This is a genomic window from Pseudomonas sp. TE3911, from assembly GCF_054062775.1.
In genome coordinates, this window is the sequence record NZ_JBSSFP010000001.1 from 2,064,523 (window position 1) to 2,179,865 (window position 115,343).

96 protein-coding genes and 6 pseudogenes (2 of these 102 only partly in view) are annotated in these 115,343 nt (G+C 59.5%); 45 read left to right on the forward strand and 57 right to left on the reverse strand.

Features of this window, described 5'->3' with window-relative positions:
- From ACVWXD_RS09435 to ACVWXD_RS09455, 5 genes are all read left to right on the forward strand, one after another.
- Window positions 1–1,450: the end of a response regulator gene (locus tag ACVWXD_RS09435; RefSeq protein WP_286817680.1), read on the forward strand. 2,048 nt of this gene lie to the left of the window's left edge; only the last 1,450 of its 3,498 coding nucleotides appear in the window; the start codon falls outside the window, past its left edge; its stop codon occupies window positions 1,448–1,450.
- Complete coding sequence (locus ACVWXD_RS09440) at window positions 1,451–2,281, forward strand: CheR family methyltransferase (protein WP_177326419.1); 831 nt, start codon at window positions 1,451–1,453, stop codon at window positions 2,279–2,281.
- Window positions 2,278–2,877, forward strand: a complete 600-nt coding sequence (locus ACVWXD_RS09445; protein ID WP_032885676.1) for a chemotaxis protein CheB — start codon at window positions 2,278–2,280, stop codon at window positions 2,875–2,877. Before ACVWXD_RS09440 ends, ACVWXD_RS09445 begins: the two co-directional genes overlap by 4 nt.
- On the forward strand, window positions 2,871–4,064 hold the full coding sequence (locus tag ACVWXD_RS09450; RefSeq protein WP_095184745.1) for a hybrid sensor histidine kinase/response regulator: 1,194 nt from the start codon (window positions 2,871–2,873) through the stop codon (window positions 4,062–4,064). The genes ACVWXD_RS09445 and ACVWXD_RS09450 overlap by 7 nt, the downstream gene beginning before the upstream one ends.
- A 78-nt stretch (window positions 4,065–4,142) precedes the next feature.
- Window positions 4,143–4,520 (forward strand): response regulator, encoded by a 378-nt coding sequence (locus ACVWXD_RS09455; protein WP_032885674.1) that lies wholly within the window; start codon window positions 4,143–4,145, stop codon window positions 4,518–4,520.
- Window positions 4,521–4,554: 34 nt separating this feature from the next.
- On the opposite strand, the gene ACVWXD_RS09460 is transcribed toward ACVWXD_RS09455, so the two are convergent.
- The 5 genes and pseudogenes from ACVWXD_RS09460 to ACVWXD_RS09480 all read right to left on the reverse strand — a co-directional run bounded on the left by ACVWXD_RS09460 (window position 4,555) and on the right by ACVWXD_RS09480 (window position 14,770).
- Window positions 4,555–9,273, reverse strand: a complete 4,719-nt coding sequence (locus tag ACVWXD_RS09460) for a hypothetical protein (RefSeq protein ID WP_457370891.1) — start codon at window positions 9,271–9,273, stop codon at window positions 4,555–4,557.
- A gap of 151 nt (window positions 9,274–9,424) precedes the next feature.
- The gene (locus tag ACVWXD_RS09465) at window positions 9,425–11,095 is read right to left on the reverse strand and encodes a response regulator (RefSeq protein WP_095184747.1); all 1,671 of its coding nucleotides are present in this window, start codon (window positions 11,093–11,095) and stop codon (window positions 9,425–9,427) included.
- Complete coding sequence (locus tag ACVWXD_RS09470; protein WP_457370892.1) at window positions 11,095–12,594, reverse strand: ATPase domain-containing protein; 1,500 nt, start codon at window positions 12,592–12,594, stop codon at window positions 11,095–11,097. Before ACVWXD_RS09470 ends, ACVWXD_RS09465 begins: the two co-directional genes overlap by 1 nt.
- A gap of 145 nt (window positions 12,595–12,739) precedes the next feature.
- Window positions 12,740–13,798, reverse strand: coding sequence for a tetratricopeptide repeat protein (locus ACVWXD_RS09475; protein ID WP_095184748.1), 1,059 nt, complete (start codon window positions 13,796–13,798; stop codon window positions 12,740–12,742).
- 77 nt (window positions 13,799–13,875) lie between these two features.
- Window positions 13,876–14,770: pseudogene (locus tag ACVWXD_RS09480) on the reverse strand (bestrophin family protein).
- 290 nt (window positions 14,771–15,060) lie between these two features.
- Between ACVWXD_RS09480 and ACVWXD_RS09485 the strand changes: the two are divergent.
- Genes ACVWXD_RS09485 through ACVWXD_RS09500 form a run of 4 tightly spaced genes read left to right on the forward strand, consistent with a single transcriptional unit; the run spans window position 15,061 to window position 18,947 of the window.
- Complete coding sequence (locus ACVWXD_RS09485) at window positions 15,061–15,828, forward strand: SDR family NAD(P)-dependent oxidoreductase (RefSeq protein ID WP_457370893.1); 768 nt, start codon at window positions 15,061–15,063, stop codon at window positions 15,826–15,828.
- A 12-nt stretch (window positions 15,829–15,840) separates the two neighbouring features.
- Window positions 15,841–17,025 (forward strand): acetyl-CoA C-acyltransferase, encoded by a 1,185-nt coding sequence (locus tag ACVWXD_RS09490; RefSeq protein WP_099602497.1) that lies wholly within the window; start codon window positions 15,841–15,843, stop codon window positions 17,023–17,025.
- A 9-nt stretch (window positions 17,026–17,034) separates the two neighbouring features.
- Window positions 17,035–18,162: an acyl-CoA dehydrogenase gene (locus ACVWXD_RS09495; protein WP_032885668.1), complete on the forward strand. Its 1,128-nt coding sequence runs from the start codon at window positions 17,035–17,037 to the stop codon at window positions 18,160–18,162.
- Window positions 18,163–18,173: 11 nt separating this feature from the next.
- Window positions 18,174–18,947: an enoyl-CoA hydratase gene (locus tag ACVWXD_RS09500; RefSeq protein WP_032885667.1), complete on the forward strand. Its 774-nt coding sequence runs from the start codon at window positions 18,174–18,176 to the stop codon at window positions 18,945–18,947.
- A 73-nt stretch (window positions 18,948–19,020) separates the two neighbouring features.
- Here ACVWXD_RS09500 and ACVWXD_RS09505 read toward each other — a convergent pair whose 3' ends face one another.
- The 12 genes from ACVWXD_RS09505 to arnC all read right to left on the reverse strand — a co-directional run bounded on the left by ACVWXD_RS09505 (window position 19,021) and on the right by arnC (window position 32,051).
- Window positions 19,021–20,172 (reverse strand): acyl-CoA dehydrogenase family protein, encoded by a 1,152-nt coding sequence (locus tag ACVWXD_RS09505; protein ID WP_457370894.1) that lies wholly within the window; start codon window positions 20,170–20,172, stop codon window positions 19,021–19,023.
- A 3-nt stretch (window positions 20,173–20,175) separates the two neighbouring features.
- Window positions 20,176–21,279, reverse strand: a complete 1,104-nt coding sequence (locus ACVWXD_RS09510) for an enoyl-CoA hydratase/isomerase family protein (RefSeq protein ID WP_095184751.1) — start codon at window positions 21,277–21,279, stop codon at window positions 20,176–20,178.
- Window positions 21,280–21,421: 142 nt separating this feature from the next.
- Complete coding sequence (locus ACVWXD_RS09515) at window positions 21,422–22,132, reverse strand: HPP family protein (protein ID WP_457370895.1); 711 nt, start codon at window positions 22,130–22,132, stop codon at window positions 21,422–21,424.
- Between the two features lie 178 nt (window positions 22,133–22,310).
- The gene (locus ACVWXD_RS09520; RefSeq protein ID WP_122680988.1) at window positions 22,311–22,550 is read right to left on the reverse strand and encodes a type VI secretion system contractile sheath small subunit; all 240 of its coding nucleotides are present in this window, start codon (window positions 22,548–22,550) and stop codon (window positions 22,311–22,313) included.
- A 189-nt stretch (window positions 22,551–22,739) separates the two neighbouring features.
- A complete protein-coding gene (locus ACVWXD_RS09525; protein ID WP_457370896.1) occupies window positions 22,740–24,362 on the reverse strand; it encodes an ArnT family glycosyltransferase in 1,623 nt (540 codons plus the stop codon).
- 3 nt (window positions 24,363–24,365) lie between these two features.
- Window positions 24,366–25,745, reverse strand: coding sequence for a UDP-glucose dehydrogenase family protein (locus ACVWXD_RS09530; RefSeq protein WP_032885662.1), 1,380 nt, complete (start codon window positions 25,743–25,745; stop codon window positions 24,366–24,368).
- Entirely contained in the window at window positions 25,742–26,155 is a 414-nt protein-coding gene (arnF, locus tag ACVWXD_RS09535) for a 4-amino-4-deoxy-L-arabinose-phosphoundecaprenol flippase subunit ArnF (RefSeq protein ID WP_032885661.1), read from the reverse strand. The genes ACVWXD_RS09530 and arnF overlap by 4 nt, the downstream gene beginning before the upstream one ends.
- Window positions 26,152–26,499: a 4-amino-4-deoxy-L-arabinose-phosphoundecaprenol flippase subunit ArnE gene (gene arnE, locus ACVWXD_RS09540; RefSeq protein ID WP_032885660.1), complete on the reverse strand. Its 348-nt coding sequence runs from the start codon at window positions 26,497–26,499 to the stop codon at window positions 26,152–26,154. Before arnE ends, arnF begins: the two co-directional genes overlap by 4 nt.
- Window positions 26,496–28,151 carry a lipid IV(A) 4-amino-4-deoxy-L-arabinosyltransferase gene (gene arnT / locus ACVWXD_RS09545; protein ID WP_401379456.1) on the reverse strand — a complete coding sequence of 552 codons (1,656 nt, stop codon included), beginning with the start codon at window positions 28,149–28,151 and terminating at the stop codon, window positions 26,496–26,498. The genes arnE and arnT overlap by 4 nt, the downstream gene beginning before the upstream one ends.
- Window positions 28,148–29,032, reverse strand: a complete 885-nt coding sequence (gene arnD / locus ACVWXD_RS09550; protein ID WP_032885658.1) for a 4-deoxy-4-formamido-L-arabinose-phosphoundecaprenol deformylase — start codon at window positions 29,030–29,032, stop codon at window positions 28,148–28,150. Before arnD ends, arnT begins: the two co-directional genes overlap by 4 nt.
- The gene (arnA, locus tag ACVWXD_RS09555; RefSeq protein WP_032885657.1) at window positions 29,032–31,023 is read right to left on the reverse strand and encodes a bifunctional UDP-4-amino-4-deoxy-L-arabinose formyltransferase/UDP-glucuronic acid oxidase ArnA; all 1,992 of its coding nucleotides are present in this window, start codon (window positions 31,021–31,023) and stop codon (window positions 29,032–29,034) included. The genes arnD and arnA overlap by 1 nt, the downstream gene beginning before the upstream one ends.
- Entirely contained in the window at window positions 31,020–32,051 is a 1,032-nt protein-coding gene (gene arnC / locus ACVWXD_RS09560; protein WP_032885656.1) for an undecaprenyl-phosphate 4-deoxy-4-formamido-L-arabinose transferase, read from the reverse strand. The genes arnA and arnC overlap by 4 nt, the downstream gene beginning before the upstream one ends.
- 411 nt (window positions 32,052–32,462) lie before the next feature.
- Here arnC and ACVWXD_RS09565 point away from each other — a divergent pair, with 411 nt between their 5' ends.
- Window positions 32,463–33,275, forward strand: a complete 813-nt coding sequence (locus ACVWXD_RS09565; RefSeq protein WP_181643449.1) for a M949_RS01915 family surface polysaccharide biosynthesis protein — start codon at window positions 32,463–32,465, stop codon at window positions 33,273–33,275.
- A 108-nt stretch (window positions 33,276–33,383) separates the two neighbouring features.
- Window positions 33,384–34,298 (forward strand): site-specific integrase, encoded by a 915-nt coding sequence (locus ACVWXD_RS09570; protein WP_032885654.1) that lies wholly within the window; start codon window positions 33,384–33,386, stop codon window positions 34,296–34,298.
- Window positions 34,299–34,524: 226 nt separating this feature from the next.
- Here ACVWXD_RS09570 and ACVWXD_RS09575 read toward each other — a convergent pair whose 3' ends face one another.
- A complete protein-coding gene (locus tag ACVWXD_RS09575) occupies window positions 34,525–35,382 on the reverse strand; it encodes an SDR family oxidoreductase (protein WP_032885742.1) in 858 nt (285 codons plus the stop codon).
- Between the two features lie 119 nt (window positions 35,383–35,501).
- Window positions 35,502–36,710 carry a multidrug effflux MFS transporter gene (locus ACVWXD_RS09580; RefSeq protein WP_099602487.1) on the reverse strand — a complete coding sequence of 403 codons (1,209 nt, stop codon included), beginning with the start codon at window positions 36,708–36,710 and terminating at the stop codon, window positions 35,502–35,504.
- Window positions 36,711–36,856: 146 nt separating this feature from the next.
- Here ACVWXD_RS09580 and ACVWXD_RS09585 point away from each other — a divergent pair.
- Together ACVWXD_RS09585 and ACVWXD_RS09590 are read left to right on the forward strand one after the other, a co-directional pair.
- Window positions 36,857–37,612 (forward strand): annotated as a pseudogene (locus tag ACVWXD_RS09585) (MCP four helix bundle domain-containing protein); the annotation flags it as partial.
- A 132-nt stretch (window positions 37,613–37,744) separates the two neighbouring features.
- A complete protein-coding gene (locus tag ACVWXD_RS09590) occupies window positions 37,745–38,470 on the forward strand; it encodes a methyl-accepting chemotaxis protein (protein ID WP_371260729.1) in 726 nt (241 codons plus the stop codon).
- Window positions 38,471–38,562: 92 nt separating this feature from the next.
- Here ACVWXD_RS09590 and ACVWXD_RS09595 read toward each other — a convergent pair whose 3' ends face one another.
- Window positions 38,563–39,048, reverse strand: coding sequence for a DUF4019 domain-containing protein (locus tag ACVWXD_RS09595; RefSeq protein WP_457370897.1), 486 nt, complete (start codon window positions 39,046–39,048; stop codon window positions 38,563–38,565).
- Window positions 39,049–41,033: 1,985 nt separating this feature from the next.
- Window positions 41,034–41,315, reverse strand: coding sequence for a helix-turn-helix domain-containing protein (locus ACVWXD_RS09600; RefSeq protein WP_236437519.1), 282 nt, complete (start codon window positions 41,313–41,315; stop codon window positions 41,034–41,036).
- Between the two features lie 1,672 nt (window positions 41,316–42,987).
- Here ACVWXD_RS09600 and ACVWXD_RS09605 point away from each other — a divergent pair.
- Complete coding sequence (locus ACVWXD_RS09605) at window positions 42,988–43,263, forward strand: BPSL0761 family protein (RefSeq protein ID WP_065890972.1); 276 nt, start codon at window positions 42,988–42,990, stop codon at window positions 43,261–43,263.
- A pseudogene (locus tag ACVWXD_RS09610) lies at window positions 43,260–43,382 on the forward strand (NAD-dependent deacylase); the annotation flags it as partial. The gene ACVWXD_RS09605 and the pseudogene ACVWXD_RS09610, both read left to right, overlap by 4 nt.
- Here the strand turns inward: ACVWXD_RS09610 and ACVWXD_RS09615 are convergent.
- From ACVWXD_RS09615 to ACVWXD_RS09660, 10 genes and pseudogenes are all read right to left on the reverse strand, one after another.
- Window positions 43,372–43,548 carry a hypothetical protein gene (locus ACVWXD_RS09615; RefSeq protein ID WP_236437520.1) on the reverse strand — a complete coding sequence of 59 codons (177 nt, stop codon included), beginning with the start codon at window positions 43,546–43,548 and terminating at the stop codon, window positions 43,372–43,374. The pseudogene ACVWXD_RS09610 and the gene ACVWXD_RS09615 overlap by 11 nt on opposite strands.
- Before the next feature lie 317 nt (window positions 43,549–43,865).
- Window positions 43,866–45,258 (reverse strand): annotated as a pseudogene (cycA, locus tag ACVWXD_RS09620) (D-serine/D-alanine/glycine transporter).
- Between the two features lie 45 nt (window positions 45,259–45,303).
- The gene (cydB, locus tag ACVWXD_RS09625; protein ID WP_457370898.1) at window positions 45,304–46,311 is read right to left on the reverse strand and encodes a cytochrome d ubiquinol oxidase subunit II; all 1,008 of its coding nucleotides are present in this window, start codon (window positions 46,309–46,311) and stop codon (window positions 45,304–45,306) included.
- A gap of 3 nt (window positions 46,312–46,314) precedes the next feature.
- Complete coding sequence (locus tag ACVWXD_RS09630; protein ID WP_457370899.1) at window positions 46,315–47,715, reverse strand: cytochrome ubiquinol oxidase subunit I; 1,401 nt, start codon at window positions 47,713–47,715, stop codon at window positions 46,315–46,317.
- A gap of 24 nt (window positions 47,716–47,739) precedes the next feature.
- Window positions 47,740–48,243 (reverse strand): DUF934 domain-containing protein, encoded by a 504-nt coding sequence (locus tag ACVWXD_RS09635; protein ID WP_457370900.1) that lies wholly within the window; start codon window positions 48,241–48,243, stop codon window positions 47,740–47,742.
- Window positions 48,240–49,913 carry a nitrite/sulfite reductase gene (locus ACVWXD_RS09640; RefSeq protein ID WP_457371581.1) on the reverse strand — a complete coding sequence of 558 codons (1,674 nt, stop codon included), beginning with the start codon at window positions 49,911–49,913 and terminating at the stop codon, window positions 48,240–48,242. The genes ACVWXD_RS09635 and ACVWXD_RS09640 overlap by 4 nt, the downstream gene beginning before the upstream one ends.
- Window positions 49,914–50,139: 226 nt before the next feature.
- Window positions 50,140–50,988, reverse strand: coding sequence for an alpha/beta fold hydrolase (locus tag ACVWXD_RS09645; RefSeq protein ID WP_236437526.1), 849 nt, complete (start codon window positions 50,986–50,988; stop codon window positions 50,140–50,142).
- A gap of 12 nt (window positions 50,989–51,000) precedes the next feature.
- Complete coding sequence (locus ACVWXD_RS09650; RefSeq protein ID WP_457370901.1) at window positions 51,001–52,293, reverse strand: NAD(P)/FAD-dependent oxidoreductase; 1,293 nt, start codon at window positions 52,291–52,293, stop codon at window positions 51,001–51,003.
- Between the two features lie 57 nt (window positions 52,294–52,350).
- Window positions 52,351–52,773, reverse strand: a complete 423-nt coding sequence (locus ACVWXD_RS09655; protein ID WP_012724249.1) for a RidA family protein — start codon at window positions 52,771–52,773, stop codon at window positions 52,351–52,353.
- Between the two features lie 35 nt (window positions 52,774–52,808).
- Entirely contained in the window at window positions 52,809–53,948 is a 1,140-nt protein-coding gene (locus ACVWXD_RS09660; protein ID WP_457370902.1) for a tyramine oxidase subunit B, read from the reverse strand.
- Window positions 53,949–54,134: 186 nt separating this feature from the next.
- Here ACVWXD_RS09660 and ACVWXD_RS09665 point away from each other — a divergent pair, with 186 nt between their 5' ends.
- From ACVWXD_RS09665 to ACVWXD_RS09690, 6 genes are all read left to right on the forward strand, one after another.
- Window positions 54,135–54,962, forward strand: coding sequence for a helix-turn-helix domain-containing protein (locus ACVWXD_RS09665; RefSeq protein WP_236437530.1), 828 nt, complete (start codon window positions 54,135–54,137; stop codon window positions 54,960–54,962).
- Between the two features lie 146 nt (window positions 54,963–55,108).
- Entirely contained in the window at window positions 55,109–55,855 is a 747-nt protein-coding gene (locus ACVWXD_RS09670) for a response regulator (RefSeq protein ID WP_457370903.1), read from the forward strand.
- The gene (locus ACVWXD_RS09675; RefSeq protein ID WP_053129928.1) at window positions 55,852–56,928 is read left to right on the forward strand and encodes an ATP-binding protein; all 1,077 of its coding nucleotides are present in this window, start codon (window positions 55,852–55,854) and stop codon (window positions 56,926–56,928) included. Before ACVWXD_RS09670 ends, ACVWXD_RS09675 begins: the two co-directional genes overlap by 4 nt.
- A 23-nt stretch (window positions 56,929–56,951) precedes the next feature.
- On the forward strand, window positions 56,952–57,152 hold the full coding sequence (locus ACVWXD_RS09680) for a hypothetical protein (RefSeq protein WP_236437533.1): 201 nt from the start codon (window positions 56,952–56,954) through the stop codon (window positions 57,150–57,152).
- A gap of 20 nt (window positions 57,153–57,172) precedes the next feature.
- Window positions 57,173–57,571, forward strand: a complete 399-nt coding sequence (locus ACVWXD_RS09685) for a hypothetical protein (protein ID WP_457370904.1) — start codon at window positions 57,173–57,175, stop codon at window positions 57,569–57,571.
- Window positions 57,544–58,461, forward strand: a complete 918-nt coding sequence (locus tag ACVWXD_RS09690) for an ABC transporter six-transmembrane domain-containing protein (protein WP_457370905.1) — start codon at window positions 57,544–57,546, stop codon at window positions 58,459–58,461. Before ACVWXD_RS09685 ends, ACVWXD_RS09690 begins: the two co-directional genes overlap by 28 nt.
- Window positions 58,462–58,473: 12 nt before the next feature.
- Here ACVWXD_RS09690 and ACVWXD_RS09695 read toward each other — a convergent pair whose 3' ends face one another.
- The 9 genes from ACVWXD_RS09695 to ACVWXD_RS09735 form a co-directional block, all read right to left on the reverse strand.
- Window positions 58,474–59,415: a helix-turn-helix domain-containing protein gene (locus ACVWXD_RS09695; protein ID WP_457370906.1), complete on the reverse strand. Its 942-nt coding sequence runs from the start codon at window positions 59,413–59,415 to the stop codon at window positions 58,474–58,476.
- Between the two features lie 76 nt (window positions 59,416–59,491).
- A complete protein-coding gene (locus tag ACVWXD_RS09700) occupies window positions 59,492–60,271 on the reverse strand; it encodes a 2-keto-4-pentenoate hydratase (RefSeq protein ID WP_457370907.1) in 780 nt (259 codons plus the stop codon).
- Window positions 60,268–61,875, reverse strand: coding sequence for a bifunctional 3-(3-hydroxy-phenyl)propionate/3-hydroxycinnamic acid hydroxylase (locus ACVWXD_RS09705; RefSeq protein WP_457370908.1), 1,608 nt, complete (start codon window positions 61,873–61,875; stop codon window positions 60,268–60,270). The genes ACVWXD_RS09700 and ACVWXD_RS09705 overlap by 4 nt, the downstream gene beginning before the upstream one ends.
- 62 nt (window positions 61,876–61,937) lie before the next feature.
- Window positions 61,938–62,540, reverse strand: a complete 603-nt coding sequence (locus tag ACVWXD_RS09710) for an amino acid synthesis family protein (protein ID WP_457370909.1) — start codon at window positions 62,538–62,540, stop codon at window positions 61,938–61,940.
- 10 nt (window positions 62,541–62,550) lie between these two features.
- On the reverse strand, window positions 62,551–63,009 hold the full coding sequence (locus ACVWXD_RS09715) for a VOC family protein (protein ID WP_457370910.1): 459 nt from the start codon (window positions 63,007–63,009) through the stop codon (window positions 62,551–62,553).
- Window positions 63,010–63,020: 11 nt separating this feature from the next.
- Window positions 63,021–64,061 carry a VPS10 domain-containing protein gene (locus tag ACVWXD_RS09720; protein WP_457370911.1) on the reverse strand — a complete coding sequence of 347 codons (1,041 nt, stop codon included), beginning with the start codon at window positions 64,059–64,061 and terminating at the stop codon, window positions 63,021–63,023.
- 12 nt (window positions 64,062–64,073) lie between these two features.
- Window positions 64,074–64,868, reverse strand: a complete 795-nt coding sequence (locus ACVWXD_RS09725) for an SDR family NAD(P)-dependent oxidoreductase (RefSeq protein ID WP_099489246.1) — start codon at window positions 64,866–64,868, stop codon at window positions 64,074–64,076.
- Between the two features lie 27 nt (window positions 64,869–64,895).
- Complete coding sequence (locus ACVWXD_RS09730; protein ID WP_457370912.1) at window positions 64,896–66,386, reverse strand: aldehyde dehydrogenase family protein; 1,491 nt, start codon at window positions 66,384–66,386, stop codon at window positions 64,896–64,898.
- Between the two features lie 11 nt (window positions 66,387–66,397).
- Window positions 66,398–67,939: an acetolactate synthase large subunit gene (locus ACVWXD_RS09735; protein WP_457370913.1), complete on the reverse strand. Its 1,542-nt coding sequence runs from the start codon at window positions 67,937–67,939 to the stop codon at window positions 66,398–66,400.
- 237 nt (window positions 67,940–68,176) lie between these two features.
- Between ACVWXD_RS09735 and ACVWXD_RS09740 the strand changes: the two genes are divergently transcribed.
- Window positions 68,177–68,935, forward strand: a complete 759-nt coding sequence (locus ACVWXD_RS09740) for an IclR family transcriptional regulator (protein ID WP_046036351.1) — start codon at window positions 68,177–68,179, stop codon at window positions 68,933–68,935.
- Window positions 68,936–68,945: 10 nt separating this feature from the next.
- Here ACVWXD_RS09740 and ACVWXD_RS09745 read toward each other — a convergent pair whose 3' ends face one another.
- The 3 genes from ACVWXD_RS09745 to ACVWXD_RS09755 all read right to left on the reverse strand — a co-directional run bounded on the left by ACVWXD_RS09745 (window position 68,946) and on the right by ACVWXD_RS09755 (window position 73,245).
- Window positions 68,946–70,271, reverse strand: a complete 1,326-nt coding sequence (locus ACVWXD_RS09745) for a hypothetical protein (RefSeq protein WP_457370914.1) — start codon at window positions 70,269–70,271, stop codon at window positions 68,946–68,948.
- Between the two features lie 3 nt (window positions 70,272–70,274).
- Window positions 70,275–71,705, reverse strand: a complete 1,431-nt coding sequence (locus ACVWXD_RS09750) for an aldehyde dehydrogenase family protein (RefSeq protein WP_457370915.1) — start codon at window positions 71,703–71,705, stop codon at window positions 70,275–70,277.
- Between the two features lie 91 nt (window positions 71,706–71,796).
- On the reverse strand, window positions 71,797–73,245 hold the full coding sequence (locus ACVWXD_RS09755; RefSeq protein ID WP_457370916.1) for an APC family permease: 1,449 nt from the start codon (window positions 73,243–73,245) through the stop codon (window positions 71,797–71,799).
- Between the two features lie 347 nt (window positions 73,246–73,592).
- Between ACVWXD_RS09755 and ACVWXD_RS09760 the strand changes: the two are divergent.
- The 3 genes and pseudogenes from ACVWXD_RS09760 to ACVWXD_RS09770 all read left to right on the forward strand — a co-directional run.
- Window positions 73,593–74,786, forward strand: a pseudogene (locus tag ACVWXD_RS09760) (PDC sensor domain-containing protein); the annotation flags it as partial.
- Between the two features lie 315 nt (window positions 74,787–75,101).
- A pseudogene (locus ACVWXD_RS09765) lies at window positions 75,102–75,644 on the forward strand (methyl-accepting chemotaxis protein); the annotation flags it as partial.
- 65 nt (window positions 75,645–75,709) lie between these two features.
- Window positions 75,710–77,203 carry an MFS transporter gene (locus ACVWXD_RS09770; RefSeq protein WP_457370917.1) on the forward strand — a complete coding sequence of 498 codons (1,494 nt, stop codon included), beginning with the start codon at window positions 75,710–75,712 and terminating at the stop codon, window positions 77,201–77,203.
- On the opposite strand, the gene ACVWXD_RS09775 is transcribed toward ACVWXD_RS09770, so the two are convergent.
- On the reverse strand, window positions 77,200–78,648 hold the full coding sequence (locus tag ACVWXD_RS09775) for an APC family permease (protein WP_457370918.1): 1,449 nt from the start codon (window positions 78,646–78,648) through the stop codon (window positions 77,200–77,202). The two genes, ACVWXD_RS09770 and ACVWXD_RS09775, sit on opposite strands and share 4 nt — an antisense overlap.
- 214 nt (window positions 78,649–78,862) lie before the next feature.
- Window positions 78,863–79,831 carry a helix-turn-helix domain-containing protein gene (locus tag ACVWXD_RS09780; protein ID WP_406960933.1) on the reverse strand — a complete coding sequence of 323 codons (969 nt, stop codon included), beginning with the start codon at window positions 79,829–79,831 and terminating at the stop codon, window positions 78,863–78,865.
- A gap of 191 nt (window positions 79,832–80,022) precedes the next feature.
- Between ACVWXD_RS09780 and ACVWXD_RS09785 the strand changes: the two genes are divergently transcribed.
- The 3 genes from ACVWXD_RS09785 (at window position 80,023) to ACVWXD_RS09795 (ending at window position 83,527) form a co-directional block, all read left to right on the forward strand.
- Entirely contained in the window at window positions 80,023–81,399 is a 1,377-nt protein-coding gene (locus tag ACVWXD_RS09785) for an aspartate aminotransferase family protein (protein ID WP_236438288.1), read from the forward strand.
- A gap of 27 nt (window positions 81,400–81,426) precedes the next feature.
- Entirely contained in the window at window positions 81,427–82,881 is a 1,455-nt protein-coding gene (locus ACVWXD_RS09790; protein WP_457370919.1) for an aldehyde dehydrogenase family protein, read from the forward strand.
- Window positions 82,882–82,963: 82 nt separating this feature from the next.
- The gene (locus ACVWXD_RS09795) at window positions 82,964–83,527 is read left to right on the forward strand and encodes a cytochrome b (protein ID WP_075944480.1); all 564 of its coding nucleotides are present in this window, start codon (window positions 82,964–82,966) and stop codon (window positions 83,525–83,527) included.
- 64 nt (window positions 83,528–83,591) lie between these two features.
- On the opposite strand, the gene ACVWXD_RS09800 is transcribed toward ACVWXD_RS09795, so the two are convergent.
- Together ACVWXD_RS09800 and ACVWXD_RS09805 are read right to left on the reverse strand one after the other, a co-directional pair.
- Window positions 83,592–83,870, reverse strand: a complete 279-nt coding sequence (locus ACVWXD_RS09800; RefSeq protein WP_457370920.1) for a hypothetical protein — start codon at window positions 83,868–83,870, stop codon at window positions 83,592–83,594.
- Window positions 83,871–84,010: 140 nt separating this feature from the next.
- On the reverse strand, window positions 84,011–84,994 hold the full coding sequence (locus tag ACVWXD_RS09805; protein ID WP_075944479.1) for a LysR family transcriptional regulator: 984 nt from the start codon (window positions 84,992–84,994) through the stop codon (window positions 84,011–84,013).
- Between the two features lie 165 nt (window positions 84,995–85,159).
- Between ACVWXD_RS09805 and ACVWXD_RS09810 the strand changes: the two genes are divergently transcribed.
- The 7 genes from ACVWXD_RS09810 to ACVWXD_RS09840 are packed head-to-tail and all read left to right on the forward strand — an operon-like array spanning window position 85,160 to window position 91,593.
- On the forward strand, window positions 85,160–86,500 hold the full coding sequence (locus tag ACVWXD_RS09810) for a cation:dicarboxylate symporter family transporter (RefSeq protein ID WP_075944478.1): 1,341 nt from the start codon (window positions 85,160–85,162) through the stop codon (window positions 86,498–86,500).
- A 12-nt stretch (window positions 86,501–86,512) separates the two neighbouring features.
- Window positions 86,513–87,073: a carboxymuconolactone decarboxylase family protein gene (locus ACVWXD_RS09815; RefSeq protein WP_457370921.1), complete on the forward strand. Its 561-nt coding sequence runs from the start codon at window positions 86,513–86,515 to the stop codon at window positions 87,071–87,073.
- Window positions 87,074–87,083: 10 nt separating this feature from the next.
- A complete protein-coding gene (locus ACVWXD_RS09820; RefSeq protein ID WP_075944937.1) occupies window positions 87,084–87,902 on the forward strand; it encodes an SDR family NAD(P)-dependent oxidoreductase in 819 nt (272 codons plus the stop codon).
- A gap of 58 nt (window positions 87,903–87,960) precedes the next feature.
- Window positions 87,961–88,905 carry an amidohydrolase family protein gene (locus ACVWXD_RS09825; RefSeq protein WP_457370922.1) on the forward strand — a complete coding sequence of 315 codons (945 nt, stop codon included), beginning with the start codon at window positions 87,961–87,963 and terminating at the stop codon, window positions 88,903–88,905.
- Between the two features lie 25 nt (window positions 88,906–88,930).
- A complete protein-coding gene (locus tag ACVWXD_RS09830) occupies window positions 88,931–89,866 on the forward strand; it encodes an SMP-30/gluconolactonase/LRE family protein (protein ID WP_457370923.1) in 936 nt (311 codons plus the stop codon).
- Between the two features lie 54 nt (window positions 89,867–89,920).
- Entirely contained in the window at window positions 89,921–90,706 is a 786-nt protein-coding gene (locus ACVWXD_RS09835; protein ID WP_457370924.1) for a molybdate ABC transporter substrate-binding protein, read from the forward strand.
- Entirely contained in the window at window positions 90,706–91,593 is an 888-nt protein-coding gene (locus ACVWXD_RS09840; protein WP_075944474.1) for an alpha/beta fold hydrolase, read from the forward strand. The genes ACVWXD_RS09835 and ACVWXD_RS09840 overlap by 1 nt, the downstream gene beginning before the upstream one ends.
- Window positions 91,594–91,671: 78 nt before the next feature.
- Here the strand turns inward: ACVWXD_RS09840 and ACVWXD_RS09845 are convergent, their stop codons facing one another.
- The gene (locus tag ACVWXD_RS09845; RefSeq protein WP_457370925.1) at window positions 91,672–93,564 is read right to left on the reverse strand and encodes a sigma 54-interacting transcriptional regulator; all 1,893 of its coding nucleotides are present in this window, start codon (window positions 93,562–93,564) and stop codon (window positions 91,672–91,674) included.
- A 363-nt stretch (window positions 93,565–93,927) separates the two neighbouring features.
- Here ACVWXD_RS09845 and ACVWXD_RS09850 point away from each other — a divergent pair, with 363 nt between their 5' ends.
- From ACVWXD_RS09850 to ACVWXD_RS09880, 7 genes are all read left to right on the forward strand, one after another.
- A complete protein-coding gene (locus tag ACVWXD_RS09850) occupies window positions 93,928–94,410 on the forward strand; it encodes an MSMEG_0572/Sll0783 family nitrogen starvation response protein (protein WP_075944472.1) in 483 nt (160 codons plus the stop codon).
- A 106-nt stretch (window positions 94,411–94,516) separates the two neighbouring features.
- Window positions 94,517–95,473: a Nit6803 family nitrilase gene (locus tag ACVWXD_RS09855; protein ID WP_406960954.1), complete on the forward strand. Its 957-nt coding sequence runs from the start codon at window positions 94,517–94,519 to the stop codon at window positions 95,471–95,473.
- Window positions 95,466–96,566: an MSMEG_0568 family radical SAM protein gene (locus ACVWXD_RS09860; protein ID WP_457370926.1), complete on the forward strand. Its 1,101-nt coding sequence runs from the start codon at window positions 95,466–95,468 to the stop codon at window positions 96,564–96,566. Before ACVWXD_RS09855 ends, ACVWXD_RS09860 begins: the two co-directional genes overlap by 8 nt.
- Window positions 96,567–96,580: 14 nt before the next feature.
- Window positions 96,581–97,141: an MSMEG_0567/Sll0786 family nitrogen starvation N-acetyltransferase gene (locus tag ACVWXD_RS09865; RefSeq protein WP_457370927.1), complete on the forward strand. Its 561-nt coding sequence runs from the start codon at window positions 96,581–96,583 to the stop codon at window positions 97,139–97,141.
- Window positions 97,134–98,153, forward strand: a complete 1,020-nt coding sequence (locus ACVWXD_RS09870) for a sll0787 family AIR synthase-like protein (protein ID WP_457370928.1) — start codon at window positions 97,134–97,136, stop codon at window positions 98,151–98,153. Before ACVWXD_RS09865 ends, ACVWXD_RS09870 begins: the two co-directional genes overlap by 8 nt.
- A 1-nt stretch (window position 98,154) precedes the next feature.
- Window positions 98,155–98,460: an MSMEG_0570 family nitrogen starvation response protein gene (locus ACVWXD_RS09875; RefSeq protein ID WP_457370929.1), complete on the forward strand. Its 306-nt coding sequence runs from the start codon at window positions 98,155–98,157 to the stop codon at window positions 98,458–98,460.
- Window positions 98,461–98,513: 53 nt separating this feature from the next.
- A complete protein-coding gene (locus ACVWXD_RS09880; protein ID WP_457370930.1) occupies window positions 98,514–99,764 on the forward strand; it encodes an MSMEG_0569 family flavin-dependent oxidoreductase in 1,251 nt (416 codons plus the stop codon).
- A 73-nt stretch (window positions 99,765–99,837) separates the two neighbouring features.
- On the opposite strand, the gene ACVWXD_RS09885 is transcribed toward ACVWXD_RS09880, so the two are convergent.
- Window positions 99,838–100,716: an alpha/beta fold hydrolase gene (locus ACVWXD_RS09885; RefSeq protein WP_457370931.1), complete on the reverse strand. Its 879-nt coding sequence runs from the start codon at window positions 100,714–100,716 to the stop codon at window positions 99,838–99,840.
- A 237-nt stretch (window positions 100,717–100,953) separates the two neighbouring features.
- Between ACVWXD_RS09885 and ACVWXD_RS09890 the strand changes: the two genes are divergently transcribed.
- On the forward strand, window positions 100,954–102,249 hold the full coding sequence (locus ACVWXD_RS09890) for an MFS transporter (RefSeq protein ID WP_457370932.1): 1,296 nt from the start codon (window positions 100,954–100,956) through the stop codon (window positions 102,247–102,249).
- Window positions 102,250–102,294: 45 nt separating this feature from the next.
- Here ACVWXD_RS09890 and ACVWXD_RS09895 read toward each other — a convergent pair whose 3' ends face one another.
- The 7 genes from ACVWXD_RS09895 to ACVWXD_RS09925 all read right to left on the reverse strand — a co-directional run bounded on the left by ACVWXD_RS09895 (window position 102,295) and on the right by ACVWXD_RS09925 (window position 111,427).
- The gene (locus ACVWXD_RS09895) at window positions 102,295–104,361 is read right to left on the reverse strand and encodes a 3-hydroxyacyl-CoA dehydrogenase NAD-binding domain-containing protein (RefSeq protein ID WP_457370933.1); all 2,067 of its coding nucleotides are present in this window, start codon (window positions 104,359–104,361) and stop codon (window positions 102,295–102,297) included.
- A gap of 12 nt (window positions 104,362–104,373) precedes the next feature.
- Entirely contained in the window at window positions 104,374–105,621 is a 1,248-nt protein-coding gene (locus tag ACVWXD_RS09900) for an OprD family porin (RefSeq protein ID WP_457370934.1), read from the reverse strand.
- Window positions 105,622–105,703: 82 nt separating this feature from the next.
- Entirely contained in the window at window positions 105,704–106,699 is a 996-nt protein-coding gene (locus ACVWXD_RS09905; protein WP_122753341.1) for an ABC transporter substrate-binding protein, read from the reverse strand.
- A gap of 36 nt (window positions 106,700–106,735) precedes the next feature.
- The gene (locus ACVWXD_RS09910; protein ID WP_457370935.1) at window positions 106,736–107,503 is read right to left on the reverse strand and encodes an ABC transporter permease; all 768 of its coding nucleotides are present in this window, start codon (window positions 107,501–107,503) and stop codon (window positions 106,736–106,738) included.
- On the reverse strand, window positions 107,500–108,348 hold the full coding sequence (locus ACVWXD_RS09915) for an ABC transporter ATP-binding protein (protein ID WP_457370936.1): 849 nt from the start codon (window positions 108,346–108,348) through the stop codon (window positions 107,500–107,502). Before ACVWXD_RS09915 ends, ACVWXD_RS09910 begins: the two co-directional genes overlap by 4 nt.
- 179 nt (window positions 108,349–108,527) lie before the next feature.
- Window positions 108,528–110,615 (reverse strand): acetate--CoA ligase family protein, encoded by a 2,088-nt coding sequence (locus tag ACVWXD_RS09920; RefSeq protein ID WP_457370937.1) that lies wholly within the window; start codon window positions 110,613–110,615, stop codon window positions 108,528–108,530.
- Between the two features lie 2 nt (window positions 110,616–110,617).
- Window positions 110,618–111,427 carry an enoyl-CoA hydratase/isomerase family protein gene (locus ACVWXD_RS09925; RefSeq protein WP_457370938.1) on the reverse strand — a complete coding sequence of 270 codons (810 nt, stop codon included), beginning with the start codon at window positions 111,425–111,427 and terminating at the stop codon, window positions 110,618–110,620.
- Window positions 111,428–111,547: 120 nt separating this feature from the next.
- Between ACVWXD_RS09925 and ACVWXD_RS09930 the strand changes: the two genes are divergently transcribed.
- Window positions 111,548–112,345 (forward strand): IclR family transcriptional regulator, encoded by a 798-nt coding sequence (locus ACVWXD_RS09930; protein WP_457370939.1) that lies wholly within the window; start codon window positions 111,548–111,550, stop codon window positions 112,343–112,345.
- A 926-nt stretch (window positions 112,346–113,271) separates the two neighbouring features.
- Here ACVWXD_RS09930 and ACVWXD_RS09935 read toward each other — a convergent pair.
- Window positions 113,272–113,520, reverse strand: coding sequence for a CsbD family protein (locus ACVWXD_RS09935; protein ID WP_457370940.1), 249 nt, complete (start codon window positions 113,518–113,520; stop codon window positions 113,272–113,274).
- Window positions 113,521–114,176: 656 nt separating this feature from the next.
- Between ACVWXD_RS09935 and ACVWXD_RS09940 the strand changes: the two genes are divergently transcribed.
- Window positions 114,177–115,343, forward strand: the 5' portion of a protein-coding gene (locus tag ACVWXD_RS09940; protein ID WP_457370941.1) for an ABC transporter substrate-binding protein. 489 nt of this gene lie beyond the right edge of the window; 1,167 of the gene's 1,656 nt are visible here — the first part of the coding sequence; the start codon lies at window positions 114,177–114,179; its stop codon lies beyond the right edge, outside the window.

Below are 115,343 nucleotides of genomic sequence, written 5' to 3' on the forward strand. Positions count from 1 at the left end.
CCTGGGCCTGTCGATCTCCCGGGACCTGGCGGCCTTGCTGGGTGGCTACATCAGCGTAACCAGTGAACCGGGCAAGGGCAGCGTTTTCACGCTGGTATTGCCGGAGCAGTACGTGGAGCGCGCCGAAGACGCGCCGCCGATCGAGCAGCCGCGCCAGGCCGTCGTAGTGCCGGCACCAACGCCGATCAAAGTGTCTCCGTTACCGGTGACCGACACTAAACTCATCCCGCGCTTTGCCGACGACCGCGACAAGGCACCGTTCACCACGCGCTGCATCCTGGTGGTAGAAGACGAGCCTAACTTCGCGCGCATCCTGTTCGACCTGGCCCACGAGCTGGGCTACCAATGCCTGGTCGCCCACGGTGCGGATGAGGGTTATAGCCTGGCTGAGGAATACATCCCCGATGCAATCCTGCTGGACATGCGCCTGCCGGACCATTCCGGGTTGACCGTGTTGCAACGCCTCAAGGAGCACGCCAGTACCCGTCATATCCCGGTGCATGTGATATCCGTCGAAGACCGCGTCGAAGCCGCCATGCACATGGGCGCCATCGGGTATGCGGTGAAACCCACCACCCGCGAGGAGCTCAAGGACGTATTTGCGCGCCTGGAAGCCAAGCTGACCCAAAAGGTCAAGCGCGTATTGCTGGTGGAAGACGACGACCTGCAACGCGATAGCATTGCCCGCCTGATCGGCGACGATGACATCGAAATTACCGATGTCGGTTACGCCCAGGCCGCGTTGGAGCTGCTGCGCACCAACGTCTACGACTGCATGATCATCGACCTCAAGCTGCCTGACATGCTCGGCAACGAGCTGCTTAAGCGCATGGCCACCGAGGACATTTGCTCGTTCCCGCCAGTGATTGTCTACACCGGGCGTAATCTCACCCGAGATGAAGAAGCCGAGCTGCGCAAGTACTCGCGCTCAATCATCATCAAGGGCGCCCGTTCGCCGGAGCGCCTGCTGGACGAAGTCACACTCTTTCTGCACAAAGTCGAATCCCAGCTGTCCCATGACCGCCAGAAGATGCTCAAGACTGCCCGCAGCCGCGACAAGGTCTTCGAGGGGCGCAAGATCCTGTTGGTGGACGACGATGTGCGCAACATCTTCGCCCTCACCAGCGCCCTGGAGCATAAAGGTGCCGTGGTGGTGATCGGGCGTAACGGCCGTGAAGCCATCGAGAAACTCAATGAAGTCGACGATATCGACCTGGTGCTGATGGACGTGATGATGCCAGAGATGGACGGTTACGAAGCCACCGCCCTGATCCGCCAGGACCCGCGTTGGAAGAAGCTGCCGATTATTGCGGTGACGGCCAAGGCTATGAAGGACGATCAGGAGCGCTGCCTCGCGGCGGGTTCCAACGATTACTTGGCAAAGCCGATCGATCTGGACCGTCTGTTCTCACTGATTCGCGTATGGCTACCCAAGATGGAACGCATTTAAGTGGAGCACGTTTTTTTGGACAAGAGCAGCGACATTGAGCTGCGCCTGCTGATTGAGGCGATATACCTCAAGTACAGCTATGACTTTCGCGACTACTCGGGTGCGTCGGTCAAACGCCGTGTGGCTCACGCCCTGCGCCAGTTCGACTGCGCGACCATTTCGGCGTTGCAGGAACGGGTGCTGCATGATCCAGCGGCATTCATGCAATTGCTGCAATTTCTCACGATCCCGGTGAGCGAGATGTTTCGCGACCCGTCGCACTTCCTGGCGATCCGCCAGGAAGTCGTACCGCTGCTCAAAACCTATCCGTCGATCAAGATCTGGATCGCCGGCTGCAGCACAGGGGAGGAGGTGTACTCCATGGCGATCCTCCTGCGCGAAGAAGGGCTGCTGGAGCGCACGATCATCTATGCCACGGACATCAATCCTGCCTCGCTCGATAAAGCCAAGCAGGGCATCTTTTCCCTGGAGAACGTGCGCGCCTATACCGCCAACTATCAGCAGGCGGGTGGGCAGCGTTCATTTGCCGACTACTACACGGCGGCTTACGATTACGCGATCTTCGACAAGACGCTGCGCGAGAACGTGACCTTTGCTGATCACAGCCTGGCGACCGATAGCGTATTCTCAGAAACTCAATTAATTTCATGCCGTAACGTACTGATTTATTTCAATAAAAAGTTGCAAGACAGGGCGTTTGGATTGTTTCATGAGTCGCTGTGCCATCGCGGCTTCCTGGTGCTGGGCAGTAAGGAAACCCTGGATTTTTCTGCCTACAGCAAGCAGTTCGAAGCCTTGGTCAAGCAAGAGCGGATCTACCGGAAATCATGAACGACGCGCAAGCCAGCCCGATTCGCGGGATTGAAGCCATCGTCGTCGGCGCGTCTGCCGGCGGTGTGGAGGCGTTGCTGCATATTTTTGGCGAGCTGCCTGCGGGCTTTGGATTGCCGATCATTGCCGTGCTGCACCTGCCAGATGAGCGCCGCAGCCAGCTGGCCGAGGTATTTGCGCGGCGCTTGCGTATCCCGGTCCTTGAAGCTCGTGACAAAGAAATTATTGCTGCGGGCTCCCTGTATTTCGCCGGTCCCGGCTATCACCTGTCGGTGGAGCATGACCGCAGCCTGTCCCTGAGCCAGGAGGATCGCGTGCATCATTCCCGGCCCGCCATCGATTACCTGTTCGCGTCCGCCGCTGATGCCTATGGCAAAAACTTGCTGGCTATTCTGCTGACCGGCGCCAACCAGGACGGCGCGAAAGGGTTGGCCCATGTCAAGCGCTCGGGGGGGATCACCGTCGTGCAAGACCCCGCCGAGGCGCGTATTTCGGTGATGCCGCTAGCGGCCCTGGCCTTGCATACACCTGACCATATTCTCACGCTGAGCCAAATTGGCTCGTTGCTGGCTTTGCTGGAATCCTCCCCATGTTAAGTACCTTCCAGGCCAAACTGCTGATCGTCGACGATCTGCCGGAGAACCTGCTGGCTCTCGAAGCGCTGATCAAACGCGAGGATCGCCAGGTCTTCAAAGCGTTGAGCGCCGACGAGGCCTTGTCCCTGTTACTGGAACACGAATTCGCCATGGCGATTCTCGACGTGCAGATGCCCGGCATGAACGGTTTTGAATTGGCCGAACTGATGCGAGGCACCGAAAAAACCAAGAACATCCCGATCGTGTTCGTCAGTGCCGCCGGCCGCGAACTCAACTACGCCTTCAAGGGCTACGAGAGCGGCGCGGTGGACTTCCTGCATAAACCGCTGGATATCCACGCGGTGAAGAGCAAGGTCAATGTCTTCGTCGACTTGTACCGCCAAAGCAAGGCCATGAAGCAACAGGTTGAAGCGTTGGAGCGCAGCCGCCGCGAGCAGGAGCAGTTGCTGAACCGCCTGCAGGCCACCCAGGCCGAGTTGGAACAGGCTGTGCGCATGCGTGATGACTTTATGTCGATTGTCGCCCATGAGGTGCGTACGCCCCTTAACGGGCTGATCCTGGAGACACAGCTACGCAAGATGCACCTGGCCCGGGATAACGCCGCCGCGTTCACCCTGGACAAGATGCACGCGATGGTTGACCGCGATGAGCGGCAGATCAAAAGCTTGATTCGCCTGATTGAAGACATGCTTGATGTGTCGCGCATTCGCACCGGCAAACTGTCGATCCGCCCCGCAAGGTTTGACCTCGCGCAACTGGTCAGCAACCTGGTGGAGAACTTCGCGCCACAAGTGGCAGCCGCCGACTCGTCGATGCAACTGGTTGTGCAAGGGCCCGTCGAAGGGAACTGGGATGAGTTCCGCATTGAGCAGGTAGTCACCAACCTGCTGACCAATGCCTTGCGCTACGGGGCCAAAAGCCCGGTGGAGGTGCAGGTGTACAGCGAGCATGGCGAAGCTCGGGTCGAAGTGCGCGACCACGGTATCGGCATCAGTGCAGAGAACCAGAAGCGTATTTTCCAGCAGTTCGAGCGCGTGTCTGCCAGTCAAGTGGCGGCGGGCCTGGGCCTTGGGCTGTTTATTTCCGAGCAGATCGTTGCGGCCCATGGCGGCACCATCGAGGTCGAAAGCCAAATAGGCGAGGGCGCGCTGTTTCGGGTGTGTCTGCCCCTTGAAACGTCAGCGTGAAATCAATCGTCACTTCGACGCAACCTCTGCGTGACCCCATGGTCGTACTTGCAGCAATTGACCGAACGAAGGCTTCCCATGAGTGAAGATGCACAAGATGTCGTACTGATCGTCGAGGACGACGAATCCATTATGTTTGTGCTGGGTGAATACCTGGCAGGCCTGGGTTATCGGGTCCTGAAGGCGATCGACGGCAAGCAAGCGTTCGAGATTCTGGCGACCAAGCCGCACTTGGACTTGATGGTCACCGACTACCGTCTGCCGGGCGGGATTTCCGGGGTGCAGATCGCAGAACCGGCGATCCAGTTGCGACCGGAATTGAAGGTCATTTTTATCAGCGGTTACCCGCAGGAAATTCTCGAATGCAACAGCCCGATCACGCGCAATGCGCCGATCCTGGCCAAGCCGTTTGACCTGGATACCCTGCACGAGCATATCCAACGCTTGCTGGCGTGAAAAAGTGGCGCGTGGGCGCCACTCAATTCAATCGTTAACGTTTTAACCTTTGAACATTGGCGTTGAGTGTACTGGCTGGCGTGTACGCGAACTGCCAACCGCGTTTTCCGTCAATACCATTGAGGAAGGCCTGCAGACCTTTGTCGTTGCTCAGTGGATAGACCGTCATACCGCCGCTAATCACCGGGAGGTTGCCATTCTTGATCATGGCCATATCCAGATCCGGACTATTAGTGTTGAAAAGGTACAACTGATTGTCTTTGGTTTTTTGGATGTAGACGGTGTGCGCGAACGCTTCGCCCTCATTGGTATGCTTGAAATTCAATAGCCCGGACTCTGTAATGTCAGCGCTGTTGAACACCGTTTGGAGGTTATCTGTTTTGATTCCCATCAGGTCCAGGTAATGCGGCGAATAGTTTGTGCCGCCGCTGCGGTCTGTAGCCTTTATGACAGCATCGTACACTTCAGATGAAAGGCTTTTTTCAGCCTGCCCCACCCGCATAGACGCCTCGTAACAAACCAGGCCCTGATTACCCGGCGCTTTGTGCAGTATTTCCAAGTTCTGTCTCAACTGAGTGTTAGACAGTTTTTGGGGGCCGGACGGAGTGAGGGGGGCGCTGTACAAGCTGTTGACGTCCAGATTGAAAACGCTGTTTTTTTGCTGCCAGTCGTCCGTGTGATCAAAGACCTTGAATTCCAACTTTGTTGGGTCGGTGCTATGGGTTTTATAGGGGGGCTGAAGTTTCTTGTCACGCGTCAGTTTTTCTAAGCCTTTTTGCATCGCCTCTGCGCTTGAGAAGTTGGCGAGACCATGGTTGGGATCATAAAAGTAATACGTTTTATACCCGCCATCGACTTTTACTCCTGCGGCCATCGCATGGCCTGGAGAGTCGATCATTAATGATTTCGAAACCGTCGAATTGGACAGCTCTCTGACCATGTCTTGAATGGAAACCTGGCGGGTGGGCTGCCCTGCATGGAAGGCACTTTGGCCACCCGTTTTGCTTTGAATTCTACTGAGCTTGGCGACAAAATCCCTGGAGGCCGGATCTAAAGCAAAGGCCGCGGCGGTGTACATATTCTTGATTAACACTTGCTCCTTGCCTTGCGCCATCGCCGTTGCCATGGCACGTGCGAGAGCCGCGCACTGACCATCAGACAATTGTCCGGTTTGGGTGAGGTAAATGATTTGGGGCATAGGCGTAACGTCGCCGAAGCGCGGCTCAATGTTGCCTATAAATCGCGCCGATGTGTTTTTACCGAACTGATAGGCCATGTCGTCATACTTTTTGACCAACATGCCGACCTGTTCTGATGTCAGGGTTTTACTGGCGCCAAGCTTCATTAAGTCAGCCAATGACATCTTATTGGAGTAGCCACTGATCTTCCGCGGGTCTCCGTAAATATAGCCGCGGTCAAACGCCTCTTTATCTGGCCCTTCTCGATGGGTTCTAACGGATTTCTTCCAGTCGCCGACCACCGCGCCACTTATTCTTTTTGCAGGGTCCGTTGCTGTCGCAAAACTTCCCAAATCATTGCTGTGTACCGAAGGCAGGAAGTCTTTTATGGCAGGGCCGTAGGGTTGCCCGGTTGCCGGGTTGAAGGCGTGCCACTTTCCATCGAGAAGGGTTGCCGGTGCTTCAATGAACTCGTTGTTGACCTTGAATGTTCCCACCGAGGCCGCGTCGAAACGTTTACTGGCGGACACAAGGTCATAACTGCCAGCAGAATGAGTCAGTGTTCTAAAACCCTTTAGTACTGATGTGGAACCAGTTTTCGCGAGGTAAAAGGCCCCCTTGGCGAGGTCCGTTGCGCCGTCGAAGGGATTAAGACTTCCTATGGCTGTGCGCCCGACAATCTTAGCGCCGTGGAGCAGCTTGCTGAGTGCGGAAGCGCCGGACATCATTGCTTTGGCGCCCTTTGCCGCCGCACCGGCCCCGACGATAAAACCAAACACATCCAATGTCAGATCCAAAACGCCTTCAGCGTAATCACCGTTTTGAAAGTTGAAAATCGCCGACCTTAATGGGATCAGATTCAACATGAACTCACGCACCTTTTTGTGAAAAGGCTCCTCAGTGTCAAAGGTCGTTTGTTGTTGGGCCTCCATTGTGAGTGCTTTGATATTGATGTGTTTGATAAAAGCATCGGCAATATAAGAGGTACGTTCACTGTTAAAGCTATCGGGCGTGGCGGTTGCGCTACTTTTTTCATCCGTGAGGCCTGACGCGGACGGTGTATCGGGAATCACCTGGACAAGTTTTCTATCAGGATGGGTGTGACCGGTTGGGAATCTTCCAGGTCGAAAATCGCCCAGGTCGGTACGTTCGGTAATTTTTGCGTGTTTCAGATCTATCTCGTAGGTATGAATCTGACCCATGCGTTCAGTTTTGACCAACAGGTTGTGATCGTCACGCTCGCGTATTTTCGGCATGAGAGAGATGGGTTGATAGTCAATGTATTGCTCTTTAACAATAGTTAATTTTCCGAGTTCAAGATTATTTCGCGTGGAAATGGGTTGTTGCGATATCAAGTGTTTGACTTGCGTGCCCAGGCTTTTTTCCATGCCTGAGCAGTACGCCGAAAACGCACTTTTGAAGGCCGAGGAAAGATGAGGGAGTTGTTTTATCGTTTTCAGGACCTCGCTGATATTGACGCCAGAGGCTGACGAAACAAACCTGCTGGGCGAGTAGGGGGATCCGTCGGTGAAGAGCGCTCTATAAAAAGCATCGGGTTGGGCGGTGGGTGCGCCATGTGCACTTCTTCCATCCATGTACAAATCCAGGACCGAATAAGGTCCGGGGAAATCCGCAACAGAAGGCTCCAGCGTGATGCACTTTTCATCAAAAAGTGCCGCAGCCATGTGCGGCAGCGCCTTCTGTAACTGTTCCCGCGCCATGTCCCTGGCTATCGGCATCGGTGCACGTTGCGCGTCGCTGGCAGTTTTCAATTCAGCGATCCGAGCATGAAACGCGTTGCGCACTGCGTTCATCTGCGTTTCGTTTTCAGGGTAAGGCAAGCCATTGGCACGCCCCCAGTCCTTGAGCGGTTCCTGCTGGACAAGGAACTCAGTACGGCGCTCCTCTTCAGAGATCGGTGCGATCGCCGCTTGCAGCATCACCTCGCCATAGGTCATCGCCGCCGTTGATCCCGCTGCCTTCGCCTCAAGGCGCCCGACGGCGGTGACAAAACTGACCCAACTGTGAGAGCCGAAGGTCAGGCTTTCGGGGATGTCCTTGACCAGCAACTCCGGCGTACGGCTTGCCAACAACAGGTGGGCTTGCAGCGCTGCTTTCTCGGTCGATGATGCTTGGCCTGAGGACACCAGGTAGTCGCTCAGGTCCTTGACGATGCCCGCTACAGGCTTCCCGTAAACATTAGGGCCCAAGGTAGAAATGCCCGCTACGTAGCCTCTGGGAGCGCCTGGTTGAACCTTACGGTCAATACTCAGCGCAGCCAGCAGCCAGTCGTTGGGACTGCCTTTCACAGACTTTGCATCGAAACTGCTCTGCAGTGCTTCGCCAAGTGCCTGCCCCCTGGGCGACTGGATCAACCTGTCGAGGACCCGTTGAGGATGACGTAACTCGGAAGGCTCGAATGTCGCGTCTTGCGCCAGGTACTCCAGCACGCTCTTGAAAGGCTTCAGGTCAATGTCGCCGATCTTGCCGTGACGTAGGTTTGCCCTCAGTTGCCACTGGCTGCGGGTGTCGAGTGGTATCGGCCATGCCAGTGCACCGCCATAGTTGCCATGGGGCGGGTGTTGGGGTTCTGGTCTGAGCAGGGCCGCGGCGAGATTCTCCGCTTCCTGGTGATTGGTGGGAATATCCCAACCGTTTGCCTGCAGGTAGTGCTCAAGTGTGGCTTCGCCCCATGTGTTCATGGCAGCTTCTGGATAGCTGCTGTCGGGGGCGATCTGGACGTTGTTTTTTTGCAGGTGATCAAGAATCAGCTCGGGGGGAAGATCGCCGCGCTTTAAAAGCATGGCGAGATGCGTGAACGCAAACGCGGCATCACGGCGGGTATTCTTATCTCCCAGGGCCTTCTTTTGCCCTGTGAGTGCCTCCTCACTGCGCGCCTCTTGAAGGCCGGCGGGTAGCTGCGCAAAGGATTTATCCTGCGCCAATTGCGCCGCTCTGTCCTGGCGCTCTGCGACTGACGATTTTTCGGGCTCCCGATAGAAGCGCTTCACCAGCCATAACGGCGCGCTGTTGCTGTGTTCGGACAACGGCGGGGAGAAAGTGGAAAGTCCGTTGCCCGCCGCTATGACCTTCGCCGCCTCAACGACAGGGCCGCTTACCCCGGACCACTGCTTGTCTTCCTGGCCATGCGTCTGTGTCACTGGTGATGCGGCGATATAGCGCTGAACTTTGAAAGATACTTGACCCGATTCGGGCGTGATTTTCACTGTGCGGCTATCCACCCCGATGTGTCTCATCCACTCCTTGACATCATCGGACTGCATCGCTCGCCCTAATTGCGCCCACCACTGACCGAATGTGGAGTTGGGAGGAATGTTTCCTATCATCACCTCCCGATCCTGACTTTCAACATCAGTCAAGCGAAGGAGTGCCTTGCCATAAATCTCGGCCAGAAGGCTGTCGCCCTCGGAACGGGCGGTGTCATGGGAGGGGACGGGACCTTCAGTCCTGAGCCCAGGCTTATTGAACTGGGATTGATCTACGGACGTCAGTGGCGCGTTGACGTTCATCGGGAGGTGATGACTGAGCACTACATCATTACGGGATGGGATCATTGGCTAGCTCGTCAGGTCGGCAGGGAGGAACACCCTAGGTGTCACTCTCAGTACCCAAAACCGTTCTGGCGATTCCGCTTATCCCGACGCCAATGATTTCCGAACTTTTCCCTCTTGACCTGGCTGTGCCGCAAGCAATACATGCATCACATCACGCCCGGATCATCTCCCGCACCTTCGCCGTCAACAAATCAAAGGTAAATGGCTTGGTAATCAACTGCATGCCAGGGTCGAGAAAACCACCGCGCACGGCGGCATGTTCGGCATAGCCGGTAATAAACAATACCTTCAGATCCGGCCGCATCTGCCGGCCGATCTCTGCCATTTGTCTGCCGTTCATGCCGGGCAAGCCGACATCGCTGATCAACAGGTCGATCCGCTGTTCAGATTCAATGATCGGTAATGCCGTATTGGCGTCCTCTGCCTCAACAAACCCATAACCCAGCTCTTTAAGTACTGCGCTGACCAGCACGCGTACGGCGGGATCGTCTTCGACGATCAGCACGGTCTCCCCGGAATTGGCAAATGGCAGCAACGCAGGGTCGACGGGTGCGGGCACGACGGTCTCACCCAGAAAACGTGGCAGGAACAGGCTGACGGTCGTCCCCAGGCCCACCTCGCTGTGCAGGGTGACGTGTCCGCGGGACTGACGGGCGAAGCCGTAGATCATCGATAAACCAAGGCCGGTGCCTTGGCCGATCGGCTTGGTGGTAAAGAAGGGATCGAACACACGGCCAATCACGCTTTGCGGGATGCCGCAGCCGTTATCACTGATGCTCAGCTCAACGTAATCGCCTGGGGGCAGGGTGCCAAACGCAGCGGTGAAAACGCTGTCCAGGTGCCGATTCGACGTTTCCACCGTCAGCTTGCCGCCGTTGGGCATTGCATCGCGGGCATTGAGCACCAGGTTGAGCAGGGCGCTTTCCAGCTGATTGGGGTCGGCTTCAGCTGTCCAAGGCTGGTCGGTGAGTTGCATCTCAAGGGTAATGCTTTCATTGATGCTGCGTTCCAGCAGTTCACCCATGGAGCTGACCAGTTCATTGATATTGACCGGTTTGGAGTCCAAGGATTGCCGGCGGGAAAACGCTAGCAACCGATGGGTCAATCCGGCTGCGCGGTTAGCTGACGTGACGCCAAGATCGATGAGGCTATCGAGGTCGTCCAACTTGCCACGGGACACGCGCCTGCGCAGTAACTCGAGGCTGCCGATAATCCCGGTGAGCATATTGTTGAAGTCGTGGGCGATACCGCCCGTCAATTGGCCGACGGCTTCCATTTTCTGTGATTGGCGCAGCGCCTCTTCGTTGTGGCGCAGTTGCGCGGTGCGCTCTTCGACTTGTTGTTCAAGGGTTTCAAGTGTGCGTTGCAGGCGCAGTTCGCTTTCGCTCAAGTCGATCAGGCGGTCACGCGCCTCGTACTGGCGACGACGGCCGCGCAGAGCAGCGCTGACCAGGCTGATCAGGGTCACCGGGTGGAAGGGCCGCTCCAGGAAGGTCACATTGCCGAGCAGGCCACTGAGGTGGGACGAACCGTTCTGTTCGCTGCCGCCGTGATGGGTCATCAGCACGATGGGCATATCCGACCAAGCGGGCTGCTGGTGCAGTTTTTCCAGCAGCGGCTCCAGATCGATACCGCGCAAGGCTTCGGCGGCAATGATCAACAGACCTGCACCTTCTTCCATCGCGTCGCACAGCATCGGCAGGTGGGTCGCGACGATGCCGGAGTAACCGGCTTCGTTGAGCATCATCAACGCCAGTGAACTGTCGCGCCCCACTGGCGCCAGGATGATCGCGCGTTCGGAAACGCCAAGTAGATTCGGCACTATTGCTCATCCTTGAGCAAAGGGGAGCCTGCGCCCATGTAGGTCGGGATGCCGCGCAGTACGCCCTGGAAGTTGTCCAAGGGCTCGCCGACGGTCAAGCCACGGTTGCTGATGCGGTATTCACGAATGGTCGACTCGTGGGCGCCGGTACGTTTCTTGATGATCGAAATCGCCCGGCGGACTTTGCCCAGCGCTTCGAAGTAACGCAGCAGAATCACGGTGTCGGCCAAGTAGGTGATGTCGACCGGTGCTTGCATGTCACCCACCAACCCGTGTTGAGCGACGGTCATGAAGGTCGCCGCACCGCGCCGGTTGAGGTACAGCAGCAACTCGTGCATGTGCAGGATCAGCGCATTTTCTTCAGGCATCGCCGCCTGGTAACCGTTGATGCTGTCGATCACCACGGTTTTGATACCCCCTTCGTCGACAGCGCGGCGCACCCGGTGGGAGAACTCGCCAGGGGACAGTTCGGCAGCGTCCACTTGTTCGATCATCAAGTTGCCGGTGGCCTGCAGCGCTTCAAGGTCGATACCCATGTTTTTCATGCGTTCAAACAACAACCCCAGCTCTTCGTCGAAGATAAACAGCGCTGCCTTTTCGCCGCGTAACACGGCGGCGGCAGCGAAGATCATCGAGATCAACGATTTGCCGGTACCGGCCGGGCCGAGAATCAGGCTGCTGGAGCCCGTCTCGATACCGCCGCCCAACAATGAGTCCATCTCGCTGATGCCGCTGGTGAGCGTCTGGCGGTTGTAACCACCGCGGTGTTCGGCGGCCACCAGGCGAGGGAATACATGCACCCCGTCCTGCATGATGGTGAAGTCGTGGAAACCGCCGCGATACTTCTGTCCACGGTACTTCACCACACGAACGCGGCGGCGTTCGGCACCGTAGTTCGGCGTCAATTCTTCCAGACGGATCACGCCGTGGGCCACGCTGTGCACGGTTTTATCCAGGGATTCAGTGGTCAGGTCGTCCAACAGCAGAACGGTGGCGTCATAACGCACGAAGTAGTGCTTGATGGCGAGGATCTGCCGGCGATAACGCAACGAACTCTGCGCCAGCAGGCGGATCTCAGAGAGGCTGTCGACGACCACGCGGGTCGGCTTGACCCGTTCCACCACCTCAAAGATCTGCCGCGTGGCTTCACCCAGCTCAAGGTCAGAGGAATACAGCAGGCTCTGTTGGTGCTCGGCATTGAGCAAGCTTTCCGGTGGGGTCAGCTCAAAAATATGGATGTTGTCATCCAGGTCCCAACCGTGGGACTTGGCGCCCTGGCGCAACTCGCGCTCAGTCTCCGACAAGGTGATGTACAAGGATCGCTCGCCGTTTTTTGCCCCGGCCTGAAGGAAATGCAGGGCCACGGTGGTTTTACCGGTACCAGGTTCACCTTCCAGCAAAAACAGGTGGCTGCGCGATAGCCCCCCGGCAAGAATGTCATCAAGACCTTCGATGCCGGTGGCCGCCTTTTCACTGAACAGCTCTTTGGATGTAGACAAGAAGTGCCCTCGGGTCACGTACAAGTGGAAGGGCATGTTCGTCACAACACGCCATGTTTACTTGACCGTGGCACTATGCAACCGTTCAACAAACGGCTCAATTTATCGGTACAGGCGAGCCGTCCGCGAGGTGTCGTGGCGTGTCTTAGAGCCCTTGCTGCAAGGCCGGATCGTCCGGATTCTGTTGCTCAAGCTGAGCCAGCAGCACTTGGACATTCTGCAACTGCCCACTCTCTTTCCAGTAGTTGACCAGCAGCACCCGAGCCTTGCGATTGGCCGGGTGGCGCTGGACGATTTCTTCCAATTGGCGCTGCGCTGCCTCCAGCTCCTGCTGGTCGTGCAGGGTGGTGGCCAGGTCGTAGCGGTAATCCTGATTATCCGGCTCAAGCTCTACCGCTTTGGACAGGCCGAGGAGGGCATAAGGCCGCTCGCCATGGTGCAGCAGCCACATGCCGAGGGCGTGTTGCAAGTAGGCGGACTCGGGGTGAGACGCCAACTGCCGCGCCAGCAATTGGCGGGACTCGTCGGTCTTGCCTTGCTTATCCAACAGCTCGATCTGCGCGACCACTGCTTGCAGGTTGTCCGGTTGCAAACGCATCGCCTGTTCCAGGGCCTGTTGCGCCTCCGGCAACAGCGCGCTGTGGATGTAGAGGCGTGCCAGCTGAATCCACCCCTCGGCGGTTTCGGGCTGGGCCTTGAGGTATTTCACGAATTCGTCCAACACCTGCTGCAGCGGCCCGAAATACAGGCCAAGGGTGTCCGGCGAAAGGCCGAGCAAGGCATTGGCGGCGGCAAAGCGCACGCTTTGCTCGGGGTCATCCAGCGCCGGGCCCAGCAGCAGGGTGCGCTGGCCCGTGGGCACCAGGCCGACAATGCTGTGGATCGCCGCTTCGCGCACCACCGGCGATTCATTGATCAGGTCTTTATCCGCCAGCTTCAGGGCCTGGGGGCTTGGATAGTTGTGCAGTTCGGCATGCAGGGCGGCGCGGCGCTCATCGGTCAGGTCCGGGCGGCCCAATTGCTGATACAGCACTCGGGCGGCGCCAGGCTCGCCGTTACGCGCCTGTTTCAGCGCTTTGGCGTAGCCATGGGCAATCGCGGGAGCCACAGCCACCGGGGCGGAGCGGGAGAAATACCAGGTGAGCAGCACAATGAAGAACAGGGCGCACAGGCCGACGATGGCGTAACGGCGTGACTTTGACATGCAGGCGTCCGAAAGCTTGAGTAGCTATTACAAAGGCCGTCAGCTTCGGTCAGACCAGGGCAGGTGTCAAACCGGCGTCAGGTGAGCACGTACTCCACTGGCGCCAAGGGCGCTGGCAGTTCGGTTTCGCCCAGCGCCGCGAGAATCTCGCGCTCCAAGGTGCGTAGGAGCGCATTGCAGGGCAGGTCATTTTCATCAAAGCCGAACGGGTCTTCCAGGTCATCGCCGATTTCATCCAGGCCAAAAAAGGTGTAGCTGACAATGGCAGTGAACACCGGTGTCAGCCAGCCCAGAGGTTCGGCCATGGCGAAGGGCAGCAGAATACAGAACAGGTAGATGGTGCGGTGCAAAAGCAGCGTGTAAGGGAAGGGCAGTGGCGTGGTCTTTATCCGCTCGCACGAGGCCTGAACCTGACTCAGGCTGACCAAGCGGGTTTTCCAGCTGGGTGTAGCGCCATTCGCTGATGACGCCCTGCTGAGCCAGTACCGAAAACCGCCCGCCGAGCTGTTGCAGCACACGGTCCGGCAGGTTGGGATGGTCCGCTTCCACGCTGGCCCAGGGCTGTATCGCCTGGGCTTCATTTTCATGACGCAGTCGTGCGATCAACCCATGGGCAAAGCCCCCCAGCCCGCGCAACACGCGCGCACGTTCAGCGGCATCGGCGAGTACTTGTGTTTCGCGGATCAGCGAGCGCACCTCGATGATCATCTGCCCCAACTGCTTGCGGCCCTCCCACCAACGGTCATAGCAGGCATTGTTGCGAAAGCTCATGAAGATCGACAACGAGAGCCCGAGCAAGGTGAAGGGCGTGGCGTTGACCTTGGAGAAGTACGCGGGGTGCAGGGTTTCCACGAGCACGATCACTGACGCCAGCAACGTGACCAGTAGGCTGCGCAGGGCGATGCGTTTGGCAATCGAACCTTTGAGGGAAAACAGGATACCCAGGAGATTGGGTTTAGGACGCACGATCATGGGGGGCTTCTTTGGTGGCGCAGTCCATCAGGTTAGAAGCTGATAGGGAGGGCGTCCAATCGCTTGGGCCTACCGGCTGATCGGTGGGGTCTATGATCGGAGGTGCGCCAGCTTCTGTGTCAAGCAGGCCTCTGTGGTGGGCGGGGCAAGTCCACTCACCACCAGTGCCTTGCCCCCTTGGCCAAACCAGTCAGCCATGTTGAAAGCTTTGACCATTGTCGCTGTGCAGCACCCAAGCGACTATCTGGGCCATACGCTCGTTACCCGGTCCATCGTTCAAGGAAACAATGATGCAGATTGAAAACAAGGTTTTTCTGGTCAGCGGCGGCGCTTCGGGCCTCGGCGCGGCCACCGCTGAGATGCTGATCGCCGCTGGTGCCAAGGTGATGCTGGTGGATTTAAACGCCGAAGCGGTCGCCGCCAAGGCCAAGCAATTGGGTGAAAACGCCCGCAGTGCGGTGGCCGACATCAGCCAGGAAGCTGCCGCTGAAGCCGCCGTGCAAGCCACGGTCTCGGCATTTGGCGGCTTGCACGGGTTGGTCAATTGCGCAGGCGTGGTGCGCGGCGAGAAAATTCTCGGCAAGAACGGCCCTCACGTGCTGGCGAACTTCGCCCAGGTGATCAACGTCAACCTGATCGGCAGCTTCAACCTGTTACGCCTGGCAGCTGCAGCCATTGCTGAGACCGAAGCGAATGCCGACGGTGAGCGCGGCGTGATCATCAATACCGCTTCCGTGGCCGCCTTCGATGGGCAAATCGGTCAGGCTGCGTATGCGGCCTCCAAAGGTGCCATCGCGAGCCTCACACTGCCCGCGGCTCGTGAATTGGCGCGTTTCGGTATTCGCGTAATGACCATCGCTCCCGGTATCTTCGAAACGCCCATGATGGCCGGCATGACGCCGCAAGTGCGCGACTCCCTGGCCGCCGGCGTGCCATTCCCGCCACGCCTGGGCAAGCCTGACGAATACGCCGCACTGGTGCGGCACATCATTGAAAACAGCATGCTCAACGGCGAGGTGATCCGTCTTGACGGCGCCTTGCGCATGGCAGCCAAGTAAGGAGAGTGACCCATGACTGATCCCATCGTGATTGTCAGCGCCGTGCGCACGCCCATGGGCGGGTTCCAGGGTGACCTCAAGGGACTGACCGCACCTCAACTCGGTGCCGCCGCTATTCGTGCAGCGGTTGAGCGCGCCGGTATCGCCACCGACGCCGTGGATGAAGTGCTGTTTGGCTGCGTACTCCCTGCTGGCCTGGGCCAGGCGCCAGCGCGGCAAGCGGCATTGGGCGCCGGGTTGGACAAGTCCACCCGTTGCACCACCCTCAACAAGATGTGCGGCTCAGGTATGGAAGCCGCCATCCTGGCCCATGATTCACTGCTGGCGGGCAGTGTCGATGTGGTGATTGCTGGCGGTATGGAGAGCATGTCCAACGCGCCGTATTTGCTGGACCGCGCCCGCAGTGGCTACCGCATGGGTCATGGCCGCGTCCTCGACCACATGTTCCTCGACGGCCTGGAAGACGCTTACGACAAGGGCCGCCTGATGGGCACCTTCGCCGAAGACTGCGCCCTGCATAACGGCTTTACCCGTGAAGCCCAGGATGCCTTCGCCATTGCCTCCCTGGCCCGAGCTCAGGAGGCGATTAGCCACGGCAACTTCGCTGCCGAAATCGTCCCGGTACAGGTCACTGTCGGCAAAGAGCAAAAAACCATTCTGCACGATGAGCAGCCCCCCAAAGCCAAGCTGGACAAGATTGCCAGCCTCAAACCGGCGTTCCGCGAAGGCGGCACGGTGACAGCGGCCAACTCCAGCTCGATTTCCGACGGTGCTGCGGCGCTGCTGCTGATGCGCGAGTCCGAGGCGCACAAACGTGGGCTCAAGCCGTTGGCGGTGATCCATGGGCATGCTGCATTTGCCGATGAGCCGGGGCTGTTTCCCGTGGCGCCGGTGGGTGCGATTCGCAAATTGATGAGCAAGACCGGCTGGAACCTTGATGAAGTGGATCTGTTCGAGATCAACGAAGCCTTCGCGGTGGTCAGCCTAGTGACCATGAGCAAGCTGCAAATCCCCCATTCCAAGGTCAACGTGCACGGCGGTGCCTGCGCCCTCGGCCACCCGATTGGTGCCTCGGGTGCCCGCATCCTGGTGACCTTGCTCTCGGCCCTGCGCCAGAAGGGCCTCAAGCGTGGCGTTGCCGCGATCTGCATCGGCGGTGGTGAAGCCACAGCCATGGCCGTCGAATGCCTGTATTAAGGAGCCACGATGCTGCCCAATGACGAACAACTGCAAATCAGCGACGCGGCCCGGCAATTTGCCCAGGAACGTCTCAAACCTTTCGCCGCCGAATGGGATCGCGAGCACCGCTTTCCCAAGGAGGCCATCGGCGAGATGGCCGAACTGGGGTTTTTCGGCATGCTGGTGCCGGAGCAATGGGGCGGTTGCGATACCGGCTACCTGGCTTACGCCATGGCCCTGGAAGAAATTGCCGCCGGTGATGGAGCCTGCTCCACCATCATGAGCGTGCACAACTCGGTGGGGTGCGTGCCCATCCTCAAGTTCGGCAACGACCAGCAAAAAACGCAGTTCCTCACGCCTCTGGCCAGCGGCGCCATGCTGGGGGCCTTTGCCCTGACCGAACCGCAGGCCGGTTCCGACGCCAGCAGCCTGAAAACCCGCGCGCGTCTGGACGGTGACCACTACGTGCTCAACGGTTGTAAACAGTTCATCACCTCCGGGCAAAACGCTGGGGTGGTGATTGTGTTTGCCGTTACCGACCCAGCGGCAGGCAAACGCGGGATCAGCGCGTTTATCGTGCCCACCGATTCGCCGGGCTACAGCGTCGCGCGGGTCGAGGACAAGTTGGGGCAGCATGCGTCCGACACGTGCCAGATTCTGTTTGAAGACGTGAAGGTCCCGGTGGCCAACCGTTTGGGTGAGGAGGGTGAGGGCTACAAGATCGCCCTGGCCAACCTCGAAGGCGGCCGCGTGGGCATCGCCTCGCAAGCAGTGGGCATGGCCCGTGCCGCGTTTGAAGCGGCGCGCGACTACGCCCGCGAGCGCGAGAGTTTCGGCAAACCGCTGATCGAACACCAGGCGGTAGCCTTCCGACTCGCCGACATGGCCACGCAAATCGCCGTGGCACGGCAGATGGTGCATTACGCCGCCGCCTTGCGCGACAGCGGCAAGCCGGCGCTGGTGGAAGCGTCGATGGCCAAGCTGTTTGCCTCGGAAATGGCCGAAAAAGTCTGTTCGGCCGCCTTGCAAACCTTGGGCGGTTACGGTTACCTGAGCGACTTTCCTCTGGAGCGGATCTACCGCGATGTGCGGGTCTGCCAGATCTACGAAGGCACCAGCGATATTCAACGCATGGTCATCTCACGCAATCTCTAAGGAGCCGATACATGAGTTACGAAACCATTTTGCTCGACGTCCAGGGCCGCGTCGGGCTGATTACCCTGAATCGTCCGCAAGCCCTGAATGCGCTGAATGCGCAGCTGGTCAGTGAGTTGAACCATGCACTGGATGATCTGGAAGCCAATCCGCACATCGGCTGCATCGTGCTGACCGGTTCGAAGAAAGCCTTTGCGGCCGGCGCCGATATCAAGGAAATGGCCGAGCTGACCTACCCGCAGATTTACCTCGATGACCTGTTCAGCGACAGCGACCGCGTGGCCAACCGCCGCAAGCCGATCATTGCCGCCGTCAACGGTTTTGCTTTGGGCGGCGGCTGCGAACTGGCGCTGATGTGCGACTTCATCCTGGCGGGTGATGGCGCCAAATTCGGCCAGCCAGAGATCAACCTCGGCGTCCTGCCCGGCATGGGCGGCACCCAGCGCCTGACCCGCGCGGTGGGCAAGGCCAAGGCCATGGAAATGTGCCTGACCGGGCGCTTTATCGATGCGGTGGAAGCGGAGCGTTGCGGGATTGTCGCGCGCATCGTGCCGGCCGATGAACTACTGGATGAAGCGCTGAAGGTCGCCACGCTGATTGCTGGCAAGTCGGTGCCAATCAGCATGATGGTCAAGGAAAGCGTAAACCGTGCGTTTGAAGTGAGCCTGTCCGAAGGCGTGCGCTTTGAGCGCCGCGTGTTCCATGCGGCATTTGCGACGCTGGATCAGAAGGAAGGTATGGCGGCGTTTGTGGCCAAGCGCGCGCCAGAGTTCAAGGATAAGTAAGCAAATCTTCATGTACTGAAGTGCAAATGTGGGAGGGGGCTTGCCTCCTCCCACAGTAGTTCGTTGGTGTCTGTCAGAGCTGGTAGTTCTTGAGTTCCCTGGCAATCACCATCCGCTGAATCTCGCTGGTCCCTTCGTAAATCTGCGTGATTCGCGCATCCCGGTAGTAACGCTCCACCGGGTAATCCTCCAGGTAGCCGTAGCCGCCATGTATCTGCATCGCTGACGAGCAGACCTTCTCCGCCATTTCCGAGGCAAACAGTTTGGCTTGTGACGCTTCCGACAGGCACGGCTTGCCGGCACTGCGCAGGCGCGCTGCGTGCAGGATCAGCAGGCGGGCCGCGTTCAAGCGGGTCTGCATGTCCGCCAGCAAATTAGCCACGCTCTGATGCTCGATGATCGCTTTGTCGAACTGCACCCGGTCTCGGGCGTAGGCCAGCGCCGCTTCAAACGCTGCTCGCGCGATACCCAGGGCCTGGGCGGCGATACCGATGCGGCCACCTTCCAGGTTCGACAGCGCAATCGCCAGGCCTTTGCCGCGTTCGCCCAGTAAGTTGGCTTCGGGAACTGTGCATTGGTTGAGGGTGACGGCACAGGTGTCAGAAGCGCGTATGCCCATCTTGTGTTCGGTGCGGTCCACCACAAAGCCAGGGGTGTCGGTGGGCACGAGGAAAGCGGAAATGCCTTTCTTGCCCAAGTGCGGATCAGTCACGGCAAACACGATAGCCAACTTGGCGCGCTTGCCGTTGCTGACGAATTGCTTGGCGCCGTTGATCACCCACTGGCCGTCACGCAGCTCAGCGCGAGTGCGCAGATTGTGGGCTTCGGAACCGGCCTGGGGTTCGGTCAGGCAGAAGCAGCCAATCGCCTGGCCACTGGCAAGTTCTGCCAACCAGGTTTCTTTCTGCGCCGTTGTGCCGTAGTTGAGGATCGGCCCGCAACCCACTGAATTGTGGATACTCATCAGTGCGCCGGTGGCGCCATCGCCGGCAGAAATCTCCTCCACCGCCAGGGCATAAGCCACGTAGTCGACGTAGGTGCCGCCCCATTCTTCCGGGACCACCATGCCCAGCAGGCCGAGTTCGCCCATTTTGGCTACCAGGTTGTCGTCAATCCAGCCGGCTTTTTCCCAGGCTTGGGCGGATGGGGCGATTTCACGTCGGGCGAAGTCACGCGCCATGTCGCGGATCATCACTTGTTCTTCAGTGTATTCAATGTCTTGCATGGCTTATCTCGCAATTTGCTCGAACTGTTGGAAGAAGCTTTCGACGTGGGCAACTGATAGCCCATGCAACGTTGGCGGGTTCCAGCGCGGGGTTTTGTCCTTGTCGATGATCAGGGCGCGCACGCCTTCGATCAGGTCGCCGCGCTTGAACCATTGCCGGTCCAAGTGCAGTTCCAGGGCGAAACACTGTTCCAACGACAGGCGGCGGCCTTTGCGCAACATTTGCAAAGTCACGGCCATGGCCAGGGGCGAGCGGGTCTGCATCAGGTGGGCCGTGTTGAGCGCCCATTCATGGCTGTCGGCAACGGTGACGGCCTGTAATTGCTCAACGATGCTCGGCACATCCGGCAACCCGAAGAAATGGTCGATCGCCGGGCGCAAGGCTGCCAGCGGCGCATCGGGCAGCTGCTGCACCGCAAGCTTTGCCAGCACACCTTGCAAGTCTTTGAGCGCAGAGTCGTGCCATTGCAGGTGGTCGAGTTTCTGGTCCAGGTCGGCGAGCTTGTTGCTGTCGAGGTACCAGTCCGCCAAACCGCAATACAGTGCATCGGCGGCGCGGATCTGCACGCCGGTGACGCCGAGGTAAATACCGAGTTCGCCCGGAATGCGCGGCAGGAAATAGCTGCCACCCACGTCGGGAAAATAACCAATGGCCACTTCCGGCATGCCCAGGCGGCTGCGCTCGGTAACGACGCGTAAATCGGCACCTTGCACCAGGCCCATGCCACCGCCGAGGACAAACCCGTCCATCAACGCCAGCACGGGCTTACGGTAGTGGTGGATGGCGAGGTCGAGGGCGTATTCCTCGACGAAGAAATCTTCGTGAAGGGTGTCGCCATTCTTGAAGCTGTCGTACAGGGAACGGATATCGCCGCCGGCACAGAAGGCTTTGTCGCCGGTGCCGCGCAGGACCACGGCGTAGACCGATGGATCGTCGGACCAGGCCTCCAGGTGCCGGGTCAGGCTGCGAACCATGTCGAGGGTGATGGCGTTTAAACCCGCAGGGCGGTTAAGGGTGAGGTGGCCGATATGGTTGCGGACGTCGGCCAGTACCTCTTCCTGAGGCGAATCGGCGCGGCTTGCTTCGGATGAAACCTGAGCAGTCATCTCTAACTCCCTGCTTTTATTGTTCTTTATCAAGATGTTCGGGGACGAACCATCTCGCGATCGTACCAGTGCAAATTTGCGCAGTACAACCCGGAATCATGCAGGTGGTTGTTGCATTTATGCAGGGCGCCCGGGCCTCTGCTCAGGGCGCGCGGTTGGCCAGTACTTCGCCGATGCTGCGACGGCGCGCGTGGGTTTCGGCCGCGTGAATCAGTTGTTCAAGCTCTGTGGGCGCCACGTCGTAGAACTGCTCCATTTCGGCAAGCGCCAGCTTCAAATCGGCGGCGGTCACGGCAGCGTTTCGCGCTGCATCGGGGGTATTCAATACGGCCGAAGGGGACTCGACAGTCCCCTTGGGATAACGCGTGCGAGTGGCGTTGTTGTAGGCCAGCGCACATGCCAGCAGGGCGCTGGCGCCGAGCAGCACAGCGCCCAACTCATGCCAGCCCAGTGCGGCGGAAGCCGGGTCGGCCAGCACCAGGGTCATGGCCAGGCCACCTGCGGGTGGGTGCAGGCAACGCAGCCAGCACATCAACACCACTGCCATGCCGGCCGCCAGGCAAGCGCCGCCCAAGGTGCGTCCGAGAACCCGCGCGACCAGCAATGCTACGACACCGGCGCACAGGTAGCTGCCGATGATCGACCAGGGTTGCGCCAGCGCACCGGAGGAGACGGCAAACAACAACACCGCCGAGGCCCCTAGCGGGCCGAGCAGGTGCAGCGCCACCTCCATGCCAAATACCTGGGCACAGAGCCAGACACTGAACAATGTACCCAGTGCCATGCCAATGGCGGCCCGGCTCCATTCGGTAGGACGAGTATTGATTGCAGCGGGAAACCAGCGAGCGAGCATTGAAAAGAAATCCATAAACGGCGGGCAAAAAAAAGGCTTATCTGGTTTCCCGGAAAAGCCCTTTGAACGTTCCTGCATTTGGGGGAGGAACCTGCGCAGTGTGCCGCGGCTCGATTATCGGCGCCAATGCATATTAATGAGGTTTTAATGCATAAATATTGAATTAAAACCCATTTCACTAGAGGGGAATGTACGCGGTGTTCAGTTTGCCCAATACGCGGATATCGGTTTCTTCGTTGAACATATGCTTTTGCAGGTTTTCCAGGAGCCCTGGCTCGCCAGAGAGTGGACCTTTGAGTGCCACCAGAGCGTTGCGTAGCGACATCAGTCGATCCAACGGCGGAATGGGCAGGTAGCCGATATGCACTTCATCCCGGATCAAGGCAGCAGGAGTATCAGGTAAACGATCATTTGGCACGGCATTGTCCTCTCGCGAAGTGAGCCGCAGTGATGGCTGCCGCTCTTAACGTCCTTGTTGTGTTCCATGGCCTGTGGCGGTAAAGACCTACCCCACATGGCCATCGAGTTTACAGTTGGGTTTCAACCCCCGGAAAGTGAAATGACACCAGCCATTACGCATAGCTGCGTAGGATTCTTCCGGGTCGACTCAAGGCTGTGGGGGTTTGGCCAGGTACAGCAGGACAAAGGTGTTGCGATCGAACTCGCCCGCTAAGGTCGGCGTGAGCGTGGCAAAGCGCGGATCTTTAAGCGCGCGGAAATCCTCTTCGCTCATCACCAGCCAGGCTGGCCCTTGCAGCGGCGTCAGGTCAGCAGCTTGCTGGGTAAACAACGGCACCTGATCGCAGTCGAGGTTGACCATGTATTTGATGGCCTTGGCGTCTTTGCCCAAACCGTGCAAGACCACGGGGGCACGCTGCTGCATCACCTGCTCATGAACGTTCAAGGTAAATGTGCGGGTGTCATAGACACTGCGCTCCAGCGGCTCCACCACCAGGATGTAGGTAGCCCACACCGCCAACACTGCAGTGAAGGCCGGCCCGACCGGCCGTAGACGAGAGACGAACAACGACAACAGCGCCAATGCCTGCAGCGCACCAAGCACACCCAGCACCAAGCCCAGATGGCTCAGTTGTTCCGGATAACGTGGGCGCACGAACAGCAGCCCCGCGATCAGCAGCGTAGGCAGCAGCGTCCATAGACCCAGCATCAGGGCGCGCAGCCCGGCGAAAAGCCGCCCGCGTGCGCCGTAAAAGGGATACGCCGCAATAATCGCCGCCATGGGCAGCATCGGCAGTACATAGCGCGCCTTTTTCGCCTGGGGGATCGACAGGCCAACCATCACCAGCAAGCCGGCAGCGGCGCAGTACAGCACCAATTGCAAGGCCGGCTCCGGCGTGCGCCGCCCACCGGTCGCCACTGCCAGCAGCGCTAGCAACGCCAGGGGATAGGCCAAGGCGTAATTACCCAGGGAGCTGGTGAAGTAATACAGCACACCGCTGCTGCCTTCGCTGCCATCCATGCGCCCGAGGAACTGCATGCGGATCACGTCCTGCATGAAACGCTCACCGCCACTGAGTTTGGCCATCAGCAACAGCAGGCCGACACAGGCCAGCAGCAGCGCCAGCGCCAGGAGGCCGAAGCTGAGCAGTTGGCGCCATTGCCGGTTGATCAGGTAATAGCTGCACAGCACACCGGTGGGCACGACCAGGCCAATTGGCCCGCGTATCGCAAACCCCAGGATCAAGAGCAGAAACAGCCAGTGCAGACGTTTACCCGCAGAGAAATGATCATGGGCGTAACCCAGATAAAACACCGTCAAGGTGATCGCGGCGAGCATCTGGTCCAGGGACACGGCGCGGGTTTCGCTGATAAAGGTGGTGCTCAACAGCAGCACCGCAATGCTCAACAAGCCCCAGCGCTGGGAGTAGGGCGCCGTGAGGCGATACACCAGGATGACGATCAGTGCCGAGGCCATCGAAGTGGGCAGCCAGGCCGTGAGGCTGGTGACCTGGCCCAGGGGCAGCGACAACAGCCAGGTCATCAGGGTCGAGGTGGCCAGATAATCAGCATACGGCTGGCCGTAAGTGGTGGGAAAAAAGCCCGGCCCATGGCGCAGCATTTCCTGGGCGAACAGCACGAAGCGTGAGTCGAAACCGATAATCGCCTGGTGCCAACTGCCGGCGATAAACAGCAACAGCGCCAGCAATCCCAGGCAGAGGGATTGGCGGCGGATCGTGGCACTCAGCAAAGGCGGTCGGGCTGTGTTCACGTATCAGGCTTCCACGACCTGTGGCACCCACTGCTGCTGCGGAATCGGCAACTGACATGAGTCGCCTCGCCCTATCGGGAAGTATTGGAAGCCCTTGCGCGACAGGCGCTCGCCGTCATACAGGTTGCGGCCATCGAAGATCACCGGGGTTTTCAGGCGCTGGTGGATCAGGTCGAAATCGGGGGCTTTGAACTGCTGCCACTCGGTGCACACGATCAGCGCATCGGCGCCAACCAGAGTGGACTCCGGCGTGCCCATCAGCATCAGCCGTTCTTCGTCACCGTAGAGGCGCTGGGTTTCCTGCATGGCTTCCGGGTCGAACGCGCGCACGTTGGCGCCGGCAGCCCACAGCGCTTCCATCAGCACGCGGCTGGGTGCATCGCGCATGTCGTCGGTGTTGGGCTTGAACGCAAGGCCCCACAGGGCGAAGGTCTTGCCGCGCAGATTGCCTTGGAAGAACGCATTGACGCGCTCGAACAGCTTGCTCTTCTGGCGTTGGTTGATCGCTTCTACGGCTTCCAACAGGTCGCTGGAGCAGTTGGCCTGTTTGGCGCTGTGGATCAAGGCGCGCATGTCTTTGGGAAAACATGAACCGCCGTAACCGCAACCGGGGTAGATAAAGTGATAGCCGATGCGCGAGTCGGCACCGATGCCCAGGCGCACTGCTTCGATATCCGCCCCCAGGTGCTCGGCCAGCTCGGCGATCTGGTTGATAAAGCTGATCTTGGTGGCCAGCATGCAGTTGGCGGCGTACTTGGTCAGCTCGGCGCTGCGCAGGTCCATGAAGATGATGCGGTCGTGGTTGCGGTTGAACGGCGCGTACAGATCGCGCATCACCTCGCGCACTTCTTCGCGCTCACAGCCGATGATGATGCGATCCGGACGGCGACAGTCGGCAACCGCCGAGCCTTCCTTGAGGAATTCCGGGTTGGAGACGATATCGAACTCCAGGTGCCGGCCAGCGACGTGCAGGGCTTTTTCGATATGGGCGCGCAGGGTGTCGCCGGTGCCCACGGGTACCGTGGACTTTTCCACCAGGATTACCGGTGCCACTCGATGACGGGCCACGGCGTCGCCCACCGACAGCACGTACTTCAAGTCGGCCGAGCCATCTTCATCCGACGGCGTGCCGACGGCGATAAACAGCACTTCACCGTGTTCGACGGCGAGCTTCTCATCGAAAGTGAAATTCAGGCGGCCGCTTTCCAGGTTCTCCTTGACCATGGCGGCCAGTCCCGGTTCGAAGATACTCACGTGGCCTTGCTGCAGCAGCTTGACCTTGTTTTGATCGACGTCCATGCAGATCACATCGTGACCGACTTCGGCTAATACGGTGGCCTGTACCAGGCCGACGTAACCACTACCAAATACACTGATTTTCATGGGGCATTCCTGGGACGAGTAGCACTGGCACGACGAGAGTTGATGATCAGCACACCGAGGATGACAAGCGCCACCCCCAGGGTTTTTGAAACGGAAAAATGTTCGTTGAACACCGGCAGGCTGGCGGCCAACAGGTACACCAGCGCATAGCTGATGCTGAGCAATGAATAGGCGCGGCCAAGGGGCAGGTGCTTGAGCGCGCCGAGCCAGCAGAGCATCGACAGCGCGTAGGCGAAGATCGCCAGGCTCACCACGCCCAACGCAGCGAAGTCGATGGCGTTGCTGTTCAACGCCGCCAGCCATTCGGTGGGCAAGGGCAGGCGCGTCATGCTCCAGCGCATGCCCAATTGGGCGGCGCTGACCAAGCCAACGCTGCCCAGGGCCAGGGCAAAACCACGCACGCGGCTCATACCTGGCGCCCCAACAGCACCACACCGGCAATCACCAGCACGACACCCAGCCAATGCCGTGTGTCGATGTGTTCCTTGAACACAAAGCGCGCCACCAGCGTGACCAGGACAAAATTGAGGCTGAGCATCGGGTAGGCGATACCGACTTCCAGGCGCTGCAACACCAGCAACCACACCAGCAAACCAAAACCCAGGCACAGCAGGGCCGACCACAGCCACGGCGAGCGCAGCTTCAGCGCCCAACCGTCGGGCTGGTCGCGCCAGCTTTCCACGGCGAATTTTTGCGAAACCTGGCCCATGCATGTCAGCAGGCAGGCGGCCAATAACAGGCATAGCGTGATCATGGCGCAACCTGCGGGAACACCAGGATCACGATATTGCCTTGCTCGTAGCGCTTGCCGTCTTTGGGCAGCAAGTCCACCTCGGCGATTTCGTCGTCACCCTTCACGCGCATGACCACCCCGACGGCGCCGTGTTTACGTGCGTCGCTCATCCACTGCTGGACCTGTGTGGTGTCGACCTTGTGATGGGCCGCATCGTCGAAGGCCAAGCCATATTTCACTTCGCCGACGGTGTTATAGAGGGTCACGTCCGGGCGCTTGACGCGCCAGGCCAAGGCGGAGGCTGCGCCCAGGTCATTGCTCAGCAACGCGCTGGTCTGGCTCAGCTCCTGGAGGTGATCGATGATGAACTGGTCCGGAGTCTTGTTGTAAACCACCGAATGGGGCAGTGCGGCTGGGACCAACGCCACCAGCAACCAACTGCCAACTACCGGCGCTGCCCACAAGCGCAGCGGGCGTGACGCTTGCAGCAGGTTGGCGATGATCCAGCCGAACAGGAAGACAAACACCAGCACCAGGCTGAGGGTTTCCTGACCGTGTTCGTAGACGGGCTTCTTCAGTTGAAACCACGTCAGCGCCAGTAACACTGAGACGCCAATCACCAGGTTCAGCCAACCGTTGATACGCACGACACGGCCGCGGCCTGCGGCGAGTTTGTCCGCCAGTGTCGAGCCCATCAGCAGCGCCAGCGGCAACAGGCACGGCATGATGTAGGAGGGCAACTTGCCCTTGGCCAGGCTGAAAAACGCCAGCGGCATCAGCAGCCACAGCAGCAGGAAGGCAGTTTTCGCCGCGCGTTTTTCCTGCCACGCCTGTTTCAGGGTGGACGGCAGCAGTGCGACCCACGGCAGGCTGAACGCGACCAGCAGCGGTAGGTAATACCAGAAAGGCTCGGCGTGCTGGGCATCCTCGCCGGCAAAACGCTGGATATGCTCGTGCCAGAAGAAGAAATTCCAATAGTCCGGTTCTTGCAGATGCACGGCCAGTGCCCACGGCAGGCTCACTGCAATGGCGACAACCACGGCCACCAGCCCATAACCGAGCAGTTCGCGAAAGCGCTTCTGCCAGATCGCGTAGGGCAGGGCGATTAACACCGGCAACAGCCACGCCAGGAATCCCTTGGTCATAAAGCCCATGCCACAGGCGAAACCGAGCAGCGCCCAGGATCCCAGGCGGCCGTTGCGGGTGGTGCTGTCGAAGCAGAACCACAGGGCAACGCCGGTCAGGTTGACCCAGAAGGTGAACTGCGGATCGAGGTTGGCATAACCGCCCAAGGCCGCCACGCTGACAAAGCTCATGTACAGCACGGTGCTGACCAGGCTCTTTTGCGGGTCATTCCACAGCCGACGTGACACCAGGTACACCAGCAGGATGCTCAAACCGGTGCTCAACGCCGAGGCGAAGCGCACACCAAACAGGTTTTGCCCGAAGATCGCCTGGCCGAGCGCGATCATCCAGTAACCGGCAGCCGGCTTTTCGAAATAGCGAATCCCCATGAAGTGCGGCGAAGCCCACTTGCCGGTCAGCAGCATTTCCTGGCTGATCTGTGCGTAGCGGGTTTCATCAGGAATCCACAGGCCATGGGTTGCCAGCGGCAGCAGGTAAAACACGCCAAACGCTAACAGGAGCAGGGGCAAGGCCCAACGCCGAATCATGCCTGCTGCACTCCAAGCCAACCCTCACGGCCGCTCAATGCGCCGCGCACCAACTGTTGCTGGGGCAGGGTGGTCAGGTCCGCAGGCAACAAGTCACCCAGCGGTTTGAAATCGATGCCGCGCTGCCCTGCCTGGGCAAGCAACTGGCGAAAATCGTTGGCCATCAGAATCCCTTCTACTTCTGCGTGGATCGTGTAGACGTTGAGCTTCGACTCGGCAAACCGGTCAAGAATGAAGCTATTGAAGTCTTTGGCGGCCACCACCGGCCCGACGACTTCGTCGAAGGTCGGCAGGTCCACCGGAATTTGTGGCGTACCTGCGCTGCCATCGGCCAATGTCGGCCGAAACAGGCTGGTACCCCGGCAATCGCTGTTGTAGCGAAAGTTGAAACCTTGCTTGGCTTGCACCACTCGCTCATCGGCACGCCAACCGGCGGCGGCCGAACAGTCGATGCGTTCGCCCAGGATGTCGCTCAGGGTCTCCACGCCGCGTCGAATTTGCTCGACCAGTTGTGCATCGCTCCACCGTCCGGTGTTGGCCTGCCAGCCATGGTGATCCCAGGCGTGCAGGCCGACTTCGTGACCGGCGGCCTTGGCCTGGCGCATCAAGTGCCCCAAGTCACGGCCGATCGGCTTGCCCGGCCAGGCAGTGCCGGCGAGCAGGATGTCCCAGCCGTACAGGCCGGCAGCGTTGGAACGCAGCATCTTCCACAGGAATTGCGGGCGGATCAGGCGCCACAAGTGGCGCCCCATGTTGTCCGGCCCGACACTGAAGAAGAACGTCGCTTTTACCCCGGCCTCGTCCAGGGATTCGAGCAACCGTGGCACACCTTCACGGGTGCCCCGATAGGTATCGACGTCAATGCGAAGACCTGCCTGCATTAGCGCTTATCCGCGATTTCGAGCATGGCCTCGCGCAGGAAGAAGTCCAGCGTGTTGCCGATGGTTTCGCTCATCTCCACGGTTGGCTCCCAGTTCAGCAGGCGCTTGGCGTTTTCGATGCTTGGCTTGCGGTGTGCCACGTCTTGGTAACCGGTGCCGTAGAACGCCTTGCTCTCCACATCGCGGAAACCGGCGAACGGCGGGAAGTTGCTGCGCAGCGGGTGCGCTTCGAACTGACGCAGCAGCTCTTCGCCCAACTGGCGGATGCTGGCTTCGTTTTCCGGGTTACCGATGTTGATGATCTGGCCGTTGCAGGCATCGTTGTCGTTATCAATGATGCGGGCCAGGGCTTCGATACCGTCGGCGATGTCGGTGAAGCAGCGTTTCTGCTCGCCACCATCGAACAGGCGGATCGGCGTGCCTTCCACCAGGTTCAGGATCAGTTGGGTGATCGCACGGGAGCTGCCGATACGGGCCGAATCCAGGCGGTCGAGGCGTGGGCCCATCCAGTTGAACGGACGGAACAGCGTGAAGTTCAGGCCCTTGGCGCCGTAGGCCCAGATCACGCGGTCCAGCAGTTGCTTGGAGACCGAGTAGATCCAGCGCTGTTTGTTGACCGGGCCAACCACCAGGTTGGAAGTGTCTTCGTCGAAATACTGGTCCTGGCACATGCCATAGACTTCAGAGGTCGACGGGAAGATCACGCGCTTGTTGTACTTGACGCAGTAGCGCACCAGCTTGAGGTTTTCTTCGAAGTCCAACTCGAACACGCGCAGCGGGTTACGGGTGTATTCGATCGGCGTGGCGATGGCCACCAGCGGCAGGACCACGTCGCACTTCTTGATGTGGTATTCGATCCACTCGGTGTGGATGCTGATGTCGCCTTCGACGTAATGGAAGTTCGGGTGGCTGCGCAGGCGCTCAATGGCGTCGGAGCCGATGTCCAGGCCGTAGACTTCATAACGGTCGTCACGCAGCAGGCGCTCGGACAGATGGTTACCGATAAAACCGTTCACGCCCAGGATCAGCACGCGGGTACGGCGTGGCTTGCGGCCGGATTCGGCACCGCGCAGCACGGAGCCGTCGACCAGGCCCAGTTCGTTGGCCAGGGAAGGGCCGGCCAGGTACAGGCCGTTGTCGTTGCGCTGGCCGAACTTGACCACCAGGGAGTCCTCGCCACAGGCGATGCGCAGCGGGTTGACGCTGATCACCCGGCCCGGTGCCAGGCCTTCGTTGCCCTTGACCACCTCGGCTTGCCACACGATCAGCTTGTGTTCGCCCACGGCACAGAATGCGCCTGGATACGGTTGAGTCACGGCGCGAACCAGGTTGAACAGGGTTTCAGCCGGATGTTTCCAGTCCAGCTTGCCGTCTGCGGCCGTGCGGCGACCGAAGTAAGTGGCTTGGCTTTCATCTTGTGCGGTTTCAGTCAGCTTGCCTTCGGCCAGTTGCGGCAGGACATCACGCAGCAGGTTGCTGGCGGCTTCACGCAGCTTGGCATGCAGGGTCAGGCCGGTGTCGCTACGCTCGATGGTGACTTTTTGCTGGGCGAGGATCGCGCCGGCATCCGCACGCTTGACCATGCGGTGCAGGGTCACGCCGGTTTCGGTTTCGCCGTTGACCAGCACCCAGTTGGCCGGCGCGCGGCCACGGTACTTGGGCAGCAACGAACCGTGCAGGTTGAACGCACCTTTACGGGCGGTGGCCAGCAGCGGCTCGCTCAGCAGGTTGCGGTAGTAGAAAGAGAAAATGTAATCCGGGTTCAGCTTGGCGATGCGCTCAATCCACAGAGGGTGGTTGGCGTCCTCTGGCGCATGCACCGGGATACCGTTGCGGGCGCACAGTTGGGCAACGGAGCCGTAGAAGTTGTTTTCCTTGGGGTCGTCGGCATGGGTAAACACAGCAGCAATTTCGTAGCCGGTATTGAGCAGCGCTTCAATGCCTGCACAACCAATATCGTGGTACGCGAATACAACAGCTTTTGAACTCATGACTGAACCTGATCGGCGGAAGTGGAAGTATGGGAAGACACCAGGCCGTCAACGACGACCACAGGAGCCGGTGCTGCCGGTTGGTTGCGCAGCACTTTTTCGATAAAGAAGCGTGGGCGGGCGCGCACATCGCTGTACATGCGGCCCAGGTATTCACCCAAGAGGCCCATGCCGATGAACTGGCCACCGGTGAAGACGAACAGCACCGCGAACAGCACGAACAGGCCGTCGCCCGCCCAGTCGGCACCGAAGGCCAGGCGCAGAACGATCAGCGCGAAGGCAAACAGCATGCCCAGGGCCGCCAGGCTGAAGCCGACAATAGACAGCAGGCGCAGCGGCGTGGTGGTCATGCAGGTCAGCAGGTCGAACATCAGGCTGATCAGGCGCATGGCGCTGTATTTGGACTCACCGTGTTCGCGTTCGGCGTGGTGCACCAGGATTTCCGTGGTGTGGCGGGCGAAGCCGTTGGCGAGGATCGGGATAAAGGTGCTGCGCTCGCGGCAGGCGAGCATGGCGTCGACGATGGTGCGGCGGTAAGCGCGCAGCATGCAGCCGTAGTCGGTCATGGCCACGCCGGTAGAGCGCTGCACGGCAAGGTTGATCAGGCGTGACGGCCAGCGGCGAAACGCCGAGTCCTGGCGATTGTTGCGCACGGTGGCGACGACGTCGTAGCCGAGGGCGGCTTGCTCCACCAGGCGCGGGATTTCTTCGGGAGGGTTCTGCAGGTCGGCATCGAGGGTAATCACCACTTCGCCCTGGCACTGTTCGAAACCCGCCATGATCGCGGCATGCTGGCCGTAGTTGCGGTTGAGGATCACAGCCACCACGTTGCTGCCGTCTTCTGCGGCAGCGTCTTCCAGCAGTTGGGCCGAGTTGTCACGGCTACCGTCATCCACCAGGATGATTTCGTATTCGTAGGCCAGTTGCCTGCACGCCGCGGTGGTGCGACGCAGCAATTCAGGCAGGCTTTCTTCTTCGTTGTAGACCGGGATAACGATCGACACGCGATGAATAGGGTAGGGTTTCAAAGATTTATGACCTCGGGGTTGGAGCAGCGTGGCGCGTGAAAACGCCCGCAATCATTGGATACAAACGCCGTGCAACGGTTAAGAACCGCTAAAAATCGAAATCTAATCAAGAGGTTAGTTCAAGAATGTGAATATCGCCTTGAACTTCCGTATTTAAGATTAAGCTCAAATATGTAGGAAAGGTATGAAGGGGAAGTCGAAAATTCGTTTATTTGACAGCCAGACAGCCAGGGTTCAGCTAAACATGAGGGCGCTAAGGGGGGGCGGGGTCGTGGTGAAACAGGGACGGCATGCAACGCATTTACTACAGCGTCGGCGAACACAATCAGGCTTCGACCACGATTGAAGAATCTTCTCTGCAATGCCTCTCAAGTGCCGGTAAAGTAACGCGTCTCTTGGCAGGGTAATCGGATGAATAGCGTGCAGCTTTTACGCGGCCAGTTGCGGCCAGTATTGATGGGGTTGTTGATGAGCGTGGCGTGTGTCACGATCGTTCGCGCCGATGAAAGCGTGGCGTTGACCCGCCTCGATCAGGTGCCGGATGGCGTGGAAGTACGTGGCAAGCAGATCGCCGCTTACACCTGGGACGACCGCCAGGGCAAGAATCTGCTGGTGCTGGCTGAACAAGTCAGCGAGCGGGATGACGACGGCACCCAGTCGTCCTTTGTGTATGCCGCTCAGTACCTGATCGACGGTAACCGCCCCAAGCGCGTGTGGATGCTCTACGACGATGTGCAGCATTGCGAATTTGACGCGGCGTTGCGTTTCGACCAAGCCGCGACCAAGGTCACCGACCTGTCGGGCGATGGCATCACCCAGGCCACTGTGGGCTATTCGCGCACCTGCACGAGCGACGTGAGCCCCAATGAATTCAAGCTGATCATGCATGTGGGCAAGTCGCAGAAGTACCGTTTGCGCGGTGTCGACCGCTACGGCGCCGCCTGGTGGGATGAAGAGGCCGGGGCGTTGCGCGGGATGCCGCTGCCCAAGGATTGCAGCACCGCTGGGCAACAGGCGCTCGTCAGCCAGTACAAGGAGCAGGGCACCGAATTGCCGTTACCCGGCTGCTATGGCGATGAGAGGGATTTCGCCAATGCGCCCGAGGCGTATCTCACGTTCATGCGTCAGCATTGGTTCGCACTGATGCAAAAGCAGGACGCCGAATGGAGCCAGGCCCAGACCCAGCCCCAGGAACCCACGGAGGACGAAGAAACTGCCCCATGATTTGGTAAGAGGGCCTGTGCTGCGCTAGACTCAGCCCTCGCCAATTCACTAAATACCTTGATTTAACAATGGCTTGTTCGAGGTATTTAATCCAAAGGCTGATCTATTTTGACTGAGCATATCCGCAACCCGCTGACCCTCTACCTCACCCGCCTGGCCCCCTCCAGCCAACTCACCATGCGCTACGTGCTGCAGGACGCCGCCGACCGCCTGGGCTTCGAGGATATCAACCTTGAAGACATCGACTGGCACCTGCTGCAACCCGAACACGTCATCGCCCTGGTAGCCGCCCTGCGCGAAGACGGCTACGCGCCCAACACCTCATCGTTATATGTAAATGCGGTGCGCGGGGTGATGAATGAAGCGTGGCGCATGAGCCTGATCAGTCAGGAACACTTGTTGAGAATGCGCACGGTCAAGCCAGCGCCCGGTACGCGTCTTGGCCAGGGCCGTAACCTGCGGCGCACGCTGATCCGCGAAATGATGGAAGTCTGTGCCGCCGACCCCAGGCCGCAAGGCCTGCGTGATGCCGCGGTCATCGGCATCCTCTACGGCTCGGGCATGCGCAAGTCGGAGTCGGTCAACCTGGATCTCGCGCAGATCAACGTTGAGGAGCGCAGCTTGCGGGTCATTGGCAAAGGCAACAAAGAGTTGATCAAGTACGCGCCGCAATGGGCATTTGCCAAGTTGCAGGCCTGGCTGGCGTTTCGGCGCGAGCAGTTAAAAGAGGGCGAGCAGGACGACAGCTTCCTGTTCAATCGCATCCGCCGGGGTAGCCATATCACCCGGGAACGCATTACTAAACACGCGATTTACTACATTGCCCGGCAGCGAGGGGAACAGGTGGGGGTCAAGATCATGCCCCATGACTTCCGTCGCTCGTTTATCACGCGGGTGATCGAGGAGCATGACCTATCGATCGCGCAGAAGCTGGCGCATCACACTAACATCCAGACCACCGCCAGCTATGACGTGCGTGACGACAACGAACGCCGCCGAGCCGTAGATCGATTCGACCTGTAGTGAGCGGGCTTGCCCCTCGCCGGCTTGCATAGCAGCCCCCAAGTTTATTGGGTCTGCTTCGCAGCCCAGCGCGGGGCAAGCCCGCTCACCACAAAAGCCTGATGATCACAAAAGCCCGATCACCACAAAAAGCCCTGTCACCACGAACAGAGAGGTCACCACAGGCGCTCAGTTCATCAAGGCGCTCGCCCCAGGGAGGATGTTCAGCCTTAGAGCGCCTTCAAGGCTAGAGGATGGGTTTCCCCCCGGTAACCGCATAGCGTGAACCGGAGATGTAGCTGGCTTCATCCGAGGCAAGCAGCACATAAATCGGCGCCACTTCCACCGGCTGGCCAGGTCGGCCCAGTGGTGTTTCGCTGCCGAAGCTCTTCACATCTTCATCAGTCATGGTCGCCACGATCAGCGGCGTCCAGATCGGTCCGGGGGCCACACTGTTGACGCGAATGCCCTTGCTGCCCAGCAACTGCGCCAAACCGCCGGTGAAGTTGGCAATCGCGCCCTTGGTGGCGGCGTAGGCCAGCAGGGTCGGTTTGGGCATGTCAGAGTTGACCGAACTGGTGTTGATGATCGAACTGCCAGCCTTCATATGGGGCAGGGCGGCCTTGCAGATGCGAAACATCGCCGTGATGTTGATATCGAAGGTCTTCACCCATTCCTCGTCCTCGATCTCTTCGAGGGTTTCGTGGGTCATCTGGAACGCAGCGTTATTGACCAGCACATCGATGCGACCGAACTGTTCGACGGTGCTGTCGACCAGTGCCTGGCACTGGGCTTTCTGTGCAAGATCGCCGGGCAGTAACAGGCATTGGCGACCGGCCTCTTCCACCCAGCGTGCGGTTTCCTTGGCGTCTTCGTGCTCGTCCAGGTAGGCGATGGCAACGTCTGCACCTTCACGGGCAAACGCAATGGCAACCGCGCGACCGATGCCGCTGTCGGCCCCCGTGATCAGCGCGATTTTGTTGGCCAGCCGACCAGAGCCTTTATAGCTTTGCTCGCCACAATCGGGATAAGGGTCCATTTTTCTCTGGGAGCCTGGGACCGATTGGGCTTGAGGGGCGAAGGGCGGGCGTGGGTAGTCAGTCATCTCAATCTCCATAGGTTCCTAAGGGTGCTATGGAGTTAGTAATTCCTTGGCCGGCGATAGTTGTGCTGGATCCTGCCCAGGGCCGACGAGTGGTTAACGCCGAGCCCTGTTGTTACCCCTCAGGAGGAGGGCGGGGCACTCGCCAAGTGGGCGGGCAAACGGCGTAATGTCCAGATCACCGTGAGCATCGCCGCAACGGCACACATCGCAATACCGATGATCATTGGCGCCGGGGTGTGGTCGGCAAAGACTCCAACAAGGGTCATGGACACCGCCCCTGTGATCATTTGAATCGCGCCAAGCAAAGCGGATGCAGAACCCGCCACCGCGCCATGGTCCTCCAGGGCCAACACACCCGAGGCAGGCAACAGCAAGCCAAGGAAGCCGAAGCCGATAAACAGCAACGTCATCATCAGGACCAAGCTATCAACCCACAGCGTGGTGACCGCCAGCAGAAGCATCACTGCAGCCACCGCCGTAACTGACCAAAGTATCAACGGCACCAGACCGAAGCGTGCGCTCAGGCGCGCCGTCAGCTGGCTCATAGCGAAAAATGACGCCGCATTCAGGGCAAAACACAGGCTGAATTGCGTGGGTGTCAGGCCGAAATATTCGATGTACACAAAGGGCGCGCTGCCAATAAAAACAAAGAACGTTGCCAACCCAAAGCCGCAGACCACCGACAATCCGATAAACACAGGATCGCGCAGCAGAGCCCCATAACTGCTGAATGCAGTGCCCAGGGTTTTACCCATACGACGCTCGGGCGGGTGGGTTTCGGGCAATTGCACGGCCGTCATCACCAGGCACAACACGGCCACCACCGCCAGCACGGCGAACACTTCGCGCCAACTCCAGAGCGCAATCACCACACTGCCAGCCAGCGGGGCAAGAATTGGCGAGACACTCATCACCAGCATCAGCAATGACATCAGCCGCGCGGCTTCATGGCCGGTGTACAGATCGCGAACGATAGCCCGAGGGATCACCATGCCGGCGCACGCACCAAATGCTTGCAGGGCACGAAATCCAATCAGCACTTCAATGGTCGGCGCCAGGGCGCAGCCGATACTCCCGATGGCAAAAATCAGCAGTCCGGCATAAATCGGCGGTTTGCGTCCGAATACATCGCTGATGGGGCCGTAGAACAGCTGGCATACCCCCACGATCACAAAGAACACGGTCAGGCTCATCTGTACGGCGGCCGGCGAGGCGTGCAGGCTCGCGCCAAGGGTTGGCAGCGCAGGCAGGTAGATGTCGATGGCGAACGGGCCAACGGCCGTGATCAACCCCAGGAGCAGGGCCAAGTGGGCAATACTTCGAGACATGGGCATTTCCGGGCGGAGCAAAGGATGGCCAGCTTAAGGGATCCTCGCAGATCCGCAAACTTAGGCTTCACTAACCAGTGACTGCTGCCGATAACGTTAATAGAGGTTGGGTTCCCAACCCGCGGCTAAGGTATGGGGATACCCGCATGACGATCAAACTACGCTTGATGCTGTTGATAGCGACCGGGTTGCTTACCGCCCTGGTCATGAGCCTGGCCAGTTACCTGGGCAACACGCGGATGGGCGAGGCTGTGCAGGCCAACGAGGTCGCCATGACGGTACTGCGCAACCACATGGAAGCCGACATGATGCACGACGCCCTGCGCGCCGACGTGTTGTCGGCCATGTTGGTGGGCTTGGGGAAAAGCGCCAGTACCAAGGCCGAGGTGACGAGTTCGATCAAGGAACATTCAGAGCACTTCCGGGAGGTGCTGGGGGACAATCTCAAGTTGCCCCTGGATGACAGCCTTAAAGCCAGTCTGGAAAAAATCAAACCCAGCCTCGATACCTATATAAGCGCCGGCGAACGTATCGTCGCGCTGGCGTTGGAAAATCCCGAAGCCGCTCGCGCAGAACTGGAGAGTTTCAACACTGCGTTCAGCCGTCTGGAAGACCAAATGGCGGCGCTGAGTGAGCTGATCGAAACCAATACCCAGCAGACCGGCGCTAGCACTCAGCACGCAATCAGTAATGCGAACTTCACCCTGGGCACGGTGTTGATTGCCAGCGTATTGCTGCTGTTGGCTCAGGGCCGCTGGGTCATCCTGAGCATCATGGGGCCGCTGCAGACCGCCAGCCGCATTGCGGCGAGTATCGCCAGGGGCAACTTGAGCGAGCCGATTGTCGAACCTAAGCGCAATGATGAAGCAGGCGCGCTGATTCTCAGCCTTGCCACCATGCAGCGCGACTTGCGCGGCATGATCGAAGTGGTGCGCAGCAACGCTCATGGCGTCAATGGCATGAGCGAGCAACTGAGCCACGGTTGCCATGAAGTCGCCGGCAGCAGCCAGCAGCAAAGCGCTGCCGCCAGCACCATGGCCGCTGCTGCGAGTGAAATGACGGCGAGCATCGAAGAAATCACCCGCCACGCCGGCCGCGCCCTGGACATGGCCAATCAGGCTGAAGCCTTGGCCAAGGACGGCGGTCGCGTCATTCACCAAGTGGTCAAGGACATGGACGGTATTGCCCGTTCAGCCCAGCAATCGGCTCAGGTGATCCGCACGCTGGACAAGGAGTCCGAGGCGATTTTCAGCATTATCCAAGTCATCAAAGGCATCGCCGACCAGACCAACTTATTAGCCCTCAACGCCGCGATTGAGGCTGCCCGCGCGGGAGAACAAGGCAGGGGATTTGCGGTGGTCGCCGATGAAGTGCGCAGCCTGGCGGGTCGCACCAGCGCTTCGACCCAGGAAATTGCCAGCATGGTCGGACGCATCCAGCAAAATACTCGGGAAGCGGTGACCAGCATGGAGGAGGGCGTCACTCAAGTGGATAAAGGCATGGCGGTGACCGCAGAAGTAGAACGGGCAATCCGCGAGATTCTACAGGCCACGTTGAACACCACGGAGTTGGTGAACGACATTTCGCGCACCATCGGGGAACAAAGCCTGGCCAGCAATGAAATCTCCCATCAGGTGGAGATGATCGCTGGCATGTCGGAAAACAACAGCCGCGTGATCGGGCAAACTGCCTCAACTACGGATGAACTGGCCAATCTAGCAGGCAAACTGTCGCAATCTGTGGACCGTTTTCAGCTCTAACAGGGGTAGCGTAGGAATGACTCATATATAACTCAACTAAATATCTATTTAGTTGAGTTATATCATTATCAAATAATCGGGGCAGTGCCAGGCTAGGGGGATTTCTTAGTACCTTCACCGAAAACAATCCTCTTATGGACGAAATACCCGACGATTCCCCAGTGCTTGTCGTCGTCGCGCATGATCACTTTCTCTTGAACAGAGGTCGTGGAAAACATCGAGGCAAACTCGATCACCGCATAATTTCCGGCAGGCGCGTCAGGTAGCTGATCGATAAAACCAATCGCAACAGGTTCGCGCCTTTGGAATGAACCCAGCCCCAGTCGCAGGCCTTTGAGGCTACTGGCCCACATCAACTTAGAGGTTTTGGCTTGCAGCACGGGACTGACTGCGGGCCAAGTCATTTCGGCTGTGCCCGCATCAAGTAACCCCAAAAATCCCACAGCTGTATCGAAAACACGCTGTTGCTGTTGCGGCGTGCCAGGATCGGTTGCAGTGACATTAGGCGTGTTGTTGAAGCTGACGTCGCAGCCACCAAGCATCGCGAGTATGAACACCATGACTGCAATCGACTTCATGCAAAACCTCCAAGGCACTGACATCCGTTGGGACGAGTAAAGATGACGCTTAAGGGGGTTGCCATCAGCTAGGCGGAAAATGCTGGGGTGGTGTGTGAATTCTGCAGGCCTACGGCTGGCATCCAGAAACATATGGTTACGCATAATGTATATTATGTTAAACAGGATGTTACGTAGAGATGCTCATCAGCCATATACCCCTCAACGTCTACTGTCCCTTTCCCAATTGTTGAATGGCGTCCATCAGGCATCAGTCAATTTCCAAAAAATGCCGATGCGATCGCCAAGCTGCAGGCTGTCACCGCTTCCAGCCGTCCATTTGTCAGCGTCTGGTACTGCCAACGATATTTTGCCTGGTTGGCACGTAGCTAGAGTACTCGGAAGCAATTTTTGGTCTGGAACACGAAGTAATCGTTAGAACTAACGCGTTTTACACAAGACCAACAACTTGCTTCCAGGCTTTGGGCTGCACATCCTGCGCTGATGTCGTAGCTCACACCGCACCAACTTTTTCCTTCAGCGCTCATACAGATTCGTTTCTTTCCTTCCTCTCAAACTCGAGACCAATCTTTTACTTCCTAGACACACCCAGCTTCCGATAATTACTAACAAATGGAACGACCTTGGATTTTATCGGGTTTTCTCATAATCAACGTCCAACCCCTTCAAGACTTGGGGTGCATGAGAGAATGCCTGTGATGGTCCAGAACGTGTGCTTCGGAATGCATGGCCGGACTCCGCATCAGTTCTTTCCTTACTAAAAGCTCATACGCGTTCTTTCTCATTGCTTCCATATTTAATACCGCATTGAACAAATTACTTCCGCACCCAGTATCACGAGGAAATCGTAAATGAAATATTTGACAGATAATAAGTACCCAAATCCGTGGAACCTCCACAGGTTCGGGGTTTACTTGCCTGTGAACAGCTTGTTCGATGATCTTGTAATTCCTACACTGTATGTCCCATCAGGTCATCGTAACTAAGATATGGATCTGACACGAAAATCTCTGTACTACCCTTCGCTGGTGTTGAGGGGCGTCTCATGATGGTGAGAGCTACGGGCTACATATGAAGCATGGATAGGTGATCTCCCCTTTGGGACTCGTGACGATCATTTGCCGGCGACATCGAGAATCCTCGGTCCGTCAGCAGCACCTTCAACATGTGCGAAAATCGTGTAAGAACAGCCATTTATTTCCTTGCTGAGGGCTGACGACTGCCCTCCTCCTTAGGCCCAATTTCCGCCTTTGAGGATTGGCGGAAATTCGAGAGCTGGCGCGCGCCCCTTCGCCTGGAAGACTTGGGTCGCAGAGGGTCTTATATAGTTGATCTAAGCACCTTGAATCCCAGCTGTAACAGCACAGTCCGAACCTTGTCTTCGAGCTTTTTCACCGACGAAATCAATATGTGCTGTAGCCTGGAACTCGCCACATACGCGAACCGCGCAACTTATGATCCGCGATCCCTCAACCGGTCCTTCCAATGAAGACCGGTGAGGCGCGGACTTTTGGAAAGAAACCACACTTTGCCCACTTACTCGCACGGTCACAGGTGTGAGACCCTGCTTTCGCGAGCTATCAGGTTCACACCTCTCAGGGCGCCCAGCTCCTGCAGTAGTTCTGCAGGTACGAAGGGCTGATCCGGTAGCGGTCGGACGGCCAGCTTCGCACTGCGCACGCAGGCCGACCAGGTCTGATCGGAGTTGCCAGCACCATTGGCGACCATGAACTCAGGCTCTCATGGATAGATATCCGCCAGGCAAGCCTGGACTCCATCAGAATGAGGCAATGCGGGGCAGCCCTTATGAACTCCAGCTTAAGCTAGTTGGCTGGCCACTTTGCAAACGTCTTCTGCGTATCCTTGAAGTCTTTAGGACCGTCCGTGCTCGCGCTGATGCACGCGACTTCCAGTAGTTCGACTCCTTAGGCTGCTGTGTGGCTCCTCTCTTCTACCCCCCCCAAAAATATGACCCCAACCGCCTCTCACTTAGAAGCCGCTTCCATTTCTTCCTGCACCTGTCTGATCAGGGAGGCTAGATTAATGGTTGGGTCGAGGATCAGGAAAGTCTCGATTATCAGAGTGAGAGGATGAACACCAGTGCGCTCGGCCAATGCAGCTGCTTTGTCAATGGTAACGTTTTTCAGCCCGCGCTCTAGCGTGCTGATATAGGTCCTACTGCTGATATCGTGGAAATCTTCCTGCGTTAAGCCCCGACGAACCCGGGCATTTCGAAGCGCAATCCCGAACGCCTTCTTCACTTCCATGACCGTTCCTCGCAAAAGGAACGATGAAGCCTTTTTGCTCACTATAGGACTACAATCTATAGTGTTCATTTCGGTAGAATTGCGTTGAGTCGACGCCAACCTGCAAGGGAAATTTCTTGGGGCTGCCGCGGGCCTTTTTTCTATCCACCGCAAGCAGTGCATTTTCCAAAACCGATGCCTTCTACCAGTCAGGGTGCCCTAATTGATTTTTGTTTATGACCCAGCTCAGCGTGAGGTACGGAATTGGACTCACGGCGAAATGGAGGGACTATGCTTTGTTGCCACTATCATCTCCCTGCACACGGGCCAGACCAATCGTGCGGCCATACTCAACTGTGCTTACGAATTACAGTACTACCTAGCTGCAGTCACGGACGTAGAGGTTAGACATGTTCACATGATGTGCCCACCGTCCATCAGCGGTCGCACCCACTGGACTTTAGAGGAGCTAGAGAGCGTTACCGTCTTCAACGGCATCTCTACTGATCAAAGCGCGGTCGTTTACCGAACTGCTTCAGCCAGTTACAAACTGGGTGACCTGGATCTTCGTCGGAAAAAGAAATCACGGGTGCTGTATTGCCCCAGGCACCTTCAACAACAGAACTTTCAGCTATCAGAGAACTATTCGGCAGCATCCAATACCCAGCTTTTTGGACCCTTAGGGAGACAGTAAAAATATAAGCTTCCACCAACCGCTCTATGAGTACTTTGCATGTTCAGGCCTGCTGGCCGCTACAGGCCAGCCAATACAGGTGAGCTTGCGATACCGTTGTAGTCACCGCTGGTGCAACGACTCCGACCTGAATGACCTACTCGGCTACTGCGCTGACTAGACAGCGCTGGCTGAATAACCGCATGGATACCAAACATGGAGATGATGTGGTTTCACGGAGCACTCGTTCGCATCAGACTTCGCCAGGCGGTCGAATGCGATTCAAGCACCGATCTGTATCGGATTTGACCACAGCGCTTCCAGAGTGAGGAAATTTCTCCAACGCACAACAACCCTGCCGCGCACCGCGTGTTCGGCAAATCAAGACGAGTTACTCGCTTTCTGCGTTGGAGATAGTCTCCAGCAGTGCTTGATGAACCTAGTATTACTATGACTTTTGAAACTCAAAAGGCGGGAGAATGAAGGGTAGACGAAAAGTAAAGACACTCAAGTGGAAAATGAAAGCAGATTTTGAAGGGCATGCTCAGGCCTTGCTTCGGAACAGATCTGATAAACAGAACAGGTTTCTGGACCGCGCCCTGTTAGACGGATGCGAACTAGAACCAGTTGGCAGGCTCGCCGGCTCATCCACGCATCTAGGGATAACGCTTCAGTAAGAAATACCATGGATCTTTTGACTCTCACTAAGTCAATGGATGTTTTCAAACACGTAACCTTGGACCGCTGATGGTGGGCGATGTTTGCTATTTGTGAGGTTTCGTTGGGTTCACTTGGGGCATGGCTAACGTGTTCTGCACAGGAATCCGTTGCGCAGCATAAAGCCGGATTGATTTCGTCCAAGCACTCACGCATGGGGGCTTTAGTCTAAGGAACCGAGTAGCATGATCTCTGTTTGGCCGATACGGCACGTCGAATAACTGTAGGTCAAGACACAATGGGAAGCACTCGCCAAGCGTGAGCACCTAACTACGGCAGCACGAGGACTAAGAGGGCCTAAACATGACCATGCCGATTGAACGTACCCGGGCAGTCATCCAAACGGGGGAGTTTCTGCTCGAGCTCTCCCAAGACTTATCGATGCCAGAAAGGGTACGCCGTGACGCCAAATTCCTCCTGCGTCACTATCCATCTCAGTTTCAGGTGCTGCTGGCAGGACGGATTGAAGAAGCGTCAGATACTGACGTGTCCCCGATGGGCCCAGTCTTCAGCTCCGCAATCGATAGCAGCTACCACACCCCGTTCATTTGCGCTGCAGCCGACAAAGCTTCCAGGTGACATGCTGGGATCGCGCCGTCAAAGCCGTGACTGCCGCGCTAAAGGTTGTGTTTTTTACCGGCGCCGGAATGTCTGCTGAAAGTGGAATTCCGACTTTCCGCGACAAGCTCACAGGCCTTTGAGAAAGGTACGAGCCTGAGCGGTTGGAAACGGCCCAGGCTTTCCGAACATTTTCTCGCTATTTCTGTTGGCTCTGCCGAGAAGCTTAAGCCCTTGCTTTTTGAGCTCCGTGACTGCGTCTAGAACCTGGTCAGAGGTAACGTTGTTGATTTTGGCATCTGCCATGTGTGCACCCTCCCCTCAGAATTGAATCCTATCAAGTCAGGATTACCAATCTCTAATCATCTTCGAATCTATCAAGCATAAATGATCAGAGCACTCGGTCTTAGCAAGAAGCCTGGCTGGGTGGGACAGAACGGTAATTTCCCAGAGGGCCACCGCAAAATTCAGGTCCAAGAAAATACGCTAGATCTGTTCGGAAGCGCCCCTCATCCCCATTACCGAATGTCGAATAAGCGGCGGCCTTTTTTATGTCTCGCTCTTCAGTGATGCGCTTGAGCTCCGCTCGCAGACGACGCAGTTGGAATTGCAGTGACGGAACACTAGCTGAGATGAATTGTGCCGCGGCGATTGATCATCATGGTATATGCCAACCCCAGTAACAAAAACCACCCCGGTGCCAGAAACAATGCCTGTCGTGTATCGTCCTTGAGCGAAAGCAGCACCAGAATCGCCGCAAAAAAGCCCAGCGTTACACAGCACATCAGCCGCCCTCCCGGCATCCGGTATCGGGAAGCCACATGCAACGCCGGGTGCGTTTTTCGGTAGGCCAGGTAGGACAGCAAGATGATCGACCAGACAAACATGAACAGTAATGCGGACAGCGTGGTGATCAGTGTGAATGCTTGCATCAGATCAGGAACCAGGTAAATCAGCATCGCGCCCAGCAGTAGGCACAAGCAGGAAAACAATAAGCCGTTAGACGGTACGGCGCGCTTGGACAAACGCTGAAAAGCACGGGGGGCGTCACCCTCCGAGGCCAAACCGAAGAGCATGCGGCTGGTGGAGAACACGCCACTGTTGGCCGATGATGCTGCAGATGACAGCACCACAAAATTGATCCACGCCGCCGCAGCCGGGAAGCCCACGATCAAAAACAGTTCGACGAACGGACTCTTGTCCGCGACCACGTCCCGCCAAGGTGTCACCACCATGATGGTGGCGAGCGCGAGCACATAGAAGATGATGATACGCACAGGAATCGAATTGATTGCGCGCGGTAGCGTCATCCTTGGGTTGTGGGTCTCGGCGGCAGCCGTGCCTACTAACTCGATGCCGACGAAGGCAAAGATCGATATCTGGAAGCCCGCGAAAAAACCCGTCCAGCCATGGGGGAACATTCCCCCGTCATTCCATAGATTGTTCAGGTTCACCCTGCCCGCCTCGGTCAGCGATTCCGGGTTGGCCAGCAGGTACCCGCCGACTGCTACCAGTCCCGCAATTGCCATTAACTTGATCATGGCAAACCAGAATTCAATCTCGCCGAACAGCTTCACCGTGATCAGATTAAGCACCAACAGTAGCCCCACACATAAGAGGGCTGGCAGCCATTGCGGAAGTTCAGGGAACCAGAACTGCGTATACGCAGAGACTGCAATCACATCCGCGATACCGGTCACAATCCAGCACAACCAATACGTCCACCCTGTGAAAAAAACCGGCCCACGGCCCCAACAGATCCGCCGCGAAGTCGATAAAGGACTTGTACTCAAGGTTGGACAGCAACACCTCGCCCATCGCCCGCATGACGAAAAACAGCATGAAGCCAATGATCATGTACACAAACAGGATCGACGGCCCCGCCAGGCTGATACTTTTTCCGGAGCCCATGAACAGCCCCGTGCCGATAGCCCCGCCAAGGGCAATCAGTTGGATGTGGCGGTTGGACAAGCTGCGTTTGAGATCGCCATGACCTTGTTCTGCTGAGTCTTTCATGTGGGGTTCCGGACATCTGCCAGGTTAAAATCGCCTGCGTTTTGATTAGTGATAACCGTCTTCGGCGCGCACTTTGCCCCGGAAGACGTAGTAACTCCAGAAGGTGTAGCCCAGGATGAACGGCAGAATGAATAACGCCCCGACCAACATGAAGCCCTGGCTCTGTGGCGGCGATGACGCCTCAATGATCGAGATCGACGGCGGGATGATGTTGGGCCACAAGCTGATGCCTAAACCGCTGTAACCGAGAAACACTAACGCCAATGTCAGCAAAAACGGTGCGTAATGCGCCCCGCTCGCTACCGTGCGCAACAGGTAAAACAGCACCACTGCCACCAGCACAGGCACCGGCAAAAACCACAACATGTTCGGCAGGCTGAACCAGCGCGCGGCAATGTCAGCGTGGGCCAACGGGGTCCAGATACTCACGGCTACCAGCACCGCCAACAGCACCAGGGCCAACGGGCGGGCCAACCGATGCATCTGGGCTTGCAGCCGGCCTTCGGTCTTCATGATCAGCCAGGTGCAACCCAGCAACGCGTAAGCGACGACCAGGCCCGCGCCACAGAACAGGCTGAACGGGGTCAGCCAATCGGATGCGCCGCCTGCATAGTTACGATCGACTACGGTGAACCCGTCGATGAAGGCGCCCAGCGCAACACCCTGGAAGAATGTTGCCACCAGCGAACCGCCAATAAAGGCTTTGTCCCAAAGGTGTTGCTTTTGCTTGCTCGCCTTGAAACGAAATTCAAAGGCCACACCCCGGAAAATCAAACCGACCAGCATCAAAACCAACGGCAGGTACAGGGCTGACAGCACGACCGCATAGGCCAGCGGAAAAGCGCCGAACAGGGCGGCACCGCCCAGCACCAGCCAGGTTTCGTTGCCGTCCCATACGGGGGCTACGGTGTTCATCATCACGTCACGGTCGCGTTCAGCCGGCACAAATGGGAAAAGAATCCCGATGCCCAGGTCGAAGCCATCCATGACCACATACATCATCACCCCGAAAATAATGATGATTGCCCAAATAAGCGGCAAGTCGATACCCATGATTCAATTTTCCTCGTCGGCGGCCGAAAGCGGCCGGGCCGGTGTGCGAGTCTGGCCTGGGCCACCCGCTAACGAATGCTCTGCGTGAGGCTGTGGGCCCTTGCGTACCAGGCGCATCATGTAGCCGATCCCGGTGCCGAACAGCGCAAAGTACACGACGACAAACATTACCAACGTGAACGTGAGTTGCTGCACCGAATGGTGCGAAGCAGCGTCTGCGGTGCGCATCACCCCGTACACGACCCAAGGCTGACGCCCTACCTCGGTGGTGATCCAGCCTGCCAGCATGGCGATCAACCCGGACGGCCCCATGAACAGCGCGAGATACAGGAAGGGGCGGCATTCATAGAGCGTGCAACGCTTGCGCAGCCACAGGCTCCAGAGCCCCAGCGCGATCATCAGCATGCCCAGCCCTGCCATGATGCGGAACGACCAGAACACGATGGTCGAATTCGGTCGGTCCTCAGGTGCGAACGACTTGAGCGCGGGAATCTGGCGATCCAGGCTGTGAGTCAGAATCAGACTCCCCAGGTAAGGAACTTCGAGACTGAAGCGCGTTTTTTCGGCCGCCATGTCTGGCCAGCCGAACAGGATCAAGGGCGTCGGCTCATCGTTGGTGTTTTCCCAATGCCCCTCGATGGCGGCAATTTTCGCCGGCTGATATTCCAGCGTATTCAGCCCGTGCATATCGCCAATCACCGCCTGCAAGGGCGCGACGATCAACGCCATCCACATCGCCATCGAGAGCATGCGACGCACCGCAGGGTTGTCGCGTTTTTTCAACAGGTGCCAGGCCCCCGAAGCCCCGACGAAGAACGCCGTGGCCACAAACGCGGCGGTAGCCATGTGGGCCAACCGGTAGGGGAAAGACGGATTGAAAATCACCGCCAGCCAGTCGGTGGGCACGACCTGGCCATTGACGATTTCGTAGCCCTGGGGCGTCTGCATCCAGCTGTTGGACGCCAGGATCCAGAACGTGGAAATGATCGTGCCCAGCGCCACCATACACGTGGAGAAGAAGTGCAAGCCGCGCCCAACACGGTTCCAGCCAAACAACATGACACCCAGGAAGCCGGCTTCCAAAAAGAACGCCGTCAGCACTTCATACGTCAATAATGGCCCGGTGATCGACCCGGCAAACTGCGAGAAACCGCTCCAGTTGGTACCGAACTCGTAGGCCATCACCAAGCCTGAGACGACGCCCATACCGAAGTTCACCGCAAAGATCTTCGACCAGAAATGGTATAAATCGCGGTAAGTGCCATCGCGGCTCCTGAGCCACAGGCCTTCGAGCACTGCCAGGAAACTGGCCAAGCCAATGGTGATGGCCGGAAAGATGATGTGAAACGAAACAGTGAATGCGAATTGCATTCGGGCGAGGTCAATCGCCGATAGATTGAGCATGGCAACCTCAAGTTGGAGAGTTAATCAGCGACGTCGAAACAACGGCCGCGGCTCGATAACGGAGCGTCCGTACAGCACGCTCATACCGCTCAGTCCCTTGAGTGCGTCTTCGGCGGATTTGTCTTCGCGTATGGCAAAACTGGTGAAGCCGCATTGGCGCATGTGGCTGAGCTGGTCGCGTAACACGTCGCCAATCGCGCGCAACTCCCCTTCCCAACCCATGCGGGTTCGCAGCAGATAGGCCTGACTGTATGCGCGGCCATCGCGAAAGCTGGGGAAGTCGAGAGCGATCAACGGCAACACATACAACCGGGACGCCAGATCTTCCAATTCATCGTCCGGGCCTAACCAGACGCCGTGCAGGCTCATACGGTGCGGCGGTTCTACACACTGTTTCTCAAGCCAGCGTTTGAATGGGAGGATCAACGGGCCTGGCGGCAGCTCACCGTCATGCTCACGGATCAATGTCCAGTGATCCTGCAAGGCCAGATGAGCGCCGTTTTCATCGAGTTTGAGCAAGTTCTTCATACCAACGCCTCCAGCCTGCTCGGGTACACGCGTTCTTTGAACGGCTCTAGACCTATGCGGTTGAACGTATCGATAAATTGTTCGTCGACCTGGCGGTGGTCCACAAACGTGTGGACCACCGTTTCGATCACACCAGGGATCTGCTCGGCGCTGAACGACGGCCCTATCACCTTGCCCAGGGCGGCGGCCTTGCCTTGGGAGCCACCCAAGGTGATCTGGTACCACTCCTGCCCGTTTTTATCGACCCCCAGAATCCCGATATTGCCGATATGATGATGGCCGCAGGCGTTCATGCAGCCCGAAATGTTCAAGCTGAAATCGCCAAGGTCGTGCAGGAAGTCAAGGTCGGCGAAACGCGCCTGGATCGCCGCCGTGATCGGCAACGAGCGTGCATTGGCCAGCGCACAGAAATCACCGCCCGGACACGCAATAATGTCAGTCAACAAACCGGCGTTGGCGACGCCGAGTCCGTGTTCGCTTGCCAGCGTCCAGAGCGCCAGCAGGTCGGTTTTGCGGATATCGGGCAGAATCAGGTTTTGTTCGTGGGCAATGCGAATTTCACCAAACCCAAACCTATCGGCCCAGTCGGCGACCGCTTCCATCTGTGCGCTAGTGAGGTCGCCAGGCGGAGTGTCGGCGCCCGGTTTGGTCGATAACACAACACTGACGTAGCCCGGAACTTTATGCGCTTGGGTGTTGCGCGCGACCCAACGGGCAAAGTCGGCAGACGCCATCAACTGCGTGCCGAAGTCCAGTGAATCGTCAGGCTGCGGCGCATAGTCAGGAGAGACGAACGCATCGGCGACGCGCTGGTATTCGGCGGCTGTCAATTGTGCCGGGCCGTCCCTGAGATGCTGCCACTCCTGCTCGACCTCCGTTGCAAACGCTTCAATACCCAGGGCTTTGACCAGGATCTTGATGCGTGCCTTGTACTTGTTGTCACGTCGGCCATGGCGATTGTAGACCCGTAAAACCGCCTCTACGTAGGACAGCAAATGCTCCCAGGGCAGGTCTTCACGAATCTGCTGCGACAGAATCGGCGTACGCCCTAGGCCACCACCGACCATGACGCGCAGGCGTTTCTCGCCGGCGGCATTGGCATACAGATACAAACCGATGTCATGCATCATGATGGCGGCGCGATCCTGCTCTGCTGAACAAATGGCGATCTTGAATTTGCGCGGCAGGTATAGGAACTCTGGATTGATCGTTGACCATTGGCGCAGAATTTCAGCCAACGGCCGGGGATCTATCAACTCGTCGGCGGCAACGCCCGCGAAGGCTTCAGTTGTGATATTGCGCACACAGTTGCCTGAGGTTTGGATCGCATGCATATCCACGTCGGCCAGGCGCTGCAGAATATCCGGGACCTGGTGCAATTCGATCCAGTTGTATTGCAAGTTCTGCCGAGTGGTGAAATGGCCGTAGTCGCGATCAAAATCCCGGGCGATGTGCGCCAGGGTGCGCAACTGGTGCGAGGCGAGCGTACCGTAGGGAATCGCGACCCGTAGCATGTAGGCATGCTTTTGCATGTACAGGCCGTTTTGCAGGCGCAGCGGCAGGAACTCCTCCTCAGTCAGTTCACCAGCCTGAAAGCGTTCCACTTGATCACGAAATTGCGCTACGCGCTCATGCACGACGGCACGGTCATATTCGTCGTATTGGTACATCGTCATAGGCCTCATCAGCGCCTGCCCTCTTTACGGGGCAGATTCGATGATGGTGACTATCCTCCGATGCTGATCCGGGAAACAGATTCACATAATTAATAAAAAAGCAGATCAGATGAGATAAAACTCCTTCATCAATGCCTCTAAAACAAAGATCTGATCTGTTTTTTATATCGACTCAATCAACAGTCGTTTAAATATATTCAGTGCTCAAGCGCTTTGATTGTCACTGAACTGCCTGCGTCAGACTGCTTAGAAAGTCTGCGACCAAGCGATTGAACACTTCGCCTTGATCGTCATGAACATAGTGACTGGCATCTGCCACTTCCACGGCTTGGACCTGCGGGTTGCTGGCGCACATGGCCTGCAGCGTGGCAGGTGGTAGAAAATCCGAGCGGCCACCGCGAATGAACAGGCTTGGGCAATCCAATGAGCGCACCGCCGGCCACAAATCAGTGGGTTCGATACTCAGTCGTGCCACGGCAATTCCTTGCTGATCATGGCGCCAGCCAATCACGCCGTCGCGTTCTTGCATCGAGTGCGCCAGCCTGGATGCCAGGCCTTGCTCTGACAGGCCTGGGCGTGACGCCTTCCAGAAGGCACGGGCGGTGTCCCAGCTGTCGAACTGCAACGGCGTCTGGCCCATCTCGCGACGAATACGCGCCGCGCCATCGCCCTGTGTTGAAGACCCGGGACCGATATCCTCGATCAACAAGCCTATCAAGCGTCCCGGGTGTTGCCGTGCATACTCGAGCGCGTTGGCGCCACCCAATGAGTGCCCGAGCAAGACAAAACGCTGAAGGCCGACATGGGCGATCAAATCCTCAAGGTCCTCGACATAGGATTGAGTGTGATAGCTGGAAGGTTCAGCCCAGTCGCTCAACCCACGGCCGCGCTGGTCCAGGGCAAAGATGCAGTAGCCCTCCCCCAGGGCCTGCACCAGCGACTCCCAGGTCTGTGCATAGGCGCGCAAGCCATGCAATAGCACCAACGGCACGCCGGTCGGCGCGCCCCAGCGCAAATAGTGCAGGCGCAAGCCCGAACGATTGGTGAAGAAACAGCTGTCAGCAGGCATGGCCTTGCTCCTTTAGAAACGGTCGAAGCGGTAAGGGCTTGGGTCAATGATCGGCGTATGCCCACTGACCAGGTCCGCCGCGAGATGGCCTGCCGCCGGCGACGTACCGAACCCGTGCCCCGAGAAGCCGGTGGCCACGGTCAGCCCCGGGATTTGCGCAACCGGCCCGATGACCGGATTGGAGTCCGGTGTTACATCGATAGTGCCCGCCCAGGCGTGGGCAATCCGCGCTTGTTCAAACACCGGCCAGGCGGCAATCAGGTTGTTCATCGCGTCGCCGTTGAGCCGTGGATTGGCCGCCGGATCCTGCACCCTGACGCGCTCGAACGGGCTCACGCTATCGGCGCGCCAACGCCGTGCCAGCGCCAAGTCATGGATAAACGGCTTGCCCAGCGACACGTTCAGCACGCTGCGTTGCGCACGGAACTGCGGCATGTATTGCTTGGCGAGCAACAGGTGGTCGAGGGTCAGGAAGGCATCCAACTTACCGCGTTGAGTAATGATGAAACCGCCGTCCTTATGCTTGCGAAACGAAAAGTCCGGCGCGCCGACAGCAATCTCCGTCGGCCCGTCCATGGGGTGGGTGCGCAGCACCGAGCAGGTCAACGGCAGCGTCGGCAACGACACCCCGAGGTTGCCCAGAAAGCGCCGTGACCACATGCCCCCCGCGAGCAAGACGTGATCGCAGCGAATTTCGCCTTTTTCCGTGACCACGCCACTGACCGCACCGGCAGCCATCTGCAACGTACGCACCGCGCACTGCTCAATTATCACCACACCCAAGGCCATGGCCGCCTTGGCAATCGCGCTGCTGGCCAGCGTCGGTTCGGCACGCGCATCGGATGGCGTAAAGATGCCGCCGGCCCACTGCCCCACGCCGCCGGGTACCAGCGCGTCAATCTCACGCTTGCTGAGCAGGCGCGAATCCAGCGACAAATGCTCCACCGACTTGAGCCAGTTTTCGTGCATGGCCATTTGCGCCGAGGTACGCCCGACAAACATGATGCCTTCTTGGCGATACCCCACATCCGCCCCTACCCGCTCAGGCATCTGCGCCCACAAGCGGTCAGCGGCGAGGGCCAGCGGGATGTCAGCGGCGTGGCGGCTGGTCTTGCGCACCCAGCCCAGGTTGCGGGAGGACTGCTCGGCGGCGATCCGGCCTTTCTCCACGACCACCACCGAGATGTTGCGCTCGGCCAGGGTCAGCGCAGCCGTCAGGCCAATGATCCCGCCGCCAATGATGACGACGGAGGTGGCGCGGGGAAACACGGTGGAGGTTGTCACGGGCGCTATTGTCGGTGCCATGGTCAAGACTCGGTAAGCGAATAAGAACGGCCACACCTGCGCGCGGCCGCGTGACGATTATTGCGACAGGCGAATGACCTCGACCTGCGCCTTCGACGCATTGCGATACGCTGTCACTTCCAACTCTACCTTGTAGACCGTCGAGCCCAGGGGTGGACAGGTGACGGTGCTGGCCGGATCGACGCCGCGAAACTTTTCACCGATCAGGCCCATCACGGCCGGCACATCCTTGGGGTCCTGGATAAAGACCCGCGAACACACCACATCGGCCAGGCTCGCATCGACGACTTTCAGGGCCGACTCGATGTTGGCAAACACCTGGTGTGTCTGCTCCAGGACATCTTCCGGGATCAGCTTGGTCTGCGGGTTGCGGCCAGCGGTGTTGGACACGTAGATCCAGTTGTCCACCACCACCAGGCGCGAATAGCTGGCCTGGTCTTCGAACGGCGAACCGGTCTTGAGCTTGATGATTTTTGTCATGTCGAATACCTCGTCAGGTTGAAGAAAGGTGTGGCTCAGCGCAGCTCCGGGGTTTCCCACAGGTTCAAGGTCACGCCGATGCCTTGCTTGACGGCGTTGCGGTACACCACCGTGCCCCAGGCCACGTCTTCGACGGGCATGCCACCCACCGACATGATGATGATTTCTTCATCGTTCCTGCGGCCAGGCGCGGCCCCGGCGATGATCTTGCCGATGTCCTCGACGTCTTCGAGCTGCATCTTGCCTTCGGCAATCATGTCCATGAAGCGCACGCCAATCACCGGCACATTGTGGTGCGCGGGCTTGGGCAATTCTTCGAACCAGGCCTGGTAGAGACCGGTGTTATCGAGCACCTTGCGTACGTCAGGCTGCTCCATTCCCGCGTCGAGCGAGCAAGACGCCGGCATCGCGAGAAAGGCACCTGGCTTGACCCACTCACGCCGCACAATTGGGTAGATCGAGGGGTCGCCGGTGGCACCAGAGCTACAATAAGTAACAAGGTCCGAGTCGCGGACCACCGCTTCGAGGGTGTCGACCACGTCTATCGTGGTGATCTGCGGATAAGTGTGTTCGACCCACGCGATAAAGTCGTCGAGGCTCTTCTGGCCACGGCCCTTGATCTTCAATGTGTCGATATGCGGGCACACAGCGATGAAAGCCGCCAAGGTGGTCTTGCCCATGACGCCAGGCCCCAGCAGGCCGACGACTTTCGAGTCCTTGCGCGCCAGGTGGCGTGCACCCACGCCGGGAATCGCACCGGTGCGATACGCCGACAGCAGGTTGGCCGACATATGGGCCAACGGCGCGCCGGTGTCGGGGTCGTTCAGGGTGAACATCAGGATGGAGCGCGGCAGGCCTTTTTCGCGGTTGGCGATGTTGGAGCCGTACCATTTCACCCCGGCGGTGCAGAAACTGCCGCCCAGGTAGGCCGGCATGGCCATCATGCGCCGATCAGCCGTGGGCTTGGGCATGTTCGGAAACGGCGAATCCTGCGGAAAAATCACCATCGCGCCATGGGAATCGTTGTTCGGGCCGGCCATGCGGTAGTCACCGGCGTACAGCAAGCCGAACATCTCCTCCATGGTATTCACACAGGCCAGCATGTCGGTCACACCCGCGCGGATCATGTCCTGCTCGGAGAGGTAGATGAAGTCGATTTTTGTAGTTGTAGACATAGTTATTCTCGGGCTGAAGGTGATATCACTGCGATAGGCGCAGCTCCACGCTGTCGAGACCGAGTATCAGCCGGTGGGTATCGGCGGTATTGTAAATTTCGGACATGCCGCTCACGCCGACACGCGAATAGTTGGCGTGATTAATGCGTTAAATTTCCCGTAGCGCGGCCTTCCCTAGGTACAACCATGATCAAACCGAGCGTGCCGACTCCCCGGCACCACACAGCGAACGAACAGCCCTGGTTCGTGCTCAACTCTTCACGCTATTCGGTGATGCCTTGCGCGCACCCGGCGATCTCGCATTTCTATGCGTTCGATGTGGCGCAATCGGCCAACCTGCTGGCCGTGCCGGACGGCTGCGTGGATATTTTGTTCGACTGTGATGCGACACGCCCCACGGCGCGAATCTGCGGCACTCCGCTGGTTGCCCAGCCCGTTGAGTTGCACCAGCACCACCACTACTTCGGCGTACGCTTTTCACCCGGGGTCATTCCCGGCTTCGTCAATGTGCTCGCAGAGGAATTGACTGAACGCGAACTTGACCTGCTGGAAGTCTCAGAGTTTGCCCAACGCCTCTTCGAAAGCATCGTCCAGGCACCGCTGCTGGGCGATCAGATGCGGCTGTTCAACGACTACCTGACCCCGCGCCTGATGGGCAAAACGTCGAAACTCACCGCGATGATCATCCAGCAGGCGCTGCACCATCGCGGCGATATTCGCATCCAGCAACTCGAAGACCTCAGCGGCTACACCAGCCGTACCCTGCACCGCCAGTTCAATCAGGACACCGGCATGTCACCCAAGACGTTTTGCCGGATCATCCGCTGCCAGGCGGCCCTGGACACCCTCAACACCCAGCACGATGTATCGTTTTCGCAGTTGGCTCTCGACCTGGGCTTTTCCGATCAATCGCACTTCCTGCGCGATTTCAAGAAACTGGTCAGCACCACCCCCTGCGACTACCAACGCACAATGACCCAAAACGCCTACACCGACAGGATCAGCTACGCCTGATCACACGCTGCGCAAATAAATCCGCGTCTCCATCGTTTCTCCATAAAACCTCCCATGAAAGCGCATGCTCGTGGTGCACAGTAGTCTTCGTCGCAACAGGCTAATTCGCCATACTGCGACGACCGAACAGCACGACCGAGCGGACCATGACCGAATCACACCGAGTATCGATACCCACGGACCTCGCGGACAAACGCCAGGCGTTGATATTGATCGCCGAAGACGAACCCGAAATCGCCGACATCCTGAGCGCCTATCTCAAGCGCAGTGGCTTCCAGACCGCCCATGCCCTGGATGGCCGCCGCGCCCTTGAACTGCATCAATCGCTCAAGCCTGACCTGGTGTTGCTGGACGTGCTGATGCCGAACCTGGACGGCTGGATGGTACTGGCCGAGATCCGGCACCGAGGCACCACACCCGTGATCATGCTGACTGCCCAGGACCAGGACATGGACAAACTCATGGGCCTGCGCATCGGTGCCGACGACTACATCGTCAAACCGTTCAACCCAGCCGAAGTCGTCGCCAGGACCCAGGCGGTACTGCGGCGCTCGCTCGATCATGGCTATGCGACCCGCCCCAGCGTTCTGCGGGTGAACGCCTTTGAAATCGACATCGACAGCCATGAAGTCAGTGTGCAGATCGGGGCACAGAAGCACCCGCTCAACCTGACGGTGACCGAGTTCAGGTTGTTGGCCCAATTGGCCAAGGCCCCCAAGCGCGTATTCAGTCGCGCCGAGTTGCTGGCGCTGTGTTCGCCCGAGAGTGACAGCCTGGAGCGCACGGTCGACAGCCATATCAGCAAGCTGCGGCGCAAAATCGAAGACCTGGGTCTCCAGGGCGTACCGGCCAGCATTCGTGGGGTCGGCTACCGGTTCGGGAGCACCCCATGAGGATCGCCAACAGTTTGAGCCGGCAGATCATTTTGTCGATGTCCGCCGTGGTGCTCTGCGTGATCGCACTGGCGGTGGTCGGTTCCTATGTGTTTTACGCGTTGCTCTGGATGTTCTGGCCGCCGTCGGATCTGGACGTGGACGAGTGGCTGCCCACCGGCGTGGAGTGGGCATGGATGGCACTGATCACCTGCATCAGCCTGGCAGTGGGCGCCGTGGTCGCGATCAAACTGTCCCGACGCATTCTGATGCCCTTGAACTCGGTCGCAACCAGCCTGCGCCGCCTCGCCGACGGCGACCTCGATGCCCGGGCAACCGCCTCCAACCGCTCATTGGCGGAGGCCACCTTGTTAGTGGATGACTTCAACAGCATGGCCGATAGATTGAAACGCATGGCCGAGGAACAATCCTTCTGGAACGCCGCCATTGCACACGAACTGCGCACCCCGCTGACCATCCTGCGTGGCCGCCTGCAAGGGTTGGCGGAAGGCGTGTTCACCCCGGACCAGGCGCAGTTCTACAGTCTGCTGAACCAGGTGGAAGGCCTGACGCGCCTGATCGAAGACCTGCGGGTAGTGGGCCTGGCGGACAACGGTTACCTCGAAGTCCATATCCAAAGCGCCGACCTGGCCGAGGAAATCGAGGCAGACGCTCGCCTGTTTGAGCCGGGCCTGCTTGCCGCCGGGTTCGTGCTGCATCTGGATCTGCTCGAACGGCCTGTGCAGTGTGATCCCGCCAGGATCCGCCAAGCGTTGCTGGCCATGCTGGACAATCTGAGACGGCATGCCACCCCAGGCAATGTCACGGTGCGCCTGAGCAGCCAGGATGGCCTGAATACCTTGAGTGTCGCGGACGAGGGTCCGGGCATAGAAGAGGCCTTCGCAACGCACATCTTCGAACCGTTCCAGCGCGGCGAAAGTTCGCGCTCCCGTGCCCAGGGCGGCAGCGGCCTGGGGCTCGCCGTGGTGCGCGCGATAGCCCTGTCCCACCAGGGCAGCGTGACCTGCCGGAACCTGGACAACGGCGGCACCTTATTCGAACTGAGCTGGCCCGACCAACTGGTCGCCATCTAACCCCAACCGCCCCAGGTGAAGGCATGCGCCTCTCTATTTTCAGGGTCAATCGGTACCGCCACTTTGCCTTGCTCGACACACAGGGACGTTGTATCGCTTTCAAGAGCTGCGAAGGGATTCCAGAGAACGGCAAATGGGTGCAAGTCAACGAAGTCAACCTGGCCTGGCTGAACCGCGCCCTGCCTGCGCGCGCCATGGCCAAGTCAAACCCCCGCCCCTTGTAGATCAGCCTGGGATTGCTTGTATGTCTATTAACGATCGCGATCGAAACCGAATTGACGTGACACTGCTTGAAGACTCGGTACGGCTCTACAGCGCCAAGCTCAGAAAGCTGCAGCGGTTCTGGATTCCCCTGCAAAAACAGGCGCCCCGCCTGGTGTTGTCACTGTGGGTCCTAGGGGTGATCGCCTCGCTGTTCAGCCAGTCCTATTACCACTGGTTATTTACCGCGCCGGCCATTTGCCTGCTGATCATTCTCGAAATCGTCATCGAAGAAGTTCAGATCGACTTGTTATTGGTGACTGAGGAGACGCGCTATCTGCTCGACGTCACCCACGGTCTTTATACCGGGACCCTCAGTTCCCACCCCCGTACTCTGCGTAAGCCAGGTAGCCCATGCCCTCCGTCACACCTCCACTCCTGATCGAGCACAGCCGCAAGCTCGGTCAACAGTCCGCCAGCCAAACGCTCAAGGCGATCGCCAAGGCCTATCCGGGCAAGTTGTTCGGCACCCTGTCGTTGGTCGCATTGGAAAACGCCCTGCTGCTCGCCTACCCCTTGTTTGCGGGGTTTGCCGTAGACGCCATGCTCCGCGGCGATGCCGGCAACGCCCTGCTCTACGCCGCCGTGGTCCTGGATTTCTGGGTAGTGGGCGCCGCCCGGCGCGCCCTGGACACCCGCACGTTTACGCGTATCTACGCCGACCTTGCTGTACCGGTGATTCTTAACCAGCGCCTGCAACGACACAGCACCTCCAAGGCCGCCGCACGGGTGGTATTGGCACGGGAATTCGTCGATTTTTTCGAAAAGCATGTGCCCACGATTGCCACGGCGCTGGTCTCGATCATCGGCGCCGCCGCCATGTTACTGGCAATAGAACCCTGGGTCGGCCTGGCGTGCCTGGTGGCGCTGGGGCTCTGCCTCGCAGTGGTGCCTGGCTTTGCGCGCCGCAACCAGCGCTTGCATGAGCGCTTGAACAACCGTCTGGAAAAGGAAATCAGCCTGGTGGAAAGCGTCGGTGCACACACCTTGCGTCGTCACTATCAGGTACTGTCGCGCCTGCGTATCTGGCTATCAGACCGCGAGGCCATCGCCTTTCTCACCATCGGTGTTCTGGCGGCCTTGCTCTTTGTGGTCGCCATCAGCCAACTGGCATTGGCGCCTGCAGTGAAAGCCGGCCATATCTATGCGGTGATGACTTACCTGTGGACGTTTGTCAGTTGCCTGGATGAAGCCCCCAACGTGGTCGACCAATTGGCGCGGCTTAAGGACATCGGCAAACGCGTGGATCCGGGTTTGAGCGAGGCGGCCTGATCTTTTACCTACTCAGAGGATCGCCCGCTGGGTTTCCGACGGAGACTCGCCAAACAACTCGCGGTAATGCGTGGCGAAGTGGCTCAGATGGAAGAAGCCCATTGCTACCGCCACATCGCCGACGTTCTGGCTGTCGCCCGGGGTGGCGATCAACTGCCGGCGTACCGCGTTAAGGCGCAGGTTGCGCAGGTACTCGACCGGGCGCAGGCCGGTCACCGCCTGGAAACTGTTCTGCAGGGTCCTTCGGCTGACCCGCAGGTGTTCGCACAGGTCGAGAATGCTCAGTGGCGTATCGCCGCTGGCGTCAATCAACTCCTGGCAACGCTTGACCAGGTAGGCACTCACGGCGAAGTTGCCACGCCGGCAGCGCACTTCATCGGTGGCGTTGCTGAACAGATCGAGAAAGGCGCCGAGCAGTTCGTCTTCGAGCATCTTTTCGGCGCTGGCACTGATAGGGTCCGTCTGTTGCAATAGGTGACGAAACAGCGGGTAGATACGCTGGCGTATCCGCAACAGTAACGCGTCATCCACGCAAATCTGGGAACGGGTGGTGACGCGCTTGAGTTGGTCGCTGGACAATTCGAAAGCGGCGAGTTTGGCAAAACGTACAGTGTCGACGTTAAGCGCGAAGAAATGCGTGCCTTCGGGCGCATGCAGCACAAACTCCTCGCCATCGCGCAACAGCACCACGTTGTGTGCGCCCACCTGCTGCCCCTGTACCACCGGTGCACTGCCCAACGACATGGCCACGCACAGTCGTCCTTTAGGCGCAAAGCCGCGCTGCACCACACGCTTGTCCAGCACTTCCTGGAAGATCTGAAAGCGCTCGGCCGACAATTGGCGCAGCCCGCTGGTCAGGCAACCTCGCCCCAGTTGGTCGTACACTTGCCGCCAGCCCTGGATAGAGCCGGCATGCAATTGAGGGTCATTGAAGGTTCGAACTTCAGCAAGCATGGTCGTCGTTCCTCGGGGGCCCCGTTGTCGTATCGGCCTGAAGGGGACTGGAGTCATCCTTGACGGCAGCTAGGGCTCACACTGCGGCAGTGTCCGCAGTGAAAAGCAAAGCCAGTTCCGTGCCAAACATCTGCAGGCGGTAGGTGCAGGGCTGGATATTCATCGGCGCCAACAGCGCGCCAGACAGCACCACCTGCCCGGCTTCCACCGGTTGACCATCGGCCAGCAGCCGGCGTATCAGCCAGCACAGATTGGCCAGCGGTGGATCTTCCCGGTCCAGGGTCTCCCCTTCGCCGCAGATCGCGCCTGCGCATTCCAGGCGGAACGCCACGTTGGCATGTTCAACAGGGTCGAAAACGGTTCTGGGTCCCAGGCAATACAAGCCAGCCGCTGCGTTGTCGGCCAGAAAGGCCCCTACCCCGAACGTCCACCCCTGCCAACGGCAGTCGGCAATCTCGAACGCGGGTGCCACTTCGGCAATTGCGGCCAGGATTTCTTCATCGCTGTAGTCACCTGGCGCCAGGCTGCGACCCAGCACAATCGCCACTTCGACTTCGAGCTTGGGCTGGATCAACCGCGAAAGCGCCACCGCCGTGTTCGACGGCACGCGCATCTGATCGGTCAGGCCGCCATACACCGGTTCGTCAATGCCGAAGCGCCGTTGCGCGGCGCTGCCAGCAAAGGCGATCTTCCAACCGCTGAACTGTTCGCCCGCCGCCAGGCGCGCATCCAGCGCCCGGCGTTGCAGTGCGTACCCGCCGCGCAGGCCCAACGCCTCTGGGACCAGTGGCGCAATCGCTTGCACCGTACGCGTGGCCTGGTCTAACTGGCTTAATACGCCCGTATCGATGCTCATGACAGTTGCCCCGCTAACTTGCGTAATACCGCGTCAAGCCGCTCCGGCGTGGTGATGGCGGCAACAAACCGATCCGGACGCACCACGACGATGCAATCGCGCACCTTGGAGAACCATTCGCCGAGGCGGTTATCCACATCTTCTACGCTGATGGCGCCCGTGGCCGTCAATGGCTGGTTGCGGACCGGACCACTGCGCGAACGATTGACCTGGATAAAGCGCGTGTCCCAGCGAGCCCAGAACGTTGCCATTTCTGCGCTCAGTTGCTCACGTGGATTGACCCGGTAACCCAGCACCGCGTAGGAATTGCCCAGCACGTCGTCCAGACGCCGGCGTTGCCCCTGGGCGTCTTCGATATACGGCTGCACAAACAGCTGGCCGACCAGGTCGTCTTCGCGCAGTTCGGCACGCTCGTGATAGACCAGCCCTTTGGTGAGGGTCGCCTTGGGTTTGAACTTGAACTCCAGCAGGTGCGAGCGCAGGTTATCGACGCTGTTCACCGCCTGGAACAACCAGTCGCGCACGCCGGCCATCAATGGGTTGGTCAGCCCCAAGACCGTGCCCATATTGTCGGCCAGGGCCACCAGTTCGGTGGCGTGCCCGCGACGTTCCTGGTCGTAGCTGGCGAGGATCCCATGGGACGCGCGCCCCTGGATGATCGCCGCCAGTTTCCAGGCCACGTTGGCCACGTCGCGCAGCCCGGAATTAAGGCCCTGCCCGGCCCAGGGTGGCGATATATGCGCAGCATCGCCGACCAGTGCCACACGCCCCTGGACAAACCGCGCCGCCACCCGTGAATGGTGGGTGTAGGCGCGGATACGGATGATATTCAACGCATCCACCGCATCGCCGATATGCCCACGGATGAGGTCGCGGATGGTGCTCTCTTCGCACATCTTCGCCTCATCTTCGCCCTCCATCAGCATGAATTCCCAGCGCCGCTGCTGGTAGGGCAAGTAGATGCACACGAACGGCCGCTGCGGATCGGCATGCAGTGCGGTATACGGCGCATCAAGGGTGTCATTGGCGACATCCACCACCACCCATTTGCGCGCATGGGTCAGCCCCAGTAGTTCGACGCCGAGCTTTTTGCGTACGGTGGAGCGCCCGCCATCGGCGCCGATCACGTAATCGGCACGCAGCTGATAGACCTCGCCCTGGGCATCGCGCACCTGCAGGGTCACCCCCTCTCCGTCCTGCTCCAGCTCCAGCATTTCATGGCCCTGGCGCAGCACTACACTGCTGCGCTGCCCCAGGGTTTCGCGCAGCGTGCCTTCGAGCAGCTGCTGCATGAAGATGTTGCGCATGGGCCAGCCGTAATGCGCGGTACTGGGCTTGACCTCGGCAAAACACACACCACGGGCGTTGTAATAGCGCAGCGGCACGTCGCAGATCATGTCGCGCACGGCCAGTTCGGCAATGCCGATAGCCTGCAGCACGCGCAGCGCTTCATCGTCCATGCCCACCGCACGCGGGTACGGCAGTATGCAGTCGGCAAGCTCAAGGACGACGCAGTCGATACCGTACATCCCCATATAGTGCGCGGCCGTGATCCCATTGGGCCCGCCCCCGACAATGACAACCTGGGTCTTCTCCTGCTTCATCGCTATTCACCGCTTTCTTGTTGTGGTTTTAAACCGGCGTTGCCAAGGCCGCACGCCTGCAATCAGTGCAGTCCATCAATACCTTTGATGTCTTCGGCCAGCAGGCCACCCAGCCGTGCATGCAAGCGGCCACGGGTGGCGAAGGCCCAGATCACGATGATTTCATCCGGCGCAGGGCCGTCGCCGAACATCAGCGACATGCTGTCGTAGTGGGAGCGCACGTACAGCGCATCCTTGTGTGCCAGCGGTACGTCGATGGTCGAACCTGGTCCGCCGCGCTTGCCGGTGGAAGGCACCCACGACTTCCCGCCCCCCAGCGCGACGCGGATCGGGTCGGCGGCCGGGTTGGTCAGGAACGCGTTGCCGTGCTCGTATTCGCCGGCGCTGCCGACCACGATCGCCTTACCATAGCTGACAATTTCATGGGCACCGGCCAGTGCCTGTATGCGCCGGCCGAACTCTTCGCCCAACAGCGGCGATGGATCGACCAGTTCGGCAAGCGACTCGCTGTAGCGACCGGCATAGGGGTTGGCGATCACGGCGGCAATCGCGTACTTGAACAGCGGCTCGCCATCGGCCAGTTGGCCGGTTTCGTTGGCCAGGGTTTCTTCGACGAAGCTGTACCATTTGCGGATGTGATACGTAGCAAAGTTCGCGGTTTTCATCAGCATTGCCTCAAAGTGGGTCGAGTGGATCGAGGTTGAAATGTCGGCTCGGCGCGCCGGCAGCCTTGAAACGGGCCTTGCCGCGCGCATCGTCGTGTTCGGTTTCGAGAAAGAATTCCATGCGATTGCCGTCAGGGTCGTTGAAGTACACGCCATGACCGATCTCGTGATCGGTGATCTTCACCACCTCGACGCCCTTGCCCAGCAACATGCCGTAAAGCTGGCGCAAGGTGGTCATGTCCCCGGCGATTTCCAGGCCGTAATGTTGCAGCCCCAGGCCACCTTGATGGGCGCCGGGATCGGCACGAATCAAGGCGATGTCGTGGTGCTTGCCGCCAAACGCCATCATGACCCAGCTCTCGCCTCGGGCACTTTCGTGCATGTCCAGAATGTCGGCGTACCAGCGCGCCGACACGTCAGGGTCACTGACCCAGAGCGATAGGTGAGTCCGCAGGATCTCGATCTTCATGGCGGTATACCTCAGTGCTTTTTGACGATGGATTGATGCCCGGACTTGATCTGCGCAACCGCAGGCGTCCAGAGCACATCAGCGATCTCGCTGAATTCCCGCCAATGCTTCTGCCAGCCATCACCGCCGTTGTCGGACGTAAACAAGTGCCCATACTTGGTGCCCGCCACCATCTGGCGCGGGTTGGCCGGGTTGAAGGCAATCGCCCAGACGCAGGAGTTGGGCTGCTGTGGCAGCGGCAGCACGTTCCAACTGAGTGCGGCATCACGGGATATCAGAATCTTGCTGGTGGTGCCGGGCGTACCATCGGAAATACTCAGGTACAGCTCGTTTTGCGTGCACAACGGCGCGTTCATGGCGCGTATGTAGTACAGGCCGAAGGCTTCGCGACCAATGATGCCGGTCCAGGTCAGTCCCTCGTCCAGGCTGCGGTACACCGCATTGACGCAGACCACCACGATGACTTTCTCGCCGTGATTGGGCAGTACCAGGATGTTGTGGACGTCCGAGTTGTAGTCCCACAGCAGCCGGTCGTCGACGCGGGTCCAGCTGTCGCCGCCATCGCGCGAATGGAACAGGCCACCCTCTTCCAGGCCGAACCACAACTGGTTGCGGTCGGTGGGGTCATAGGCGAAGGCCAGCAGGCGTGGACGACTGACACCATCGCAGAACTCGGGGATCTCCACCGGGGCGCGATCCCAGCTCAGGCCGCCGTCCAGGGTGCGCCACAACACGGCACGCGATGGCGCACCGGTGCCAACAAAAATCCGTTTGGCGTCCTGCGGGTCGACGGCGACTTTCCACACCGTCTCGCCGTTGAACGGCGAATCGACGCGCTGCCAATGGCCACCGGTGTCGCGGCTGATGCACAAGCCCACGTCCGTGCCGGCGTAGATCACTTCGGGTGCGTCGGGATGCACGCTCAGGGATCGGGTGATTGCATCGAACTCAAGGTCTTGTCCCAGGCCCAGGCGATGCCAGGTACGGCCATCGTCGGCACTGCGGATCACTGCTTGACCCACGGTGGCGACTAAAAGGGTTCCGTTACTCATCACAGATGCTCCTCAGATATAGATGCCACGGGTCAAGCCACCGTCGATGCCGATGGATTCGCCCGTTACCGCAGCCGCTTTTGGCGACGCCAGGAAACCGATCAACCAGCCCATTTCAATGGGGGCGAGGGTGCGGCGAATCGGGGTCGCATCGATGTAGGCCTGCTCAACCTGTTCCGACGTTTTGCCTTGCTTGACCGCTTCGCGCTCATACAGCTCCTGGATATGCGGGGTGTCCACCACGCCAGGGTGAATCAGGTTGACCGTGATGCCCGAGGGGCCGAGCTGGTCGGACAGGGTCTTGGTCATGTGGGCGATCGCCAGGTTGCGCATGCCCGAGAGCACTTTGCTGCTGCGCCCGGTGAGGCCGCCGATGTTGATGATGCGTCCGAAGCCGCCCGCCTTCATGTGCGGAGTCACGGCCTTGGCGCACCGGAAGTAGCCGATCACCTTGGTGTTGAGGTCCGACAGCAGTTCATCGTCGCCGGCGTGTTCGATGTCATTGCGCACCACACCCGACGGCGCTGCGGCACCGTTGACCAGGATGTCGATGCGGCCGAAATGCTTGTGCGCCGCCTCGACCATCTCCGACACGGCCTTCATGTCATTGGTGTCACAGAACAGCGGCAGTACTTCATTGCCGGTCTGTGCAGTGATCTCTTCGGCCGCCAGTTGCAGGAACGCCATGCGCCGCGCGCAGATCACCACCTTGCAGCCTTCCTCGGAGAGAAAACGTGCGACTTCCTTGCCGATGCCCATACCGCCACCGGTGACAATGGCCACGCGGCCTTTCAATTCCAGATCCATAGCAATTACCTCTTGTGATTATTCAGTTCAGGCCAGATCGACAAACACGCTTTTGGTCTCGGTGTAGGCATCGATCACGTTTTTACCCATCTCCCGGCCCCAGCCGGATTGTTTGTAGCCACCGAACGGTGAAGAGGGATCGACCACGTTCCAGCAGTTGATCCAGACCGAGCCAGCCTTGAGCTGTGCAGCCACGCGGTGCGCCGAGCGCAAGTCGCGGGTCCACAGGCCAGCAGCGAGGCCATACGGCGAATCGTTGGCGCGCAGCACCAGTTCATCGATTTCGGTCCAGCTCATGACGGTCAGTACCGGGCCGAAGATTTCTTCGCGGGCCACACAGGCGCGCTCGGCACGATCGAGGAACACGCTCGGTTGAATGAAATGCCCATGCTCGAGGTGTTCGGGACGGCCGCCGCCGCAGATCAGTTCGGCGCCCTCCTCCTGGCCCCGCTGCAGGTAACCCTTGACGGTGTTCAACTGCCGCGCGGATACCAACGGCCCCATGCTGCTGGCCGGGTCCAGGCCGTTACCCAGCACATAGGCGGCGGCATGGCGCTGCAACTCTTCGAGCACCTGATCGAGCACACTGGCGTGTACATACAGGCGCGAGCCCGCCGTGCATACCTGGCCCTGGTTGTAGAAAATCCCATCGGCGGCCCCCTTGGCGGCGCGCGCAATGTCGGCATCGGGCAGGATGATGTTCGGCGACTTGCCGCCCAGCTCCAGCGAGACCTTTTTCATGTTGCTGGTGGCCGCCTGGGCGATCAGCCGCCCGACTTGGGTCGAGCCGGTAAAGGCGATCTTGTCCACATCGGGGTGCTGTGCCAGCGGTGCACCAGTGTCGGCGCCAAGACCCGTGATCAGGTTGACGACGCCGGCGGGAAAGCCTGCCGCCTCGATCAGTTGCACCAGGCGGATCGCGATCAGCGGCGTCTGCTCGGCGGGCTTGAGCACCGCCACGCAACCGGTGGCCAACGCCGGGCCGAGCTTCCACACGCACATGGTCAACGGGAAGTTCCACGGTACGATCAGCGCGCAGACCCCCACCGGTTCGCGCAGCGTGTAGTTGAGCATCGGCGCGCCGCTGGCCGGTGATACGGGCAGCGTGCTGCCTTCGATCTTGGTGGGCCAGCCGGCAAAGTAGCGAATGATGTTCGCCGCGCTGGCCGCTTCACCGCGCGCGTTGGCGATAGGCTTGCCGTTCTCCAGGGTAATCAGTTGCGCCAATTCCTCGCGGTGCTGGTCCAACAGATCGGCCAGGCGAAACAGCAACAGGCCGCGTTGCGCCGGTGACTGCAAGGCCCATGTGCCGGTAAAGGCTGCGCGCGCGGCCGCAACGGCCGCATTCACATCACGCTCATCGCCTTGGGCGACTTCGGTCAGGGTCTGTTCGGTGGCCGGGTTTTTCACGGCAAAGCGACGACCGCTGGCGGCTTCCTGCCACGTACCGCCGATGAACAGGCGACCGGGCTGCGCCAGGAACGCCTGGACGGCAGGTAATAATTCGGGCTGATACATAGTCGACTCCTTCACAGCGCCATTTCGATCAGGCAAGGACCGCGGTCGGCCTTGGCATTGGCCAGCGCTCGTTGCAGTTCGGCATTGGTCTGTACCGTGCAGGCCGGTACCCCGTAGCCTTTGGCCAGGGCCTTCCAGTCAATACGCGGGCTGTCGAGTACGGTCAGGCGCAGGGCTTGCGGGTCCATTTCGGTCATGCCGAAACGGCGCAGCTCGTTCTGCAAAATCGCGTAGCGATGGTTGGCGGCAATCAGGATCACCACCGGCAACTGCTCGCGGGCGATGCTCCACAGGGTTTGAATGGTGTACTGGGCGCTGCCGTCCGATTGCAGGCAGAACACGCTATTGCCGCGTTCCGCCAAGGCGGCACCGAACCCCACCGGAATCCCCTGGCCAATCGCGCCACCGGTATTGGTCAATACCCGATGCCGAGCGGCGCGGGCGGAGGCGGTAAAAAAGGGATAGCCGCAGGTGCCGCCCTCAACCGATACGATGCTGTCTTCGGGCAGTGACGCGGCCAGCACTTGGCCGATGGATTGTGGCGTCAGCTCGGCGTGGCCGGGCGGCAGTTCGATACCCTCCGGGGTCGGCACATAGGCCGGTGCATTCAGGGCATCGGCCAACGCCGTCAGCGCGGCGGAAACATCGTCACCGACTTCGGCCAGCGTCAGCAGGCGTTCACGGCCGGCGAGGCGCGACGGGATGCCTTCGTAGCCAAAGTAACTGATGGGCTCGGGTACGCCTGCACAAATGACCAGGTCGTACTGCTCCAGAATTTCAATCGCCACCTCCGGGAAATACGGCAGGCGATCCAGGTCCGGCAAGCCACCGCCACGGTAACTCAGGCGCGGAAAGGTCTCGGCAAACAGGCGCACGCCGGGCAGTTGCGCCAGGCGCCCCGCCGCTTCCAGTCCCGCGACTGATAAGCCCTCATCGCCGACGATGAACACCAGCCGCTTGCCGTCACGCAATGCCTGCGCCACGGTTTCTACCCTGTCACCCGCAAACCGGCGAACCGGTGCGCGCAGAGGTGCGAACACACCGTTGTGCGTCACTGCGTGAGCCTGCAGGTCCATGGGCAGAATCAAACTGGCGATTTGGCCTTTGGCCTGCCAAGCCGCACGCACGGCTTCCTGTAAATCCTCACCGATTCCCGACGCGGTGCGCGAGGTGCGCACCCAGCCGGAGACAGCACCGGCCAAGGCCTGGATGTCGCTGGCCAAGGGCGGATCGTAGTTGACATGCCAGGAGGCGTGATCGCCGATGACGTTGACGATCGGCGTATTAGCCCGACGCGCGTTATGCAGGTTGGCGATGCCATTGGCAAAGCCCGGGCCCAAGTGGGTCAGGGTCATTGCCGGCTTGCCGGCGATCCGGCCATAGCCGTCCGCAGCGCCCGTGCAGACCCCTTCGAACAGCGACAACACCGGCTTGAGAGCAGGTGCGCTGGCCATGGCGGCCACCAGAGGAATCTCGGTGGTCCCGGGGTTGGCGAAGCAGTACTCGATACCGCTTGCCGCTGCCGCATTCACTATCAGTTGCGCACCATTCATTTTCAGCCCTCTTGCTTGAGCATTTGCAGTGATGAGATTTATCACATACAAAATCACAACAAACAAGCTTTTTATCTATATTTTTCTCATATGATGAGATTAGAGATGGTTTATTGGGCTTAAAACCTATCTTTAGATTGCGTTTTTCTCTCACTGCGGTAGTGTTGCGCCAGCGCTTGGGTGACCTGATCCTTGTGGGTACGCACCAAACGCCCTTCCCTCTCTTTTAGGAACACAATGAGCAGCCTGAGCAAATTGCTGAGCATCCTGGACCTGTTCGGTCCACAGACGCTGAAGATCGAACCCGACACCATTGCCGAGCGCATGGGCCTGTCACGGGCGACCGTGTACCGCTACGTCAAGGACTTGTGTGACGCCGGCATGCTCACCCGCGTGGACGCCGGCAGCTACAGCCTGGGACCGCGCGTGATCGAGCTGGACTGGATGATGCGTCAGTACGACCCGATCCTCATCGCCGGACGCGAGCTGATGCACGAGCTGTCCTCGCAAACGGGCCTGGCGGTGTTTGCCAGCGTGTTTTACGACGGACGCATCATTAACACCTACATCGCCGAACCCACCGACACCTATCACTTTGCGTTCGGGCGCGGGCAGCCGTTGCCGTTTTTTCGCGGGGCACAATCGAAGGTCCTGATCGCCTTTCAGAAAGGTCGCCGCCTGCAACGCTTGTTCGACGAGCACATGGCGAACGACCCGGACAGCCCGTATGACTGGGCCGGTTTCTCCAAGGCCGCGAAAAAAATCCGCAAGGACGGTTACTGCCTGACACACGACGAACTCAACCTGGGCCTGACCGGTATCGCTGCACCGATCATCCAGGCAGACCTCGACGAGGTGGTTGGCAGCCTGTCCGCCGTCGGCAGCAGCCAAAGCTTCAAGTTGCTGCGCCAGGAAACAGTGATCGAAATGGTCATGGATACCACCCGGCGCATTGCCGAAAACATGCGCAACCCGCCGAGCAGCATCACGCCCTAGCCCGTCGCGCTCAGAACGGCACGGCCACCGACAATTGGCTGTACAGGTTGGTGCCATTGCCACCCACTTGATTGCCGCCGGTGGTCGAGTCCTGCCGAGGTTTGTAGAGCCCCACCAACGGCGTGATGATCAAGTGCGGGTTGACCGCCCATTCCGCATACACATCCAGCTCGCGGCCATCTAGGTTCAACGCATTGCTTTTACGCACGGTGGCGTAATCGAAATACAGCGCCCCCAGGGTCAGGTTTTCCAGTGGGGTTGCCTTCAGCCCGACATGGTGGATGCGGGTATTGGTGTTGAACGGCCCGGCGTAGTTGCCGGCCACTTCGCCCTGGAACCAGGTGCCGTAGCCGGTGCTCAAACCGGTGAACAGCGCGTCCCAGTTCTGCGAATAGCGGGTGTAGCGATACGTCACCTTGGGGGCCCAGGCGGTTTCGGCGAAGGTATAGCCCGCCTCGCCGTACCAGGCTTTTTCAGGCCCCGCATCCTTGTCCTGCCAGGCGTACTCGAACGCCAGGCTGACGTTCTTGATGCCCGCATCGCCTTCACCGCGCACGCTATAAATGTTCATGCCCTTGCGCTGGCGTTGAAAATCGCTGGCCCATTGATCGTTCACGTCCAGGCCATGGACCCAGGTCAAGCCGAGCGTCCCCGGTTGGGCGGTGTAATCCAGGGTAGCGGCGGCCAACTCGGTGTCGGCCTGGATACGGTTGTCCGACTTGAGCCACAACACGCTGCCATGCAGGCCATCCTGGCCACCCAGGCGCACCACGGCGGTTTGATCGAACGCGTGCCGGGCAGCCAGGTAGTAGGCACCCCCTCGGTTCAAAGTGCCATCGGCCGGGCCCTTGCCTGGGTTCAGTCCGTCATCGTTGATCAGGAACCCTCGGCCAACCTTGACCACCTGCCGACCACCGGAAATATCCACGCCATCCTTGCCGAGCAGCGGAAACAGGTCGCCGGAACGCCAGCCCAGGTAGGCGTCTTCGATCTTTGTCGTACGCTCAGTGCCCAGCGAGTTGCCACCTGCGTCACCATCCCCCCAGGTGGCGGAGCTGACCAGGGCAAATGCCCCGTATGCGCTGCCATTGCCCCCCAGCGTCTGGTCGCCACTCACGCCGTATTTGATAAAGCCTTCACGCCAACTGGAGCCGCCCGGCGTGCCATCGTAATTCTTGCGGCTGTTGAACTGGCCGAACACAGCCGTCATGTCTGCGTTGAGATGACGACTCTCATCACTGTACAGCTCATAAGCGTGCACCTGGCTGATAGCGCCGAGCGCCAAGCTGCACACAAGCGTGCAACCGAATACGGGATGATGTGATAGATAACGCATGGCTCAAACTCCTTCTTCGACAGCCTGCTTGCGTACAAACAGCAGTTGCTGACCTGTGAACTCCAATAGCCCCTCAAGGCCGAACTCGACACCAAACCCCGACATCTTGCTGCCGCCAAACGGCGTGTTCGGCTGGATCTGCGCGTGGCAGTTGACCCAGGCGACGCCACTCTCAAGGCGGCTGGCCAAGGCCTGGGCCTGCTCGACATCCGGCCCCCAGACCGAGCCGCCGAGCCCCATGTCACCGGCATTGGCGCGCTGCAGCACCTCCTCGACATCCCGGTAGACAATCAATGGCAAAACGGGGCCGAACTGTTCTTCGTCGACCAGGCGATGGCCGTCGGTCACGTCCGCCACCAGCGTCGGCGGATAGAAAAAACCTGGGTGGTCCAGGCGTGCACCGCCACATAACACACGTGCACCCTGTGCCCGTGCGTCTTCGACCAACGCCTCCACCAGTTCCAGTTGCTCAAGGTTCTGCACGGGCCCGAAGGTCACGCCGGCGTCCAAGCCATCACCCACCACCTGGCGCGCAGCAATGTGCGTCAGCGCGTCAGCAAAAGCCTGGTACTGCGATTCGTGGATATACAGGCGTTTGAGCGCAGCACAGGTCTGGCCCATGTTCAGAAAGGCCGCCTGGAAGATCTCCTCGGCCACGGCGTCCACGGGCGTTCCTGGCAATACGATGGCGGCGTCGTTACCACCTAGCTCCAGGGTCAGGCGCTTGAGGTTGCTTGCGGCGCCGCGCATTACGCTTTGCCCTGTGGCGGTGGAGCCGGTGAAGACGATCTTCTGGATCCCTGGGTGCGAGGTAATCGCACTGCCGAAGCCCCGCTCGCCGGTCACGCAATTGATCACGCCGTGGGGTACATGGCGGGCAATGATTGCCACCAGACCCAAGGTACTCAGCGGCGTCAGGCTTGACGGTTTGCTGATCACACAGTTGCCCGCACGCAGCGCTGGCATGATGTGCCAGACGGCAATCATGAACGGCCAGTTCCAGGGGGTGATCGACGCCACGACGCCCAAAGGTTTGCGGTGTAGCTCAATGCGCTGGGTGGCTGTTTCTTCCACCAACTCCACCGCAATTTCCTGCCCTGCCGCGTAGCGCGTCCAGGCCGCGGCGCCCATGACCTCGGAAAACGCCAGCGCCAGTGGCTTGCCTTGCTCAAGCACAATCAGGCGCGCCAGTGACTCGGCCTCTTGCTCTATATCTGCCGCAATCGCTATCAACCGTTCACAGCGGTCAGGATGGCTACTGTTGCGCCAGGTTTTGAAAGCCGCCTGCGCGACGCTCACTGCTTGGTCGAGTTGCTCCAGTGAACCGGCTGGGCATTGGGCGAACGCCTTACCGGTGGCCGGATTGATCACATCAAACTGGCCTTCGTCGCCCGCCACCTGAACCCCATCGATAAGCATTTTGTAGTTGTGCATTTGAAACCTTCCTTTCACACGCGGACGCGCCATGCCGAGCAACGGCAGGCTGCGATTGTTTGGTTAGTCGAGCTATAAAATCGCTGGTGCCTTAAAGCTTGTGGCTGCCCAAGGCCAGGAACCGTTCCGGCGAGCTCTTGCGCAGTCGCGCGGCGAGCACGATGCCGATGATCAGGGCGGCCGGAATTATCGCGCAGAGGCTGTAGGACAGCAGTTGGCTGGCACCGGTCAACACGTCGAAATGCACCACCGCCAACACCAGCACCATCACCAACGCCAGGCACGCAATACCGGGCAGGATCCGGCCGCGCAGCATCCCGACGTTAAGCTCTGGATGGCGATGGAAGTAGGCACATACCGCCACCGAGGTCAGCGCCATCAACAGGATGACGCACAGCGTGGCCAGGTTGGACAGCCAGGCAAACAGTTGCAGGATCGGATCGGCATCCATCGCGGCAAACACCAGCACCACGACCGCTGCGATCAAACTCTGCAAGGCCGAGCCCATATGCGGGCTCTGGTGCACGCGGTGGGTGGTGCCCAACAGGCTGTGCAACAGGCCGTCGCGCCCGATGGCGTAGAAGTAACGCGCTGCTGCGTTGTGAAAGGCCAACAGCCCGGCATAGATACTGACCATGAACAGCACGCGGATGATTTGGGTCAGTTGCGGGCCGACAAAGTGGTCGGACATGCCATAGATAAAGGTGGTGGGGTCCTGCAAGGACTGCAGTAGAGGCACGATTTTGTCCGACCCCACCCCCACCACCATCGACCACACCGACAGCGCGTAGAAACCACCAATCAGCAACACCGAACAGTAGGTGGCAATCGGGATACTGCGCTTGGGATTCTTGGCTTCTTCACCGTAGATGGTCGTTGCCTCGAAGCCGATAAAGGCGGCAAAACAAAACAGCAATCCGATTGACGGCGTGCCACTGAACACATGGCTGCTGCTGAACGAGTCAAGGTTGATGCCGCTGTCGCCGCCGGACTTGAGAATGGCAAAATCCAGGACCAGGATCGCCAGGTACTCGGCAATCACCACCACCGACAGTACCCGAGCCGACAGGTCGATCTTGCGATAGCCCAGGATCGCGATGCTCGCCATCGCCATCAACGAGTAGGACCACCACGGCAGCACCAGGCCGAAGGCGGCTTCCATGGTGCCACTGACCACACCGCCGAACATCCCGTACAACCCGACCTGAAGGATGTTATAGGCAAACATCGCCAGTACCCCAGCGGCACCGCCCGCCAGTCCACCCAGGCCACGGGAAGTGAATGCGTAAAAGCCACCGGCATTGGTCACGTGGCGCGACATGGTGGTGTAACCCACCGAAAACGCCAGCAGCACCAGCAAGGCAAGGATCAGCAAAGCCGGGGTGCCGGCACCGTTGCCCAGCATGATGCCGATGGGGAAGCCGCCGGCGATCACACTCAGTGGGCTCGCCGCCGATATCACGAAGAAGATAATGAAGCCCACACCGAGGGCTCCACGCTTGAGCTCCGTGGAGCTGTTGACCGGGATAGATACACTCATGTTGTTGACCTTATTGTATGAGGCAGTCGCTTTAGGGTTGGTCCGACCACACAGCATCGGCACCGGGTAGCGTTTTGTTTTAGTTGCGCGCTGAATTTGATCCTATGCCCGCCCCTGAACCGCTCGCTATCCCAAATCGGTAGCGTCCGAAGCCTCGCCCCAAAACGGGTCAGGTCTGCACCATCAATCCCATCGCTGTTGCCGATTTGGGATAGCTGCCTGACCTGTCATCCCCGCAATCTAGCCTCACCGGTGCTCTGTCCGGGTGCCGGCAACCAGAATAAGAATGAGGGCTCGCCTCACCCCCAGCCCATCATCGCGAAGTCCACTTGTAGGAAGCCCCAACCATGCAGCTAGCCCACCTCACCATTCAATGGCGTATTACCCTGCTGAGCGGACTTTGCCTACTGGCAGTGGTGGCGGCCCTGATTGGCGCCAGCGCATATCAGAATCAAGCCAGTGCAAGGCTGCTTAAAGAGCAGAGCAGCGAATTGCTCGGACAGGCTGCGCTGGAACGCTTGCAGGCCCAGGCCGTGGCGCATGGCCAACAGGTGGAGCGTTTTTTCAATGAGACCGCACTGTATGGCGAAGGCTTTGCGCAACAGGTTCTGCAGCTGCGCGAGCAAACGCTCAAGGGGCGCCTGACCGTCGGCCAATTGCGCGAAGCCCTGATCAGCACCGCACGTGAAACCCTGAAGCAGCGCGAAAAAGTGCTCGGCCTGTACGTCATCATGCTGCCGGATGCACTGGCGGGCACCGACGCCGATTGGCGCGACCAACGCGCCGTGGCGGGCAATGAAACCGGGCGCTTCGCGCTGTATTGGTCACAGAGTCAACCGGGGCAACTGGTGCAGGAGGTACTGAGTGAGTCACAAATCGCCGCGAACACCGCGCCCCCGGGCAGTGAGCCTGGAAACGCCTGGTACTCCTGCCCTCAAGCGCAACAACGGGTGTGTGTGGTCGAACCCTACACCATCGAAGTCGAAGGCCAGAAAGCCCTGATGAGCAGTGTATCCATCCCCCTGATCGTCAACGGCAAAGTGCTCGGCGTAGTGGGCATGGACATCAGCCTCGACACCTTGCAGAAGCTGGCGGCCAACCTCGCCCAGGACTTGTACCGGGGTGACAGCCAGGTCACCATCCTGTCGGCCACTGGCCAAGCGGCAGGACGCAGCGGCGACGTCTCGGGGGACACGCTGGATATACGCCAGCCCTTACAGACGGCGCCGGGCACGCCGGCCTGGCAACTGGAAATCAAGGTTCCGCAGGCCCGGGTGCAGGCGCCTGCCCGGCAGATGCAGAGCGAACTGGATGACAAAAGTCGTGAGTCTAATTGGCTCAACCTGGGACTGGGCATCCTTGCCAGCAGCCTGGGAATGCTGCTGATCTGGCTGGCCGCTTACGGCGTGACGCGCCCATTGCTGAAGATGGCCGAGTTGCTTGATGCGATTGTCGAAGGAGACGGTGACCTCACCCAACGCCTGCCCACCGGGCGGCGCGACGAGTTGGGCCACTTGGCCGATGGGTTCAACCGTTTCCTCGACAAGTTGCAGCCAATCATTCGCGCCATCCAGGCTGCGTCCCTGGACACCCGCAACAGTGCCGACACCTCATCGAGCATTGCCCGCGAAGTCAGTGCTGGCATGCAGCGTCAGTACCGCGAAGTGGAACTGGCGGCGACCGCGTTGCACGAAATGAGCGCCAGCGCCCAGGAAGTGGCGCGTCACTCCCACAGCGCCGCCGACGCAGCAACCACCGCAGAAAATGCGAGCCGATCAGGCCAGGCGGTTTTCTCAACCGCCGAGCGCAGCATTGAATCCCTTGATCAGCGCCTGGAAACCACCCTTGAACAAGTCAACGCGCTCGCTAATAGCAGCGCCCAGATCGGCCAGGTGCTGGACGTCATCAGCACCATCGCGCAACAGACCAATCTACTGGCGTTGAATGCAGCCATCGAAGCGGCCAGGGCCGGCGAACAGGGCCGTGGTTTCGCGGTAGTGGCCGACGAAGTGAGGCACTTGGCGAGCAACACACAGAGTTCGGTCGAACAGGTACGCACGGTGATCGAAACGCTGCAACAGCTGAGCCAGGCGGTGGTACACAGCACCCAACTCAGCCGCGAGCAAGCCAGTGGTAGCGTGATTCAGGTGCAACAAACCCGGGTGGCCCTGGAGAATATTTCCAAGGCCGTGGATGTCATCGAAAAAATGAATCAGCAGATTGCCAGCGCGGCCCTTGAGCAGAGTAGCGTGGTGGACGATATCAGCCATCGGGTCAGCGACATCCGCGGCATCAGCGAAACACTCGCCGGGCGCATGAACGAAGCGTCAAAGGCCAGTGACGCATTGCATCAAATGTCCAATCACCAACAGCAACTGGTGGGGCATTTCCGCGTGTAAAACGTATGCCTTCTTGACTCGGTTACAGTGGCTGACTTCCAACTCCCCTGCATTGAGCCCCCTCCATGATTTTTTCACGCCGCTGGCTGATCCTCGCGATTATTTCCAGCGCCTTGCTGCTCATCGTCATCGACATGACGGTGCTGTACACCGCCCTGCCCACCCTGACCCGAGAGCTGAATGCCTCGGCCTCGGAAAAACTCTGGATCGTTAACATCTATGCACTGATCGCCGCGGGCCTACTGCTGGGTATGGGCACCCTAGGTGACCGTCTCGGGCACAAACACCTGTTCATCGGCGGGCTCAGTGTGTTTGGCCTGTTCTCGCTGATTGCGGCGTTCTCACCCTCCGCCGCCGTATTGATTGGGGCACGGGGTTTCCTGGCGGTCGGCGCGGCGATGATGATGCCCGCCACGCTGGCCATCGTGCGGGTAACCTTCATCGATCCGCGCGAACAGGCCATGGCGTTCGGTATATGGGCATCGGTGGCCTCAGGAGGCGCGGCCTTCGGCCCTGTGGTGGGCGGCTTGTTGCTGGAGCATTTCTGGTGGGGCTCGGTATTTTTGATCAACGTGCCGATCGTGCTGGTGGCGTTGGTCGTCGGCGCCCTCTTGATCCCGAATCATCCGGGGGATATGAGCAAACGCTGGGACTGGCTGGGCTCGCTGCAGGTGATGATCGGTTTGATCAGCGTCGCGTATGCGGTCAAGGAACTCGGCAAGCGTGCGCCCTCCTTCGAAGGCATGTTGATCGCATTGGTGTTGGGTGCGCTGTTCCTGACGCTGTTTGTTCGCCGCCAACGTCGCGCCACTCAGCCGATGCTCGACTTGGCGCTGTTCAAGATAACGGGGTTCAGAAATGCGGTGATCTCGGCCGTGGTGTCCGCCGCTGCGTTGATCGGCATGGAGCTGGTATTCAGCCAACGCCTGCAACTGGTGCTGGGCCTGTCACCACTGGAAGCGGCACTGTTTATCCTGCCGCTGCCGCTGGGCTCGTTTATCTCAGGGCCACTTGCCGGTTACTACCTGCCTCGCCTGGGGAACCAGCGGATGCTGTTCTGGACCCTGCTGCTATCTGCTGCGTCGATGCTGGCCTACCTGCTGCTTTATGACGCTGCGGTGTACCTGCAACTGATCGTCCTTGTGCTGCTAGGATTTACCATTGGTGCAGCACTGACAGCGTCGTCCAGCACGATCATGCTCAGCGTACCCGCCAACCAGGCTGGCATGGCCGCCTCCATCGAGGAAGTGTCGTTTGAACTGGGCGGTGCGGTGGGTGTAACCCTGGCAGGCAGCCTGTTATCGGCGATTTATGCGTATTCGGCGGGCGTGGTGATTCCATCCTGGCTGACCCGCAACCCTGCGACATTCGACAGTCTTGACGACGCGCTGGTCGTTGCCGAAACGCTGTCGCCCGAAGGCGCTGCCATGCTGCGCGCATTTGCCCGCTCGGCGTTCGACGCGGGCTTTGTCGCGGTGCTGGCGGTGTCGGCAGCACTGCTTTTGATCGCAGCGCTGCTGGTCAAGTTGAGCAGGCAAACACCGCCGGCCACGCCTTAAAGCTTGTGGCTGCCCAACGCCAGGAACCGCTGGGGCGATGCCTTGCGCAGCCGCGCCGCGAGGAATACCCCGCCCAGCAAGGCCAGGGGAATAATCGCGCAGAGGCTGTAGGACAGCAGTCGACTGGCACCGGTCAGTACGTCGAAATGCACCACCGCCAACACCAGCACCGCCAAGAGCGCCAGGCACGAGAAACCCGGGAAGATCTGCCCGCGCCAGACCCCGACCTGGAGCTGCGGGTGGCGTCGGAAGAACACCAGCACTGCCGCAGAAGTCAGCGCCATCAGCAAGACCACACACAGCGTGGCCAGGTTGGACAACCAGGCAAACAGTTGCAGGATCGGATCGGCATCCAACGCGGCGAAAATCAGCACCACCACGGCCGAGATCAGGCTCTGCAAGGCCGAGCCCATATGCGGGCTCTGGTGTACGCGGTGGGTGGTGCCCAACTGGCTGTGGAGCAAACCGTCACGGCCGATGGCATAGAAGTAACGTGCAGCGGCGTTATGGAAGGCCAACAGCCCGGCATAGATGCTGACCATGAACAGCACACGGATAACCTGGGTCAGTTGCGGGCCGACAAAATGGTCGGACATGCCGTAGATAAACGTGGTCGGATCCTGCAAGGCCTGCAACATCGGCACGATCTTGTCCGCCCCCACGCCCACCACCATCGACCACACCGATAACGCGTAGAAACCACCGATCAGCAACACCGAGCAGTACGTCGCAATCGGAATGGTGTGTTTCGGGTCCTTGGCTTCCTCCCCGTAGATGGTCGTTGCCTCAAAGCCGATAAAGGCGGCGAAGCAAAACAGCAAGCCGATTGACGGCGTGCCGCTGAACACTCGGCTGCTGGTGAAGGCGTCAAGGTTGATGCCGCTGTCGCCACCGGACTTGAGGATGGCGAAGTCCAGGACCAGGATCGCCAGGTACTCGGCGATCACCATCACCGACAGCACCCGCGCCGACAGGTCGATCTTGCGATAACCCAGGATTGCGATGCTGGCCATCGCCATCAGCGAGTAGGACCACCACGGCAGCACCAGGCCGAACGCGGCTTCCATGGTGCCACTGACCACCCCGCCGAACATGCCATACAACCCAACCTGCAGGATGTTATAGGCAAACATCGCCAGCACCCCGGCCGCGCCACCGGCCAGGCCGCCCAGCCCGCGTGCGGTAAAGGCGTAAAAGCCACCGGCGTTGGTCAGGTGGCGGGACATGGTGGTGTAGCCCACGGAGAACGCCAGCAGCACCAGCAAGGCGAGGATCAGCAACGCCGGGGTCCCCGCCCCGTTGCCCAGCATGATACCGATGGGGAAGCCGCCGGCGATCACACTCAGCGGGCTTGCCGCCGACACCACGAAGAAGATGATAAAGCCCACACCCAGGGCGCCACGCTTGAGCTCCGTGGAGCTGTTGATCGAGTTGGATACACTCATGTTATTGACCTTATTGTATGAGGCAGTCGCTGCAGGATCGGTGCAGCCGGCGGTTCACCGGCACCGAATAGCTTGTCGTTCTTGTTGCACGCTGGCACTGATCCTATGCCTGCCCTGCAACGCGCCGGTATCCCAAATCGGTAACGCAAGCACCCACGGCGAAACACCCGCCTCTCCCAGGCAGGCTGTATCCGGTCTTTGCAGATTTTTTCGTTCAGGCGCGCGCGTAAGCGGCGATGGCTGCGCGGGCGGTATGGGACGGCAGCTCTGCGAACAGCTCCTGGTACTCCGCCGCAAAATGGCTCAGGTGATAGAAGCCCCACTGGGCGGCGGCATCACCAATCGACAGCTCGCAGGCACGCGTGGACATCAAGGTGCGGCGCACACCGTTGAGCCTTACAGAGCGCAGGTAGTTCAGCGGAGTGGTCTCGGCGACCGAGCGGAAGCTGTTCTGCAGCGTCCGTCGACTCACCTGAAGGCGCTCGCACAGCTCGATCACGCTGGGCACGTTGATCATTTCTGCGGTGGTCAGGCGGTGGCATTTCTCGACAATGAAACTGCGCGTGGAGCTGGGGCTTCGCTGGTGTTTGTCACAGGCCGGGTCGGTCATCAGTTGCAACAGCTCGCCGAGCATCGCCTGCTCCAGCGCCACCTCACGATCCGGCGTGCTGTCGAGATCTTCATACACCAGTGCCTGGGAGAAAAGCGCCAGCAATCGCTGCCGAGCCCGCGCAAATCGCTGGGGGGAAACCCTGATCACCGGCTGGCGCAGCAAGCGGTTGAGCTCCTTCGCCGACGCCGTTTGCTCCAGTGCCTGTTCGAACAACTCACGCTCGAAGGTGATGGACAGCAGCTCCATGCCCATCGGCATATGGAACATGAACTCCTCGCCGCCGTGGAGAAAGAACAGGCTGCTTTCATCCACCTCGCGACCCTGCATGCGAATCGAACCGGGGACGTTGATCGGCACGGCAAAACACATCTTGCCGCGAGGCGCCACGCCGTTCTGCACCACGCGCTGGTTGATCTGTTCGAGAAACAAGTGACAACCGGTTGTCGTCAGTTGCATCAGCGAGCTCTCGGCGCAGCCGGCGGTTAACTGGCTGTAGTCCTGGTTCCACTGCTGGATGGTGGCTGCATGGACGTGGACATCTCGAAAATGGCTGATCGTCTGGTTTTTCATTGGGTCGTGTACCTCTACCAATATTCTTGTTTTTAGATCGCCTATGGGCTTGATAGTCGCACATAGCACAAATCGTGGAAATTGTTTATGCGCTGGAATGCATGCATCTCATGTGCCGATTCGGGCTACCGGCCTGGAACCGGCGCCGGAGATGATCGGCACACTTAAATAGACATTCCAGAGAGACCGTCATGAGTGAAGCCAAACTTCAATCCCTGCACTTCGCGGATGCCCCGCGGATTATCTCCGGCGAACTGCCCGGCCCTAAAACCCGCGAAGCCCTGGCGCTGTCGGCGAGTACCGAGTCGATGGCACGCGGCGGCGGACGCATGCCGATCGCCATGGACCGCGCCTTCGGTGCGACCTTCAAAGACCCGGACGGCAACACTTACATCGACCTGTCCGCCGGCGTCGGTGTCAGCAGCGTAGGTCGCTGCCACCCCAAAGTGGTGCAGGCGATTCGCGAACAGTCCGAAGTGCTGATGCACGCCCTGGAAATCAACAGCACCCGGCGTACCGAGCTGGCTGCCAAGTTGTCCGAAATCGCGCCCGAGGGTTTGCGTGGCGACTGCATCACCTTCTTCACGCAAAGCGGCAGTGATGCACTGGAAGCGGCAATCAAGTTCGCCAAACGCATCACCGGGCGGCACCAGATCATCGCCTTTCACGGCGGCTACCATGGCGTGTGGAACGCTTCGGGTTCGCTGACCACTGGCACGGCCTACCGCAAAGGTTTTGGCGCGCAAATGGGTGGCGTGATTCACGCCCCCTACCCTTACGCCTACCGTTTCCCTTTCGACACCACCCACAAAAGCGCCGAGCAGATCGCCGGCGAGTACATCGACTACCTGTTGAACACTCCCTACACCGCCGCCGATGACGTGGCAGCGGTGATCGTGGAACCGGTACAGGGCGAAGGCGGCTACGTGCCCCCATCGCCGGAATTCCTGCAATTGCTGCGCAAGGCCTGCGACCGCAGCGGCACATTGCTGATCGTCGATGAAGTGCAGTCCGGCGCCGGCCGCACCGGCAAAATGTGGGCGGTCGAACACTCCGGCGTGAAGCCCGACATGCTCACCTTCGGCAAAGGCATCGGCAGCGACCTGCCCATGGCCGGCCTGATCATGCGCTCGGACCTGGCGGCGAAAATCCCCGACGGTTCCATGCCCAACACGTTCGCCGCCAACTCGTTGTCGGCCGCAGTGGCTCTGACCAACATCAGTATCCTGCAGGATCCTGAACTCGACCTGCTCAACCGCGCCCACACGCTGGGGCTGGAGGCACAGGCGCATATTCGTGGCTTCAACAGCCCGTTGGTCGGTGAAGTGCGCGGGCGCGGCCTGATGATCGGCATCGAACTGATCGAAGACCCGCTCACCAAGGCGCCCCTGGCGGGCGAGAAGATCGGCCAACTGATGGGCTATCTGCTCAACCACGGCGTGCTGATGATTCCCTGTGGCCGCTACAGCAACGTGATGCGTGTCATGCCCTCACTGACGATCTCCCGTGAACTGTTCTTCAAGGCACTGGACATCTTCGGCGACGCCCTGGCGTCCCTCAAGGCGTGAACCTGACCACTATTCGAGGACCGCAAAATGACTGAGCACTTGAATCATTTTATCGAAGGTACGTCCTGCGAAGCTTTCGACCGTCGTCGTATCGACCTGGTCAGCCCCGTGACCGAACAGGTGTATGGCAGCTCCGCGCGTGGCACCAGTGAGGACGTGGACCGTGCCGTGGTGGCTGCACGCCGGCAACTTGAAGGCGGCGAATGGAGCCAACTCGACGGCGCCCAGCGTGGCCGACTGCTATCGAAGCTGGCCGACCTGGTTGAGCGCGACAGCGAACTGCTGGCCGATCTTGACGCCAACGCCATCGGTCGCTCCCCTATCGAACCGCGCCGTATGGACCTGCCCAACGCGATTGCCAACCTGCGCGCAGCCTCTGGCTGGGCCAACCAGCTTGAAGGCCGCACCATTCCCACTGGTGGCTACTTTGGCACCAAGACCTTGTCGTACACAGTACGCGAGCCCGTCGGCGTAGTTGGTGCCATCGTGCCCTGGAACTCGCCGCTGATGATCACCGTGTGGAAGCTCGCTGCATTGCTGGCGGCTGGCTGCACCGTCGTAATCAAACCATCGGAAGAAACCCCGCAGTCGGCCCTGCACCTGGCGCTGCTGGCGCAAGAAGCCGGCTTCCCGGACGGCGTGATCAACGTGGTCACCGGCTACGGCAACGAAGTCGGTCGCGCCCTGTGCGAACACCCGGATGTCGCCAAGATCAGCTTCACCGGGAGTCCCGAGGCCGGGCGTGAAATCCAGCGCACCGCCGGGGTGCTGTTCAAGCGCGTGGCCCTGGAATTGGGCGGCAAGAGCCCGCAGATTGTGTTCGACGATTCCTCCTTCGACGACGCCCTGCGCGGCTGTACGCTCGGTCTGTTTGCCAACCAGGGCCAGGTGTGTGCAGCCGGTTCGCGGATCCTGGTGCAGCGCAGCCTCGCCGAACGTTTCGGTGCCGCACTGGCCGAGGCCGCACAGGCCGTGAACGTGGGCGATCCTCGCGAGCCCGGCGTACAGATGGGCCCAGTGGCCAAGAAGGCGCAATTCGATCGCGTCAACCGCTACATCCAACTGGGTATCGACCAAGGCGCCACACTGCTCGCCGGCGGCGTCTCGGCGCCTAAGAAGGGCTGGTTCGTGCGCCCGACGATCTTCGCCAACGCCCGCAACGACATGGAAATCGCCCGGGACGAGATCTTCGGTCCCGTCGGCACCCTCATTACGTTCGACAGCGAAGACGAAGCGATCGCCCTGGCCAACGACAGCAGCTACGGCCTAGCGGCCACGGTCTGGACCCGCGACCTGGTCAAAGCGCACCGTGTCGCGGCAGCGGTGAAAGCCGGCGCCGTGGGTATCAACTGCTGGAGCCCATTGGACGCCAACCTGCCTTGGGGCGGCGTCAAGACCAGCGGTATCGGGCGTGAAGGCGGGTTCAGCGGCGCGCTGGCCTACACCGAGGAGAAAGTCATCACCGTGCTGCTGCCGGCCTGAGCACACGCCTTGACCTGACCGAGCCACCCTCCAACGTTGAGGGTGGCCATTGAACCGTGCATCGCTCCGTGGAGAGCCTGATATGAACCCAATAGATCAACCGACAATCGATCGGTACCCGACTTCCTTGCGCATGCTGCACTGGGTGCGTGCGGTGCTGGTCCTGGGCCTGCTGTGGGTCGGCTGGCACATGACCGGCATGAATGATGAAGTGGCGAGCAAATACGAGCTCTATTACCCGTGGCACAAGTCCTTCGGGGTGTTGACGTTCCTGGTGGTCCTGACTCAGCTCGCCGTGCGTTTTCGCACCCCCAAGCTGCCGCAGCCACTGGAAACCCTGGCGGGGTATGAACGGTTCCTGTCACGCCTGACGCAGCGCGTGATGTACGTGCTGCTGGTGATCGTGCCGTTGATGGGCTACTCCATGTCGAGCACCTACACGATGAGCGACGGGGTGTTCTTTTTCGGGGTTAACCTGCCGGAACTGTTGCCAAAGAATGACGATTGGTTTGCGGTGTTCCAATGGCTGCACAAAGTCCTCGCCTATACGTTGCTGGTCCTGATCGTGCTGCATGTGGCGGGCGCCCTCAAGCATCGCTTCTACGACCGCGATCCGCGCAACGACGTGCTGCGCCGCATGCTCTGAATGGATGAGGCGTTGACGCAAAACGTCAACGCCTGCGGGACCTGCAACAGCCTTTAATGACGACTCAGAACGTCACCCACACAATGAACTGCATGTACGCGTTGGTCGACGCGCTGCCGCTCTGCCCGCCACCGTTGCCAAACCATTTCTCGGGCTTATAGAGGCCGATCAAGGGCGAAAGCGTGACGTTATCCGTGACCATCCAATCCAGGAACAGATCCACCTCCCGCGCCGCGAAATCCCGTTCATTGCGACGGGACAGTTGGTGGTAGTCAAAGGCCATCGCGTTCAGGGTCAATTTCTCGGTTGGCCGAACAGAGAGCAGCACGTCGTTGATCTGCATATTCGACGTTACTGAACCGGCGTAGTTGGACGCGATTTTACCCTGGAAGCGTTTGCGAAAGCCGCCCTGGAACAGGAAATCCCACCCTTAGGAATCAGGCCAGGGACATGAAATAACGTGGTAACGGGCAGGGCTCCAGGCTAATGGGACCCTGTCCTGCCCACCGTCCGTGCGGGTCGCGCAAAGCTGTCCTGGCCGTCGCTCCCTAACCAAAGCGTGGCATCCTTCCACGCCCCGACGGTCACTAACTCTTCCAGGGTTTCCAGCAGGATTTTTTCCCAGCTCAATGCCAGGCGACTGCTCCTGCGCTCCTTGAGCGTGGTCAACGAAACCGTCGACCGAATACCTGGCCTCTCGATGGCATGGCCGACCAAGATCCCCTTGGCGATATCTTCCTGCACTGCCGCATGGGCCAGGATCGAGTACCCCATGCCTTCCGCCACCATGCGCTTGGTCAGGCTGACACTGTCAACGTCGAATATCACATTCAAATGAAATCCGCTCTGCGCGGCCACTTGTTCAATCAGCCGCCGGTTGCTGTGGGGCAAGCCGGGGAGGATCAGCGGGAAATCCGCCAACCCCATGATGCGCACCGATTTCGGCGCTTCGCCTGGCGGCCCGACCAGTACCATTCGCTCACTGAAAATCGGCCTGACATCAAAGGCCTCAAGCAACGGCTGGTTGTACACCACCGCGACCTGAATGCGACCATCCAGCAACCACTCCTGCAGCGACGTGCTCAAGCCTTCCAGTACATGCAATGAGGCCTTGGGCCAACGCTCGTGAAAACGCCGGATCAACTGCGGCCCGACGATGGTCCCGATCGCAGGGGGCAGCCCGATTGCCAGGTGCCCGCGCTCCTCGACCGCGCTGTTACGCACATGGTCGGCGGTTTCTTCCATGTAGCGCAGCATGACGTCCGCGCGCTCCAGCAGACGTGCCCCGGCGGCCGTCAGTTCCACTCCCCTGCCATGGCGAATGAACAGTGCAACCTGAAGCTGCTCTTCAAGCTTGGCGATCTGCCGACTGAGCGCCGGTTGAGCGATAAAAAGCTCTTTTGCGGCTCGGCTGAAGCCGCCGCACTGAGCCACTTTTACAAAGGAGCGGAGTTCTCGAATGTCCATCGTACTCACCATGCCGTAATGGCATAGCTTTGTATCAAAATAAGGTTTTTGTGCCTAGACATAGTTTTTTCTATGCTCAACGCAGATAGCTGAAGGCCCAGCTCGCCCTTCAAGGGACGTGTTACCACAAGAATAATGATGCCCACTATTGGGTCAGGAAATGCCATGAATCAGTTAAAGAAGCTCCACGTGCAGGTGCTGATCGCACTTGTCGCTGCCGTCATTCTCGGTTTTGCCGCACCACAATGGGCGGTCGCCATGAAGCCCCTCGGACAAGCGTTCATTGCCTTGCTGAAAATGATGCTGGCGCCGATCGTCTTCGTGACCCTCGTGCATGGTCTTACCCACGTTCAGGACATGCGTAAACTCGGGCGGCTCGGTATCAAATCGCTGGTCTACTTTGAAGTGGTCAGCACGGTGGCGATGCTCATCGGCTTCATCCTCGTAAACGTCGTTGAACCGGGAGTGGGCCTGCATGCGACCAGCCTGAATGAGTCCAGTGAGGCGATCAAGGCAACCTCCGCCGCAGGCGGTGTGTCCATGATCAACTACCTGCTGGGCCTGATCCCTCACACACTGGTCGACGCCTTCGCCAAGGGCGACATCATTCAAGTACTGATTATTTCAGTGCTGGCCGGTATAGCGATCAATCGCGTATGCGCCCCGGATTCTGTCGCGGTAAAAGCCCTTGGAGAAGCGCAGAACATCCTGTTCAAAATGCTCAGCTTCATCATGAAGCTCGCTCCTCTGGGTGCGTTTGGCGCCATGGCTGCGGCCATCGGCAGCTACGGCGGTGACACCCTTCTCTACTTGCTCAAGTTGATCGTTGTCTACTACGCCGCCTCGCTGATCTTCGTGTTCGGCATTCTGGGGTCGATCAGTTGGTCCATCGGCTTGCCGTTCGGCAGCGTGCTGCGCCTGATTCGCGATGAAATCCTGCTGGTATTCGGCACCGCCTCCGGCGAAGTGGTATTCCCACGTCTGATCGAAAAGCTCAAGCGCAGCGGTTGCGATGAAGTGGTGGTCGGTTTTGTGCTTCCAGCAGGTTATAGCTTCAACCTCGACGGCACCGCGATCTACATGGCGATTGCCATCGGCTTCATCGCCCAGGCCACCGACACACCGTTCTCGCTGATGCAGCAATTGGGTCTGCTGGCCATCCTGAGTATCACCTCCAAGGGCGGAACCACCGTGGCAGGCGGCGCCTTCATCAAACTGGCCGCGACTCTGCAATCAGTGCAAACCCTGCCGCTGAGTGGCCTCGGGCTTCTGTTCGGCATCGACCGCATCATGGCCACCGCCACCGCCCTGACCAATATCGTCGGCAACACAGTAGCGGTATTCGCCATCGCCCGCTGGGAAGGCGCCTTCAACCCTGAAGACTTCGAGCGCGAAACCGGCCGTAAACCGAGCCGCAGCCTACTGCGCCCGCCGGTGGAAGCCCAGTCGGCCGAGTTGCCCATCGAGCCGGCGCATAAACCTCATATTCAGTCACCGCGTCCCTGACAGGAAAGCTCCATGAATCGTCTGCCCCCTATCGACCCGAACAACCTCAGCGATGCGCAGCGCCCGGTCTACGAGCGCATCGCCAACGGCCCGCGCAAAGGCGTGCGAGGCCCCTTGGCCATCTGGCTGCATCGGCCTGAACTGGCCGAGTGCGCCCAGGCGTTGGGCCGCTACTGCCGCTATGACACCTGTCTGGATCCGCGCCTGTCCGAGTTGGCCATCCTGATGATGGGGCGCCACTGGCTCGCCGAATACGAATGGGCCGCCCATAAGCCGTTCGCGCTGGAGGCGGGTTTGGCGCCGCAGATCATTTATGCCATTCGCGATGACCTGCCGCCAGCGTTCGAAAACGCCGATGAAGCGCTGGTTTACCGCTTCATTCGCGAACTGCATGCCCAGCGTGCAATCAGCGACGACCTGTACGCCGAATTCACCGCGCTGTTGGGCACCGATGCGGCTGTCGACCTGGTCGGCATCGCGGGCTACTACAGCCTGATCTCCATGACCATCAAGGTATTCGAAGTGCCCCCGCCCGCCGGCGCCACTGTCGAACTGCCGACTACATTGAACTGAGGATATGTACATGACCGATACTCTTCCAAAAAGCGACCGTCTCAAAGGCAAGATCGCTATCGTCACCGGTGCCGGTTGTGTTGGCAGTGGCTGGGGCAACGGCCGAGCAGTCGCGGTGTTATTCGCCATGGCCGGTGCCAAGGTGTTCGCGGTTGATCGTGATCTCGGAGCCATGGAGGAAACGCTGCAGCGCATTCGCGATGCGGGCGGGGAAGTCACGCCTTATGCCTGCGACGTCACCAACACCCAGGCCGTCGCCGCAATGGTTGCCGCCTGCAAAGAGACCTATGGCACGGTTGATATTCTGGTGAACAACGTCGGCGGCTCGGCAGCGGGCGGCGCCGTTGCCTTGGCTGAAGAAAAGTTTGATGCGCAGATTGCCCTGAACCTCGGCAGCGTCTTCCTGACCTGCAAGCACGTGCTGCCACTGATGGAAGCCCAGGGCAGCGGTTCGATCATCAACACGGCCTCAACGTCCGGCATTCGCTGGACGGGTTCGGCCCAAGTGGCCTACGCGGCCAGCAAAGCCGGGATCATCCAGTTGTCGCGTGTGACCGCAGTGGAATACGCGCCCAAGGGCATCCGCGTGAACACCGTGGTACCCGGGCAGTTGCACACACCTATGGTCGAAGTACGCCTGGCCGGGCAACGCACCGGCGGTGATGTGAGCAAATTACTCGACACCCGTCTGGCCCGCATTCCCCTCGGGTTCATGGGCGATGGCCGCGACACTGCTTACGCGGCGTTGTACCTGGCCAGCGATGAATCGCGCTTTGTCACCGGCACTGAAATCATCGTCGATGGCGGCATGACCGCGCGTTGCGACTAAGTCACTGTAAAGGCTGCACAGATTGCAGCCCTGCCCACCTAACCAATCAGAGTCGAACATGGACGATCTATCTTTCGTTCAGGCGGCACGCCGTCTGTTCATTAAACGCAGCCTGATCGCTGCAGCCGGTATCGGCCTGGTTGGCGGTGCATCTGAGCAAACTTTCGGAGCCAACATGCCGATTTTATCCAACCCTGGGGGCGCGTGGGATTGCCACACCCATATCTACGGCCCTTGGGCTCAGTTCCCTCTACCAGCCGATGCAGCCTATACACCTGAACCGGCGCCTTTTACCGAGCTGCTGGCACTGCATCGTCGGCTGGGCATCCGCCACGGCGTGCTGGTACAGGCCGCGCCGTATGGCACCGATCATTCTGCCATTTTGGAAGCGATTGCCAGCAGCCAAGGTGCGTACCGCGGTGTCGGCATCATTGATGAAACCACCACCGATGCGCAGTTGCAGGCGCTGCATGACGGGGGCCTACGCGGTATCCGTTTCAATTTGATGGGCCACCTGCCTGGCGCACGTGATCCTGAAAAACTGCGCGTTCTGGCTGAGCGCGTCGGCCCATTTGGATGGCATGTACTGGTGCATGGTGAATTACCTACGCTACTGCCTTTTCTACAAGCCTGGCGCGACCTGAAAACGCCGTTGGTCATCGATCATATGGCACGTCCGGACCTCACTCAGCCTGTTGATCCGTTGTTGATGAGTCAACTGCGTGCTGAGCTGGGCCATTCCAATCGCTGGCTCAAACTATCGGGCGTCGACCGCGCCATGCAAGGTCGGCCCGGCCCCTGGCCGCAGGCGCTGGACCAGGTTCGTGCGCTACTTGAGTGCGCACCGGAGCGTGCCATCTGGGGGTCGGATTGGCCGCATCCGAACATCAAAGGGCCAGTGCCGGATGACGCCGAGCTTCTCGCCTTCATTCGCCAGGTGTGCGACAGCCCTGCCCTGCAGCAGGCGGTCCTGATCGATAACCCGGCGCGCCTTTACACCTGAAGTCTGCCCCTTGCGGAGTGACAAGATGAACGAGATCACCTGGGCTCCCAGCGTGCGCGTACCCGACCCCAGGGTGCGCGAACTGGACCCTCGATTTGCGCATTACCGTATTGCCCATGCCAAGGTCGAGCGTCTCGGTGGTGGCATGCGCTGGGCAGAAGGCCCGGCCTGGTTTGCCGACGGACGCTTCCTGCTGTTCACCGATTTGCCCAACGATCGCATCATGCGCTGGGACGAGGCCACTGGCGTGCTGGGCGTGTTTCGCCAGCCCGCCAACCAGGCCAATGGCATGACGCGAGACCGTCAAGGCCGCTTGCTGGTATGCGAACACGGCGGGCGGCGAGTGACCCGTACCGAATATGACGGCAGCCTCACGGTACTGGCCGATAGCTTCGCGGGAAAACCGCTGAATTCGCCGAATGACATTGTGGTGAGGTCTGACGACAGCATCTGGTTCACTGATCCGCCTTTCGGCCTGATCAGTGACTACATGGGCCGTCAAGGTACGCCCGAACTGCCGGCCAACCTTTATCGCCTCGACGCGGATGGCACGCTGCACTGTGTCGCTGAAGACCTCGAAGGCCCCAATGGCCTCGCCTTCTCCCCCGATGAAAAAACCCTCTACCTGGTCGAATCCAGGGCACGCCCGCGACGGATTGTGGCCTACAGCGTCGACCCCCAAGGCCGCCTCAGCCAACGACGCGAGCTGATCGATGCCGGCAGCGGGTTGCCGGATGGGCTGCGCGTGGACGTGGACGGCAACCTTTGGTGCGGCTGGGGTGCACCGGAGCCAGGCATGGATGGCGTCCGCATTTTCGCCCCCGATGGCACCGTAATCGGGCATATCGACTTGCCAGAGCGCTGCGCCAATTTGTGCTTCGGCGGCCCACGCGGCAATCGCCTGCTGATGGCCTCAACCACTTCGCTGTATGCGTTGTTCGTCAACACCCGTGGCGCTTGAAACGAGCGCCTAAATAGAGAAGGTAGCACCATGAAAAAAACAAGATCTGCCCCGATGTTAGTGACCACCGGCCTGGTCAGCTTGCTCGGTTTCTCTCAGTTAGGCGAAGCGGCCGAGCTGAAGGTCATTGCCAGTGGCGCACTCCGGGGCGCCATGGAACACCTTCAACCGGCCTATGAAAAAGCCAGCGGCAACACCCTGAGTTTCAGTTGGGGGCCTTCGATGGGCACCTCACCTGAATCCATTCCAGAGCGCATCAGGCATAAAGAGCCGATGGACCTGGCGATCATGGCCGACGAAACCCTGGAACTGCTCTCGGCCACCGGCGCCTTCGACATGACGACCCGCCGCGAAATCGCGGATTCACGAATTGGTGTTGGCGTACCTCACGGCAAAGCGAAGCCGGATGTCTCAAGCGTCGCGGCGTTGAAAGCAGCCCTGCTGAACGCTGACAAAATCGCTTATTCCCAGGGTGCAAGCGGCGTATACATCCGTACCGAGCTGTTCCAGCGTTTGGGTATCAGCGATCAAGTGAAAAACAAGACCGTCGAAATCGCCGGCAAGGAACTGGTAGGCACAGCCCTGGCCAGGGGCGATGCGGACATCGGAATGCAGCAAATCAGCGAGTTGAAGGTCACGCCCGGAGTCGACTACCTGGGCCCGCTGCCCGAAGCCGTGCAGAAAGTCAGCCGCTTCTGCGCCACCGTTGCACACCAAACCCCCAATGCGGTGCCTGCGCGTGAATTCATAGCCTTTCTCAACAGCCCCGCGGCACGCCGTCTGCTTGAAGAAAGCGGCCTTGAGCCAGCGAAAAACGCGAATACCCAGGAGTCCAAATAATGAAAATAGTCTCGCGTCTTCTACTCGGAGCCACCTTTGGCCTGGCTTCTGCCGTTGCGATGGCCGCTGGTGCTCCACTGAAGCAAGAGCTGGTTCGCTACGACAATGTACAAATCGAGGTCAATGCCCAAGGTACCGGGCCGGTGATTGTGATGTTGCCCTCGCTGGGTCGCTCGGGTCGCGATTATGATCAGGTCGCCGATTATCTCCAGGCCGACGGATTCCGTGTGGTCAGGCCGGAGCCACGGGGCATAGGGCAAAGCAAAGGGCCGATGGAAAACCTGACCGTGCACGACTTTGCCCGTGACGTCGCGGCGGTGGTCGAGCATGAAAATAAAGGCCCCATCGTGGTGGTCGGTCATGCCTGGGGCAATTTCGCGGCGCGCATGCTCGCGGCGGATCGTCCCGATTTGGTGCGCGGCGTGGTCATGGCTGCTGCGTCCGCTGGCAAGGTTCCGCCAGGCTCCACTGAAAAACCCATCAACGCAGAGATGCGTCAGGCCATCGACGGCGCGGGCGATATGTCGCTTTCCGAAGAACAACGCCTTATCTATCTGCGCAAGGCATTCTTTGCCCCCGGCAACGACCCCAAGGTATGGCTGGGCGGCTGGCACCAGGCGACCCACGATGCCGAAGGCCATGCGCGCAACATCACCCCGGTGGACGACTACTTCGCCGCCGGCAGTGCGCCGATTCTCGATTTGCAGGGCGAGGCAGACACGGTGGCTCCACGGCGTTTCTCAGGCGTGCTCAAAAGCATGCTCGGCGACCGGGTCCAGGTGGTGGTATTGAAAAATGCCGGCCATGCCATGGCTCCGGAACAACCCAAGGCGATGGCGGATGCAATCGCCGCGTTTGCCAAGGCGCAGTACGCCCGCAAGCTGTAGAGTGCAAACGCGCATCGAGCGTGTTTTCGTAAGTTTGAATGAGTGCTCCGAATCGAAAGGTTCGGAGCATTTTTTTGATCAATCGAGCCCCATTTTTTTCAAGCGTGACGCCAATGTCGTTGGCTTGATCCCCAGCAACTGGGCTGCACCATCCTTGCCGAACATCTTGCCCCCACAGACCGCCATTGCGGCGCTCAAATTATCCCGCTCAAGTGTACGTAGCTCCTGCTCGGTCATGATCCGTTCACTGACCTGCGCCACTGCCACTTGCTCAGTCGTCGCGGTGTTGGGCAGGTCTATGTTCAGTTCCGCTCCGGTCGCTGTAATCAACGCGCGCTCGATGACGTTCTGCAGTTCGCGGATATTGCCGGGCCATTCGTAAGCCTGCAGGCGCGCCATGTCCCCTTTATTCAAGCGATGACCGGGCATGTTCAAGCGGGCACCGATGAGCTGGAGAAAATGCAAGGCCAACAATGGGACATCGGCACGGCGCTCACGCAGGCTCGGTGAGTGAACGGGAAATACATTCAGCCGGAAAAAAAGGTCTTCACGAAAGCGCTTGGCTTGCACTTCCGCACGTAAATCGCGGTTGGTGGCGGCAATGATCCGTACATCCACACTGCGGGTTCGCTCCTCACCGACACGCTCGAACTGCCCTTCCTGCAATACACGCAGGAGTTTGCTTTGTAACTCCAGGGGAATCTCACCGATTTCATCCAGAAACAAGGTGCCGCCGTTGGCCAGCTCGAAGCGACCGACACGATCACGTACTGCGCCGGTGAACGCTCCACGCAAATGGCCAAAAAATTCGCTTTCAAACAGTTCTGCCGGTATAGCCGCACAATTGACACGAATCAGCGGCTGATCCCGACGCTTGCTGGCCTGGTGAATGGCCCGGGCGATGAGTTCTTTACCGGTGCCTGATTCACCATGGATCAATACGTTGGCATCGGTGGGGCCGACCACATTTATCTGTTGGACGATCTTCAGAATCGGCTCGCTCTGCCCGACGATATCGCGATAGTTGTGCTCAATATGAATTTCTTCCTGCAGGTAGGCGTTCTGCTCTTCGAGTCGCTGCTTCAGGGTTTTCAGTTCAACCAGCGCGTTCTGCAACTGCAATTCGGTGGTGCGCCGTTCGGTGATATCGCGAAATACCACCACCGCTCCGATGATTCGGCTGTCACTGATCACCGGCGTACTGGTGAACTCCACCGCAAATGAGGTGCCATCGCGCCGCCAGAACACCTCTTGCCGCCCCTCATGCACCATGCCGTCATGCACGGCCTTGTAGATCGGACAGTCCTCCACCGGATAGTGGGCGCCATCGGCATGCGTATGGTGATGGATGCGATGGATGTTCTTGCCGATCATTTCTTCGGGGGCCCAGCCCAGCATGCGGGCACCCGCTGGGTTGACAAAGGTCGCCAGCCCATCGCTGTCGATGCTGTAGATGCCATCACCCACCGAACTGAGCAGTAGTTGCTTGTCACGTTCAGTCTCCTTGAACAGGTTCAGGATATTGCGCCACTCGATAAGGCCGCCACGCATGGTGCGTTCGGTTTCAGCCTGATCGCGCTGGTAGCGCTGCTGGCTCTTTTCACGCAGCACCAGTATCAGTTGCTGTACGCCCTTGACCACCAGGCGGGTGGCGGAGATTTCCAACTCGATCCGCTCGCCGCTCTTGCAATTGCAACGCAGCTCATCGGTCCAGCCCCGCCCTTTGTCCATGACCGCCTGAGTGAACACGATCAGGTCCGCCAATTGGTGACCGAACAGCTTGCTGACGGGAAACTCCAGCAGCTCCTGGCGCGGGTAGCTCAGCAGTTGGCAGGCCGCAATGTTCAAGTCCACGAAGCGATCGTTATAAGGGTCCAGTAGCGCAATGGCCTCGGCACAGTGCTCGAATACCATGTGGCGTGAGGGATAGGCCAGGTCCGTCCAGCCGTCTAAGGAGTCAGTGTCGCGCATGCCTACGAAATCCCGTAATTACAAGGTGTGACCAGGTTCATTTATACGGAATTTCGTAACCCACAAATAGTCCCAGTTTGCGCTTAAAAAACCGGTTCACCTCTCAGTTCAAGCTCGATCCAAAACTACGAAATCTCGTTAAACGCAGCACGAACATTCGTATATCTACGTAATTAAGTAGTGTTCTGTCCAGCCAGAACTGATCCTTTATTCATCGATAAAAAATAAATATCTATATTTATCAGTCAGATAAAAGATCACCAAGTTGCCATGAACCAACTGGCACGCCCTTCGCTATCTGTCTCTCGACGACTCGCCGATTCCGGCCGTCGATGACAGCCCCTCAGCACAGCGGAGTAAGACATGCCAAATGTAGAAATTGCCCACTATCAGGACGGTGACTTTCTGGTCAATTACGAGGAGAAAGTGTTCGAGGACGTCAAAGCCGAACCCGGCGAAAAAGCCTTGCTGACGTTTCATACCATCGCCTTTGAAGGCTCCATTGGCCTGGTCAATATGCTGCAAGCCAAACGCCTCCTGCGCAAAGGCTTCGAAACCAAGATCCTGCTCTACGGGCCTGGCGTGCAACTGGGCGTGCAGCGGGGTTTTCCGACGCTGGGCGCCGAAGCCTTCCCTGGGCATCTGGCCGTCAACAACCAGATCAAGGCGTTCATGTCCGAAGGCGGTGAGGTATACGCCTGTCGCTTCGCCCTTCAAGCCTTGTATGGCCAAACCGAGAAAGCCTTGATCGAAGGCATCCGCCCCATCAACCCGCTGGACGTCATGGACCTTCGCCTGCTGATGCGTCGTGAGGGCGCCATGATCATTGATACCTGGACGGCTTGACGCCCCCTTCTGAAAGGAGCGTGCGATGGCAACCTTCCTTGCCATCGCCGACACCGAACGCTCAAGGCCATTGAAACGTCGATCATCCCTGACAGGATCCCATGACATGCCTACCATTCGCGCCGCAGCCGTCCAGTTCAGTCCGGTGTTGTATTCCCGTGAAGCCACGGTCACCAAACTGTGTGACACGCTCCTGGACTTGGGTCGCAAGGGCGTTCAGTTCGCGGTGTTCCCGGAAACCGTGGTGCCTTACTACCCTTACTTTTCTTTTGTACAACCGCCCTTCGCCATGGGCAAGGAGCATCTGCGCCTGCTTGAGCAAGCGGTCATCGTGCCCTCCGATGTCACTCGGCAAATAGGCGCAGCGTGCCGCGAAGCCGGTATCGTTGCCTGCATTGGCGTCAACGAGCGTGATGGCGGCACGCTCTATAACGCCCAACTGCTGTTCGACGCTGACGGCACGCTGATCCAGCATCGCCGTAAAATCACCCCCACCTATCACGAGCGCATGGTCTGGGGGCAAGGCGATGGCTCAGGGTTGCGCGCCACCGACAGTGCAGTCGGTCGCATCGGCGCGCTGGCCTGCTGGGAACATTACAACCCGCTGGCGCGCTATGCGCTGATGGCCGACGGCGAACAAATCCACGCCGCGATGTTCCCCGGCTCACTGGTCGGGCAGATCTTTGCTGATCAGATCGAGGTCACCATCCGCCACCATGCACTGGAGTCGGGTTGTTTCGTGGTCAACGCCACCGCATGGCTGGATCCCGAGCAGCAGGCGCAGATCATGGCCGACACCGGCTGTGCCGTCGAACCGATTTCCGGTGGCTGCTTCACCGCCATTGTCTCGCCAGAAGGGAAATTGCTTGGCGAACCTTTGTGTACTGGCGAAGGCGTGATCATCGCTGATCTCGACTTCGCGCTGATCAACAAACGCAAACGCATGATGGATTCGGTGGGTCATTACAGCCGCCCCGAGTTGCTCAGCCTATTGATTGACCGTCGCGTCACGGCACATGTGCAAGAGCGGCGGGAAAGCGTCGAGGACGCCCTCCATGAATAATCTGAATGGATCACCGCCTGACAGCCAGCTTCTGAGCGCATTGCAATGCCATGGCGTGCGCTGGCAGGGTGCCGACGGCCTTACGCGTAAAGGCGGCGCCGGCCCGTCGGACCATAAGGCTCTGACCCTGGGCGAACACACCGCGATGGTACCGATGCTCAACCAGGCGTCGCAAAGCTCACCCTACTCCGCCGTGCCTGATGCGTCCGGGGCTCAGGCGCTGATCTTTCGCGAAGGACTGCAGGTGGGCCAGGTGCAGTTGCCGGGCATCCCTAACTTCTACGCCCTGAACACCGAAGACGGTACGCCGTACTGGAAAATCGCCACCTTGCACAGCAAGGATGTGCTGGCCACGACCGTTCTACAGCACTGCATTCGCATGAACGAGGCCGCCACGGCCTGCCAGTTTTGCGCCATCGGCCACTCCCTGGCCGCAGGCAAAACCATTGCCCGTAAACGCCCGGCGCAATTGGCGCAAGTGGCCAAGGCGGCGGTGGAACTCGACGGCGTCAAGCATATGGTCATGACCACGGGTACGCCGCTGACGTCCGATCGCGGAGCCGCCATTCTGTGTGAGTCGGCGGCGGCCGTCACCGCCGCTGTCGATCTGCCGATCCAGGCACAGTGCGAGCCGCCAGATGACGATGCCTGGTTCATGCGGCTCAAGGACAGTGGCGTGGTATCGCTGGGCATGCATCTGGAGTCGGTCACTGATGCCGTGCGTCAACGCATCATGCCTGGCAAGGCTCAAGTGCCCCTGGAGCGCTACTTCAGCGCCTTTGAAGCCGCTGTCAACGTATTCGGCCGCGGTCAGGTCAGTACCTACATTCTTGCCGGGCTGGGTGACAGCGAAGAGGCAATTGTGCAGATGAGCGAGCGCCTCGCCCGCGCCGGCGTTTATCCCTTTGTTGTGCCGTTCGTGCCCATCGACGGTACCCCACTGGCCCATCACCCCAAGCCCGACAGCGCCTTCATGCAGCGGCTCTACCCGCGAATTGGCGCCAGCCTGCGCAAGCACGGCCTGCACTCGGATAACATCAACGCCGGCTGCGCCAAATGCGGCGCGTGCTCGGCCCTGAAACATCACGAGTAACGGGAGCCGCCAGCATGCCAACACAGACCTTTGCCCTGATCGACGACACGTTCGCCGACTTCCTCGCCGACGACCTGCTGGTCAAGCCAGCACTGGCCACATGGGAGCGTCAGGACTACTACGCGTTACGCCGCGCGGTGTTTTCCGATGAGCAGCAATTACTGGCTCAAGACCGCGACGAAAAAGACTTCCAGGCGATTCCGATCGTTGCCGTGGCGCATCATTGCGGCATGCCCGAACGGGTGGTCGGTGCGGTGCGCATCTATGAAACCGAACCGGGCGTCTGGTACGGCGGACGTTTGTGTGTGGAGCGCGCTTATCGACGCCACGGCATGATCGGCAAGGCACTGATCAATGAGGCGGTGTCACGCGCGATCGACCTGGGCTGCCGCACCTTTCTGGCCACCGTGCAACACGCCAACGAGGGCTATTTCCAGGGCCTGCACTGGCAAACCTTACAAGCCGTGGACGTGTGCGGACACGCGCACTGCCTGATGCAGGCTCAACTGGGCTTTTACCCCTTCATGCCTCGCAACGTAGCACTGCCGACACGCAAGGTGGTGCGGCATGACTGACCTCCAGACACCCCTGCACGAACTGCTCGCGACGCTGCGCGACTCACCGGCCATGCTGGCCAAGCAAGCCATCGGCCAGGCTGCGGCGGCGCAGCCGAGCCAGGGTACCAGGGGCGACGATCTGTACGCATTGCCCGGTGACGACACTGCAGCTATCCGCTGCGGCGATCAATACCAACTGCTGGCCATCGAAGGCATGATCCCGGCTTTTGTCGAACAGGCGCCTTGGTTCGCCGGTTGGTCGGCCGTCATGGCCAATGTCAGCGACATCACCGCCATGGGGGGGCGCGCCACTGCGGTGGTCAATGCCTATTGGCACCATGATCCACACGCCACCGACAGCCTATTGGCCGGTGTCCGTGACGCCTGCGCGGCCTACGGCCTGATCATGGCTGGCGGCCATACCAGCTTGGCGGCCGGCAATCCTGTGGCGCTGGCAGTCGCTATCACGGGCTGGGCGCGCAGGGTACTCTCGACCCTGCACGTCGCGCCGGGCCAGATCATCGTCATGGCGGTGGACCTGGATGGCCAGTGGCATGGTAACGCGCCCTACTGGAAAGCCTTCGAGAACGTGCCCGGCGATCGTTTGCGCGAGAAACTCGAGGTGATCCCGCGCCTGGCCGAAGCCGGCCTGCTGCTGGCTGCCAAAGACATCAGCAACGCCGGAATTCTAGGCACCCTGTTGATGCTCCTCGAACCCACCCACTGCGGGGCACGGATTCACCTTGAGGCGCTGCCCATCCCGGTCGAGACGCCGATGGAGCGCTGGCTGCAAGCATTCCCCAGTTACGGCTTCCTGCTCACCCTTGAGCGCGAAAACCTCGCCGCCGTGGAGGCAGCGTTCGCCGCTCAAGGCATTCATTGTGCCTGCATCGGCGAGGTCGATGACAGCGCCCGGCTGCAGGTGATTCAAGACCACGAACAAGTCGAGTTCTGGAACTTGGCCAGCCACCCCTTTACCGGATTCAGCTATCCCGAATTCGCTCACCCTGCCCTTTCGAAGGAGCACTGACATGCCCGCCGTGAACATTCGCCTGCGTTGGCCCGATGGCCAGGAAAGCAACACCTATTCACCTTCAACGAGCATCTACGAACACCTCCAGGAAGGCTGCACGTATTCCATGGCGGAGTTTTTACAGCGCGCGGAAACCGGCCTGAACGCGGCCTCGGAACGTGTCAAACAGGTCAAGGGTTTCTACTGCAGTTCGGCAATGGACAGCCTGGGCGGCCTGCGTATACGGGCGCGCAACTTTGCCGACCCGCACGCCCAGGTCGAGGTCGTGGAAATCAAACATCAGGGCACCGGCACGGTTCATTAGTCAGGCTTCGGCGACATCTGACGGCGCTGTTCAAATTTGAAGAGGACTTCACCATGACTCACTACACAACCATCGTCGTCGGCGGCGGCCAGGCCGGCCTTTCGGCCAGTTACTACCTGCAACAACAGGACATCGATCATGTGGTCCTGGAAAAACATACACTGACGCACACCTGGCGCAGCCAGCGCTGGGACGCCTTTTGCCTGGTGACGCCAAACTGGCAGTGCGCCCTTCCAGGCTATCCTTATACGGGTAATGAGCCCCATGGTTTCATGACCAAGGATCAGATCATCGACTACCTCGACGGTTTTATCGCCAAGGTCAATGCCCCGACCAAGGAAGGGGTTGCGGTACAGCGCATGACCGCACGCCCGGAGGGCGGCTACCTGCTCAATACGTCCAAGGGCGACTTCACCGCCGACCACGTCATTATCGCCAGCGGCGGCTATCACACGCCGATCATTCCGCGTCTGGCCGAACGCTTGCCGACGCAGATCACGCAAATTCATTCCGAGCAGTATCGCAACCAGCAGGCCTTGCCCGAGGGCGCCGTGTTGGTCGTGGGTTCGGGCCAATCCGGTGCGCAGATCGCCGAAGACCTGCATCTGGCCGGGCGCAAGGTTTACCTGGCCGTCGGCGATGCGCCGCGTTGCGCACGCTTCTACCGTGGCAAGGACGTGGTCGACTGGCTGGCGCAGATGGGCTACTACGACATTGGGGTGGACACTCACCCGCTTCGCGAAGGCGTGCGCGACAACACCAACCACTACGTCACAGGGCGTGACGGTGGACGCGATATCGACCTGCGCCGCTTCGCCCACGAAGGCATGCAATTGTTTGGCAGGCTCGAAAGCCTGGAAGGTACCACGCTGAAATTTGCCTGCGACCTGGGCGCCAATCTGGAAGCTGCCGACGCGGTCTACAATCGCATCAACGCCAGCATTGACAAGTACATTGCCGAGCACGCGATCGATGCGCCAATCGGCACGCCCTATACGCCGCTGTGGGTGCCGAAAGAAGAGCGAAGTGAACTGGAGCTCACCGTCAGCGCCATCACCAGCGTGATCTGGTGCATCGGTTTCCAGCCGGATTTCAGCTGGGTCGATGTGCCTGTCTTCAATGGCCGCAGCTATCCCGGCCATACCCGCGGGGTTACCGCTCGGCAGGGCTTGTATTTCCTCGGTTTGCCATGGCTGCACACCTGGGGCTCCGGACGGTTTTCCGGGGTGGCACGCGATGCTCAATACGTGGTGCAACACCTGGCAGCGACAGGCCTGTGCCGGGAGCGGCAACAGGCAGTCTAGCGCTGAAGGAGTTGGCCCATGTTTGCCCAGGCGATTATCCGCCGGGCAAACATGGGCTTAAGACTGGTGCAGTTTATTGGCTCGCATACACCTGCTGCGCAAACTCGGCGATGGCATCCGCCATTGCACGCGGCTGCTCGGGCGCCATGGCGTGTCCGGCGTTGGCGATGGTCTTGTGTTCGACCCGGTCGCCGAGCATGGACTTGAGAATGTTCGGAATCACCACTGCGTCATGCTGCCCCTGCAAGTCCAGGATCGGTACAGTTTTGCCGGCCGACCAATACAGCTCCACCGGCGTGCTGTCTCGCGCATGGTCCTGCGCCTGGTGGGTATTGTCATACCATCCGCTCAGCCAGGAGCGCGGGTCATTGCCGGGGGCAAAAAACGCCTCTTTGAGATAGTCGATACGCTTGGCCTCCGGCAGGGAATAATTACCCGCGCCTTTGATCGCCTCGACCATGCGGCCATAGGGTTTCTCCGATGATCCGGCGGGCAACTTTCCTATCGATGCGGCCGCCAACACGATCCCGTTGACCAGGTCCGGGCGGTCCACCGCCAGCACGCGCGCGGGCTGGCTGCCCCAGGCATGCCCGACCACTACCGAAGGCCCGGTCTTGGCCATGTCCATTACCAGCGCGACGTCGGCGGCGAAGTCATGCAGCGTCGGTGTATCCATGGGCCCCTTACTGCCCTTGACCCCGCGTGGTTCTGGGCGGATCACGCGATAGCCGTCAGCGGCCAGGTACCGTGCGACCTCGTCATAATCATTTGCGCCGCGGCCCTTAGAGGGCAGGATTACGATCACATGGCCCTTGCCCTGGTCCAGTGCTTCGATATGGACGTTGCCCTTCTCGGCCACCAGTGTACGTACCGAATCATCGGCATTTCCCGGCAGGCTATAGGCTACGAGGCCAGCGACGATTAAGGATTGCATGACGCGAGTGTAGTGCATTGGATGAGCCTTTTTATTATGGGTGTGAACACTCAGGTTTATGCACCGGGAAGAAAATAACCAATACCGATATCTCATGGTGTTCGATGCCTGTCGGGCATGGCCCCTCCCCTGCAGAAATCCCCTCAAAGTCCCATGCCCTGCCGTTATGGATACCTATGGTTTAAAGGTCTTGGCGCGAACCAGAACGCCGCCCATATGCTTCCAAGCTCCTGAATACAACAATAATGGAGCCCCATGAATAAACTCACCGCCGCTCAAGTCACGCCCCAGGAGGCGCTGGAGTCCAGCGCTTGTCGCAAAGCCGCGATACGCTTGATCCCGTTGCTGGCCATCGCGTATTTCTTCAACTATCTGGACCGAACCAATGTCGGGTTCGCATCGTTGACGATGAACGACGATTTGGGGCTCACCGCGTCCCAGTTCGGTTTTGCGGCCGGCATCTTTTACGTCGGTTATTGCCTGTTCGAGGTGCCCAGCAACCTGGCGCTTTACCGCTTCGGTGCGCGCCGATGGCTGGCCAGGATCATGATTACGTGGGGGCTGTTTTCGGCGTCCACAGCGTTGGCGCAAGGGCCTGTCAGTTATTCGGTCATCCGCCTGCTGGCCGGCATCGCCGAAGCCGGCTTTTTCCCCGGCGTCATCTTCTTCCTGTCGTTGTGGTTTCCCATCCAGTATCGAACGCGGGTAATGGCCTGGTTTCTATTCGCCATCCCTGTGTCTTCGGTTCTCGGCGGGCCTCTGTCGGCTGCCATGCTGGCAATGGATGGCATCTGGGGTTTCCACGGCTGGCAGTGGCTGCTGGTGCTGCAAGGGCTGCCTGCCTGCGTACTGGGTGTGATGTGCCTGAACATGCTGGCCGACCGGCCCGCTGACGCAAAATGGCTGACCGTGGACGAGCGTCACGCGTTGCAATCGGCCCTCGATGCCGAGCACGAATCGAAGGGTTCCCACAGCTTTCGCGAGTCAATCAACGACGTGCGCGTATGGCTGCTGGCGGCCATTCTGTTCAGCTATATCATCGGCATCCTCGGCATTGGTGTATGGCTGCCGCAGATCCTCAAGACCCATTCACTGACCACCACTCAGATCGGCTGGGTGTCGGCGATCCCTTATCTGATCGCCAGTGTCGCCATGCTGCTGTGGGCCAAAGTGCTCGCACGTAAGCGGCGTTATGTCCTGCACCTTGCGATTACGTGCGCCACGGGGGCGGCCGGTTTTATCTTCTCGGTGGTCTATAGCGACCTGATTCCGGCGCTGATTGGCCTGACGGTCGCGTTGATTGGCTTAAGCTCGGTGCGCACCTGCTTCTACAGCATTCCGGCGACGTTCCTGAGCAAGCAGGCAGCGGCGGGTGGCATTGCGTTCATTAACGCGGTGGGCAGCCTTGGCGGCCTGGTGGGACCTTATGCAGTGGGCTGGCTCAAGGACGTCACACACTCATTCAATGCCGGTCTCATTGCGATGGCGGCCATGCTGTGTGTCGCCACGGTGTTGACGTTGATTTTGCGCTACGTGGTAAAGGAAGCCTGATACACCAAGGCCCCGGCGGGCTGATTAAACCGCCGGGGTTGCTCATCAATTGCAGTGGAACTTCTTCTGGCGAGCCATGAACGTCGAAAGCTCTCTACCCTCCCGGTTGTAGCGCTTGAGGGCCTTCGCCACAACGCCTAGCCCCACCTGGTCGGCATAGTAGGTCAACCCGCCTTTGTAACGGGGGAAGCCGTAGCCATGAATCCAGACCAGATCAATATCCGCAGGGTGCGCCACGATATCGTGCTCGATCAACCAGGCGGCCTCGTTGACCATCGCAAACAAACAGCGCTCTTCAATTTCGTGATCGGTGATGCTGCGGGGGGTGATGCTCCATTGTTGTCGATGATCCGCCAACAACTCTGCCAGCCAAGGGTCCGGCAACGCTTGGCGGCTGCCTGACGCGTAGCGATAGAAGCCGAGGCCAGCCTTTTGCCCGAGCCGACCTGCGGCATACAACGTATCGACCCAATCGCAGCGTTTCTCACGCTCGCTCAACTGCGACAAACGCCCCTGACGGTTACGCCAGGCGACGTCCACGCCAGCCATGTCCCGCAATTCAAAGGGGCCAATGGGAAAGCCGAACGCACGCATCACCCGGTCGACGGCTTCGGGAGACGCGCCCTCCTCCAGCAGGAACATGGCTTCGCGCTCGCGCGCAGCCAAGAGCCGATTCCCGACAAAGCCGTCGCATACCCCCACGGTGACCGCCACTTTGCCCAGCCGCAGCGCCAAATCAAGCACGGCAGCCAGCACAGACCTATCGGTTTGGGTCGTGCGAACCACTTCCAGGAGTTTCATCACCGGCGCCGGGCTGAAAAAGTGCATCCCCAATACCTGCTGCGGGCGACGGGTGCAATCGGCGATGGCTTCGACGTCCAGATATGAGGTATTGGTTGCCAGGATGGCGTCCGGCTTACACAGCGTATCCAACTGGCGAAACACCTCGCGCTTGACCTCAATGTCTTCGAAAACAGCTTCGATGACCAGGTCGGCGTCCGCCACAGCGTCCATTGACGTCGATGGCGAGATCAAAGCCCGGCGTTCCTGACAGACTTGCTCATCCATACGCCCCTTAAGCAGCGCGTCGCGGTAATAGTCATCAATGTGCTTAACGCCGCGTTGCAGCGCTGCGTCCTGTACATCGATCAGGCTCACAGCAACACCTGCATTGGCCACGCAGATAGCAATCCCGCTGCCCATAGTGCCTGAACCGATGACCGCGACCTTTTCAATCCCACGTCCCTGGCCGTTAGCGGCGAGCGTGCGCGTGCGCCCCGCCAGGGCTCGCTCGGCGAAAAACAGATGCCGCAAGGCTTTGGCCTGGGCCGATTGCCGCCGTTCGATAAACAGCGAGCGCTCCAGCGCCATGCCGGCGTCAAACGACTCGGTCAGAGCCGCATTGATGGCCTTGAGCGCGGCCTGGGGTGCTTCTTGCCCAGCCAGCTTCTTCATCACCGCAGTAACTTTCGTTTCGAATTCAGCGCTGTTGTGGGCGGGCATCAACCGATCCCGCGTGCGCTCCCAAAAAGGATGGGTAAGGATAAAGCGCCTGGCGTGTTCGATGGCTGCACCTGGCAGGTCGTCGGCCACACAGTGGTCGACCAGCCCGACGGCCTGAGCCTGCGTCGCCGACAGGCGCTGCCCGCCAATCACGACATCAACGGCGACCAGCGGCCCACAGAGGCGAACCAGCCGCTGCGTACCTCCCGCGCCAGGTATCAAACCCAGGCTGACCTCCGGCAAGCCCAACACCGTGTGTTCATCGGCAATACGCAGATGACACGCCAGCGCCAACTCGAAGCCGCCACCGAGCACCGAACCATGCAAGGCCGCGATGACCGGCTTCTGGCTGTTTTCGATAACACTCAGAACGTCCGGCAGATGGGGCTCCATCAGGGGCTGGTCGAATTCCTTGAGATCGGCGCCGGCCACAAACGTCTTGCCCTGGCAGGTGATAACAATGGCCTGCACCGCAGGGTCGGACCCGGCCAGAGCGAGGCAGGCCGAGAGCTGTTGCCGAACGCCTTGGGACAAAGCGTTCACCGGCGGGTTGTTGATTGCGATGACAGCGATGCCGTCATCTGTTTTCAGGCTTACCAATGCATCCATGAGGGTTACCAGTCAGAGGAAGGAAATGGGATAGCTGAGGATCACCCGCGTGTCGTTGGCATTGCGCGAGAAGTCCGAGCGATACGCGGCGTTGCGCAGGCGTATGTCCAAGGCCTTGAGCGGTCCGCTTTGTACCCGGTACTGCAATTCGATATCCAACTCGCGCTCGCGGCCTGAATCGGTACTCAGCACCTGTGCATCAGTGCCTTTGACGTAGCGGGTCATAAAGGTCAGCCCCGGCAAGCCCCATGACGCCAGGTCACGGGCATAACGCAGTTGCCAGGAGCGTTCACCCTTCTCGGCAAAATCGCCCACCTGCACGAAGTTGACCAGATACGGGTCGGTGCCCTCGACGTAGGGAAACGCCGAATCCCCGCTCATGGCCTGATAACCCAGGCTGAACGCGTTGCCACGCCATTCGTAGGTCGCTATCCCACTGAAAGCGCGATTGTCGATCTCTCCGGCGCGCGCCTGTCCTTGATCATCACTGATGAACAGGCGCAGATCTGACTTAAACTTGCCCTTGCCGACTTCGTTGGCGCTGCTGAACCCCAGGTAATGCTGTTGGTAGACATCCTCCAGACGACCGACCTGGTAAGTCAGCTGCACCGTCTTCCAACGATAGGCAGCGCCTGCCAACTCAAAGGCACCGCCATCCAGCTGGCCGCTGAAGCGCCGGTTCTTATTATTGATGGCCAACCCTTGCGCGCCGGTGACATCGCGGTCAGTCACTTGGTCAAGGTGCCCGCCTATCAGCTCCAAGCCGCCCCACTCTCGGGACTCGAGCATACCGCCGCGGAAGGTCTGCGGCAGTAAGCGACCGAAGTTTGATTGCAGGGTGGGCAGCTTGGGCATCAAGGTGCCCACCTTCAGCTCGGTTTTGGACACGCGCATTTTTGCGGTCAGCCCGGCCTTGGAATACTCATCGGGTGCCCTGCCGTCATCATGAACCGGCAGCAAGCCGGTACCGGTGCGGTCCGGGCTGGAGTCGAGTTTCAGTCCGACCATGGCGATTGCGTCCAGGCCGAAGCCGACGAATCCTGGGGTGTAGCCCGACTGTGCGCGAAGAATGAAGCCTTGGGCCCATTCATCGCGCTTTGATTGGCCGCTGCCATCACGAAAGTCGCGGTTCATGTAGAAGTTGCGCAGCTCCAGGTCGACTTTGGCATCCGCCATGAAATCCGCGGCCTGTGCACTGGCAAGCCATGGCCCGGCGGCGACGATCACGCCCCAGGATGCAGCTGTTTTCTTATTATTCATGAGTGATTCCGGGCCGTACTCAGCCACACCGAACTCGGTTGAGGTCGGTGGGCCGATACGTGCGTCAATGTTGAGAGGGGTATCAGCGTACTGAGGTCATGTAGTCGCTGGCCTTGCCAGGAATCGATTGGCCCTGAATCTTGCCGAGAAACGCAATGGCCCGGGCCACGTCGTCTTCGCTCAGATAAGGCGTTTGCGGGAACGAGTGTTTGTTGGACTTCCACGCCGCTGCGTAGACATTGTCCGGCGTGCCTTCAAAACGAGCACGCACGAGTTTCATCGCTTGCTCAGGGTCTTCGTTGATCAGCTTGGTCGCTTGCGCGAGGCCGTCGAGGAACTGTTTGACGGTTTTCGGGTTTTCATCTGCCCACTGTTTGCGCGCGCTCAAGGCAATCGAAGGGTAGCCATCAAGCTCCTTGACCTGCCCGTCGGCCATGTCCAACAGCGTGAACCCTTTGTGCTCGATAATCGCGCTGTCCGAGGTGGGCGAGGACAAGGCAAAGCCATCGATTCGTCCTTGGGAGAACGCGGTCAGAATGGCGCTGGCGCTGTTGAGGTAAAGCAGGGTGAAATCTTTCTCTGCCGAAAGGCCACCCTTTTCACCGAGGAAGCGCACCAGGAAATCGGCGCTGCCACCCGCACCGCTGACGGCAATCTTCAAGCCTTTCATCGCCTTCAGACGTTCTTCCATAGGGGTCTGCGCGGTCAGGCCGAGTTGGTCGGCTTTCTTCTGGCTGATGACCACGTTACTTGCATACTGTCCCACCAGGCGCCCCAGAAGGGTTAGATCAGCGCCCTTCAATTTAGCGTTGATCGAATTCTGGATCGCGCACGAACAGAACTCCACGGTTCGACTGGCCAGGCCCGAAGTCGCGGCGCCACCGCCCTTGAACTTGATCAATTCGACATTCATACCCTGCTTCTTGAAATAGCCGCCATCCACCGCCACGAACAGCGGCATATGCACGAAGCCGTCGGTGCCCAGGGCAACCTTGATGTCCTGCGCATGTGCGCCGGCGCTCGCGGCCACCAGCGAAGCGACCAGGCCCATCTTTGCAATCAGCGTTTTAATAGACATATGTACACCTGTATTTTCTTGTGCGTTATGAACAGGTCAAACCGAAGCTTCACGATCACCCAGGTCTTTTTTCCACGGCATCAGACGGGTTTCCACCATTCGTACAAACGCTTGCAGCAGCAGCGCCAGGGCGATAATCGCGACCAGTGCGGCGAATACGCCGGCGGTGTCCAACTGCCCGGCGGCATCTTGCAGCAGGTAACCGAGCCCGCGATTGGAGGCCATGATTTCGCCGACGATGGCGCCGATCAGGGCATACGGCACCGAGAGCTTGAGGCCGGTGAACACCCATTGGATCGCCGAGGGGAACACCACTTTGGTGATCAGGTGATGTTCGCGGGCGCCCATCAGGCGCAGTATCTCCAACTGCTCGCGGTCAACCGCACGCACGCCGCTGTAGGTGTTGAGGAACACCAGGAAGAACACGATGGTGGCGGTCAGGATGATCTTCATCTCGATACCGATGCCGAACCACATGATGAACAGCGGCGCCAGGGCCACTTTGGGCAGGCTGTAGATCGAGATCAAGATCGGATCGAGCAGCTTGGCCAGCAATTCGTTACGCCCCAGCAACAGCCCCACCCCAATCCCGACGGTCGCCCCCAGTACGAAGCCTGCAAGGGTTTCCACCACGGTGATCCCGCCATGGGAAAACAGCCTGCCACTGATGACCAACTCGTAGAACTTGCCAGCGATCTCGCTGGGTGAGCTGACGAAGAAGGGGTCGATCAACGGCCCCGAGGCGAGTTGCCAGGTGCCGAAAAGCACGATGAAAATCGCCAGGCGTCCAAGGAAAATATTCATGCTTGGTTATCCTTTGCTGCATCGTTCAAAGACGGGGTCATGAAGTCCCACAAGTCGCCGCAGAGCTGGTGATAGCGCGGGTCTTTGCGCAACTGCAGAATGTTGCGCTCCTCGCCCAGGGGAATCTGCACGTCCTTGACGATGGTGCCGGGACGGCCGGCGAAGATCAGACAGCGATCACCGAGTGCCACGGCCTCATCCAAATCGTGGGTGACAAAGATGACCGTCTTGTTCAACCGGCGACTGAGCCGGATCAGCTCGGTCTGCATGCGCATGCGCAGTTGCGCATCGAGTGCCGCGAACGGCTCGTCCATCAGCAGGGTTTCAGGGTCATACGCCAGCAGCCGGGCCAGCGCCGCACGTTTACGCATACCGCCGGAGAGCTGGCTGGGGTAGGACTTTTCGAAGCCTTCCAGGCCCACGAGGCGAACCAGCTCCTGGATGCGTACGCGGCGTTCTGCCTTGGCCATGCCCTGGATCTCCAACGGCACGGCAATGTTGCCCACCACATCACGCCAAGGCAGCAAGTGGTCACTCTGGGTCATGTAGCCGGTACGGCCATTGACCCCGCAAACGGCCTTACCGTTGTAGACGACCTGCCCTTCGGTGGGCGCAAACAACCCCGCGACCATGTTCAGCAAGGTGGACTTGCCGCAGCCCGACGGCCCGACCACGGTGACCACTTCGCCCTTCTTGATCGACAGGTTGATGCTATGGGAGGCCTGTTTGGCAATGCCCTTGACGGTGAAGGATTTGGACACGCCGATGAACTGGATGAGCGATGACGCCTGCTCGTCGCGTTCGGCGCCTTTAGGCTGGGTGATGGCTTTCAATGCGACAGGCATGATGGGCCTCCGCTTTGAAAATGAACGTTACCCAGAGGGAGCTGTTGAGGCGATGTGCAATTAAATACGTTCATAGCGACCTACTTGTTTTTATGAGTCGTTGATGAAGCTGTCTTGATTATGAAACCGGAGGGTTAAGGGTCAATCCACCTATTCCACACAGTGGAATAGGTGGCGCCTCAGGCCAGCAACGTGAGGCCATCAACGGCCCTCACGCCCTGCCCTTCGGCCAGCACGCGCAAGGGGTTGATCTCAGCCTCTTGCAGCTTTGTTCCCAGGGTCGTGGCCATGTCGGCGAAGGCGAGGATGCAGTCGACCAACGCGTTGATATCGGCCTTGGGCGCGCCGCGATAACCGTCGAGCAGCGCGAAGGTCTTCAGCTCCCGCAGCATTGCATCCGCGTCATTGCGCGAGATCGGCAGCAATCGCATGCTGGTATCGCGCAGCAATTCGGCGCTGACACCGCCCATACCCAGCAGCAACGCCGGCCCCAGTTGTGGGTCGCGATGGAAGCCGAGGATCAGCTCATGACCGCCACTGACCATCTCCTGGACAAGGAAACGCTCGGGCGCGAACCCGGCCTTCTGCGTGACCACGCGGCGCATGTCGTCCAACGCCTGACCAATGCTGTGTTCGCTCAGGCCGAGCGCAACGCCACCGACTTCGGTCTTGTGAGGGATGCGCTCGGACAGCACCTTGAGCACAACGTTCGGGCCGAGCGCCCGGGCGGCCTCGATTGCCTCGCCAGCATCCGCGACCGCCTGCTCACGAGTGACGGGCACGCCGAAACGAGTAAACAGAGCTTTGCTCTGCTGTTCATCCAGGGTTCCACCGGGCAACTGCTCGACGTCCTCGGCGCTCATATGCTGACGGCTTGATTGCGCTCGCGGCGTGTCCTGAACAATGCAGGCTTTGGCTTTGAGTGCCAGCAATGCACTCGCGCAAGCCTCCGGCGCAGTAAAGGCGACGCCCTGGTTGCTGTTGATACGTAGCAAGGCTTGCGGTGCGTACGGGCTGACATAGGCAAGCACGGGCTTGCTGCTGTCGCGCTGGCTGTCGCGGATCGCGTCGGCCATCAGCGTCGGGCGCGCGACACCGGATGATCCCACCACACTGATCACCGCGTCGTAGTCCGCGCTTTCCAGCAGGATGCGCATGGCTTCTTGCATGATCTGCGGCTGCAGGCCGGCCAGGGTCAGGTCGATGGGGTTACGGTCGAGCACCGCCTGGTCACCGAGGTCCAGATCACGCAAACGTGCAGCGGTGGCCTCCCCCGGCGGCGGCGTGTCGAAACCATTGGCGCCCAGGGCATCGGCAATCAGCGTGCCCGCGCCGCCGGTCGAGGTCAGAATCGCCACCCGGTTACCCGCCATCGTGCGCCGGCTCGCCAACGCGAACGGCAGGTCGAGCAGATCGGCAAACGTCTGTGCCCGCACGATGCCCAGTTGTTTGAAGTACACGTCGTAGAGTGCGTCGGCGCCGGCCAGGGCGCCGGTATGGGAAGCAGCTGATCGGGCTCCGGCTTCGGAGCGCCCGACTTTGAACACAACAATGGGCTTGCCGGCCGCGCGCGCTTTGAGGGCAGCGCGGCTGAATTTCTCGGTGTCGCGCAGCCCTTCGAGGTAAAGGGCAATGACTTCCGTGGCGTCGTCATCCACCAGGTAATCGACGAAATCGGCGACGTCCAGGTCGACTTCGTTGCTGGTCGCCACCAGCTTGGAAAAACCGATGCCGGCGGCAGCACCACGGGACAGGAGCGATCCCAGGATCCCGCCACTCTGGGAAATGACTGCGATGTTACCCGCTCTCAATGCATCCTGATCCAGCGCACCGCTAGCCGACAAGGTGATGCCCTGGGTAAGGTTGATCAGGCCGATGGTGTTCGGCCCCAGGATGCGCATGTTGCCTCGCGCCTTGTGCAAGGCCTGCTGGCGCGCGACGCCCGCTTCGCCAGCCTCTCCATAGCCACCGGCAAGCACGATGGCCGCCGGCGTGCCCATGGCCGCCAGTTCGGCAACGGCCTGGTTGGCACGCTCAGGCCCGAGCAGGATGATGGCGGCGTCCGGAACCTCTGGTAGTGCGGCGATAGAGGGATAGCAGGTCAACCCATCGATCTCGGTGTACCGCGGGTTGACCGGATACAAGCGGCCTTCGAAGCCATGTTTGCGCAGGAATGCGATGGGCCGTCCGGAGGTCTTCTGCGCATCGCCGGAGGCGCCGATCACCGCTACACTGCGCGGGTTCATCAGGCGGGAAATATTACCCATGCTCATGCCCTCTTCGCCTTGGCCGCCAGAAAAGCCGCCACCGACGCCTGATGCTCGGCCGAGGTGTAGCAAATGCCTTGCGCCTGGCTGCCCATGGCCAAGACCTGGGCCTGGGTCAGTTCGAAGCTGTTGTTGAGGATGGATTTGCTCAATGCCAGTGCGGTCGCCGAGCCGGCGGAGAGTTCCAACGCCCAGCAGCGGGTTTCTTCCAGCAGGTCGTCGTGTTCGACCACTCGGTCCACCAGGCCGATCGCCAGCCCTTCGTCGGGCTCTACGCGGCGACCGGTGTAGATCAGTTCCTTGGCTTTGGGCAATCCGACTCGACGCGGCAACAGGTACAAGCCGCCGCCGTCGGGGATCAGGCCCCGAGCGATATAACTCATGGCATAGCTGGCTTGCCGGGAGGACACCACGAAATCGCAGCTCAGTGCCAGGTCGCAACCCAGCCCCGTGGCGGCACCATTGACAGCAGCCAGGGTCGGCTTGGGCAGGTTGAGCAATAGGGAGACCGCATGATGCACGCGCTGCTGGCGCTTCCAGCCGTTATAGGCCACCTCGCCCGCCGGTGCGCTCATGCGTTTTTCCATGCCCTTGATGTCGCCGCCTGCGCAGAAGCCTTTGCCGGTACCAGTGATGATGAGGGCGCGAATCTGGCTGTTTGCGGCCACTTCTTCCAGCAACTCGATCATGTGACTGCGCATCTCGTCGCTGATGGCGTTGCGCGCTTCGGGTCGATTAAGGGTCAGCACCGCGATGCCATCGTCATCGACGGCCATGTGGATGGGCGAGGTAACACTTTGCAACATCGTCATGGGGAATCTCTCTCTTGTTGTTGGCATGGCAGCAGCCCAAACTGAAGGGCCTTGCGCTGATCCCGAGTCTATGGAGCTCCCCATGATTGACAATCCGGCAATTCCACTGGATGGAACACGATGAAAGAGGACGACGGGTTTGATACGCCGGGTGCCGGCAAGGCGCCGATCAACCGTTCGCTGGAGCGCGGCCTTGAAATCCTGCGAGCCTTTCGCGCGGGCACCGAGTACTTGGGGAATGGCGAAATCAGCGAACGCACAGGTTTGTCCAAGTCCACGATCAGTCGCCTGACCCAGACGCTGATCCACAGCGGCATGCTGGTGTACGACCGCCAACACAGTGCCTATCGCCTCGCACCCGCCACCCTCTGCTTCGCCAACGTCATGTACAACAGCAGTTCGCTGGTGCAGATCGCTGCGCCCTTGATGCGCGAAGCGGCCCACGCGTTAGGCGTGAATGTGGGGCTGGCCGCCGCCGACCGCGATGAGATGATTTACCTGGAGTCCATCCGACTGAGCCGTAAAAACACCCCACGAACCGTACAAACCGGGCAGCGAGTCCCCATGGAGTTCACTTCCTTGGGGCGCGCTTACCTGGCGACGATTGGCACGAAAGAGCGGCAAGCGCTGATGGCGAACTTCAAGTCGAGACGCTGCGATGCCAGGTGGGCGGTATTGGAAACAGAGATTGCCGAAGCCTGCGAAAGCGTGCGACTTCGAGGGTATTGCGCTGCGTCCTGGCAGGCCGAAGTCGTGGCTATTTCAACCCCACTCGGCATCCGTAACTATCAGGACCATATTTTGAATATCAGCCTATCCACCCCACAGTCTATCGATGCCGTCGTGACGTGTTACGCCGCGCCGTTGATGGCGCTGGCGGACAAGATCCGCGCCAATGTCGATAGCGACTCACGCTAATCCTTGAACAGGCCCCACGTTCCTAGAGCCAACTCCGAACTTCACCATTGAGGCTGTCAGGAGGGCCATGAATGACCAACTCCGGAACAAACCAACGGCTCAATGCTGAGCCGGCCAGCTTCTGCGTGATTTTCAACCAAATCCCAAAGCATGGTTTTTTGAGAGCCAACATCCATCAGCATCTGGACTTGGACCGTCGAGGTAGTCGGGACGAGGCTAAACACGCTTGAAAAACTAGGTCTATGAAAATCTATCGATGAACAATCGCGCTAATTCCGAGAACATTTAGTCAGCAATCTCGGCCCCGTGAGCTATTTATGAACATCTGACATCGCCCACTTGGATGATCACGCACTACGTCAGATAGGGTCATAATGCGTCATGTTCACTTTCAGCCACGTTCTGGATCTGGAGTCTGGTCACCAGTACCTACTCGTCTGCTCAGGATTGTTGTCCCTGTCCAGCCTGGCGGCAGCACCTGGTTATTGGATTATTTTACGGAGTGACGAGCTTAGCTGTGCATAAGGTGCGTACGAATCGAAGGCCGGATAGCTGTCAAAATCCTGGCCGATTTCGCAAGGCAGATGGGAAATGACCAGCTGGTACCTAGTCCGTCCGGAGCTCAGGTTTCTGAAGAAAAATTAACTGCTGTGCGAGCGTGCAAAAACGCGGGATTGATTCATCGTGAGACAATGGCAAAGCTTTGGTTGCCCACCAAAAATCAATGCAGCGCGGTCAGCCCCCGCACAAATTTTGAACGCCCTCCTCTCCTAACTTGACCTCAGCACCGGCGGTCAGCGCACGATGGGCGTGAGCTGTGCATACCGCCCGCGCCCCCGAGGCCCACTGATGGACAGAGCCAAGGGTGCCAGGCGATATACAAACGCAAAAAGAACGCCCGTGTCAAAACGTCCTTTTTTGCTAAATCAGCGGCGCAAGAGACGGTTTAGAACCAACAGGGCGACGGCACCAATCGCGATTGCAGCAACTGGTTTCTCCTTAACAAAGGTCGATACGCTGTCCAGTGCATCGCCATAGGTTTGGGTCAACTGACCAGCAGCTTGACGTCCCACGCCTTCAGCTTCCAGCTTCGAATCACCAAAGAGTTTCCCCACTGCGCTCTGCGCCTTGCCTGCAACTTTTTCTACAGCGCCTTCAACTTGTTCGCTTTTCATGATTCACCAAGCCTTCGTGTGTGATTGAGTAACCCAGGAGTTGCCAGGGCTTGAGGTAACTTGCACAGAATTAGGGGGGCGGGCGTAGTGATTAGTTCAAAGTTGATTGTTGGGCGCTCAGTTGATCAAATTGCGAAGCGATCTTTGCGGTTCGCACTCCAATGTAATGTTGATGTCCGGAACTGGCCAACCCTGCGATATCTAATCGGCTCAGGGAAGAAACTGATGACTACAGACCCGCTATATCTCGTCTTTTTGCCAGATCTGGCGGCAGTGCTTCGAGCCGCCGAGGATAAAAAAGGCGCGCCACTGACCGAGGCTGAGGTTTGCGAAAGAGTGGCGTGCTGATTAAAGCAGAGGCCTAACCGCGCTTTTGGCCTAAAACATTCGCTTATCGGTTCGACGCCACACATCTCACACTACCTGCCTGGCATCAGTGGAGTGTCCGCTTGGAGTCGAAAGCGGCTTTTCGTAAATGGCGGCTATTGGCCATTAGCTGTCTGTTGTAGGGAAGCAAACGCCAACCACGCCGCAAGCGAGGATAACGTCCGCTTTGGTTATCGTGACGCGCGATTGCTGGCCCCGCATGAGTGATGTCACAATGATGTGCCGCGCCTTGCACGCTCAACGATAAGCGCGATTCACGGACTATCACCATGCCTAGCCTCTGTTACTGTTCTAACACGCCAGGCCCGCCGAAGAGACTTCTCCTGGTTCGGCTGCGTCGACTGCTGTGTTTTGTGCTCGTCTGGGGTCAGGCTGCGTGGGCGGGTCCTGGCCCTCAACAGAATGGCGCCGAACAGGTGATTGATGTCCAGCTACGTTGGAAACATCAGTTCCAGTTCGCTGGCTACTATGCCGCCATCGCAAAGGGCTATTACCGCGAAGAAGGACTTGACGTGCGCTTGCACGAAGGAGGCCCCCATGTCACACCGGTCGAAGAAGTGCTCTCTGGGCGTGCCCAATACGGCGAAGCCAATAGTGAATTGCTCTACGCACGTCTGCATGGAAAGCCCTTGGTAGCGCTGGCGGTGATTTTTCAGCATTCACCTTCCGTGCTCGTGGCTCGTACAGACCAAGGCGTTCGAACTGTGCACGACCTGATTGGCAAGCCGTTGATGCTAATGGATGCACAGACCGATGCCGATTTTCTGGCGATGTTCCGTAGCGAGGGTATACCCTTCGAAAAACTACAACTGCTACCCAGCAGTTATCAAATTGGAGATCTAGCCAGCGGTAAAGTGACGGCGTTCAACTCGTACCTGACCAACGAGCCCTTCTACCTGCAAGAGCGGGGCGTGGAATACAACATCATCTCGCCCGTCACCTACGGGATCGACTTCTACAGCGACATCCTGTTTACCAGCCAGGCCGAGATTGACGAACATCCACAGCGGGTCGAGGCCTTCCGCCGCGCTACCCTGCGCGGCTGGCGCTACGCGATGGATAACCCCGAGCAAATCATAGACCTGTTACTCAATCAGTACTCGGTGGAGAAAACTCGCGCGCACTTGCAATTCGAAGCTCAGGCCATGCGTCCGCTGGTGATATCTGACCTGATCGAGATCGGTCATATGAACCCAGGGCGCTGGCAACGTATGGCTGAAACCTTCCTCGAACTGGGTATGGTCGACAATATCGCCGGTCTGGAAAATTTCATTTACGATCCCAACCCGCCACAGCTCATCGAGCGGCTACGCAAGACCATTGTGCTGATCAGTATCGGCTGTGTGCTTGTCCTGATGTTCGCTCTGGTTCTGTTGAATGCCCAGCGCCATCTGCGCAACGAGATCAAGTTGCGCAAACTCGCCGAAGAGGAAGTA

Excerpts from the sequence above, each read along its gene's own strand:
- ACVWXD_RS09605 (WP_065890972.1), top strand. The coding sequence starts at position 42,988 with ATGACCATGCCGATTGAACGTACCCGGGCAGTCATCCAAACGGGGGAG.
- ACVWXD_RS09685 (WP_457370904.1), top strand. The coding sequence starts at position 57,173 with ATGTCTATTAACGATCGCGATCGAAACCGAATTGACGTGACACTGCTT.
- ACVWXD_RS09870 (WP_457370928.1), top strand. The coding sequence starts at position 97,134 with ATGACTGACCTCCAGACACCCCTGCACGAACTGCTCGCGACGCTGCGC.
- ACVWXD_RS09860 (WP_457370926.1), top strand. The coding sequence starts at position 95,466 with ATGAATAATCTGAATGGATCACCGCCTGACAGCCAGCTTCTGAGCGCA.
- ACVWXD_RS09730 (WP_457370912.1), bottom strand. The coding sequence starts at position 66,386 with ATGTATCAGCCCGAATTATTACCTGCCGTCCAGGCGTTCCTGGCGCAG.
- ACVWXD_RS09580 (WP_099602487.1), bottom strand. The coding sequence starts at position 36,710 with ATGTCTCGAAGTATTGCCCACTTGGCCCTGCTCCTGGGGTTGATCACG.
- ACVWXD_RS09805 (WP_075944479.1), bottom strand. The coding sequence starts at position 84,994 with ATGGACATTCGAGAACTCCGCTCCTTTGTAAAAGTGGCTCAGTGCGGC.
- ACVWXD_RS09750 (WP_457370915.1), bottom strand. The coding sequence starts at position 71,705 with ATGCACAACTACAAAATGCTTATCGATGGGGTTCAGGTGGCGGGCGAC.
- ACVWXD_RS09800 (WP_457370920.1), bottom strand. The coding sequence starts at position 83,870 with ATGCAGATCAACGACGTGCTGCTCTCTGTTCGGCCAACCGAGAAATTG.
- ACVWXD_RS09880 (WP_457370930.1), top strand. The coding sequence starts at position 98,514 with ATGACTCACTACACAACCATCGTCGTCGGCGGCGGCCAGGCCGGCCTT.
- ACVWXD_RS09855 (WP_406960954.1), top strand. The coding sequence starts at position 94,517 with ATGCCTACCATTCGCGCCGCAGCCGTCCAGTTCAGTCCGGTGTTGTAT.
- ACVWXD_RS09835 (WP_457370924.1), top strand. The coding sequence starts at position 89,921 with ATGTTAGTGACCACCGGCCTGGTCAGCTTGCTCGGTTTCTCTCAGTTA.
- ACVWXD_RS09675 (WP_053129928.1), top strand. The coding sequence starts at position 55,852 with ATGAGGATCGCCAACAGTTTGAGCCGGCAGATCATTTTGTCGATGTCC.
- ACVWXD_RS09715 (WP_457370910.1), bottom strand. The coding sequence starts at position 63,009 with ATGAAGATCGAGATCCTGCGGACTCACCTATCGCTCTGGGTCAGTGAC.
- ACVWXD_RS09895 (WP_457370933.1), bottom strand. The coding sequence starts at position 104,361 with ATGGATGCATTGGTAAGCCTGAAAACAGATGACGGCATCGCTGTCATC.
- ACVWXD_RS09565 (WP_181643449.1), top strand. The coding sequence starts at position 32,463 with ATGAATAGCGTGCAGCTTTTACGCGGCCAGTTGCGGCCAGTATTGATG.
- ACVWXD_RS09490 (WP_099602497.1), top strand. The coding sequence starts at position 15,841 with ATGACTGATCCCATCGTGATTGTCAGCGCCGTGCGCACGCCCATGGGC.
- ACVWXD_RS09825 (WP_457370922.1), top strand. The coding sequence starts at position 87,961 with ATGGACGATCTATCTTTCGTTCAGGCGGCACGCCGTCTGTTCATTAAA.
- ACVWXD_RS09920 (WP_457370937.1), bottom strand. The coding sequence starts at position 110,615 with ATGGGTAATATTTCCCGCCTGATGAACCCGCGCAGTGTAGCGGTGATC.
- arnE (WP_032885660.1), bottom strand. The coding sequence starts at position 26,499 with ATGATCACGCTATGCCTGTTATTGGCCGCCTGCCTGCTGACATGCATG.
- ACVWXD_RS09495 (WP_032885668.1), top strand. The coding sequence starts at position 17,035 with ATGCTGCCCAATGACGAACAACTGCAAATCAGCGACGCGGCCCGGCAA.
- ACVWXD_RS09660 (WP_457370902.1), bottom strand. The coding sequence starts at position 53,948 with ATGTCTACAACTACAAAAATCGACTTCATCTACCTCTCCGAGCAGGAC.
- ACVWXD_RS09905 (WP_122753341.1), bottom strand. The coding sequence starts at position 106,699 with ATGTCTATTAAAACGCTGATTGCAAAGATGGGCCTGGTCGCTTCGCTG.
- ACVWXD_RS09720 (WP_457370911.1), bottom strand. The coding sequence starts at position 64,061 with ATGAGTAACGGAACCCTTTTAGTCGCCACCGTGGGTCAAGCAGTGATC.
- ACVWXD_RS09445 (WP_032885676.1), top strand. The coding sequence starts at position 2,278 with ATGAACGACGCGCAAGCCAGCCCGATTCGCGGGATTGAAGCCATCGTC.
- arnD (WP_032885658.1), bottom strand. The coding sequence starts at position 29,032 with ATGCAGGCAGGTCTTCGCATTGACGTCGATACCTATCGGGGCACCCGT.
- ACVWXD_RS09670 (WP_457370903.1), top strand. The coding sequence starts at position 55,109 with ATGACCGAATCACACCGAGTATCGATACCCACGGACCTCGCGGACAAA.
- ACVWXD_RS09590 (WP_371260729.1), top strand. The coding sequence starts at position 37,745 with ATGGCCGCTGCTGCGAGTGAAATGACGGCGAGCATCGAAGAAATCACC.
- ACVWXD_RS09770 (WP_457370917.1), top strand. The coding sequence starts at position 75,710 with ATGATTTTTTCACGCCGCTGGCTGATCCTCGCGATTATTTCCAGCGCC.
- ACVWXD_RS09900 (WP_457370934.1), bottom strand. The coding sequence starts at position 105,621 with ATGAATAATAAGAAAACAGCTGCATCCTGGGGCGTGATCGTCGCCGCC.
- ACVWXD_RS09475 (WP_095184748.1), bottom strand. The coding sequence starts at position 13,798 with ATGTCAAAGTCACGCCGTTACGCCATCGTCGGCCTGTGCGCCCTGTTC.
- ACVWXD_RS09755 (WP_457370916.1), bottom strand. The coding sequence starts at position 73,245 with ATGAGTGTATCTATCCCGGTCAACAGCTCCACGGAGCTCAAGCGTGGA.
- ACVWXD_RS09830 (WP_457370923.1), top strand. The coding sequence starts at position 88,931 with ATGAACGAGATCACCTGGGCTCCCAGCGTGCGCGTACCCGACCCCAGG.
- ACVWXD_RS09820 (WP_075944937.1), top strand. The coding sequence starts at position 87,084 with ATGACCGATACTCTTCCAAAAAGCGACCGTCTCAAAGGCAAGATCGCT.
- ACVWXD_RS09705 (WP_457370908.1), bottom strand. The coding sequence starts at position 61,875 with ATGAAGCAGGAGAAGACCCAGGTTGTCATTGTCGGGGGCGGGCCCAAT.
- ACVWXD_RS09795 (WP_075944480.1), top strand. The coding sequence starts at position 82,964 with ATGAACCCAATAGATCAACCGACAATCGATCGGTACCCGACTTCCTTG.
- ACVWXD_RS09615 (WP_236437520.1), bottom strand. The coding sequence starts at position 43,548 with ATGGCAGATGCCAAAATCAACAACGTTACCTCTGACCAGGTTCTAGAC.
- ACVWXD_RS09500 (WP_032885667.1), top strand. The coding sequence starts at position 18,174 with ATGAGTTACGAAACCATTTTGCTCGACGTCCAGGGCCGCGTCGGGCTG.
- ACVWXD_RS09455 (WP_032885674.1), top strand. The coding sequence starts at position 4,143 with ATGAGTGAAGATGCACAAGATGTCGTACTGATCGTCGAGGACGACGAA.
- ACVWXD_RS09650 (WP_457370901.1), bottom strand. The coding sequence starts at position 52,293 with ATGGCACCGACAATAGCGCCCGTGACAACCTCCACCGTGTTTCCCCGC.
- ACVWXD_RS09840 (WP_075944474.1), top strand. The coding sequence starts at position 90,706 with ATGAAAATAGTCTCGCGTCTTCTACTCGGAGCCACCTTTGGCCTGGCT.
- ACVWXD_RS09680 (WP_236437533.1), top strand. The coding sequence starts at position 56,952 with ATGCGCCTCTCTATTTTCAGGGTCAATCGGTACCGCCACTTTGCCTTG.
- ACVWXD_RS09460 (WP_457370891.1), bottom strand. The coding sequence starts at position 9,273 with ATGATCCCATCCCGTAATGATGTAGTGCTCAGTCATCACCTCCCGATG.
- ACVWXD_RS09640 (WP_457371581.1), bottom strand. The coding sequence starts at position 49,913 with ATGTACCAATACGACGAATATGACCGTGCCGTCGTGCATGAGCGCGTA.
- ACVWXD_RS09930 (WP_457370939.1), top strand. The coding sequence starts at position 111,548 with ATGAAAGAGGACGACGGGTTTGATACGCCGGGTGCCGGCAAGGCGCCG.
- ACVWXD_RS09655 (WP_012724249.1), bottom strand. The coding sequence starts at position 52,773 with ATGACAAAAATCATCAAGCTCAAGACCGGTTCGCCGTTCGAAGACCAG.
- ACVWXD_RS09725 (WP_099489246.1), bottom strand. The coding sequence starts at position 64,868 with ATGGATCTGGAATTGAAAGGCCGCGTGGCCATTGTCACCGGTGGCGGT.
- ACVWXD_RS09485 (WP_457370893.1), top strand. The coding sequence starts at position 15,061 with ATGCAGATTGAAAACAAGGTTTTTCTGGTCAGCGGCGGCGCTTCGGGC.
- cydB (WP_457370898.1), bottom strand. The coding sequence starts at position 46,311 with ATGGGTATCGACTTGCCGCTTATTTGGGCAATCATCATTATTTTCGGG.
- ACVWXD_RS09925 (WP_457370938.1), bottom strand. The coding sequence starts at position 111,427 with ATGACGATGTTGCAAAGTGTTACCTCGCCCATCCACATGGCCGTCGAT.
- ACVWXD_RS09600 (WP_236437519.1), bottom strand. The coding sequence starts at position 41,315 with ATGGAAGTGAAGAAGGCGTTCGGGATTGCGCTTCGAAATGCCCGGGTT.
- ACVWXD_RS09515 (WP_457370895.1), bottom strand. The coding sequence starts at position 22,132 with ATGCTCGCTCGCTGGTTTCCCGCTGCAATCAATACTCGTCCTACCGAA.
- ACVWXD_RS09575 (WP_032885742.1), bottom strand. The coding sequence starts at position 35,382 with ATGACTGACTACCCACGCCCGCCCTTCGCCCCTCAAGCCCAATCGGTC.
- ACVWXD_RS09845 (WP_457370925.1), bottom strand. The coding sequence starts at position 93,564 with ATGCGCGACACTGACTCCTTAGACGGCTGGACGGACCTGGCCTATCCC.
- ACVWXD_RS09735 (WP_457370913.1), bottom strand. The coding sequence starts at position 67,939 with ATGAATGGTGCGCAACTGATAGTGAATGCGGCAGCGGCAAGCGGTATC.
- ACVWXD_RS09915 (WP_457370936.1), bottom strand. The coding sequence starts at position 108,348 with ATGCCTGTCGCATTGAAAGCCATCACCCAGCCTAAAGGCGCCGAACGC.
- ACVWXD_RS09875 (WP_457370929.1), top strand. The coding sequence starts at position 98,155 with ATGCCCGCCGTGAACATTCGCCTGCGTTGGCCCGATGGCCAGGAAAGC.
- ACVWXD_RS09745 (WP_457370914.1), bottom strand. The coding sequence starts at position 70,271 with ATGCGTTATCTATCACATCATCCCGTATTCGGTTGCACGCTTGTGTGC.
- ACVWXD_RS09810 (WP_075944478.1), top strand. The coding sequence starts at position 85,160 with ATGAATCAGTTAAAGAAGCTCCACGTGCAGGTGCTGATCGCACTTGTC.
- ACVWXD_RS09450 (WP_095184745.1), top strand. The coding sequence starts at position 2,871 with ATGTTAAGTACCTTCCAGGCCAAACTGCTGATCGTCGACGATCTGCCG.
- ACVWXD_RS09700 (WP_457370907.1), bottom strand. The coding sequence starts at position 60,271 with ATGAGCATCGATACGGGCGTATTAAGCCAGTTAGACCAGGCCACGCGT.
- ACVWXD_RS09775 (WP_457370918.1), bottom strand. The coding sequence starts at position 78,648 with ATGAGTGTATCCAACTCGATCAACAGCTCCACGGAGCTCAAGCGTGGC.
- ACVWXD_RS09815 (WP_457370921.1), top strand. The coding sequence starts at position 86,513 with ATGAATCGTCTGCCCCCTATCGACCCGAACAACCTCAGCGATGCGCAG.
- ACVWXD_RS09530 (WP_032885662.1), bottom strand. The coding sequence starts at position 25,745 with ATGAAAATCAGTGTATTTGGTAGTGGTTACGTCGGCCTGGTACAGGCC.
- ACVWXD_RS09885 (WP_457370931.1), bottom strand. The coding sequence starts at position 100,716 with ATGCACTACACTCGCGTCATGCAATCCTTAATCGTCGCTGGCCTCGTA.
- ACVWXD_RS09630 (WP_457370899.1), bottom strand. The coding sequence starts at position 47,715 with ATGCTCAATCTATCGGCGATTGACCTCGCCCGAATGCAATTCGCATTC.
- ACVWXD_RS09665 (WP_236437530.1), top strand. The coding sequence starts at position 54,135 with ATGATCAAACCGAGCGTGCCGACTCCCCGGCACCACACAGCGAACGAA.
- ACVWXD_RS09635 (WP_457370900.1), bottom strand. The coding sequence starts at position 48,243 with ATGAAGAACTTGCTCAAACTCGATGAAAACGGCGCTCATCTGGCCTTG.
- ACVWXD_RS09690 (WP_457370905.1), top strand. The coding sequence starts at position 57,544 with ATGCCCTCCGTCACACCTCCACTCCTGATCGAGCACAGCCGCAAGCTC.
- ACVWXD_RS09790 (WP_457370919.1), top strand. The coding sequence starts at position 81,427 with ATGACTGAGCACTTGAATCATTTTATCGAAGGTACGTCCTGCGAAGCT.
- ACVWXD_RS09850 (WP_075944472.1), top strand. The coding sequence starts at position 93,928 with ATGCCAAATGTAGAAATTGCCCACTATCAGGACGGTGACTTTCTGGTC.
- ACVWXD_RS09890 (WP_457370932.1), top strand. The coding sequence starts at position 100,954 with ATGAATAAACTCACCGCCGCTCAAGTCACGCCCCAGGAGGCGCTGGAG.
- ACVWXD_RS09740 (WP_046036351.1), top strand. The coding sequence starts at position 68,177 with ATGAGCAGCCTGAGCAAATTGCTGAGCATCCTGGACCTGTTCGGTCCA.
- arnF (WP_032885661.1), bottom strand. The coding sequence starts at position 26,155 with ATGAGCCGCGTGCGTGGTTTTGCCCTGGCCCTGGGCAGCGTTGGCTTG.
- arnA (WP_032885657.1), bottom strand. The coding sequence starts at position 31,023 with ATGAGTTCAAAAGCTGTTGTATTCGCGTACCACGATATTGGTTGTGCA.
- ACVWXD_RS09785 (WP_236438288.1), top strand. The coding sequence starts at position 80,023 with ATGAGTGAAGCCAAACTTCAATCCCTGCACTTCGCGGATGCCCCGCGG.
- arnT (WP_401379456.1), bottom strand. The coding sequence starts at position 28,151 with ATGATTCGGCGTTGGGCCTTGCCCCTGCTCCTGTTAGCGTTTGGCGTG.
- ACVWXD_RS09510 (WP_095184751.1), bottom strand. The coding sequence starts at position 21,279 with ATGACTGCTCAGGTTTCATCCGAAGCAAGCCGCGCCGATTCGCCTCAG.
- ACVWXD_RS09865 (WP_457370927.1), top strand. The coding sequence starts at position 96,581 with ATGCCAACACAGACCTTTGCCCTGATCGACGACACGTTCGCCGACTTC.
- ACVWXD_RS09505 (WP_457370894.1), bottom strand. The coding sequence starts at position 20,172 with ATGCAAGACATTGAATACACTGAAGAACAAGTGATGATCCGCGACATG.
- ACVWXD_RS09645 (WP_236437526.1), bottom strand. The coding sequence starts at position 50,988 with ATGCCTGCTGACAGCTGTTTCTTCACCAATCGTTCGGGCTTGCGCCTG.
- ACVWXD_RS09695 (WP_457370906.1), bottom strand. The coding sequence starts at position 59,415 with ATGCTTGCTGAAGTTCGAACCTTCAATGACCCTCAATTGCATGCCGGC.
- ACVWXD_RS09935 (WP_457370940.1), bottom strand. The coding sequence starts at position 113,520 with ATGAAAAGCGAACAAGTTGAAGGCGCTGTAGAAAAAGTTGCAGGCAAG.
- ACVWXD_RS09595 (WP_457370897.1), bottom strand. The coding sequence starts at position 39,048 with ATGAAGTCGATTGCAGTCATGGTGTTCATACTCGCGATGCTTGGTGGC.
- ACVWXD_RS09710 (WP_457370909.1), bottom strand. The coding sequence starts at position 62,540 with ATGAAAACCGCGAACTTTGCTACGTATCACATCCGCAAATGGTACAGC.
- ACVWXD_RS09910 (WP_457370935.1), bottom strand. The coding sequence starts at position 107,503 with ATGAATATTTTCCTTGGACGCCTGGCGATTTTCATCGTGCTTTTCGGC.
- ACVWXD_RS09780 (WP_406960933.1), bottom strand. The coding sequence starts at position 79,831 with ATGAAAAACCAGACGATCAGCCATTTTCGAGATGTCCACGTCCATGCA.